This is a genomic window from Paenibacillus sp. PvP094, from assembly GCF_040546835.1.
In the GTDB taxonomy this organism is placed as follows: Bacteria; Bacillota; Bacilli; order Paenibacillales; family Paenibacillaceae; genus Paenibacillus; species Paenibacillus illinoisensis.
Window position 1 is genome coordinate 3,857,918 of record NZ_JBEPOM010000001.1, and the last position, 115,343, is coordinate 3,973,260.

Annotated in this window: 101 protein-coding genes, 1 other RNA gene, 3 pseudogenes and 1 other annotated feature (2 of these 106 running past the window's edge); of the genes and pseudogenes, 98 read left to right on the forward strand and 7 right to left on the reverse strand. The window is 48.0% G+C overall.

The annotated features are described in order from the left end of the window. The 15 genes and pseudogenes from lepA to ABIC22_RS17800 all read left to right on the forward strand — a co-directional run. On the forward strand, positions 1-1,289 hold the 3' portion of the coding sequence (gene lepA, locus ABIC22_RS17730) for a translation elongation factor 4 (RefSeq protein ID WP_354482771.1). Its footprint begins 526 nt before the window's first position; the window shows 1,289 of its 1,815 coding nt (coding positions 527-1,815); its start codon lies beyond the left edge, outside the window; its stop codon occupies positions 1,287-1,289. 279 nt (positions 1,290-1,568) lie between these two features. After that, positions 1,569-2,753 (forward strand): radical SAM family heme chaperone HemW, encoded by a 1,185-nt coding sequence (gene hemW, locus ABIC22_RS17735; RefSeq protein ID WP_095289838.1) that lies wholly within the window; start codon positions 1,569-1,571, stop codon positions 2,751-2,753. A 114-nt stretch (positions 2,754-2,867) separates the two neighbouring features. Next, positions 2,868-3,338, forward strand: coding sequence for an N-acetyltransferase (locus ABIC22_RS17740; protein WP_095289839.1), 471 nt, complete (start codon positions 2,868-2,870; stop codon positions 3,336-3,338). Between the two features lie 248 nt (positions 3,339-3,586). Continuing rightward, a complete protein-coding gene (gene hrcA, locus ABIC22_RS17745) occupies positions 3,587-4,618 on the forward strand; it encodes a heat-inducible transcriptional repressor HrcA (protein WP_127537736.1) in 1,032 nt (343 codons plus the stop codon). A 66-nt stretch (positions 4,619-4,684) separates the two neighbouring features. Next, a complete protein-coding gene (gene grpE / locus ABIC22_RS17750) occupies positions 4,685-5,263 on the forward strand; it encodes a nucleotide exchange factor GrpE (protein ID WP_127537737.1) in 579 nt (192 codons plus the stop codon). A gap of 153 nt (positions 5,264-5,416) precedes the next feature. Next, entirely contained in the window at positions 5,417-7,255 is a 1,839-nt protein-coding gene (gene dnaK / locus ABIC22_RS17755; RefSeq protein ID WP_095289845.1) for a molecular chaperone DnaK, read from the forward strand. A 135-nt stretch (positions 7,256-7,390) separates the two neighbouring features. Then, entirely contained in the window at positions 7,391-8,512 is a 1,122-nt protein-coding gene (gene dnaJ / locus ABIC22_RS17760) for a molecular chaperone DnaJ (RefSeq protein WP_095359516.1), read from the forward strand. A 235-nt stretch (positions 8,513-8,747) separates the two neighbouring features. After that, positions 8,748-9,116 carry a hypothetical protein gene (locus ABIC22_RS17765; protein WP_095359515.1) on the forward strand — a complete coding sequence of 123 codons (369 nt, stop codon included), beginning with the start codon at positions 8,748-8,750 and terminating at the stop codon, positions 9,114-9,116. Between the two features lie 44 nt (positions 9,117-9,160). Next, positions 9,161-9,340 (forward strand): YfhD family protein, encoded by a 180-nt coding sequence (locus ABIC22_RS17770; protein WP_095289850.1) that lies wholly within the window; start codon positions 9,161-9,163, stop codon positions 9,338-9,340. After that, positions 9,333-9,725 (forward strand): hypothetical protein, encoded by a 393-nt coding sequence (locus ABIC22_RS17775; protein ID WP_354482778.1) that lies wholly within the window; start codon positions 9,333-9,335, stop codon positions 9,723-9,725. The genes ABIC22_RS17770 and ABIC22_RS17775 overlap by 8 nt, the downstream gene beginning before the upstream one ends. Before the next feature lie 162 nt (positions 9,726-9,887). Next, positions 9,888-10,854: pseudogene (prmA, locus tag ABIC22_RS17780) on the forward strand (50S ribosomal protein L11 methyltransferase). 3 nt (positions 10,855-10,857) lie between these two features. Then, on the forward strand, positions 10,858-11,535 hold the full coding sequence (locus ABIC22_RS17785) for a site-2 protease family protein (protein ID WP_127537741.1): 678 nt from the start codon (positions 10,858-10,860) through the stop codon (positions 11,533-11,535). Between the two features lie 145 nt (positions 11,536-11,680). Then, a pseudogene (locus ABIC22_RS17790) lies at positions 11,681-12,446 on the forward strand (RsmE family RNA methyltransferase). A 2-nt stretch (positions 12,447-12,448) separates the two neighbouring features. Continuing rightward, on the forward strand, positions 12,449-13,795 hold the full coding sequence (gene mtaB / locus ABIC22_RS17795; RefSeq protein ID WP_127537743.1) for a tRNA (N(6)-L-threonylcarbamoyladenosine(37)-C(2))-methylthiotransferase MtaB: 1,347 nt from the start codon (positions 12,449-12,451) through the stop codon (positions 13,793-13,795). 112 nt (positions 13,796-13,907) lie between these two features. After that, the gene (locus tag ABIC22_RS17800) at positions 13,908-14,342 is read left to right on the forward strand and encodes an NUDIX hydrolase (protein WP_127537744.1); all 435 of its coding nucleotides are present in this window, start codon (positions 13,908-13,910) and stop codon (positions 14,340-14,342) included. A gap of 52 nt (positions 14,343-14,394) precedes the next feature. Here ABIC22_RS17800 and ABIC22_RS17805 read toward each other — a convergent pair whose 3' ends face one another. Beyond that, the gene (locus tag ABIC22_RS17805; RefSeq protein ID WP_354482783.1) at positions 14,395-15,396 is read right to left on the reverse strand and encodes a Na/Pi cotransporter family protein; all 1,002 of its coding nucleotides are present in this window, start codon (positions 15,394-15,396) and stop codon (positions 14,395-14,397) included. Positions 15,397-15,806: 410 nt separating this feature from the next. Here ABIC22_RS17805 and ABIC22_RS17810 point away from each other — a divergent pair, with 410 nt between their 5' ends. The 31 genes from ABIC22_RS17810 to rnpB all read left to right on the forward strand — a co-directional run bounded on the left by ABIC22_RS17810 (position 15,807) and on the right by rnpB (position 53,542). Then, on the forward strand, positions 15,807-17,186 hold the full coding sequence (locus ABIC22_RS17810; protein WP_354482786.1) for a class I SAM-dependent rRNA methyltransferase: 1,380 nt from the start codon (positions 15,807-15,809) through the stop codon (positions 17,184-17,186). Positions 17,187-17,370: 184 nt separating this feature from the next. Beyond that, positions 17,371-20,874, forward strand: coding sequence for a helicase-exonuclease AddAB subunit AddB (gene addB / locus ABIC22_RS17815; protein ID WP_354482789.1), 3,504 nt, complete (start codon positions 17,371-17,373; stop codon positions 20,872-20,874). Beyond that, the gene (gene addA, locus ABIC22_RS17820; RefSeq protein ID WP_354482792.1) at positions 20,871-25,133 is read left to right on the forward strand and encodes a helicase-exonuclease AddAB subunit AddA; all 4,263 of its coding nucleotides are present in this window, start codon (positions 20,871-20,873) and stop codon (positions 25,131-25,133) included. Before addB ends, addA begins: the two co-directional genes overlap by 4 nt. A gap of 206 nt (positions 25,134-25,339) precedes the next feature. After that, the gene (locus ABIC22_RS17825) at positions 25,340-26,524 is read left to right on the forward strand and encodes an exonuclease SbcCD subunit D (RefSeq protein ID WP_354482795.1); all 1,185 of its coding nucleotides are present in this window, start codon (positions 25,340-25,342) and stop codon (positions 26,522-26,524) included. Continuing rightward, positions 26,521-29,940, forward strand: coding sequence for an AAA family ATPase (locus tag ABIC22_RS17830; RefSeq protein WP_354482798.1), 3,420 nt, complete (start codon positions 26,521-26,523; stop codon positions 29,938-29,940). Before ABIC22_RS17825 ends, ABIC22_RS17830 begins: the two co-directional genes overlap by 4 nt. A gap of 375 nt (positions 29,941-30,315) precedes the next feature. Then, entirely contained in the window at positions 30,316-30,669 is a 354-nt protein-coding gene (locus tag ABIC22_RS17835) for a hypothetical protein (protein WP_354482801.1), read from the forward strand. A gap of 278 nt (positions 30,670-30,947) precedes the next feature. Further along, positions 30,948-31,310, forward strand: coding sequence for a histidine triad nucleotide-binding protein (locus tag ABIC22_RS17840; protein WP_095289876.1), 363 nt, complete (start codon positions 30,948-30,950; stop codon positions 31,308-31,310). Between the two features lie 174 nt (positions 31,311-31,484). After that, complete coding sequence (gene rpsU, locus ABIC22_RS17845; RefSeq protein ID WP_005547957.1) at positions 31,485-31,658, forward strand: 30S ribosomal protein S21; 174 nt, start codon at positions 31,485-31,487, stop codon at positions 31,656-31,658. Positions 31,659-31,673: 15 nt separating this feature from the next. Next, positions 31,674-32,117, forward strand: a complete 444-nt coding sequence (locus ABIC22_RS17850) for a GatB/YqeY domain-containing protein (RefSeq protein WP_095289878.1) — start codon at positions 31,674-31,676, stop codon at positions 32,115-32,117. 357 nt (positions 32,118-32,474) lie between these two features. Continuing rightward, a complete protein-coding gene (locus tag ABIC22_RS17855) occupies positions 32,475-33,791 on the forward strand; it encodes an NfeD family protein (protein ID WP_127537980.1) in 1,317 nt (438 codons plus the stop codon). A 161-nt stretch (positions 33,792-33,952) separates the two neighbouring features. After that, the gene (gene floA / locus ABIC22_RS17860) at positions 33,953-34,963 is read left to right on the forward strand and encodes a flotillin-like protein FloA (protein ID WP_095359498.1); all 1,011 of its coding nucleotides are present in this window, start codon (positions 33,953-33,955) and stop codon (positions 34,961-34,963) included. Between the two features lie 13 nt (positions 34,964-34,976). Continuing rightward, the gene (locus ABIC22_RS17865; protein WP_127537752.1) at positions 34,977-35,576 is read left to right on the forward strand and encodes a hypothetical protein; all 600 of its coding nucleotides are present in this window, start codon (positions 34,977-34,979) and stop codon (positions 35,574-35,576) included. Between the two features lie 174 nt (positions 35,577-35,750). Beyond that, positions 35,751-36,044, forward strand: coding sequence for a sporulation protein YqfC (yqfC, locus tag ABIC22_RS17870; protein WP_095289883.1), 294 nt, complete (start codon positions 35,751-35,753; stop codon positions 36,042-36,044). Further along, positions 36,041-37,234, forward strand: a complete 1,194-nt coding sequence (gene yqfD / locus ABIC22_RS17875; protein WP_154895113.1) for a sporulation protein YqfD — start codon at positions 36,041-36,043, stop codon at positions 37,232-37,234. Before yqfC ends, yqfD begins: the two co-directional genes overlap by 4 nt. A gap of 6 nt (positions 37,235-37,240) precedes the next feature. Further along, positions 37,241-38,212: a PhoH family protein gene (locus tag ABIC22_RS17880; RefSeq protein ID WP_095289887.1), complete on the forward strand. Its 972-nt coding sequence runs from the start codon at positions 37,241-37,243 to the stop codon at positions 38,210-38,212. Positions 38,213-38,227: 15 nt separating this feature from the next. Continuing rightward, on the forward strand, positions 38,228-40,477 hold the full coding sequence (locus ABIC22_RS17885) for an HD family phosphohydrolase (protein WP_183522215.1): 2,250 nt from the start codon (positions 38,228-38,230) through the stop codon (positions 40,475-40,477). Positions 40,478-40,511: 34 nt separating this feature from the next. Beyond that, positions 40,512-41,009, forward strand: coding sequence for an rRNA maturation RNase YbeY (gene ybeY / locus ABIC22_RS17890; protein WP_095289891.1), 498 nt, complete (start codon positions 40,512-40,514; stop codon positions 41,007-41,009). Continuing rightward, entirely contained in the window at positions 41,009-41,377 is a 369-nt protein-coding gene (locus ABIC22_RS17895; RefSeq protein ID WP_354482809.1) for a diacylglycerol kinase family protein, read from the forward strand. Before ybeY ends, ABIC22_RS17895 begins: the two co-directional genes overlap by 1 nt. A gap of 58 nt (positions 41,378-41,435) precedes the next feature. Beyond that, a complete protein-coding gene (locus ABIC22_RS17900; RefSeq protein WP_354482812.1) occupies positions 41,436-41,849 on the forward strand; it encodes a cytidine deaminase in 414 nt (137 codons plus the stop codon). A 34-nt stretch (positions 41,850-41,883) separates the two neighbouring features. Next, positions 41,884-42,786 carry a GTPase Era gene (gene era / locus ABIC22_RS17905; protein WP_095289897.1) on the forward strand — a complete coding sequence of 301 codons (903 nt, stop codon included), beginning with the start codon at positions 41,884-41,886 and terminating at the stop codon, positions 42,784-42,786. Between the two features lie 101 nt (positions 42,787-42,887). After that, positions 42,888-43,028 carry a YqzL family protein gene (locus tag ABIC22_RS17910; RefSeq protein WP_095359491.1) on the forward strand — a complete coding sequence of 47 codons (141 nt, stop codon included), beginning with the start codon at positions 42,888-42,890 and terminating at the stop codon, positions 43,026-43,028. 33 nt (positions 43,029-43,061) lie between these two features. Next, positions 43,062-43,814, forward strand: a complete 753-nt coding sequence (gene recO / locus ABIC22_RS17915; RefSeq protein ID WP_095359490.1) for a DNA repair protein RecO — start codon at positions 43,062-43,064, stop codon at positions 43,812-43,814. Between the two features lie 145 nt (positions 43,815-43,959). Then, on the forward strand, positions 43,960-44,100 hold the full coding sequence (locus ABIC22_RS17920) for a hypothetical protein (protein ID WP_153979453.1): 141 nt from the start codon (positions 43,960-43,962) through the stop codon (positions 44,098-44,100). Positions 44,101-44,322: 222 nt separating this feature from the next. Continuing rightward, complete coding sequence (gene glyQ / locus ABIC22_RS17925) at positions 44,323-45,210, forward strand: glycine--tRNA ligase subunit alpha (protein WP_095289904.1); 888 nt, start codon at positions 44,323-44,325, stop codon at positions 45,208-45,210. Then, positions 45,203-47,281: a glycine--tRNA ligase subunit beta gene (glyS, locus tag ABIC22_RS17930; RefSeq protein ID WP_354482817.1), complete on the forward strand. Its 2,079-nt coding sequence runs from the start codon at positions 45,203-45,205 to the stop codon at positions 47,279-47,281. Before glyQ ends, glyS begins: the two co-directional genes overlap by 8 nt. Positions 47,282-47,499: 218 nt before the next feature. After that, positions 47,500-47,967, forward strand: coding sequence for a YaiI/YqxD family protein (locus ABIC22_RS17935; RefSeq protein ID WP_371859954.1), 468 nt, complete (start codon positions 47,500-47,502; stop codon positions 47,965-47,967). A gap of 48 nt (positions 47,968-48,015) precedes the next feature. After that, complete coding sequence (gene dnaG / locus ABIC22_RS17940; RefSeq protein WP_095289907.1) at positions 48,016-49,836, forward strand: DNA primase; 1,821 nt, start codon at positions 48,016-48,018, stop codon at positions 49,834-49,836. Positions 49,837-49,879: 43 nt separating this feature from the next. Then, entirely contained in the window at positions 49,880-51,019 is a 1,140-nt protein-coding gene (gene rpoD / locus ABIC22_RS17945) for an RNA polymerase sigma factor RpoD (protein WP_095289908.1), read from the forward strand. A 183-nt stretch (positions 51,020-51,202) separates the two neighbouring features. Then, positions 51,203-51,961, forward strand: a complete 759-nt coding sequence (locus ABIC22_RS17950; RefSeq protein WP_354482821.1) for a tRNA (adenine(22)-N(1))-methyltransferase — start codon at positions 51,203-51,205, stop codon at positions 51,959-51,961. Further along, a complete protein-coding gene (locus ABIC22_RS17955) occupies positions 51,937-53,052 on the forward strand; it encodes a Nif3-like dinuclear metal center hexameric protein (protein WP_354482824.1) in 1,116 nt (371 codons plus the stop codon). The genes ABIC22_RS17950 and ABIC22_RS17955 overlap by 25 nt, the downstream gene beginning before the upstream one ends. An 81-nt stretch (positions 53,053-53,133) precedes the next feature. Further along, an RNA gene (gene rnpB / locus ABIC22_RS17960) (RNase P RNA component class A) lies at positions 53,134-53,542 on the forward strand. A gap of 172 nt (positions 53,543-53,714) precedes the next feature. Here the strand turns inward: rnpB and ABIC22_RS17965 are convergent. Then, positions 53,715-54,944: an aminotransferase-like domain-containing protein gene (locus tag ABIC22_RS17965; RefSeq protein ID WP_354482827.1), complete on the reverse strand. Its 1,230-nt coding sequence runs from the start codon at positions 54,942-54,944 to the stop codon at positions 53,715-53,717. 109 nt (positions 54,945-55,053) lie between these two features. Between ABIC22_RS17965 and pdxR the strand changes: the two genes are divergently transcribed. Together pdxR and ABIC22_RS17975 are read left to right on the forward strand one after the other, a co-directional pair. Continuing rightward, positions 55,054-56,574: a MocR-like pyridoxine biosynthesis transcription factor PdxR gene (gene pdxR / locus ABIC22_RS17970; RefSeq protein ID WP_154895123.1), complete on the forward strand. Its 1,521-nt coding sequence runs from the start codon at positions 55,054-55,056 to the stop codon at positions 56,572-56,574. A gap of 85 nt (positions 56,575-56,659) precedes the next feature. Next, entirely contained in the window at positions 56,660-56,917 is a 258-nt protein-coding gene (locus ABIC22_RS17975; RefSeq protein ID WP_127537761.1) for a hypothetical protein, read from the forward strand. A 115-nt stretch (positions 56,918-57,032) separates the two neighbouring features. Here the strand turns inward: ABIC22_RS17975 and ABIC22_RS17980 are convergent, their stop codons facing one another. Further along, positions 57,033-58,913: a S8 family peptidase gene (locus ABIC22_RS17980; RefSeq protein WP_154895124.1), complete on the reverse strand. Its 1,881-nt coding sequence runs from the start codon at positions 58,911-58,913 to the stop codon at positions 57,033-57,035. Between the two features lie 287 nt (positions 58,914-59,200). On the opposite strand from ABIC22_RS17980, the gene ABIC22_RS17985 reads away from it, so the two are divergent. The 6 genes from ABIC22_RS17985 (at position 59,201) to thiI (ending at position 64,085) form a co-directional block, all read left to right on the forward strand. Beyond that, positions 59,201-59,707, forward strand: coding sequence for a YpuI family protein (locus tag ABIC22_RS17985; RefSeq protein ID WP_095289915.1), 507 nt, complete (start codon positions 59,201-59,203; stop codon positions 59,705-59,707). Positions 59,708-59,873: 166 nt separating this feature from the next. Further along, a complete protein-coding gene (locus ABIC22_RS17990; RefSeq protein ID WP_095289916.1) occupies positions 59,874-60,092 on the forward strand; it encodes a DUF1540 domain-containing protein in 219 nt (72 codons plus the stop codon). A gap of 98 nt (positions 60,093-60,190) precedes the next feature. Continuing rightward, the gene (locus ABIC22_RS17995) at positions 60,191-60,544 is read left to right on the forward strand and encodes a hypothetical protein (protein WP_127537981.1); all 354 of its coding nucleotides are present in this window, start codon (positions 60,191-60,193) and stop codon (positions 60,542-60,544) included. A 227-nt stretch (positions 60,545-60,771) separates the two neighbouring features. Further along, the gene (locus ABIC22_RS18000) at positions 60,772-61,527 is read left to right on the forward strand and encodes a lytic transglycosylase domain-containing protein (RefSeq protein ID WP_154895126.1); all 756 of its coding nucleotides are present in this window, start codon (positions 60,772-60,774) and stop codon (positions 61,525-61,527) included. 161 nt (positions 61,528-61,688) lie between these two features. Then, positions 61,689-62,837, forward strand: a complete 1,149-nt coding sequence (locus tag ABIC22_RS18005; protein ID WP_354482832.1) for a cysteine desulfurase family protein — start codon at positions 61,689-61,691, stop codon at positions 62,835-62,837. Between the two features lie 6 nt (positions 62,838-62,843). Next, positions 62,844-64,085, forward strand: a complete 1,242-nt coding sequence (thiI, locus tag ABIC22_RS18010) for a tRNA uracil 4-sulfurtransferase ThiI (RefSeq protein WP_354482835.1) — start codon at positions 62,844-62,846, stop codon at positions 64,083-64,085. Positions 64,086-64,196: 111 nt separating this feature from the next. Here thiI and ABIC22_RS18015 read toward each other — a convergent pair whose 3' ends face one another. Continuing rightward, the gene (locus tag ABIC22_RS18015; protein ID WP_095289922.1) at positions 64,197-64,895 is read right to left on the reverse strand and encodes a TerC family protein; all 699 of its coding nucleotides are present in this window, start codon (positions 64,893-64,895) and stop codon (positions 64,197-64,199) included. A gap of 105 nt (positions 64,896-65,000) precedes the next feature. On the opposite strand from ABIC22_RS18015, the gene ABIC22_RS18020 reads away from it, so the two are divergent. The 6 genes from ABIC22_RS18020 to ABIC22_RS18045 all read left to right on the forward strand — a co-directional run bounded on the left by ABIC22_RS18020 (position 65,001) and on the right by ABIC22_RS18045 (position 70,777). Beyond that, positions 65,001-65,660, forward strand: a complete 660-nt coding sequence (locus tag ABIC22_RS18020) for a TerC family protein (protein WP_354482838.1) — start codon at positions 65,001-65,003, stop codon at positions 65,658-65,660. A 295-nt stretch (positions 65,661-65,955) separates the two neighbouring features. Continuing rightward, positions 65,956-66,450 carry a hypothetical protein gene (locus ABIC22_RS18025; protein WP_127537767.1) on the forward strand — a complete coding sequence of 165 codons (495 nt, stop codon included), beginning with the start codon at positions 65,956-65,958 and terminating at the stop codon, positions 66,448-66,450. Between the two features lie 178 nt (positions 66,451-66,628). Then, the gene (gene typA, locus ABIC22_RS18030; protein ID WP_095289927.1) at positions 66,629-68,476 is read left to right on the forward strand and encodes a translational GTPase TypA; all 1,848 of its coding nucleotides are present in this window, start codon (positions 66,629-66,631) and stop codon (positions 68,474-68,476) included. A 305-nt stretch (positions 68,477-68,781) separates the two neighbouring features. After that, the gene (locus ABIC22_RS18035) at positions 68,782-69,078 is read left to right on the forward strand and encodes a YlaH-like family protein (protein ID WP_095289928.1); all 297 of its coding nucleotides are present in this window, start codon (positions 68,782-68,784) and stop codon (positions 69,076-69,078) included. Positions 69,079-69,169: 91 nt separating this feature from the next. Beyond that, entirely contained in the window at positions 69,170-70,231 is a 1,062-nt protein-coding gene (locus tag ABIC22_RS18040; RefSeq protein WP_354482842.1) for an LCP family protein, read from the forward strand. A 93-nt stretch (positions 70,232-70,324) separates the two neighbouring features. Continuing rightward, a complete protein-coding gene (locus tag ABIC22_RS18045; RefSeq protein WP_127537769.1) occupies positions 70,325-70,777 on the forward strand; it encodes a pyridoxamine 5'-phosphate oxidase family protein in 453 nt (150 codons plus the stop codon). Positions 70,778-70,784: 7 nt separating this feature from the next. Here ABIC22_RS18045 and ABIC22_RS18050 read toward each other — a convergent pair whose 3' ends face one another. Continuing rightward, the gene (locus ABIC22_RS18050; RefSeq protein WP_354482844.1) at positions 70,785-71,480 is read right to left on the reverse strand and encodes a YhcN/YlaJ family sporulation lipoprotein; all 696 of its coding nucleotides are present in this window, start codon (positions 71,478-71,480) and stop codon (positions 70,785-70,787) included. Between the two features lie 240 nt (positions 71,481-71,720). On the opposite strand from ABIC22_RS18050, the gene ABIC22_RS18055 reads away from it, so the two are divergent. Both ABIC22_RS18055 and ABIC22_RS18060 read left to right on the forward strand, forming a co-directional pair. Next, positions 71,721-73,055, forward strand: coding sequence for a PhoH family protein (locus tag ABIC22_RS18055; protein WP_095289936.1), 1,335 nt, complete (start codon positions 71,721-71,723; stop codon positions 73,053-73,055). 224 nt (positions 73,056-73,279) lie between these two features. Then, positions 73,280-74,563 carry an extracellular solute-binding protein gene (locus tag ABIC22_RS18060; RefSeq protein WP_354482847.1) on the forward strand — a complete coding sequence of 428 codons (1,284 nt, stop codon included), beginning with the start codon at positions 73,280-73,282 and terminating at the stop codon, positions 74,561-74,563. Here ABIC22_RS18060 and ABIC22_RS18065 read toward each other — a convergent pair. Further along, positions 74,555-75,634, reverse strand: a complete 1,080-nt coding sequence (locus ABIC22_RS18065) for a coiled-coil domain-containing protein (protein WP_354482850.1) — start codon at positions 75,632-75,634, stop codon at positions 74,555-74,557. The genes ABIC22_RS18060 and ABIC22_RS18065 overlap by 9 nt on opposite strands. 196 nt (positions 75,635-75,830) lie before the next feature. Next, on the reverse strand, positions 75,831-76,067 hold the full coding sequence (locus ABIC22_RS18070; protein ID WP_095289941.1) for a DUF2626 domain-containing protein: 237 nt from the start codon (positions 76,065-76,067) through the stop codon (positions 75,831-75,833). Positions 76,068-76,380: 313 nt separating this feature from the next. Between ABIC22_RS18070 and ABIC22_RS18075 the strand changes: the two genes are divergently transcribed. The 36 genes and pseudogenes from ABIC22_RS18075 to ileS all read left to right on the forward strand — a co-directional run. Further along, positions 76,381-77,031, forward strand: coding sequence for an RsfA family transcriptional regulator (locus ABIC22_RS18075; RefSeq protein WP_095359469.1), 651 nt, complete (start codon positions 76,381-76,383; stop codon positions 77,029-77,031). A gap of 142 nt (positions 77,032-77,173) precedes the next feature. Beyond that, the gene (locus ABIC22_RS18080; RefSeq protein ID WP_354482854.1) at positions 77,174-78,136 is read left to right on the forward strand and encodes a ketopantoate reductase family protein; all 963 of its coding nucleotides are present in this window, start codon (positions 77,174-77,176) and stop codon (positions 78,134-78,136) included. Beyond that, positions 78,136-78,510, forward strand: a complete 375-nt coding sequence (locus tag ABIC22_RS18085) for a DUF3397 domain-containing protein (protein WP_154895142.1) — start codon at positions 78,136-78,138, stop codon at positions 78,508-78,510. Before ABIC22_RS18080 ends, ABIC22_RS18085 begins: the two co-directional genes overlap by 1 nt. A gap of 151 nt (positions 78,511-78,661) precedes the next feature. Beyond that, the gene (locus ABIC22_RS18090; protein ID WP_127537775.1) at positions 78,662-80,362 is read left to right on the forward strand and encodes a peptide ABC transporter substrate-binding protein; all 1,701 of its coding nucleotides are present in this window, start codon (positions 78,662-78,664) and stop codon (positions 80,360-80,362) included. A gap of 189 nt (positions 80,363-80,551) precedes the next feature. Next, on the forward strand, positions 80,552-81,484 hold the full coding sequence (locus ABIC22_RS18095; RefSeq protein ID WP_095289949.1) for an ABC transporter permease: 933 nt from the start codon (positions 80,552-80,554) through the stop codon (positions 81,482-81,484). A gap of 47 nt (positions 81,485-81,531) precedes the next feature. Next, the gene (locus ABIC22_RS18100; RefSeq protein WP_371859956.1) at positions 81,532-82,413 is read left to right on the forward strand and encodes an ABC transporter permease; all 882 of its coding nucleotides are present in this window, start codon (positions 81,532-81,534) and stop codon (positions 82,411-82,413) included. Between the two features lie 17 nt (positions 82,414-82,430). Further along, positions 82,431-84,200: an ABC transporter ATP-binding protein gene (locus tag ABIC22_RS18105; RefSeq protein WP_095289952.1), complete on the forward strand. Its 1,770-nt coding sequence runs from the start codon at positions 82,431-82,433 to the stop codon at positions 84,198-84,200. Between the two features lie 153 nt (positions 84,201-84,353). Next, on the forward strand, positions 84,354-85,985 hold the full coding sequence (bshC, locus tag ABIC22_RS18110) for a bacillithiol biosynthesis cysteine-adding enzyme BshC (RefSeq protein WP_354482861.1): 1,632 nt from the start codon (positions 84,354-84,356) through the stop codon (positions 85,983-85,985). 59 nt (positions 85,986-86,044) lie between these two features. Continuing rightward, positions 86,045-87,310: an adenosylhomocysteinase gene (locus ABIC22_RS18115; RefSeq protein WP_095289956.1), complete on the forward strand. Its 1,266-nt coding sequence runs from the start codon at positions 86,045-86,047 to the stop codon at positions 87,308-87,310. Positions 87,311-87,583: 273 nt separating this feature from the next. Next, positions 87,584-88,021 carry a division/cell wall cluster transcriptional repressor MraZ gene (mraZ, locus tag ABIC22_RS18120; protein WP_017687291.1) on the forward strand — a complete coding sequence of 146 codons (438 nt, stop codon included), beginning with the start codon at positions 87,584-87,586 and terminating at the stop codon, positions 88,019-88,021. A gap of 18 nt (positions 88,022-88,039) precedes the next feature. After that, the gene (gene rsmH, locus ABIC22_RS18125; RefSeq protein WP_095289960.1) at positions 88,040-88,990 is read left to right on the forward strand and encodes a 16S rRNA (cytosine(1402)-N(4))-methyltransferase RsmH; all 951 of its coding nucleotides are present in this window, start codon (positions 88,040-88,042) and stop codon (positions 88,988-88,990) included. 27 nt (positions 88,991-89,017) lie between these two features. After that, a complete protein-coding gene (locus ABIC22_RS18130) occupies positions 89,018-89,446 on the forward strand; it encodes a hypothetical protein (RefSeq protein ID WP_154895146.1) in 429 nt (142 codons plus the stop codon). Between the two features lie 12 nt (positions 89,447-89,458). Continuing rightward, positions 89,459-91,771, forward strand: a complete 2,313-nt coding sequence (locus ABIC22_RS18135) for a penicillin-binding transpeptidase domain-containing protein (RefSeq protein ID WP_354482866.1) — start codon at positions 89,459-89,461, stop codon at positions 91,769-91,771. Between the two features lie 94 nt (positions 91,772-91,865). After that, a pseudogene (locus tag ABIC22_RS18140) lies at positions 91,866-93,831 on the forward strand (stage V sporulation protein D). 124 nt (positions 93,832-93,955) lie between these two features. Next, on the forward strand, positions 93,956-95,443 hold the full coding sequence (locus tag ABIC22_RS18145) for a UDP-N-acetylmuramoyl-L-alanyl-D-glutamate--2,6-diaminopimelate ligase (protein ID WP_127537780.1): 1,488 nt from the start codon (positions 93,956-93,958) through the stop codon (positions 95,441-95,443). Further along, on the forward strand, positions 95,443-96,849 hold the full coding sequence (locus tag ABIC22_RS18150; RefSeq protein WP_354486016.1) for a UDP-N-acetylmuramoyl-tripeptide--D-alanyl-D-alanine ligase: 1,407 nt from the start codon (positions 95,443-95,445) through the stop codon (positions 96,847-96,849). The genes ABIC22_RS18145 and ABIC22_RS18150 overlap by 1 nt, the downstream gene beginning before the upstream one ends. A gap of 21 nt (positions 96,850-96,870) precedes the next feature. After that, entirely contained in the window at positions 96,871-97,839 is a 969-nt protein-coding gene (gene mraY, locus ABIC22_RS18155; RefSeq protein WP_095289967.1) for a phospho-N-acetylmuramoyl-pentapeptide-transferase, read from the forward strand. A 3-nt stretch (positions 97,840-97,842) separates the two neighbouring features. Further along, positions 97,843-99,264: a UDP-N-acetylmuramoyl-L-alanine--D-glutamate ligase gene (gene murD, locus ABIC22_RS18160; protein WP_154895152.1), complete on the forward strand. Its 1,422-nt coding sequence runs from the start codon at positions 97,843-97,845 to the stop codon at positions 99,262-99,264. A 48-nt stretch (positions 99,265-99,312) separates the two neighbouring features. Continuing rightward, the gene (gene spoVE / locus ABIC22_RS18165; protein WP_127537782.1) at positions 99,313-100,410 is read left to right on the forward strand and encodes a stage V sporulation protein E; all 1,098 of its coding nucleotides are present in this window, start codon (positions 99,313-99,315) and stop codon (positions 100,408-100,410) included. Between the two features lie 7 nt (positions 100,411-100,417). Next, positions 100,418-101,527 (forward strand): undecaprenyldiphospho-muramoylpentapeptide beta-N-acetylglucosaminyltransferase, encoded by a 1,110-nt coding sequence (gene murG / locus ABIC22_RS18170; protein WP_127537783.1) that lies wholly within the window; start codon positions 100,418-100,420, stop codon positions 101,525-101,527. Positions 101,528-101,905: 378 nt separating this feature from the next. Continuing rightward, complete coding sequence (locus tag ABIC22_RS18175; RefSeq protein ID WP_354482870.1) at positions 101,906-102,250, forward strand: hypothetical protein; 345 nt, start codon at positions 101,906-101,908, stop codon at positions 102,248-102,250. 17 nt (positions 102,251-102,267) lie between these two features. Then, entirely contained in the window at positions 102,268-103,551 is a 1,284-nt protein-coding gene (gene murA / locus ABIC22_RS18180; protein WP_095359454.1) for a UDP-N-acetylglucosamine 1-carboxyvinyltransferase, read from the forward strand. 66 nt (positions 103,552-103,617) lie between these two features. Beyond that, the gene (locus tag ABIC22_RS18185) at positions 103,618-104,385 is read left to right on the forward strand and encodes a cell division protein FtsQ/DivIB (RefSeq protein WP_127537785.1); all 768 of its coding nucleotides are present in this window, start codon (positions 103,618-103,620) and stop codon (positions 104,383-104,385) included. 295 nt (positions 104,386-104,680) lie between these two features. Next, positions 104,681-105,961, forward strand: coding sequence for a cell division protein FtsA (gene ftsA / locus ABIC22_RS18190; protein ID WP_127537786.1), 1,281 nt, complete (start codon positions 104,681-104,683; stop codon positions 105,959-105,961). Positions 105,962-106,109: 148 nt separating this feature from the next. Next, entirely contained in the window at positions 106,110-107,222 is a 1,113-nt protein-coding gene (gene ftsZ, locus ABIC22_RS18195; protein WP_095359452.1) for a cell division protein FtsZ, read from the forward strand. A 255-nt stretch (positions 107,223-107,477) separates the two neighbouring features. Then, positions 107,478-108,458 carry a sigma-E processing peptidase SpoIIGA gene (gene spoIIGA / locus ABIC22_RS18200; protein ID WP_354482875.1) on the forward strand — a complete coding sequence of 327 codons (981 nt, stop codon included), beginning with the start codon at positions 107,478-107,480 and terminating at the stop codon, positions 108,456-108,458. Positions 108,459-108,469: 11 nt separating this feature from the next. Next, positions 108,470-109,192 (forward strand): RNA polymerase sporulation sigma factor SigE, encoded by a 723-nt coding sequence (gene sigE, locus ABIC22_RS18205; protein ID WP_095289983.1) that lies wholly within the window; start codon positions 108,470-108,472, stop codon positions 109,190-109,192. Between the two features lie 111 nt (positions 109,193-109,303). Continuing rightward, entirely contained in the window at positions 109,304-110,086 is a 783-nt protein-coding gene (sigG, locus tag ABIC22_RS18210) for an RNA polymerase sporulation sigma factor SigG (protein ID WP_095289985.1), read from the forward strand. Between the two features lie 252 nt (positions 110,087-110,338). Further along, positions 110,339-110,731, forward strand: a complete 393-nt coding sequence (locus tag ABIC22_RS18215; protein WP_127537787.1) for a YlmC/YmxH family sporulation protein — start codon at positions 110,339-110,341, stop codon at positions 110,729-110,731. Positions 110,732-110,782: 51 nt separating this feature from the next. Then, positions 110,783-111,682 (forward strand): peptidoglycan editing factor PgeF, encoded by a 900-nt coding sequence (pgeF, locus tag ABIC22_RS18220; RefSeq protein WP_354482880.1) that lies wholly within the window; start codon positions 110,783-110,785, stop codon positions 111,680-111,682. A 6-nt stretch (positions 111,683-111,688) separates the two neighbouring features. Continuing rightward, on the forward strand, positions 111,689-112,390 hold the full coding sequence (locus tag ABIC22_RS18225; protein ID WP_127537789.1) for a YggS family pyridoxal phosphate-dependent enzyme: 702 nt from the start codon (positions 111,689-111,691) through the stop codon (positions 112,388-112,390). Next, positions 112,381-112,848 carry a cell division protein SepF gene (locus ABIC22_RS18230; RefSeq protein WP_095289991.1) on the forward strand — a complete coding sequence of 156 codons (468 nt, stop codon included), beginning with the start codon at positions 112,381-112,383 and terminating at the stop codon, positions 112,846-112,848. Before ABIC22_RS18225 ends, ABIC22_RS18230 begins: the two co-directional genes overlap by 10 nt. Before the next feature lie 7 nt (positions 112,849-112,855). Continuing rightward, complete coding sequence (locus ABIC22_RS18235; RefSeq protein WP_227779725.1) at positions 112,856-113,119, forward strand: YggT family protein; 264 nt, start codon at positions 112,856-112,858, stop codon at positions 113,117-113,119. A gap of 19 nt (positions 113,120-113,138) precedes the next feature. Then, positions 113,139-113,921, forward strand: a complete 783-nt coding sequence (locus ABIC22_RS18240; protein ID WP_354482885.1) for a YlmH family RNA-binding protein — start codon at positions 113,139-113,141, stop codon at positions 113,919-113,921. Between the two features lie 245 nt (positions 113,922-114,166). Next, positions 114,167-114,676 carry a DivIVA domain-containing protein gene (locus tag ABIC22_RS18245; protein WP_056696170.1) on the forward strand — a complete coding sequence of 170 codons (510 nt, stop codon included), beginning with the start codon at positions 114,167-114,169 and terminating at the stop codon, positions 114,674-114,676. Between the two features lie 58 nt (positions 114,677-114,734). Then, positions 114,735-115,024: a binding site (T-box leader), on the forward strand. Between the two features lie 78 nt (positions 115,025-115,102). Then, positions 115,103-115,343, forward strand: partial view of an isoleucine--tRNA ligase gene (gene ileS / locus ABIC22_RS18250; RefSeq protein ID WP_354482888.1) — the start only. Its footprint extends 2,858 nt past the window's final position; the window shows 241 of its 3,099 coding nt (coding positions 1-241); the start codon lies at positions 115,103-115,105; its stop codon lies beyond the right edge, outside the window.

The following is a 115,343-nucleotide window of genomic DNA, read 5'->3' on the forward strand; positions in this document are numbered from 1 at the left end:
TCAAAGAAATCCTGGAGCAGGTGGTACAGAGCGTGCCTGCACCGCAGGGTGATCCTGACCAACCGCTGAAAGCGTTGATTTTTGACTCGCACTATGACCCGTACAAAGGCGTAATTGTATATATCCGTGTCATTGACGGCAAAATTAAGTCGGGTTCCAAAATCAAAATGATGGCAACAGGAAAATCGTTCGAGGTTATTGAAGTGGGTGCGTTCAAACCACGCATGACCATTGTGGACGAGCTGAACGTCGGCGATGTTGGTTTCGTCGTTGCAGGTATCCGTCATGTAGGTGACACCCAAGTCGGGGATACCGTAACCGATGCGAAAAATCCAACACTAGAACCTTTGCCGGGTTACCGTAAAATCAATCCCATGGTTTATTGCGGTCTCTATCCAATTGAGACTTCCGATTATGTGGATCTGCGTGAAGCGCTGGAGAAATTGCAGCTGAACGATGCATCCCTCAGCTTCGAACCGGAGACTTCAAGTGCACTCGGATTTGGATTCCGCTGCGGATTTCTGGGATTGCTTCATATGGATGTTATTCAGGAACGGATTGAGCGCGAGTTCAACATTCCGCTGATTACGACGGCACCAAGCGTAATCTATCACGTCACATTGACTAATGGTGAAGTCCTGCATATCGACAACCCATCCAACTATCCTGAGGTGGGAAGAATTGATTATGTTGAGGAACCGTACGTAAAAGCTTCCATTATCGTACCGAACGATTATGTAGGTACCATTATGGAACTTTGTCAAAACAAACGCGGTGAATACGTGAATATGGAATATCTCGATACAACTCGGGTTACCATTACCTATGAGATCCCGTTGTCCGAGATCGTATATGATTTCTTCGATCAGTTGAAATCAAGTACAAAAGGATATGCATCCTTTGATTACGAACTGTCCGGTTATCGTCAGTCCAATCTGGTGAAGATGGACATCCTGCTTAATGGTGAACAGGTCGATGCCCTGTCCTTCATCGTTCACCGTGATCGTGCATACAACCGCGGCCGCATTATCTGTGAGAAGCTGCGCGAGCTGATTCCACGGCAAATGTTCGAGGTGCCGATTCAGGCATCCGTAGGTACAAAGGTCGTTGCACGTGAAACCGTAAAAGCCATGCGTAAAAACGTACTCGCCAAGTGTTACGGCGGTGACATCTCGCGGAAACGGAAACTGCTGGAGAAGCAGAAGGAAGGTAAGAAGCGGATGAAGCAGGTCGGTAACGTTGAGGTACCGCAGGAAGCGTTCATGGCGGTGCTGAAAATTGATGACTAAACAATTTAATTTGAGGTATATCACAGAGTGTGTGTATTTAAATTAAATTAAACAATTCAATTTTGGGTACAGCACACAGTTGTGTGTATGAAAATTGAATTAAACACACGCAATCTCTGGGTACAACAATACGTTGTGTATCAGAGAATGCGTTAAGCAATTTAATTTGAGGTACATCACAGAGTGTGTGTATCAAAAGTGAATTGCAGAATACTAAATAAACCAAGCTGAAAGGGAAGCCGGATGGCTTTCCTTTTTTCAAATAGAGGGGGACTTGCCATGACATTGGCAGCACACAGCCGGAAAACAGGTGCACCCCAAGCGGTGTACCTTCACATTCCCTTTTGCACAAATAAATGCTTCTATTGTGATTTTAACTCCTATGTACTGAAGGACCAGCCTGTAATGCAGTACCTTGAGGCATTGGAGCGAGAGATGGAACATACCGTCAAAGCCAATCCGCCAGGAGAGATAAAAACCATTTTTGTTGGCGGTGGCACACCAACGGCTCTGAAGCCGGACGAAATGGCCGTGTTCCTGCGGTCGGTTAAAACGTATTTCCCGAATTGGGCGGACGATATTGAATTTTCGATGGAAGCTAACCCGGGGACGACAGATGCAGAGAAGCTTGCCGTGATGAAAGAAGGCGGAGTGAACCGCGTCAGCTTCGGCGTACAGGCTTTTCAAAATGACCTGCTGACAGGCATTGGACGGATTCATAATACGGACGATGTATACCGCAGTCTGGAGAATGCCCGCAAGGCAGGATTGACTAATCTGTCCATCGACCTGATGTTTGGCTTACCTAATCAAACCGTGGAAATGCTGAATGAGAGTATTGATAAGGCGCTTGAACTGGGTTTGCCTCACTATTCCATTTACAGTTTGAAAGTGGAAGAGAATACGCTGTTCCATACGTTGTATCAAAAAAATCAACTGCCGCTCCCTCATGAGGATGATGAGCTGCAGATGTATCTTCTATTAATGAAGCGAATGAAAGAAGCGGGATATGGCCAATACGAGATCAGTAACTTTGCCAAACCCGGATTTGAGAGCAGACACAACATTACGTACTGGCGTAATGAGGACTATTATGGTCTTGGAGCCGGTGCGCATGGATACGTGGGCCGTGAGCGTCATATGAATATTAAAGGTATAAATCCTTATGTCGAAGCTTCCCGCGCAGGACTGCCTCGCCTGGACCATTTTGAGATCAGCCGTGCGGAAGCCATGGAAGATTATCTAATGGTTGGACTTCGAATGCTGGAGGGTGCATCTGCTTCGCGGTTCAGTGAACAGTTTGGAGAATCCATGGAAGACGTGTTTGCTAAGCCGCTTGGCAAAATGCTGAATGCAGGACTGCTTGAACGGACGTCAGACGGCTTCCGGCTCAGTGAACAGGGGATTCTGTTCGGGAATGACGTTTTTGCCGAGTTTATCGGGTCGATATCGCTGAATTCGTAGCTTGAAATTCCATACACTCTGTTGTATATTTATTCATATTGATTTTACAGAGCGTGTTGGATAAAAACTACGAAGTCAGCTTTCCTCTGGAAAGCTTGTATAGGAGGAGACGGGATGTCGGCGATATGCAGAAAAGCCGTGCCGGAAGATGTTGAACCATTGTTTGAAATGATTAAGGGATATGCTGAACGTGGGATCATGCTTCCGCGATCAAGGGAAGTACTGCATCGGCAGCTGGAACACTTTGTTGTAGCCGAGGTGAACGGTGAGGTAGTGGGCTGCGGCTCGCTGTGCCGTCTGGGTAATGATCTGGTGGAAGTCAGATCGCTTGGCATCTCCGAAGGACATAAAGGCATGGGTATTGGTTCCTTGCTGCTGGACCGTTTGGTGGAGGAAGCTGAGAAGCAGCAAATCCCCAAGGTCATGGCCCTGACATATGAAGTTTCCTTTTTCCTCAAAAATGGCTTTGCCGTGGTGAACAAGGAGATATTCCCGGAAAAAGTGTGGACAGACTGTGTTCATTGCAGCAAGCAGGACTGCTGTGATGAGATCGCGGTGCTGAAGGAATTGAATGTATCTGCATAAAATATGAAGGACCACATGCTTCGGAAGAATGTAAATTTCGTCTGAGCAGGGTCCTTTTCTTTTATAGCAATAAGTGACTGACACTGTTATGACTGGCCAGGAATAGTCTAAAAATAGATGAGTGCACTCATCAAACTGACTTGACAATCTTCACGTCAGTTTGGTATTTTTGTATTACCGCTTAGCACTCATCTAACCGGAGTGCTAACGACATGGGACGGTACAGTCAGAAGGAGGGAATACTCACCATGTTAACAGAGCGTCAACGTATGATTCTGAACGCTATAGTGGATGACTATATCCGTTCAGCTGAGCCCGTAGGGTCCCGAAGCATTTCCAAAAGGGGAGATGTTGGATACAGTCCGGCTACGATCCGTAATGAAATGGCGGATCTCGAAGATATGGGTTTTCTGGAACAGCCGCATACCTCGGCAGGCCGTATCCCTTCGCATAAAGGCTATCGATATTATGTCGATCATTTGGTTCCCTGGAATCAGGTGGAGCCGCAAGAGCTGGATGATCTAAAATCATTCTTTGCCGAAAAACTGAATGTCATGGAGCAAGTGATTCAGCATGCATCAGTCATCTTGTCGCACATGACCAATTATACTTCAATCCTGCTTGGACCCGAAGTGTTTCACACATCGCTGCGCCATTTTCAACTGCTTCCGCTAAATGAAAATACGGCCGTGGCTATTATTGTGACTAACACGGGTCAAGTGGAGAATAAGACTGTTCAAATTCCTCCGGAGATCTCGGTAGCCGAGATGGAGAAAGTGGTTAACTTGCTTAACGCCAAACTGGTTGGAGTGCCAATCTACAAGCTGAAATCCCGCCTCTACACCGAGCTGGGGCAAGAGATGGAACGGCATATTTCACGCTACGAGGAAGTTATGCAGGTGCTGAACAGTGCTTTTGACAACGAACATGATAACCGTCTTTTCCTTAGTGGTGCAACGAATATGTTAACCCAACCGGAATTCAAAGATGTCGAAAAGGTAAAAGATATTCTTGACCTGCTGGATGAGACACCAACACTCATGAAATTAATGATGCCTGTACCGGGTGGACCAGGTATTCAGGTGCGTATCGGCACCGAGAATGATCATGAAGCCTTCGCCAACTGCAGTTTGATTACTGCATCCTATTCATTGGATGGAGAAGCTCTGGGATCAATCGGGATACTGGGACCCACACGGATGGATTATGCACGTGTCATTCATATTTTAAATACATTATCTCGTGATTTAACGGCTATGCTAACGCATCGCTTCAAATAGGAACTATGCCGCAAGCCATAAGGATACGGGATTGAACGAATTCATTAGTATAAGGAGGTGAACATCTTGAAAGAGGAGCAATCATTCGCAGCAGAAGAACAGGAACAGCAGGAAACGACAGCGGCCGAGAGCCAGGAACCTGTTAACGAAGCAGGAGCTGCAGAAGCGCAGGCTGAGGAGATGGCAGATCAGGGGCAAGATGAGCTCGGACGTTTGAAGGCAGAGGTTGAGGAAACACAGCAGCGCTTTGTCCGTGCTCAAGCTGATTTTGATAACTTCCGTCGCCGTACTCAAAAGGAAAAAGAGGAACTGGCGAAGTATGCTTCAATGAAGTTGGTCACCGAACTGGTGCCGGTTATTGACAACTTCGAACGTGCCATGGCTACTGTGCCGGAAGGTACGGAGTCCGAATCTTTCTCCAAAGGCATCCAAATGATCTTCCGCCAGCTGGAAACGGTGCTGAACAATGAAGGTCTGACTGCAATGGACACGGTTGGACAGCCGTTTAATCCTGAATTCCACCAAGCCATTATGCAAGTGGAGAGCGACGAGTATGAAGAAGGTACCGTTGTGGAGGAAGTCCAAAAAGGCTATATGCTGAAGGATAAAGTACTTCGTCCAGCCATGGTTAAAGTCAGCTCATAATTTTGGTTACAGAATAATGGGTCTTGCTCCATGGGGATGTAAGCTGTGACGAGGTTTAATATAAAGGTATACACACATAGAGCACGATAAGGAAGAACTGCAAATAAGGATCAGCCTGATCCATTTTAAATAGTTGAGGGAGGAAATTTTCCGATGAGCAAAGTAATCGGTATTGACTTAGGAACAACCAACTCTTGCGTAGCGGTAATGGAGGGCGGCGAGGCAGTCGTTATCCCTAACCCGGAAGGCGCACGTACAACCCCATCCGTAGTGGGTTTCAAAAAAGATGGAGAGCGCGTTGTTGGTGAAACAGCTAAACGCCAAGCAATCACGAATCCGGATCGTACGATCATCTCGATCAAACGCCACATGGGTACTTCCCACAAAGAAACAATCGATAGCAAAGACTATTCTCCACAAGAGATCTCTGCCATCATCCTGCAAAAATTGAAATCCGATGCTGAAGCTTACCTTGGCCAAACGGTAACACAAGCGGTTATCACGGTACCGGCTTACTTCAATGACAGCCAACGTCAAGCAACCAAAGATGCAGGTAAAATCGCAGGTTTGGAAGTTCTGCGTATCGTCAACGAGCCAACTGCAGCAGCTTTGGCATACGGTATGGAGAAATCCGAAGACCAAACGATTCTCGTATATGACTTGGGTGGCGGTACATTCGACGTATCCATCCTTGAACTGGGTGACGGCTTCTTCGAAGTTAAAGCGACTAGTGGTGACAACCAACTGGGTGGCGATGACTTTGACCAAGTCATCATCGATTATCTCGTAAGTGAATTCAAAAAAGATCAAGGTATTGACCTTAGCAAAGATAAAGCAGCGGTTCAACGTTTGAAAGATGCAGCCGAAAAAGCGAAAAAAGAGCTTTCCGGTGTATTGACTACAACAATTTCCCTGCCGTTCATCACTGTAGCTGACGGCGTTCCTCAGCACTTGGAGTTGAACCTGAGCCGTGCGAAATTTGAAGAAATCTCTGCTGGTCTGGTTGAGCGTACGCTTGAACCAACTCGCCGTGCACTGAGCGATGCTGGCATGACTGCTAATGATATCGACAAAATCGTTCTGGTTGGTGGTTCCACGCGTATTCCTGCGGTACAGGAAGCGATCAAGAAACTGACTGGTAAAGAGCCTCACAAAGGCGTTAACCCGGATGAAGTTGTAGCTTTGGGTGCAGCTGTACAAGCGGGCGTACTGACAGGTGACGTAAAAGACGTCGTATTGCTCGACGTAACTCCACTGTCCCTGGGTATCGAAACTGCAGGTGGCGTATTTACCAAAATGATCGAGCGCAACACAACGATCCCTACATCCAAGTCCCAAGTGTTCTCCACATATGCAGACAACCAACCAAGCGTTGAGATCCATGTCCTGCAAGGGGAACGCGAAATGGCAGCTGGCAACAAAACGCTCGGACGCTTCATGCTGGGAGATATTCCACCAGCTCCACGTGGTGTTCCGCAAATCGAAGTTAGCTTCGATATTGATGCCAACGGTATCGTTAACGTATCTGCAACAGACAAAGGTACGAACAAAACGCAAAAAATTACGATTACTTCTTCCAGCGGTCTGAGCGATGCTGAAGTTGAACAAATGATGAAAGATGCTGAGCTGCACGCTGAAGAAGATAAAAAACGCAAAGAGCTCGTTGAAGCGAAAAACAGCGCAGATCAACTGATCTACTCTGTGGACAAAACGATCAAAGATCTTGGCGAAAAAGCAGATGCTGGCGAAGTTGAGAAAGCCAATGCTGCAAAAGAAAAACTGCAAGGCGTGCTGGCTTCCGACAACCTGGAAGATATCAAAGCAGCTACAGAAGAACTGACAGAGATCGTTCAACAACTGTCCGTTAAACTGTATGAGCAAGCACAGGCACAAGAGCAAGCAGCTCAAGGTGCTGAAGAGCAACAAGGTTCCGCTAAACGTGACAACGTCGTAGACGCTGATTACGAAGTCGTGGATGAAGATAAAAAATAAAACTAATTCACGGTTTTTCGTGGATTAATCATCGGTGACGTTCGGATCGAGGGGAAAGTCATAGCCGGGTCTTCCGTGCTTTGACTTTCCTTTTGTCACGATGTGCGATAAGGTGAATGTTATGGGGGTGGAAGAGTGGCTGAAAAACGAGATTATTATGAGGTACTCGGCGTTGGCAAAAATGCAAGCGACGAGGAAATCAAAAAGGCCTACCGTAAGCTTGCCCGTCAGTATCACCCTGACGTAAACAAGGCAGCAGATGCGGAAGCCAAGTTTAAGGAAGTAAAAGAAGCTTATGATGTAGTCAGCGACAGCCAGAAGCGGGCTCAGTATGATCAGTATGGTCATATCGATCCGAATCAGGGTGGTTTCGGCGGTGGCGGTGATTTCGGCGGCGGCGGATTTGGCGACATCTTCGATATGTTCTTTGGCGGTGGCGGCGGACGACGTGATCCGAATGCTCCGCAGCGGGGAAATGATCTGCAGTACACCATGACCATTGAATTCAAGGAAGCGGTGTTTGGCAAAGAAACCGACATTACCATTCCGCGTACCGAAAGCTGTGATACATGTCATGGTTCAGGTGCCAAACCGGGTACGAAGCCGAAGACTTGTTCGGTCTGCCAAGGTAGCGGTCAACAGGAAGTCGTGCAAAATACACCGTTTGGCCGCATGGTCAATCGTCGTGCTTGTTCGAACTGTAATGGTTCTGGTCAAATCATTGAAGAAAAATGTACAACATGCAGCGGCAGTGGTAAAGTCCGCAAGCAGCGCAAAATTCACGTTCGCATCCCAGCAGGTGTGGATGACGGCGCTCAACTGCGCATGACTGGTGAAGGTGAAGGTGGTCTGCGAGGGGGACCAGCAGGAGACCTGTATATCGTCATTCGTGTGAAATCACATGATTTCTTTGAGCGTGAAGGCGATGATATCTACTGTGAAATTCCGCTTACATTTGCTCAGGCAGCATTGGGTGACGAAATTGAGATTCCAACGTTGACTGAAAAAGTGAAGTTGAAAATTCCAGCGGGTACACAAACCGGAACGTATTTCCGTCTTAAAGGCAAAGGAGTTCCACGCTTGCGCGGCATGGGCCAAGGGGATCAACATGTAAAAGTGGTTGTAGTCACACCAAGCAAGCTGAATGATGAGCAGAAAGATCTGCTTCGTCAAATCGCTGCACTGGATGGAGAGCAAACCCATGAACATGAACAATCCTTCTTTGACCGGGTGAAACGGGCTTTCCGCGGAGATTGAGCATCGACATATAACATATGTAAGGACACTACAGCGATTAATGCCGTGGTGTCCTTTTTTCATATACATAAGATTCAAGCTTGAGTGCTGCTCCTTCATTACATGACATTAGCTACCCATATAGGTGTCCCACATGGGAGATTTCTGCATAATATGAGCAATACTGCGGAAAGATAGCAAGGCGAGAACGATCATGCATAACTGTATGCGCAATATTGGGAAGTAGGTGAACCGAATGACCGAAAAAAACATTTTGGCCTATTTTCATAGTCCGGAGCAGGCCGAGGGGGCAGCCAAAAAGTTGGAAGCCTTGCGTGTGGAAGACCTGTCCATTAATCGTTTCAGCCGTTACGCAGGTATTGGACCCAGTGGCGCTTCCTATACTCCAGGAGTTTCCGGCAGCTTCTCATCATGGGTACCTGGCGCGCTTGGTACGAATGCAACAGCGGGAATCATGGCCGCAGCAGATCCCTCTGCAAGTGGCATGAGTGATGGTGGACAAGAAGGTCCAACCGGCAGAGATGTATTGTTAACAGTTGTGGTTGACGAAGCGGTTCATCACCGAGCGTTATCCATTATTGAACAAGCTGGTGGAATGATCTAGAAATAAGCGGACTAACTTACTTATTTTGAGGGAGGATTATAACGATGGCTGAACACGAACGCCCAGGCAAGATTTTAACCAAAACGGAAAAGATGAAACGGATGCAATCCGCTAAAAACGAAGATGTGGAATTCAGTGCTGAGGTCGCGGACCATGATGACGTAGAGGCACTCCGGCGCAGTGAAGCGGCTGATCGTCGTCAGGGACGGGAGCTTCATGAATGAAGAACGCTCGGCTGTAACCATCGAGGCGGTATTCACCAGCTGGTCGGAAGCCGAATCTGCACGAAGAGCTCTGGCATTGCTGCATCCGAATCAGTTGAGCATCGAGAGCCTTGCGAGCGAGTCGCTTGCAAGAGACACAGAACCGCAGGAGCGTATGGATGAAGCACCTACAGCTATAACAGGGGGATTCAGTGGCGAACTGAATGTGCTTGCACTCATCAGTGATGAACCTGAGATGTTGTCCAATGGCGAGGTCACGGATATGAAAGAACAACGTGCATCCGCTCCTTCTGGGCAAGAGATCCTACTGACCGTTTCATTACCAAGCGACTATCTCCCTCAGGCGGCAGAGATGATTACCCAGAATGGTGGGCGTTTTTGCTGAAGGTTCTCCCTTTTTTTAGCATAATTTGAAACAGGATATCCGAGCAGTTAGCTGCGGGTGTCCTGTTTTTTTGCTTTAAATCTCAGGAACGGTTTTGTGCTCCTGCTCCCTTGTGTAGTACAATGATTGGGATGTTTGAAAAATGAGGAGGAAAAATCAAGTATGTTATGGCATGAACTAACAATACATACCACAGAAGAAGCTGTGGAAATGATCTCGAATTTTTTGCATGAAGCAGGTGCTGGAGGGGTCTCGATCGAAGAATCTGGCACATTAAATAAAGAACGTGATACGTCTTATGGCCAGTGGTATGAGCTGCCTTTGAATGATATTCCAGAAGGTTTGGCTGTGATTAAAGGGTATTTCTCGGAAGGTACGGACATGGAAGCCCTTAAAGCAGAAGTTAACCCGAGAATTGAGCAGCTCTCCGAATTTGATATTGATGCGGGTGAGATTCGGTATGAGGTTCGTACGGTGGATGAAGATGACTGGGCTAACGCATGGAAACAGTACTTCAAGCCGGTCCGCGTATCCGATCGTTTGACGATCAAACCGACATGGGAAGACTACACACCCGAAAGTCCGGAAGAGAAGATCATCGAGCTGGATCCAGGTATGGCTTTTGGTACAGGTACACATCCGACAACCTCCCTATGCTTGCGGACGCTGGAAACGGTAATTCAGGGCGGCGAGGAAGTCATTGATGTGGGTACGGGCTCAGGTATTTTGGCGATCGGTGCCATTCAGCTGGGTGCAAAGCATGTTCTGGCACTGGATCTTGATCCGGTTGCAGTTTCGAGTGCGAAGGAGAACGTGCATCTGAACGGCCTGGAGGAGCAAGTTACGGTTAAAGAGAGTGATTCTCCTATCTGTTCTTGGAAGCCAAGATCCTGCATTAGGTGTTCAGCTGCCTGTGAAAGTGATCGTAGCCAATATTTTGGCCGAGATTATTATGCTGTTTATTGATGATGTATACAATGCACTGGAACCAGGCGGTGTCTATATTGCTTCAGGGATCTGGAAAAATAAAGAGCAGGTTGTGCATGATGCACTCGTTGCTTCCGGTTTTGAAATTAGTGCGGTCCACCGTGATGAGGACTGGCTGGCTTATGTTGCCAGAAAGAGGTAACGAATGGACTTTCTGAATTCGTTCTTTCGTTATCCCATTGATCAGCTCCCGTTTTTCCTGCTGACCATTCTGATTGCTTTCACTGTACATGAGTTTGCACATGCGTACTTTGCCAATAAATTTGGGGATCCGACCGCCAAGCTGCTGGGTCGGGTCACCCTTAATCCAGTAGTTCACTTTGACTTGTTTGGTGTACTGCTGCTTGTCATTGCCGGGTTCGGTTGGGCGCGCCCTGTTCCGGTCAACCGTGCGAATTTTGACAAACCAAGATTAATGGGTGTCATTGTATCGTTTGCTGGACCGCTCAGTAATTTGCTGCTAGCTGTTGTCGGAACGATTATATACGCTTCGCTGGTAGGTTCTGGCGTCATGGGCGGGATTGAGAATGAACGGCTGTTCACGGCGATTTCCACATTCTTTTACATGTTTAACCTGACGAACTTTTTCCTGTTTTTGTTTAACATGATCCCGCTGCCACCTTTGGATGGATATCGAATTCTTGAAGATATTTTACCACCGTCCATCAGTCGCAAGCTTCAAGGAGTGGAGCAATGGTCCATTTTCATCTTTCTACTAATTCTGATCATTCCTCCTTTGCAAAGAGTAACCATCCAACCTTTATACCAGTTGGCATATAACATGTATGTGGATTTCTCGTATTTGATTTTGGGCTTCTTTTGATAAGTTTGGATTCAAGGTTTTTTGGACTGAAATGCTGGTCAGAAGGACATAAAAGTTGTATGATCATCTGTGGCGATTGGATTCACGCCTGCCGCACGGCAGGGTGAATGCCAGTCATAACAGGAAAGAATAGGTGGATAAACCCATGCAGCGTTATTTTGTATCTGCAGAACAGCTTACAGAGCATTCTGTTGTCATTCTGGGAGATGATGCGCGCCATATCGGTAAAGTGATGCGTGGCAAGCCTGGAGATAAACTGATTGTCAGTGATGGACAGAGTCGTGAGGCTTTGGTGGAGATTGAGAGCATCGAAGCTGGCCAGGTAACGGCAAATATCGTGGAATCTCTGAAAATGGACCATGAAGCCCGTATTCGCGTAACGGTGGCCCAGAGCTTGCCGAAGGGTGACAAGATGGAGACGGTTATTCAGAGATGTACCGAAATCGGAGCGGTAGCCTTTGTACCTTTCCTCTCGGAACGGACGATTGTCCAATATGATGCCAAGAAAGAAGGCAAACGGTTGGAGCGGTGGCGCAAAATTGCCAAGGAAGCGCGCTGAACAAAGTCATCGGAATCGCATTCCATCCGTCGAGCAGCCACTTTCCTGGAAAGGGCTGCTGTCTTCTTTTGAGGGCTACAGTTTGGTATGTTATTGTTATGAAAAGGAGAACGGCAAGCAGCTGCGCGATGCGCTGAAACCGTTTATTGAACAGCTCGCACCTGATGCGGCTGCAGACGTGTTGATTGTGGTTGGACCTGAAGGCGGGTTCTCCGAAAGAGAAACGCTGGAAGCTGATCAGGCAGGCGCGGTATCCGTTGGGCTGGGCAAGCGAATATTACGTGCCGAGACCGCAGGGATGGCAGCGCTGACTTGTGTTTTATATGAATCCGGAGAAATGGGGGGAATGTAATTATGCCATCCGTGGCGTTTTACACCTTGGGCTGCAAAGTTAACTTTTATGATACAGAGGCGATCTGGCAATTGTTCAAAAATGAAGGTTACGAACAAGTGGACTTCGATGAACAGACAGCAGATGTATATCTGATTAATACATGTACGGTAACGAATACTGGGGACAAAAAGAGCCGTCAAATCATCCGTCGTGCCATTCGTCGCAACCCGGATGCGATTGTGGCAGTTACGGGCTGTTACGCCCAAACTTCGCCAGCAGAGATTCTCGACATTCCTGGAGTGGATCTCGTCATCGGAACGCAGGACCGGGATAAAATCTTACCTTATGTTCGCGAAATTCAGGAGTCCCGTCAGCCAGTCAATGCCGTACGGAACATTATGAAAACTCGTGTGTTTGAGGAGATGGATGTGCCGGACTTCGCGGATCGTACGCGTGCATTCCTGAAAATTCAGGACGGTTGCAACAACTTCTGCACGTTCTGCATCATTCCATGGTCACGCGGGCTCTCCCGCAGCCGGGAAGCAAACAGCATAGTTCAGCAAGCTCACCAGCTTGTACATGCCGGTTATAAGGAAATTGTGCTGACAGGCATTCACACCGGTGGATATGGTGACGATATGGAGAACTACGATCTGACTGATCTGCTGTGGGATCTGGATAAAGTGGAAGGCCTTGAACGGATTCGTATCAGTTCCATTGAAGCGAGCCAGATCGATGATCGGATGCTGGATGTCATTAAGCGTTCGGACAAGCTGGTACGTCACTTCCATATCCCGCTGCAAGCAGGCGATGACACCGTATTGAAACGGATGCGTCGCAAGTATACAACCGAAGAATTTTACAACAAAATGCTTCGTATTCGTGAAGCGATGCCGGATGTGGCTATTACAACGGACGTTATCGTTGGTTTCCCGGGTGAGACAGACGAAATGTTCCGTAACGGTTATGAATTAATGAAAAAAATCGGTTTCTCGGAGATGCACGTATTCCCGTACTCCAAACGTACAGGAACACCGGCTGCCCGAATGGAAGATCAGGTGGATGAAGAAGTCAAAAATGCCCGTGTGCATGAACTGATCGACCTGTCTGAACAAATGCAGCTGGCTTATGCACAGAAATTTGTAGGTCAGGTTCTGGATGTCATTCCGGAAGGTGAAGCCAAAGGCCGTGAAGGCAGCGGGAAATTGCATGGTTATAGCGATAACTACATTCAGCTCGTATTCGATGGCTCTACGGACATGATCGGTAAAGTGTGCCGCGTCAAAGTGACCGAAGCGGGTGTAAACGAAAGCCAGGCTACGCTGGTTCGTGTACTGGAAGATAATCTGAAGTCCGCAGCGATGTAATCGAGGCGTCAGTAAAACAAGGATTTCATTTCCTTGGGGAGCGTACCCGGGGAGATGAGGTCCTTGTTTTTCAACTAAAGGCAAGACATATCTGTGAACGGGGGAAACCAGAATGAACAAAAAGGAAATATCCGCAGGCGGTGTAGTCTATCGTAAAGGGGAAGACGGCAGTCTTCAAATTCAGCTTATTGTTGATCGTTATGGCAAAACAACACTTGCCAAAGGCAAGATGGAAGCAGGGGAAACGGTAGAGGAAACCGCCTTGCGCGAGATTTTGGAAGAGACAGGCATGGTCGGCCGAATTGTGGAGCCTGTCGATATCATTGCCTACACATATCAGCACGTTGAATTTGGCCCGGTAGACAAGGAAGTTCACTATTATCTGGTTGAAGCAGAGAGCGGAAACCTGCAGCCGCAGATCGAAGAGATCAAGGGAGTCGATTGGTACGCACCAGAAGAGGCCTGGTCAAGACAGCAGCAGAACGGTTACGACAACAACGATAACATTTTGCGCGTGGCACTGAACAAGCTGGGCATTAACGTATAGTGCTTTGCCGTAGGGCGATGCTTGGTTTTTTTCCAAGTAGAGGAGCCAAGCATCATGCCGCGGGCGATTTCGCTGATGGAGCGGAGGCCGGTGGTTTTTTGTGCCAGATTGGCAGATAGCACAGGGGTAATGCAAGCAGTGAGCTGATGATGTTAAAAAGGGTCTGGGCATGCGCAATCTGTGCCCCGTAGTCCGCTGACAGCCAAGCTGAAGCTGCATGCAGCAACCCGATCAGCGGCATAAAAAGCAAGGCTCCCGCAATGTTCAATACAACATGGGAGGCTGCAACGAATTTGCCCGCAGATGCTCCGCCAGCAGCTGCAATGACAGCCGTGATACAAGTCCCTACGTTGGATCCGATCACAATGGCAATACCAATCTCCACAGGCAGCACTCCAGTAGCCGCCAGCGTAATCGCCATGCTGATGACAGCTGCGCTGCTATGAATGAGAGCTGTAAGGCAGGCACCAGCCAGAAACCCCCACCACAGGCTGTCAGCCGAGCGATCCAAAAACCACTGGAATACGCCCATGCTGCGCAGGGGGACGGCGATGGATTGCATGACTTGAATGCCGGTCATCACCAAAGCAAAACCGGCAGCTGCAAGAAAGCTGTATTGTGAGTTAATTAGGAATCTTCGGGTGTGTTCGGGGGCTGCTTGATTGCGTTCACTAAGAACAACAAAGACAGCCCAACCTGTAAGAGAAATGACTAGCAAGGGCAGGGCAGCACGTCCAATCTGTAACCCAATCAACTCGGTTGTCAGACATGTACCGATGTTCGTGCCCAGAATAATGCCTAGTGTGCGACCATAGGTAATTAATCTTGCATTCGCGAGACCAATGGTGAGCACCGTAACGGCGGTACTGCTCTGTAGTATTGCCGTGGCTCCTGCACTGAAAGCCATGCCTTTCCATGGAGCCGAAGTAGCTCGGTTAAGCCACCCGGCCAGCATTGGCCCAGCCATTCGCTGCAAGGCCGTTTCCATCAGTTTCATTCCACCAAAAAAGATAATTAGCCCATATATGAGCGGCAGCACAATATCTCTGAACATCCCGTTTCATCATTCCTTCCGTGCCTAGTCGTTATCTCATCTTATGAATAAGAGAGGACAACCATGACAGCCGGAGATCATTGGTGCGAACTGAATTGGATCAGAAGACCAATCCGTCCCGTAGCGGCAACATATACTTTGCCATTTTCGTAATTTAGGATTGGGTTTTAACCTATTCACCTCACCATTCAAAAGAGACGGTGATTCGTGCAAACGGAGCGGAGGGGACGGAATTGGATCAGAGGAAGCGAAGCGTTCGCGTTTATCCCTGGATTTTCCCTTTGTAAAAAGGGAATCAAAAAAAATCCAGGGATAACAGCGATCGGAAGACCAATCCGTCCCCGCAGCGGTCTCCATTTGCACCAAACCTATCTTTTCAACTAACTAACTACAAAGGAAGTGGATTTACCTTGCCATCGGTTACACTGGAACGCAGTCGCAAAAAGCGGCTTGAACATGCTCATCCATGGATATATAACAACGAAATTGCCTCTGTTGACGGTAACCCCGAACCGGGAGATCTGGTCAACGTATTGAATCATCAAGGTCGTTATCTGGCGACAGGATACTATAACCCGGCTTCACAGATTACTGTGAGAGTCGTTTCATATCAACTGCTGGAGTTTGAGCAGATGGACACCGCCTTTTTTGCCGCTCGCTTCAGCGACTGCCTGCGTCACCGGGAACGTTTTATCCAGGATGGAGAGGCGTATCGCCTCGTTTATGGAGAAGCTGATTTTTTGCCGGGTCTGATCGTGGACCGTTTTGGCAGTGTTCTCGTTGTGCAGCTGCTTACCTTGGGAATGGATCGCTGCCGTGAAGCCATCGTACAGGCTCTGATTGAAGTGATGCAGCCGGAAGGAATCTATGAGCGCAGTGATGTGCCGATTCGGGAGCTGGAAGGACTCGAGCAGACTAAAGGACCGCTGTACGGGGAGTGCCCACGTCATGTGACGGTAACCGAAAATGGCTTGCTTATTAAAGTGGATATCGTGGAAGGCCAGAAAACAGGCTATTTCTTCGACCAGCGCGAGAATCGGGCGGCAATTGAACCGCTTATGAAGGGCTGGGGCTATAAAAGCGGAATTACGTTGCAGGAAGTGGAACAAGAGGGAAGCCATCAGCTGCTGCCTGTAAATAAAAGTGGTAAAGTGGTAACCTTCCCCTATTGGGATGGGGCTACTGTGCTGGAGTGCTTCTCGCACACGGGCAGCTTCACGTTGAATGCTTGCAAATATGGAGCCAAAAAAGTCACATGCCTGGATATTTCAGAGCATGCTATTGAAAGTGCCCGCACCAATGTAGAATTGAATGGTTTTACGGATCGGGTAGAATTTGTTGTCGCTGACGCCTTTCAGTATTTACGTGAACAGGTCAAGGGAGTAGAAGAGCGTTCCGTACGTGCACGGGCTGCCGAACAGAAAGTGGATACCTCCAAAGCGCTTGCAGCTGGCGGCGGGAAAACATTTGATGTGGTCATTCTTGACCCACCTGCCTTTGCCAAAACCAAATCAGCAGTCAAAGGCGCCTGCCGTGGATACAAGGATATTAACCTGCATGGCATGAAGCTTGTGAATGAAGGCGGGTATTTGGTCACAGCGAGCTGTTCGTATCATATGCGTCCCGATCTCTTCCTGGAAACGATTGCGGATGCTGCCGAAGATGCGGGCAAGGTACTGCGCCTGATTGAATGGAAAGCTGCCGGCAAGGATCACCCGCAAATTTTGGGTGTAGATGAAGGGCATTACTTGAAATTTGCCATTTTTGAAGTGCGCAGCAAAACAAACTGATCTGTCATTTTGTTAAAAGTTGACGTTAATAAACAAGTCCACGGTGTAATAAGCTGTGGGCTTGTTTCGTGTTACAGGAAATCATTTGCCTTTACCGGATTGTGGCAAACGTATGTTCCGAACCAGGTCAGATATGTTATACTGGGAATTAAAATCTTGTTCGTGATGGTTTGGAGGATTAGACATGTCTGTACGCTTTATTATTGGCCGGGCAGGCAGCGGCAAGACGACGCTGATTACCCGGGAAATTACGTCTTTGCTTCAAAAGGAACCTCAAGGCAAACCACTCATATGGTTGGTTCCGGAACAAAGCTCGTTTCGCACCGAGCAGGCTCTGGTTTCTTCTGGCGCGATCAAAGGCACTGTGCGTGCAGAAGTATTGGGTTTTCGCCGATTAGCCTATCGTATCATGCAGGAAGCGGGTGGTTCTGCGCGGATTCCAATCGGAGCCGAGGGGAAAAAGATGCTGCTTTATAAAGTACTACAGCGGCGCAAGGAAGAGTTGAAACTTTTTGGCGCTTCGGGCAATCAATTGGGCTTTATAGGGCATTTGAATGATTTGTACAGTGAGTTTAAGCGTTATGAACTAGATCCCGGCTTGTTGGAAGAAGGTCTTTCTACTTGGAATACGTCTTCTTCAGCACCGATCCTGGGTGACAAGTTACATGATTTGCTTCTTATATATCGAGATTATGAACAGGAACTAACGGAACTCTACATCGATAATGAAGACACGCTGACAGAACTGAACGAACGTTTGGCAGAGAGTGAGCTTCTTCAGGATGCACAAATCTGGATTGACGGTTTTCAGGGCTTTACCCCACAGGAAATGAGCGTAATTGGAAGACTGATGCTCCAGTCCTCTTCAGTTACCATTACGTTGACCCTGGACCGGCCATATGATCACGGGGCGCTGCCCAGCGAATTAGATCTGTTCCATCCAACAGCGAGTGCATATGCGCGTCTCAAAGGTATGGCAGATGATTTGGGAGTCTTGAGCGAAACGACAGTGCTGCAGCCGGCTGTTTTGCCAAGGTATGAGCACAGCCCTGGCTTGGCCCATCTGGAATCTGGTTTCGACCGAAGGGTTCGTTGGAAAAGTGATGGCCGCGATGCGGGCGTGAAGTTATACGCAGCCGAAAATCGCAGGGCTGAGATGGAAGGTGCACTGCGTGAAATACGCAGATTGGCACAGGAGGAAGGCGTGCGTTACCGGGACATGGCCGTACTCGTTCGTCAGCTGGATGCCTATGCCGATATTGCCGAACCGTTATTCCGGGACTATGACGTGCCAGTCTTCCTGGATCGCAGAAGAAGTGAGCTTCATCATCCGCTCTCCGAATTTATTCGTTCTGCAATTGATATCGTTCGTCGCCGCTGGCGTTACGAAGATGTATTTCGCTGTGTCAAAACGGATCTGCTGCTTCCTCGTGATGGTTCCATCACTCGTGAAGATATGGACCAGCTCGAAAATTATATACTCGCGTGTGGAATTCACGGATACCGCTGGACCGACGGCAAGCCTTGGAAATACGTCCCGAGTCTGTCTCTGGAAGACAATGGACAGGACGGCCGAAGCCGAGGGCGGGAACAAATGCTGTCGCTCATGGAAAAATGCCGAACGGTCATTACGGGTCCGATGGCTGCGTTTGAGAAACGCATGATCAAGGCCAAGACGGCAAGAGAACAGTGTGCTGCACTATACGGACTGCTCGAAGACGCAGAAATTCCCTGGAAGCTGGATATGATGTCTGCTGAGGCAACAGCTCAGGGCGACCCGGAGCGTTCGCGGGAACATCGTCAGATGTGGGGAGCTGTCCTGGATCTGCTGGACCAGATGGTAGATATGATGGGAGCGGAACGACTGGACATCGATCTGTTTGCGGGCCTGATGGAGACGGGGTTGACTGAGCTGAAGCTAGGACTTGTTCCGCCAGCGCTGGATCAGGTGCTGGTCGGTTCCATGGACCGGACACGGCTGCAGGATATCCAGTATGTATTCATTCTGGGAGCCGTTGACGGTGAACTCCCGGCTGTGCCGCAGGAAGATGGCGTGTTAACGGAGCAGGAGCGGGAGCTGCTGACCGAAAGAGGTCTCGGCCTTGGACCTGGAACAACAAGACGAATGCTGGACGAGCGTTTCCTGATCTATACCGCCTTGACTGCTGCAAGTAAGCAGTTGTGGTTAAGTTACCCTGTGGCTGATGATGAGGGCAAAACGCTTTTGCCTTCGGAAATCATGAGACATGTACGAAAAATGTTCGGATTGAATGAAACGCCGCTTCTTGCACAGCCGCCAGTAACGGGTTTGGAAGAAGCTCACTGGCCTTACGTTATTCATCCAGAGCAGAGTCTGTCGGTTCTGATTGGGCAGCTGCGCAGATGGCGCAGGGGTGAAGAGATTCCTGAACTCTGGTGGTCGGTCTACAACTGGCACTGCACCAATGAGAGCCTCAGACCTCAGCTGGAGCGATTGCTGGGCTCCATTTTTTATCGCAATCGTGCATTGCCACTGCGCACTTCGACAAGCCGCCGATTGTATGGCACGGAGGTGCGGACAAGCGTTTCGCGAATGGAACGATTCGTGGCATGTCCATTCTCCCATTTTGCCTCGCACGGATTACGGTTGAAAGAGCGTCAGTTATATCGTCTTCAAGCTCCGGACATTGGGCAGCTGTTCCATGCTGCCCTGAGTCAGCTGGCGATACGACTGCGTGAAGAGAACCGCAGCTGGGGCAGCCTCTCTCCGGAACAATGCCGCAAGGAAGCGGAGCAAACGGTGGATCAGATCGCCCCGCAGCTTCAGGGCGAGATTCTGCTTAGCACGAAGCGTTACGGCTACATTTTCCGCAAACTGAAGGATATTGTAAGCCGGGCTTCGGTCATTTTGGGTGAGCAATCCAGACGGGGAAGTTTTGAACCTATTGGTCTTGAGCTGGACTTTGGGCCTGGCAAACCCTTGCCGCCTCTTCGTTTCGAACTGGAGAACGGGTGTGTGATGGAGATTGTGGGCAGGATTGACCGGGTTGATGTGGCCGAGGGAGAAAATGGACTTTTGCTTCGGGTAATTGACTATAAATCAAGCCAGACGGATCTCAAATTGCATGAAGTGTACTACGGACTGTCCCTGCAGATGCTTACGTATCTGGAAGTACTGCTTAGTGCTGCCGAAGAGTGGCTGGGAGAAACGGCGATGCCTGGGGGAACATTGTATTTCCATGTGCATAACCCATTGCTGCAATCTGCGAACGGCATGACCTCAGAACAGGCGGGACAGGAATTGCTGAAACGATTCAAAATGAAGGGCCTGCTTCTGGCAGATCGTGATGCCATTGCACAGATGGATAACACGCTGGATAAAGGCTACTCGGCCATCATTCCTGTTGCACTCAAGGCGGACGGCAGCTTCTATAGCAGCGCAGCGGTAGCTACGCCAGACCAGTGGGACACGCTGCTCGCATCTGTTCGAGGCAATATCCGGGAGATCGGGACCCGCATTACGGATGGGGATGTGGCCATAGAGCCTTATCGCATTCAGCAGGAGGTTGCATGCACATTCTGTCCGTTTAAACCTGTTTGTCAATTTGATGAGAATATTGAAGGCAATGAATATAATCTGTTGTCCAAACCGGGCAAACAGCAAATCTGGGACATGCTGTCACACAACAAGGGAGGGGAGACGTCATGACGAATATGCCAAAACCGGAAGGCAGCTTCTGGAGCGATGACCAGTGGAGTGCAATTTCCCAGAGTGGTGAAGACATTCTCGTTGCTGCAGCAGCGGGATCGGGTAAAACAGCTGTGTTGGTCGAACGGATTATTCGTAAAATAGCTGATCCTTCTCGTGGTTTCAGTGTGGATCGATTGTTGGTGGCTACCTTTACGAAGGCGGCTGCTGCTGAGATGAAGCAGCGTATTCGGGAAGCACTTGAACGTGCACTCGAGGAAGAACCTGAGGAAGAGCATCTGCGCAAACAGTTATCGCTGCTTGGGCGAGCTTCAATCACAACGCTGCATTCATTTTGTATGGAAGTCATCCGCCGTTACTATCAGCAAATTCCGCTTAACCCGGCTTTTCGAATATTGAACGAGAATGAAGCCGAAATGCTGCGTCAGGAGCTCCTGGAAGAGCTGTTTGAAGATAAATACGGGGAAGAAGGCGAAGGCAGCACATTCCGTGAGCTTGTGGACTGGTTCAGCGGTGAACGGAACGATGATGCCATGCACCGGCTTGTGCAGCGCCTGTATGATTTCTCGCGCAGTCACTCCTGGCCGGATCACTGGCTCGCGGGAATGGCGTCTGCATTTCAAGTTGAAAGCGTAGAGGCCCTTGGTCATTCAGCATGGGTACAGAGCATTTTACGTGATGCCGCACTTACCCTGAGCGGTGCAGCGGGGCTCTTGCGTCAAGGCATTGGCATTGCGTTGCAGCCGGAAGGCCCAAAACCGTATGCGGATACCTTAAAGGAAGATCTGGCCATGGTGGAGGAGCTCCTGTCTGCCGTGGAGGTTATGCCATGGGAGAGACTGCCTGAAGTATTTCAGCCCGCAGCTTTTGGCAAGCTGAAGCCCTGCAAAAAGGATCAAACCGATCCGGCTCTGCAGGAACAAGTGAAGGAACTTCGGGAGGCTGCAAAAAAGGCAATCACCGATCTGAAAGGCTCGCTCTTTGGCCGGAGTGCATTTTCCTTCTGGAAGGAGCTGGAGCAGGCTGCTCCGCTCATGCAGGAACTGTCCAAACTTGTAAGTGAGTTCGGCGAACGTTACAAGCTGGCCAAACAAGAACGTGGGCAGGTTGATTTTAGCGATCTGGAACATTATTGTCTTCACATTTTGCGTCATGAGGATTCCACGCCAGAGCTCTCCATGCCTTCAGATGCAGCAATGGAATACAGAGCGCGTTTCGATGAAGTGCTGCTGGATGAATATCAGGATACCAATACCGTTCAGGAAGATATCGTAAAGCTAATTTCCAGGGAGAATCCGGGCAATCGCTTTATGGTAGGAGATGTGAAACAGAGTATTTACCGTTTCCGCTTGGCTGAACCTGGACTATTTCTGAATAAATATCGTCAATACGACTCTCGCACCCAAAGTGATGAAGGAGAAGCAAGCACGCGGCGTGCAGGCAGACGCATTGACCTGGCACGAAACTTCCGCAGTCGTGCTGAAGTGGTTCATTCGGTAAATATGCTGTTCCGGCAGCTCATGAATGAGGGTGTAGCTGAGATCGCTTATGACGAACGGGCCCAGCTTGCCTATGGAGCTTCGTTTCCACCAGAAACCGAGGGAGATGAGGCTTATACACCGGAACTGCTTCTGATTGACCGACAAGGGGGAGGCCCGGATCTGGGGGAGAGTGTAGATGAAAATGGAGATCACCTGGCGTCGGCTGAACTGGAAAGTGCCGAACTGGAAACGGCTCAACTGGAAGCAAGGGCCATGGCTCGGCGCATTCGGGAGATCGTTGGTGATACTGATCAGCCTGCGCTGAATGTGTATGATAAGGCGTTAAAAACAATGCGTCCTGCCCGTTACGGCGACATTGTCATCCTGCTGCGCTCTGCCTTGATGTGGGCTCCGTTAATGATCGAAGAATTCAGGCAGCAGGGAATTCCGGCCGGAGGGGAGCAGAGCAAGGGTTATTTTCAGGCAACGGAAGTGGAGATCATGTTATCCCTGCTTCAGATCGTGGACAACCCAAGACAGGATATTCCGCTCGCTTCAGTCCTTCGTTCACCGATTGTGGGCTTAAATGAAGAGGATTTGGCACAAATCCGTCTGGGGGATAAAAGGCAGTCTTTCTATGATGCAGTTGTATCTGCTGCTCAGATCGGGCAAGTGACCAATGATGATTCGTCTGCAGTACAGATGCAATGGCCGGAAATCTGGACAGAACTGGAACAGGCCAAGCAAGAGGCTGCTGTTACAGCAGAGTCAGTGGTATCTGAGCAGCAATCTCTGCATGAGGATAGCAAAAAGGATGGTTATCATGATCCAGGAGAGCACTCAGTCAATGCAGGGACGGATTTAAAGCAGAAATTATTTCATTTTATGGGCCAGCTGGAGCAATGGAGGCTTGAGGCACGTCAAGGCAGCCTAAGTGAACTCATTTGGCGTATATACAGGGAGACTGGCTATTTGGACTGGATAGGTGGTCTTCCGGGAGGTATACAGCGTCAAAGCAACCTGAAAGCCCTGTATGACCGTGCACGACAATATGAAGAATCGACGTCGAATCGGGGGTTGTTCCGCTTTTTGACCTATGTCTCCAGACTTCGTGAGAATGGTGGGGATCTGGGAACAGTGGCGGGATCGGGCGAACAGGACAATGCGGTCCGAATCATGACCATTCACCGGAGTAAAGGCTTGGAGTTTCCGGTTGTATTTGTGGCTGGCATCTCCAAAATGTTCAACCAGCAGGATCTGAATGCACCGTTCTTGATGCACAAGGAGCTTGGATTCGGTCCAAGATTTGTGGATCGGGAAAATAGGGTGGCTTATCCCACACTGGCTAATCTCGCCATTCGACGCAGAGCCCAGTTTGAGCTGCTGGCTGAGGAGATGCGGGTACTGTATGTCGCACTGACTCGGCCCAAGGAGAAAATGATTCTGGTTGGGACAGTTAAGGATGCTGCCAAAAAGGCAGCCGCCTGGTCACAGATCAAAGACAGTTCGGAACTGATTCTGCCGGATTACCTGCTCGTGGCAGGACGAAGCTATCTGGATTGGATCGGACCGTCTCTAATTCGTCATCCGTCGGCGGCTTCATTACGCGAACTGGCTGGTGTACAAGACTCCTATGCTACTTGTCTGATGGATGATGAATCACGCTGGAGCATTTCAGTCATGTCTGCCGACTGGGTATCGAGAGAGACCTTTGTGGATTCAAAACATGGCGAGGAAGACGAATTGGCAGAAGCTCGCCAAGAACGAATGAAAGCTCTACAAGCTGTGAAACCGGTGATTTTACATCCCTCCACAATCCATGGCGAGATGGATCGAGATTTACCAGATGAGCCATCACGAGATGATGTGAAGGTTGATGGGGTCGGAATGGAAACCGAATGGATGCAAAACGTAGAGCGGCGCCTATCATGGACGTATCCATATGAAGCGGCAACCCAGGTGGCTGCGAGCACGTCCGTCTCAGAGTTAAAGACAATGCTTGCGATACAGGACCATCAACCTCTCCAAGTGATGGAGGAGCTGGAAAGACAAATGGATGATGCGGAGGTTCTCGAAAACCCGCAGTCCGAACATAAGGTCAGTGAGACACATCATGGCCGGACGGATGTCACGATTGAGCATTCCTTCAAATTGCATCTGCGCCGCCCGAAGTTTATGGAAGAGAAACAGTTGACGGGGGCTAAGCGCGGGACCGTGTATCATACGTTGATGCAGCATTTACCTTTGGATGGAACGAATGTGGATGCCGCGATTGTGGAACAGACGCTTGCAAGACTGACCACACTTCAGATTTTGCTGCCTTATCAGGCAGAAGTGATTGAACCTGAACATTTGGCTCAATTCTTTCAGACGGAACCAGGCACGGAGCTGCTGCGAGCTGACTGGGTAAAACGGGAGATTCCTTTTATCTATGGACTTCCAGCAGAGCATTCTCCCGCCGAATGGGTGCAGCATCTGTCATCGAATGTGGGAATGCAATCCCTGGATGAAGACAGCGGACTACAGGCCTCGCTCGAGAATGAAACCGTACTTGTACAGGGGATCATTGATTGCCTCTACGAGGTGGACGGTGAGCTTACGCTGCTGGATTACAAAACGGACCGGGTGCTGGAACATCGCGGAGGATTAAACGAACTGACCAGAAACTATCGTTTTCAGCTGGAGCTGTATGGCCGGGCGATTGAAGATATTTTGGGACGCAAGGTAGATCGGAAGTGGCTGTACTTCTTTGATGGTGGACATGCTGTAGAACTTTAATGGAGCAGCTTGAAACGGAAGATATATTCGTTATATGTGCTTGCGATTGACGATGAAAGTCACGAAGGGGACGAATCGGTTTCTTAGAAACGATGGTGTCCCCTTTGTTTCCGCATTGGCTAGTGACATTCAGGAATGAGCTTCTAATATTTAGGGATAGGCACTCTTATGATTAGGTTTTTGTAGGGAGAGGGGATGAACGGAATATGCGTATCTTGCACACCGGTGACTGGCATTTGGGAAAAACGTTGGAAGGAAGAAGCAGGCTGCGTGAGCAGGAAGAATTCGTCGATGAACTTGTTAGACTGGCAGATGAGCAGCAGGCTGATGCAGTGTTGATGGCTGGCGACGTGTATGACTCGGTCAATCCGCCTGCTTCGGCAGAGCAGCTGTTTTACGAGGCGGCAGCCAGGCTTACCGAGCGGGGAAGACCACTGGTAGTCATTGCAGGTAACCATGATCAGCCGGAACGGGTAGCCTCTGTGACACCACTTGTAAACAGACAGGGGATTACACTTGTGGGTATGCCAACGGCGGAAGCGGTGACTATTCATGCGCCTAGAACAGGCGAGACTGCCAAAATTGCTGCACTGCCCTATCCTTCAGAGGCAAGGCTTAATGAAGTTCTCACCACGGATGGTGATGAAAATGTGCTTCGTCAAGCTTATAGCCGCCGGGTTGGCATGCTCATGCAGCGTCTGGCTAACTCATTTGGTCCGGATACGGTGAATTTGGCGATGAGTCACATATATGTGCTGGGCGGGGTTGAAAGCGATTCGGAGCGCCCAATTCAGGTGGGCGGGGCTTACACAGTAGACCCATCTTCACTATCGATCGGTGCCCAATATACAGCACTTGGACACCTTCATCGCGCTCAGGCTGTGAAAGGGGACGGCGTGATTCGGTATAGCGGATCGCCGCTGGCCTACAGCTTCTCGGAAGCAGGACAGAGCAAATCGGTAACGATGGTGGATTTGGCGCCAGGCGGAACTCCGAATGTAGAAGAAGTGCTGTTGTCCTGTGGACGCCCCCTAGTGCGCTGGAAGGCACGCGGAGGTCTGGCCGAGGTGTATCGCTGGTTGGAAGAGGGAAGAGACGCCCAAGCATTCATTGATATGGAAGTGTGGCTGGACGATGCCATGTCACTCAAAGAGATCCAGCAGCTGCGCAAGTCACATGATGGCATTATTCATATCCGTCCGGTGTATCCGGAGATGGCCGCTGCCGGATTGCTGGAGCAGCGTTCCGAGCTGCCTGTGCATGAATTGTTCCGCAAGTTCTACCAGCGTCAGACGGGCGGGGCACAGCCGGAGGACAGTCTGGTACAGCTATTCCTTGAATTGGTGGACGAGGACGAGCCAGGTGTGCGTGAGGAGGTCGAAGGAAGATGAAGCCGATTTTATTAAAAGTGGCCGGATTGCAAAGTTATCGTGAAGCTCAGGAGATTGATTTTACGGTACTGACGGAAACCGGATTATTCGGAATTTTCGGCCCAACGGGCAGCGGAAAGTCTTCCCTGCTGGATGCCATTACTCTTGCCATGTACGGAAAGGTCGAGCGGGCAGTTAACGGAACTCAGGGGATTATGAATCATGCTGAGGATGCCCTCGCAGTCGCTTTTACCTTCGAACTGTCGTCAGCTGAAGGAGCGCGAAGATTTCGGGTGGAACGGCGTTTTAAGCGAAATAACGAAATATCGGTAAGCAATACGATCAGTAAATTTATTGAGACCGTAAATGGAGAGGAACAGGTGCTCGCTGACAAGCTAGCTGATGTGAACCGCTGTGTGGAAGAAGTGATCGGGCTCAAAATGGATGATTTTACGCGGGCTGTAGTGCTTCCTCAAGGGAAATTCGCTGAGTTTCTATCGCTGAAAGGTAGTGAACGACGCCAGATGCTGCAGCGGCTGTTTCATTTGGAAAAGTACGGGGATCAGCTTGCCATTAAGCTCAGCCGGCGCGTGAAGGATAACGATATGGTTCATCAAGCGCTCTTGGCAGAGCAGCAGGGTCTTGGCAATGCAAGTCAAGAAACGCTGGAAGAAACCAAACGTCTTCTGCAGGAGGCCGTGAAGCATGCGGAGCTCTCCCGTCAGACACTGGATGAAGCTGTGAAGGAAGCGGAACAGCTGGGTAAAATACGTGAATTAAGTCATGAACGCCAGAAGCGTCTGGATGAACAACATAAGCTCAAAGCTCTCGAACCGCAAATCGAAACCGGGGAGCAGCGCTTGAAACAGTCAAGCTCAGCAGATGCTATACTGCCCGCGCTTCAGACGATGCGGGATGCAGTTACCCAGCAGAAGCTGCGACAAACTGCAGCTTCTGCTGCACATGAACAAGCCGTGGAACACGAACGATTATCTGTGCTTGAAGCAGAAAAGGCCGAAACGACACGTGTACAGCTGGCTGAGGGCGAACCCAAGCTGCTGCTTCGGCTGGAGCAGTTGGAACAGGCCAAAGAGCTGCAGCGGGAACGAGACAGTCTTCTGGAGGACAGCGCACGTTTGAAGCAGCTTCTGGAGAAAGGACAGGCTGAGCAGGAAGTTCATGGCCAGCAGCTGGAGAAGGAAAAAGAACTGCAGCAGCGTGGACGAAAACGACGGGAAGAATTGCAGGAAAGTCTGAAGCCAAATGAAGTCAAGTCAGAGGAGCGAAGACAACTGCAAGCTGCGCTGGAGCTTCGGCATCGGCTGGATACGGCAGCAGAGCAGCTGCGTCAGAACCAGGCTGAGATGGAGACGTACAAGCAGTCTGCCAGCCTGGCAGAAAGCAAACTTCAGGCAGCGATAGGCGAAGAGGAACGCTTGAAAGAACAGCGGAAGCTGTTGATTGAACAGGCGTCGGCGGGTCTGGAGGCCATGCTTGCTTGTGAGCAGGACATCGGCCGTGAACAAAGCCTGCTGGCCGGCGCGGAGGAGCAGCTGCGCGGCTCGATGCGCGAGCAGGAGCTGCACCGGCTCTCCTCCGCCTTGCGCGCCGAGCTGCGTGACGGCGAGCCATGCCCGGTGTGCGGCTCCGCACACCACCCGCTCCCGGCTGCGCCGCCGGGAGAAGGTCCGCACGCAGGCGATGCGGACCTGGAATTGCTGCGCAGCCTGCAGGCAGAGCTGCAGGAGCTGCGCTTCGGGCTGCGCCAGCAGCTGCACGAACGTCGCAGCCTGCTGACGCAGCTTGGCGCCGCGGCCGGCGAAGCACCGGCCGCAGCCGAGGCCGCGCCTGCGGCAGCGGAGCAAGAGCCCGCAGGTTTGCCCGTACACGGGCACTCACCTGCGGACTGGGCGGCGCGTGCCGCTGCGCTGCGCGAGACCGCGCGTGCGCTGGCTGACGCCGCGACGCAAGTGCAGGCGCAAGCCGCCGCGTTGCAGCAGGCGGCTGTGGGTGCGCAGCAGCGCCGCATGGAGGCGGCAGCCGCGCAGGAGGCCGGCCGTGCCGGTCTCGTCCAGGCGGAGCGCAAGCTGGCCGAAAGCGAGGCAGCAGCGGCGGCATTGCAAGGCCGCTGGGCCGCAGAACTGCCCGGCATCGCCCCAGAGGAGGCTGTCGCCCTTCACCAGGCGATGCAGGAACGCGATGCACGTGCCGAAGACATCAAGGAACGGCTGAACAAGAGTGTCACGTTTTTGGAAGAAAAGGAACAGTCCGTACAGTCCCTCCAACAAAAGCTGGTTGAACTGGACAAACAGCTGATCCAGTGGCAAACCGAGTGGCAGGGAAACCGTAAACAGCTGGCCGAGAAGGAAGAACGACTGCGCCAGTGGGTGGGCGAACAACGTGTAGAAGAGCTCATCGCTGTCACGCAGTCACAGCTGGATGGGCTGCGAAAAGCAGCAGCCGACTCGGCCCGGCGCTTCAAGGAAGCGGACAACCTGAAACAGGAGTCTGCCAAGAAAGACGTCATGGCCAGACAGGCCCTGACTTCAGCATCGGAGCATCTGGAACAGGCGCAGGCACGCTGGCAGCAATTGCTTGATCAATCTCCATTTGACTCTGAACAAGCCGTTCTGGAGGCAGCGATTCCTGCAGACGAGGCTGAGCGACTGGCAGCAGAGATTCAGCATCATCGTGAAAGGGAACGTGAGCTGGTTTCCCAGCTGCGTGAACTGGAGCAAAAGCTGGGTGGAGCAGAAGTGTCCGAAGAGCAGTGGTTAGCCTGCACAGAACGTCTGAAGTTACGACGTGCTGAGGATGAAGCTGCGCTAAGTGCGAAGGCTCGTGCAGAACGGGATCTGGAAGATGTTCAGCAGCGTCACGTTCGCTGGACCGAATTGGAGAACAAACGGGTAGAAGTGAGTCATCACGGGGAGCAGCTCAGCAAACTGCAGGCAGCCTTTAGAGGCAATGCATTTGTAGAGTATATTGCAGAAGAGCAACTCATGCAGGTTAGCCAAGCTGCGTCACAGCGTTTGCGTTTTCTTACGAAGCAGCGCTATTCACTCGAGGTGGATTCGGGCGGTGGATTTGTCATCTGCGATGATGCCAACGGCGGAGTTAAGCGTCCGGTATCCACTTTATCTGGTGGAGAGACCTTCTTGACCTCGTTGTCCCTGGCACTCGCCTTGTCCGCACAGATTCAGCTGCGCGGCCAGTACCCGCTTCAATTCTTCTTCCTGGATGAAGGATTTGGAACATTGGACCCGGATCTGCTGGATACGGTCATTACATCGCTTGAGAAATTGCATGATGACCGTTTGGCCGTCGGGGTCATCAGCCACGTACCGGAACTGCGGGCTCGTCTGCCGCGCAAGCTGGTTGTTATTCCTGCGAGCGAAGCGGGAGGCGGTTCCCGGGTAGTATTGGAGAGTCTCTAATATACAGATTTTTTTGCCTGCTCCGAAAGCTAATAAAGTTATCTGACTTTAACAGCAGGAGAATCGGTATTGACTTGCTTCCACTGTAAAATAAGAGGATATTTAAATTGAATCTTGTGAATTGGAGTGAGTTACCTCACAGATACAGGTTCAACCAGCTGTTATACTACAGTCAAGCCGACATACCTTATGTAAAGTACCCCGGCGGACGTTTGATCAGGAAGCTTCCCGGTCAGACGTCCGCGGCAGCTGATTTCATTCGAAATCCGCTCATGGGGTGCTTCTTTTTTTTTTGCCCTGTTCCTTTAGTGTCAATTCGCCCAGATCTGAATACCATGAAAGGGTGATGAAGCACGATAAGGGAGGCGTACTGAAGTGGAGAAGTTGGAAGCGAAGAAGATCTGTAAGGAACACATTCATCGTTATGTATGTGTACAGATGAAGGATGGAAGTCATTATGACGGTATTATGGAAAATGTGGATGACGACATGATTTATTTGGCAGTGCCTGTTGGTCCTGAAGCCGCGCATCATGCAAATTGGGGACCAAACGCGATGCCGGGAGCAGGTTATCCCGTATCTCATGCTCGTGGATATTATCCGGGGTACGGTTACCCGTATCCATATCCATATCCCTATCCATACTATGGTTACGGTCGCAGACGTTTTAACAGACTGGTGCTTCCCTTGATCGGGCTGACTGCATTAACACTGCTACCATACTATTAATGAAGGACTGAATGTCGGAATAGGATTTTAAACAAATCATAAGGACCATTCTCATCCTGGCAACATGCTGCTGCCTACATGGATGTAGAAAGGTCTTTTTTTGTGCTATTCATCAACGAATAGTGAATGAGAATTGTAAGGGGGGGTTAATGGCATGCTAGCAAAGAGGCTAGCTTATTGAGTTTAACTATTTTCCATGTGAGATTGGACGTCACTTTTCACTTGCGGTATGATAGAGAGGCATACATAAATCTTCAAATCAAAGGAGGGTATGAACAATGGATTGCTTGTTTTGCAAAATTGTAGAGGGCAGCATTCCCTCCAATAAAGTTTTGGAGAATGAACATGTGGTTGTCTTTCACGACATCCAGCCCGCTGCACCGACACATGTCCTCGTTATTCCGAAAAAACATATTGCTTCCATGAATGATGTGACAGCAGATGATATAGCACTGATTGGTGAGGTTCATCTGGCAGCACAGGAAGCAGCGAAACGCCTTGGGGTCGATGAGTCCGGTTATCGTTTGATTAATAACTGCGGCAAAGATGGGGAACAAACCGTCCATCATCTGCACTATCATCTGCTTGGAGGCACCAGACTCGGTGCGCTGACAAGCCTATCGGATTCGCACAAATCATAATGGATCCTGTGCTCTACATCTCCTGTTGGGTGGAGAAAAAAGAAGCACTGTGATTCGCATAAATAAAGTGATCATTACGTTAAGGTTGACACCTTTATTACCTTTCGCCTATAATGAAAGGTGATGAACCGTGTTATTGCTCTTGGACGGTCTGGTCGGAGGGAGGGAAAACTGGTGTCTGAAACTAAAGTTCGCAAAAACGAGACTATTGATGCTGCACTTCGTCGCTTTAAACGTTCCATCGCTAAAGATGGCGTCTTGGCTGAGGTGAAGAAACGTAAGCATTATGAGAAGCCAAGCGTAAAGCGCAAGAAAAAGTCCGAGGCTGCTCGTAAGAGAAAGTTTTAGGAGGATTTGAACAACATGAATCTTAGCGAACGATTGAACGAAGATATGAAGCAAGCGATGAAGAGCAAGGACAAGTTCAAGCTCTCCACCATTCGGTTGATTCGTTCGACGATCAAGAATCTTGAAATAGATTTGAAAAGAACTTTGGATGACAACGAAGTGCTTGATATCCTGAGTCGTGAAATCAAACAGCGCAAAGATGCCCTCCAAGAATTTGACAAAGCGGGCCGTGAAGAACTCGCGGCAAATGCAAAAGCGGAAATTGATATAATTGGTCAGTACCTTCCCGCACAGCTTACCGAAGAAGAAATTAAAGTTATTGTACAGCAGACCATCCAGGAAACCGGTGCTTCTTCGAAAGCCGAGATGGGGAAAGTCATGGCGGCCCTTATGCCGAAAGTTAAAGGCAAAGCGGACGGCAAACTGGTTAATCAAGCAGTTCAACAATTTCTGCAATAAAGCAATCAATGAACACCTCCTGACTTGTCAGGGGGTGTTTTTTCCTGTTTACATGGTACTGAATGTACACTTCAGACTTCATTAGATTTAGCATGGGAGAATTCGATGTAAAGGATAAAGAAACAGTACAATTTTCAAAACAGACAAAAAATTTACTTTAAAATGGTTATTATACATAAAATTAGATTTAATATCTTGCAATTCCTCTGGCTTTCAAATATAATTTTAAGATTTTGAAACGAAATGTTGCATTGTACGTAATAAATACCATAAGCTGGACAGTATAACAATAATGGAAAAGGGGGGATTATTGTGAAGGGAAAGCGCCGGAAGAGGCTTGCGGGGCCATTGTTGCTCATGATGCTGCTAACGTTGCTGCTTCCTCTGTGGGTTGGATCGCCGTCTGCACATGCAGCTGAAAAGAGCGGCGCCGTATATATTATTCCGGTTGATAAACCAATCGAGCAGGGGCTAGGCAAGTTTATGGAGCGTGGCTTCAAGGAAGCTGAATCGATGAATGCTGGCCTGATTGTTCTCGATATCAATACACCGGGAGGACGGGTCGATACGGCGGAAGAGCTGGGTACCCTGATTAAGGAAAGTCCTGTTCAGACCGTTGCTTTTGTCCGCGGAGATGCTGCTTCGGCCGGAAGTTTTCTGGCCTTGAATGCAGATAAGATCGTAATGTCGCCAGGAAGTATGATTGGTGCGGCAGCGATGGTGGACAGCACGGGTAAGCATGTGGATGATCCGAAGCTGGTTGCATTCTGGAAGAGCAAAATGCAGGGAGCGGCTGAACAAGGCGGCCGTGATGGCAATATTGCTGCCGGAATGACAGATGTCAACATGGTTGTGGAGATGCCGAAGATCAACAAAACGAAGCAAAAGGGTGAAATTATTGCCTTATCAGCCGAGGAGGCGCTGAAAGTGGGATATGCGGACCACATCAGCTCAACTCCGGAAGAGGCAGCAGCATGGCTGGGTTATGGTCAGGACGATGTATTTACTGTGGAGAGAACTGCAGCAGAGAACATATCTTCTTTTCTGACGAATCCTGTGGTGATGACTATTCTTTTGTTCCTGGGAATTGCAGGTGTAATCATTGAACTGATTGTGCCCGGATTCGGAGTGCCTGGTATTGTGGGGATTGTTTGTTTTGTCCTCTATTTCTCAGGGAACTACATTGCTGGATTTGCAGGAGCAGAGACATGGGTGCTGTTTACGGTTGGACTCATCATGATGATTCTGGAGATGTTCATTCCAAGCTTTGGTATCCTGGGCATACTGGGATCCATTGCGCTTGTGGCTGGTGTCGTGCGTGCGGCTTATGACACAAGTGATGCATTTGTATCACTGGGAATTGCTTTCGGAGCAGCGCTGGTGGTTATAGCCATCGTGGTGATACTGTTTAAAGACAGAGGCATATGGAATCGATTTATACTCAGTGACAGATTGTCTGCCGATCGAGGTTATTCATCTGCGACAGAACGTAAAGAACTGATTGGTCTCCAAGGGATCAGCCTGACTCCACTTCGTCCTTCTGGAACAGCAATATTTAATGGGGAACGGGTTGATGTGGTTTCGGACGGGGACTTTATTCCAGTTGATACACCGATTATTGTGGTTAAAGCCGAAGGCACCCGGATTGTGGTCCAACAAGCTTTGCCGGTGTAAGATGCTTGTTTTGCCGGAGTTCTGATGGGCTTCGGCAGTGTACATAACCATAAGGCAGTGCTGCTTGCCGAATGGTGTTTTTCTAAAATTAGCAGCATAATATTTTAATCTTTTAAGATGATTTTTTACAAAATTTAAGTGCAAATGGAGGAATTTTGACTATGGAACCAACCTTGATTACGGTTTTGCTCGTTGCGGTAGTTGCCATTATCGTATTGAGCGTATTCTTCAGCTTTTTCCCAGTAATGCTCTGGATCTCGGCCATTGCATCCGGTGTACGTGTCGGAATTATTACACTAGTAGCGATGAGACTCAGACGTGTAACACCTAGCCGAATCGTAAATCCAATGATTAAAGCAACCAAAGCCGGTCTTCAGCTTTCAATGAACCAACTGGAGAGTCACTTCCTGGCGGGTGGTAACGTTGACCGTGTAGTAAACGCTCTGATTGCTGCTCAGCGTGCAAACATTCCGCTGGAATTCGAACGTGCTGCAGCGATTGACCTCGCAGGTCGTGATGTATTGCAGGCTGTACAAATGAGTGTTAATCCGCGTGTCATCGAGACACCAATTGTATCTGCGGTAGCCAAAGATGGTATTGAAGTTAAAGTTAGAGCTCGGGTTACGGTTCGGGCCAATATCGACCGTCTCGTCGGTGGTGCTGGTGAAGAGACGATCATTGCCCGTGTCGGTGAAGGTATCGTAAGTACAAACGGTTCCTCGAATTCCCACAAAGACGTTCTGGAAAATCCGGACCTGATCTCCCGTACTGTATTGTCCAAAGGTCTGGATGCAGGTACAGCTTTTGAAATCCTGTCCATCGATATTGCGGACGTGGATGTAGGTAAGAACATTGGTGCGTTCCTGCAAACCGAGCAGGCTGAGGCTGACAAACGCATCGCTCAGGCGAAAGCGGAAGAACGTCGCGCAATGGCTGTAGCCCAAGAGCAAGAGATGAAGGCACGAGTAGTGGAAATGAGAGCGCGTGTGGTTGAATCTGAATCCCAAGTACCTTTGGCGATGTCCGAAGCACTTCGTAGCGGTAAAATCGGGGTTATGGACTACATGAACCTGAAAAATATTGAGGCTGATACTCAAATGCGCAATACTTTGGGAAAACCTGGTGAAGGTTCGAATTCCAATGATCAGGGTGATTCCAAAAACGGAAGATAGGCGGTGAGTGCATATGGGCCTATTTGAATGGATTTTTGATAATCTGTATATAGTGGCCGTCATCGGTTTTGCGCTCTTCTCTTTCTTGGGAAAAGCCGCCAAATCGGCTGATCCGAACAAAAAGCGTCCTGGCAACGGGATGCCTACATTTGGAGGCAGCGGTAATTCAGAACGGGATGATCGCTCGAGAGACAACTCATCTCCACAGCAGTCTTCCGGACCAGCAGATCCCCGTTATGATGAACAGTATGACGATCGATATGACGAAGAGCAATATGAAGATCGTTATGATCAGCCTTATTCGGAACCTGCTGCATCTTCTCGCCCCGCAAGTGACTACAGAAGTGAGGGCTCTATGAGCGCCATGGAAAATTCACTAGAGGAACAGATGAGAGGAATGGAACAACAGCAGCGCTTGATTGAAGAGCGATTGAATCGCATTTCTTCTGCAAATAGACCCGTTGTGTCTGACTCCGGCTGGGATGAGTCTAGCACCGATGAATCGGGAGCGTCTCCGCTCCGACCGGCGGATATTCGCACGGGTGTATTATGGGCAGAAGTACTGGGTTCTCCCCGTTCCAAGCAACCGTTCGGTACGCGAGGGAAACTGTAGCAAGTCAAGCTATTGGACGGGAATAGAGCCGTCTCTGGTGAGCAATATGCCAGAGACGGCTTTTTTTGTTGTGCTCCTTTTTAAAGAATTAATGATCTAACAGAAGCTGTAGTTTTCATAAAATCATGATTCTCCGCATAAGTTGAACTGTAGAGGAAGGGGGAAGACCTTCGTATGACCCGGATCAGCCGCAAGCTGCGCAGATGGACCAGTGAGGTGCTGGATTTGCCGCAGGACGTGCTTTATGATATGCCACGGTTAACCCTGATCGGCAGCAAGCAATTGTATATCGAAAATCATCGCGGTGTGATCCATTTTACGCCGAATCGCATTGTTCTGGCATTGACCCAGGGTCAGCTCGAGATTAAAGGCGTTGATCTGATGATTCGCAATATTTTGCCGGATGAAGTGGCGGTGGAAGGAACAATTCTGGATATACATATGAATGGAGCGGAGGGAAACGGATGAAACAGCCCAGTCTGTACAAACTGCGAGGTGCAGTCCGAATAACGGTCACTGGGGGAGACATCGAAGCGCTGATCAACATGGTGGCAGAGCAGGGACTGGAAGTGTGGAACCTGCGTGCCCATGATGGACGCAAGGCAGAGATGAATATTCTGCTGCCGCATTTTTTTAGGCTGCGTCCTTTGTTGAAGCGGACAGGCTGCAGGGTGAAGGTGACGGACCGCAGCGGGATTCCTTTTTTTATGGCCAGATTAATGAAAAGAAAGTTCTTCCTCGGGGGCATGGTGCTTTTCGTGATTGCCATGTTTGCACTATCATCAATGGTCTGGAATGTTGAGGTGAAGGGGAATGTGAAGATCCCCACCGATGTGGTGCTTGCTGCAGCCAAAAAAGAAGGGATATATCCTTTCCAGTGGGGGTTCAGGCTCCAGAGTCAGGACAAGCTTTCCAGACAGCTGGCTTTGGCACTTCCCGACGTAACCTGGATCGGTGTGAGCAAAGAGGGGACAACCATTACCATTCAGGTTGTAGAGTCTGCACAGCCTCAGCGTGAACCGCTGCTGAATCCAAGGCACTTGGTGAGCAAATCGGATGCAGTCGTTACTCAGATATACGCAGAACAGGGGCGTCCTGTCGTACAGAAGGATACGCGTGTTAAGAAAGGTCAGGTATTAATATCGGGTATTTTGGGTGATGAAGAGAATACGGAGAATGTTGTGGCCAAAGGCGAGGTTCGTGGACTCGTATGGCGTGAATATGAGGTGGAAGTGCCTCTCGTGCAGAAGCATAATACCATGACAGGAGAGAGTAAGGAACGTTTCTATGTTGTGCTTGGGGATTGGGCTGTTCAGCTCTGGGGATATGGGAAGACGCCTTTCAGTTCCTTCAATACGGCGAGTGATCATAAGCCGCTGACGTGGCGATCCTTCACGCTTCCGATGGGATGGTTGACTGAGACCGATATGGAGACCACGCAGCAAGAGGAACAAAAGACGGTGGAGTGGGCCCGAACGAAAGGGCTGGAGGGAGCCAGAAACGATATTATCGCCAAAAATGGCAAAGGAACGAAAATTTTAAGTGAAAAAATTTTGCATGAGAAGAAAGAGAATGGTAAAGTTTATATGAAAGTATTATTTGAAGTGGAAGAAAGCATTGCGGAAGAACTTCCGTTAGTCCATAGTCAAGGAGAATGAGGCTATTTGTCAGAACAAACACGCAGCATACGAATCTCCCTCCAGAGTGCGGGAGAGGGTCAATCTCTTTTTGGACCCCAAGATATTTTTCTGAAACTGATTGAATCCGAGATTCCCGCCCAGATCGCTTCACGCGAAGCGGAAATTGTGATTCACGGCAATACAAAGAATGTGGAATCGCTGGAACAATTATTCGATGTGTTACTGCAATTGGTGCGAAACGGGTATGTGCTAACCGAACGAGACGTCAGCTATGCCATTGAACTGGCCAAGGATCTGCGTGCAGACCAGCTGCTTGATCTGTTCAAGGGTGAAATTACGACGACTTACCGTGGCAAACCGATTCGTGTTAAAACCATTGGACAGAAGCACTATGTTACGACAATTAAAAAACGTGATGTTGTATTCGGCATCGGTCCAGCCGGTACGGGTAAAACCTATCTGGCCGTTGTACTGGCGGTTGCAGCACTCAAGGAAGGCAGCGTCAAGCGCATCGTGCTTACACGGCCTGCTGTCGAAGCGGGCGAGAGCCTGGGCTTCTTGCCTGGAGACCTGCAGGAAAAGGTTGACCCTTATCTGCGGCCTTTGTACGACGCCTTGTATGACGTAATGGGACAAGAGCAAACGGCCAAGGCACTGGAGCGTGGTTTGATCGAAATTGCGCCACTGGCATATATGAGGGGGCGTACACTCGATGACTCGTTCATTATTTTGGACGAAGCCCAGAATACGACGCCGGAGCAGATGAAGATGTTTTTGACCCGTCTTGGTTTTGGTTCCAAAATGGTCATTACCGGAGACGTAACGCAAATTGATTTACCTCGCGGCAAAAAGTCTGGACTGGTGGAAGCAAAAACGATACTCAGCGAAGTTGAAGAAATTGGATTTGTCTATTTTGCCGAGCAAGATGTTGTACGGCATTCCCTCGTCCAAAAAATTATCGTTGCATACAACCACGCCGCAGAAAATCAAGAATAGAAGGGATTGTCTAAAGTGACCTCGAAGGAACTGTCAAAAGGCAAATCTTTTCAGAATAGAACCACAGGATGGAAGTATAGCGTGTGGGCACGCTATCTTCTGTTTTTGTTTCTGGTGATTCTCTTCTACTTCAGTCTGGCCTCCAAGCTGCTTCCCGAGCGGTATGACATTCAGGAAGGCACACGAAGCGAAGTGGATATTGCTGCGCCCATGCAGATTCCAAACACGAAGGCAACGCTGAAAGCTCAGGAAGAAGCTGCTGAGCGTGTACAGCCGATCTATCAAATTGTGCAGCTGCGAAACGAAAATTTGATGACCACCCTGCTGGACCGTATTGACCGTTTGAATCAGGATGACCAGATTTCCAGTCAGGACAAGATTGATATCTATCGTGATGAGATTCCGCAGCGGCAGAAGGATTTTGTGTCCAACTTTATCAATAACAATCGGAAAGCGGGTACATATTCCGAAACTCTTTTGGAAGAGATCAGAAACGTGGTGCAGGAGCAAAGCTACCGAATTCCGGAAGAAACCTATATCAAGATATCTCGCTTGACCTCGGAGGATATCCAGGAGATGAAGTCCGTTGGACGGGATATCGTGTCCAGATTGATGACGGATCAGATCAGTGATGCTACGACAGCAAGGGCAAAAGTTGCCGAAATGGTAAGTGTAAGTTCCCTTAGCAAGCGTACGCAGCGTGAGGTTGTTCAAGAGCTCGCCCGCCTTGTAGTAACGTCCAACCGTTTCTATGATGAAGAGGGGACTAAGGAAGCCAAGGTACAGGCTCGTGAAAATACACAGACCGTCTATATCAAGCAAGGTGATACACTGGTTGCCAAGGGCGAAATGATAACCCCCGAAATGTACGCGCTTCTTGATGAAAATGATTTGTTGAAAAACGAAGTGAACTACTGGCCGCAGCTGGGTCTTCTCATGCTGTCTTGTCTGCTGTCGGCAGCAATTCTGATGTATATTCAGCAATTCAGCGGAACGCATTTCAAATATAATAATGCACAGCTGCTGATGCTTGTACTCATTTTCATTATTACGATTGTGCTTATGCATGTAACGGCATTCATCCAGACAGCAGACAAGTCATATGTCGGCTTCCTTGCACCAGTTGCAGTGGGCGCGATGTTAATTGCCTTATTGCTGGATACATCGCTTGCTTTCGTTTGCTCGATCATCATTGGCATGTTGTCAAGCATCATCCTGAATACACATCAAGGTCAGATTTTTGATTTTGAGCTTGGCTTCTTTGCGGTGCTGGTGTCTTTTGTTGCTATATTCGCGACATACCGGGCAAGCCAGCGATCCACCATCTTAAAGGGGGCCATCATGGTCTGCCTGTTTGGTTCAATTGCCGTCTTTACACTGTCATTGATTGATACGGGGGATTGGAACCGTACTACAACGCTGTACGGCGTTGGATTTGCTTTTGCAGGTGGTGTATTAACAGCGATTCTCGTTATTGGGCTTATGCCGTTTTTCGAAACATCGTTTGGTATACTATCAGCACTGAAGCTGGTGGAGCTGTCCAACCCGAACCACCCGTTATTGCGAAAACTGCTGACGGAAACACCGGGCACATATCATCACAGTGTCATGGTAGGAAACCTGTCGGAGGCCGCGGCCGAGGCTATTGGAGCGAATGGTCTGCTCTGCCGAGTAGGTTCGTATTACCATGATATTGGCAAGACCAAGAGACCGATATATTTCATTGAAAATCAGAACAATATGGAGAACCCTCATGATTCCATTGATCCCAAATTGAGCAAATCAATTATCGTTGCGCACGCACGGGACGGTGTGGAAATGCAGAAGGATTACAAGCTCCCGAAACCGATCCGGGATATTGCGGAGCAGCATCACGGGACAACCTTCCTCCATTACTTCTATCACAAAGCGCTGCGTCAAGCCGAGGAAGCGGGAGTGGAGCCTGACTTTACAGAAGAAGATTTCCGTTATCCAGGTCCAAAAGCCCAATCCAAGGAATCGGCTATCGTGGGGATAGCAGACAGCGTTGAAGCAGCAGTTCGATCCCTACGCAAACCGACTGTGGAACAAGTGGAATCCATGATTGAGAAGATTATCAAGGGGCGTCTCGATGATCATCAGTTTAACGATTGTGATCTCACCATGCGTGAATTGGATATCGTAGCAAAGACCTTGAAAGAGACGGTAATGGGAATTTTCCACTCCCGGATTGAATACCCGGAAGAGATCAAAAAACCGAAGCCGACCTCACCTGAAGCAGGTTGACTTACTAATATGAGCAGACAGGAGTTATGAAAGAATGAGTCTTAACCTGGCATGGAATAATGATCAACAGGATAAAGAAATTACTGAACAGATGATTGCAATGCTGGAGCAATTGCTGAACCTGGCAGGAGAAGCTGAAGGCGTGGCCGATGGAGAAGTTGCTCTCACATTTGTGGATGATGCTCAGATTCATGAGCTGAACCGCGATTACCGCGGAATCGATCGTCCGACAGATGTGCTGTCATTTGCCATGAATGAAACTATGGATGAGGAACTGGACATCATCTACGAACTGGATGAGGATGAAGAGATGGAGGAGATGCCAGATGTTCTCGGTGACATCATTATCTCCGTTCCTCGTACGATCCTGCAAAGTGAAGAATACGGGCATTCATTTGAACGTGAGCTGGGTTTCCTGTTTGTGCACGGTTTCCTGCACCTGCTCGGATATGATCATCAGGACGAAGCAAGCGAAGCCGAAATGATGGGCAAACAGGAAGCTGTACTCGCCCAGGCCGGGTTGACACGATAATGAAAAGGCGCTCCTGGAGTCTGGTGTTCCGCAATGCGGCAGAAGGAATCGTATACGGTTTTCGGACACAGCGAAATGTAAGGGTTCATTCGGGAGTAGCCGTCATCATGTGTTCGGCAGGATTTACCTTCGGGATTTCGAGGACAGACTGGATGTTTGTGCTGACAGCCATCTTTCTGGTCCTGGTGACCGAATTAATGAATACGGCTGTAGAGGCAGCGGTAGATCTGGCACATCCGCATATTCATCCGCTTGCAAAAGCGGCGAAAGACACCGCGGCTGGCGCAGTTTTGCTGGCGGCGGTGTTCGCTGTAGTCATCGGATGTATGGTGTTCTTCAAACCGGTTTTACATTGGCTTGGTTTCTGATAAGCCTGCTATAACAAGAAGTTTATTTTAGTGATAACCTGAGGGAGAGATTTGGATTATGGATAATCAACAGCTCATGCAAGAAGCCATTAAGGCACGTGCCAAAGCGTACACACCTTATTCCCATTTTGGCGTAGGAGCAGCTCTGCTCGATAGCGAAGGCAATGTGCATCATGGATGCAATATTGAGAATGCTGCCTATACACCAAGCAACTGCGCGGAGCGAACAGCACTTTTCAGTGCGATCGCAGGGGGGCAGAAGCCTCGCAGTTTCAAGGCCATTGCCGTTGTAGGAGATACGGAAGGTCCAATCGCGCCATGTGGCGTGTGTCGCCAGGTTATGGTTGAGCTGTGTGAGCCGGATATGAAAGTCATCATGGGCAACTTGAATGGTGACCTGCAGGAAACGACGGTTGCCGAGCTGCTGCCTTGGGCTTTTGGTCCGTCAGATTTGGATTTTGCAAAAAAATAAACTATTCCAGGCCTAGGCGCCTGAGGAGGAACATATGAAGAAAAAAGCATTTAAATCGGGTTTTGTAGCTATTGTTGGACGTCCTAACGTTGGTAAATCGACTTTGATGAACCAGGTTATTGGCCAAAAAATAGCCATTATGTCGGACAAGCCACAAACCACTCGTAATAAAATACACGGCGTTTACACATCCGAAGACAAGCAAGTTGTCTTTTTGGACACACCGGGTATTCACAAACGGCAATCCAAGCTGGGTGACTATATGAACCAGACTGCCTTGAATACACTCGGGGAAGTGGAAGCAGCTCTGTTCCTGATTGACGCTTCCGAAGGAATGGGCGGTGGTGACCGTTACATCGCAGAACAACTGAAAAATGTTCGGACTCCTGTCATTTTGGTGATGAACAAAATTGATAAAATCGAACCGGAAGCGCTGCTGCCGCTTATTGAGGAGTATCGCAAGCTGCATGATTTCGCAGAAATCGTACCGGTCTCTGCCAAGCTCGGCAGCAATGTAAGTACTCTGCTCGATCAGATCGGCAAGTATTTGCCGGAAGGACCGCAATACTACCCAGAAGATCAGGTTACAGACCACCCGGAACAGTTCGTTTGTGCGGAGCTGATTCGGGAAAAGATTCTGCAAATGACCCGGGAAGAGGTCCCGCATTCCATTGCTGTAACCATCGAGGATATGAAGGTTCAGGACAACGGGGTAGTATACATTTCGGCCGTTATTTTTGTAGAGCGTGACTCTCAAAAAGGGATCATTATCGGTAAACAGGGGGCCCTGTTAAAAGAAGTGGGTAAACGTGCGCGTACGGATATTCAAAACCTTTTGGGTTCGAAAATCTTTATGGATCTGTGGGTTAAGGTGAAAAAGGATTGGAGAAATCAGGATCGCGTTCTGCGTGATCTCGGCTTCCACCGTGACGTTTAATCGAACAAGTATCCATTAATTGCAACACATAGTTTACCTTGCAAGACTCCATCCTAACTGGTAGATGCAGACGTCATTTCCGAAGAGAGGATGAAATTCTGATGCGAGATTTTTCGTGGAAGGTTTTTGCAATGACGGGGGATGTGGAGTCCTATTTGTTGTATACCGAGGCTTGTGCGCCAACAGGACAGGAGTCTGATACTGCAGGGGAAGTGATAGAAGATGAAGAAGCCGAAGGTTAATTGGCTGATTCGGGAATGGTTAGGTGACGAGGCATGCTATACAGGGTGGAAGGGATTGTCATCCGCAGCATGGACTACGGCGAGGGAAACAAAATTATTACGCTTTGCACCGAAAGTGGTGGAAAAGTAGGCGTGCTCGTCCGTGGTGCCAAAAAGCCCAAAAGCCGACATGCTGCGCTGGTGCAGCCGTTTACGTACGGTCAATACGTATATTTCCGTAACACGGGCTTGGGGACACTAAATGCGGGCGAAATCATGGAGTCATATCATGAGCTGCGGGAAGATTTGGTTAAAGCAGCTTATGCATCCTATGCATGTGAACTGCTGGATCGGGTCCTGCAGGATGAGGAAACAGGTGCTTTCTGGTTCAAACAGCTTAAGGCTTGCCTTCAGGCGTTAAAGGAAGAGAAGGACCCCAGCGTCATTACCAGTCTCTATGAGATGAAAATATTACAATCGGCGGGCTACGGCCCGTCGCTTGATGAATGCATTTCATGCGGCCAGGAACGGCCGGATGAACAGTTGTTTGTAAGTCCAAGGCTCGGTGGTGTGCTGTGCAGAGCCTGTAAACACTTTGATCCACCCGCGTTGTCTGTAAGTCCCAAAGCTCTAAGGTTACTGCGGTTATTTGCACAGCTGGATTTGCAGCGACTGGGCAACATATCCGTCAGTGAGGCCACTAGAGATGAAATGAAGAAGATCATGAGAGCCTTCATGGATCACCAGCTGGGTCTCAATTTAAAATCCCGTTCTTTTCTCGATCAGATGGAGAAATACGGGATTTAAGGTGTGTTTTCTGGGTATGACAAGATTCACTTGACTTTGCACTCTTTTTTATTTATTATGGACTATAATTTCTCTTTTGGAGACATGCATTGAACGAGAGAGTAGGGGACCTGATTTATTATTCTCGTAGATAGGCCAAACGGTCTTGACTACGATAATCGAGCGAGCCTGGGATGGTGCAAGCCGGGATGAATGGGTCTGTGAAATGGCACTCGGGAGCATGAATGGACACGGAAAAGTGGGCTTGCGTGAACAGGTTATCCTGTTTTGTACACAAGCCAAGTAGGGTGGAACCGCGGGAGTAGCTCTCGTCCCTACGTCTGGACAACAGGCGTAGGGCGAGGGCTTTTTTTGATTGTGGAATTATTTTCCGGCAAGGCTGGTGGATAGATTCCGGGAATCTCTCGCAAAACGCGGTTTGTCCGTTCTACGTCGGGCTTCGATTGACGCCTGTGCGATCGGAAGTATTCTAAGCTTGCCAATAAACCCATTGAAAAGGAGCATGATTATGAATTTTCAGCAGATGATTCTCACGCTGCAACAATTCTGGGCCGAGCACAATTGTATTATTGTCCAGCCATATGATACGGAAAAAGGGGCAGGTACCATGAACCCGATGACCTTTTTGCGTTCACTTGGACCAGAGCCTTGGAAAGTAGCTTATGTAGAGCCTTCCCGTCGTCCTTCCGACGGACGTTACGGAGAAAACCCGAACCGTCTGTATCAGCACCATCAATTCCAAGTCATTATTAAGCCTTCACCAGACAACATTCAGGAAATTTACCTGGAAAGTCTCAAACGTTTGGGCATTGACCCTCTTAAACATGATATTCGTTTTGTTGAAGACAACTGGGAGAATCCTTCTCTGGGCTGCGCAGGCCTCGGCTGGGAAGTCTGGCTTGATGGTATGGAAATCACACAGTTTACATACTTCCAGCAAGTCGGTGGAATTGAGACGAACCCGGTAGCTGTCGAAATTACGTATGGTATGGAGCGCCTTGCTTCTTACATTCAGGAAAAAGAAAATGTGTTTGATCTGGAATGGGTAGAGGGAATCACCTATGGTGATGTATTCCTGCAGCCTGAGTTTGAACACTCCAAATATACGTTTGAAGTATCCGATGTGAAGATGCTGTTTACCCTCTTCAACATGCATGAAGAAGAAGCGAATAAAGCTATGGCACAGAATCTGGTATTTCCGGCATATGACTATGTGCTGAAATGTTCCCATACGTTTAACCTGCTCGATGCTCGTGGAGCAATCAGTGTTACAGAACGCACCGGTTACATTACGCGTGTCCGGAATCTGGCACGCCAAGTGGCTGCAACATATGTGGAAGAGCGCGAGAAGCTTGGCTTCCCGCTGATTAAGAAAGGGGGAGCCGAGCATGTCTAAGGATCTGTTGTTTGAAATTGGTCTGGAAGAAGTACCTGCACGTTTCTTGCGCGCGGCGATAGAACAGCTGCAGGATCGTATTGTGAAATGGCTGGATGCATCCCGCATAACACATGGTGAGGTAAACGCTTATGCTACACCACGTCGCTTGGCTGTCATGATTCAGAATGTTGCCGAGAAGCAAGAGGATGTAGAAGAAGAAGTGAAAGGCCCTTCCCGTAAAATTGCACTTGACGAGAGCGGCAACTGGAGCAAAGCAGCACTCGGATTTGCACGCAGTCAAGGTGTTGATCCGGATCAGTTTACGTTTAAGGAACTCGGCGGAGTCGAGTATATCTATGCAACCAAGAGCAGTAAAGGTGTAGAGACTTCATCTGTAATCGGTGAAGGATTGCTGTCAATTCTGCACGCCATGACATTCCCTAAATTCATGCGCTGGGCTTCATATGATTTTAAATTTGTCCGCCCGATTCGCTGGATTGTCGCTCTGCTTGGTAGCGAGGTTATTGATATTGAAGTTGCAGGTGTGAAATCCGGGAATGTAACTCGGGGACATCGTTTCCTTGGTAAAGAGACCGTGATTACTAACCCTGCTTCTTACGTCGAATTGCTGCGTTCCGAACATGTTATTGCAGATATCAAGGAACGGGAGCAAATGATTGTTTCCCAGATTCAGGCACTGGCTGCTGAGAAAAATTGGGATATTGCCATCAAGGAAGATTTGCTGGAGGAAGTACTGTTTTTGGTGGAAACGCCAACCGTATTGTTCGGAACGTTCGATCCTTCATTCCTCAATATCCCTCAGGAAGTATTGATTACTTCGATGCGTGAGCATCAGCGTTACTTCCCTGTACTGGATAGTGCAGGACAATTGCTGCCTTACTTTGTAACCGTTCGTAACGGAGGCAGTGATTCACTTGATGTCATCGCCAAAGGTAACGAAAAAGTACTGCGTGCCCGCCTGTCCGACGCCAAGTTCTTCTACGAAGAAGACCAGAAGCTCGAGATTAAGGACGCATTGTCCAAACTGGAGAGCATTGTCTTTCAAGAGGAACTGGGTACCGTTGGTGACAAGGTACGCCGTATTCGCAAAATTGCAGACGGTCTCGCATCCAAGTTGCAGGTTTCTGCTGACGTTGCCGAATCGGTGAGCCGCTCTGCAGATATCTGCAAGTTTGACCTGGTTACACTGATGGTTGGTGAATTCCCTGAATTGCAAGGTGTCATGGGTGAGGATTACGCTCGCAAGGCAGGCGAGAAGGAAGAAGTGGCCAAAGCGGTATTTGAACACTATCAGCCGCGCTTTGCCGGAGACCAATCTCCTGCTTCACTCGTAGGTGCGATTGTAAGTGCTGCAGATAAAATGGATACCATCGTGGGCTGTTTCTCCATCAATATCATTCCGACTGGATCCCAGGATCCATATGCACTTCGTCGTCAGGCCGCGGGTATTGTACAAATCTTGCTGGATCATCAGCTTCCACTGACTCTCTCCGATGTGTTCGGGGTTGCGCTTCAGGTACATGCTCAGATGAACCTTTTGAAACGTGCAGATGAAGAGGTTCGTAAAGATCTCCAGGACTTCTTCGGTCTTCGTGTGAAAAAACTGTTGTCCGAGACCGTCCGTTATGATGTAGTTGATGCCGTGATCTCTGCCGGATTCGATGATATTAGTGCCATTGTTCCAAAAGGCGAGGCCTTGATGGCCGCTGTTCAAACCAATGATGCGTTCAAAACAACAGTGGAATCTTTCAACCGGGTGGGTAACCTAGCTGCCAAAGCGTCGAATGCTTCTGTTCATCCTGAACTGTTTACCGAAGAGGGCGAGAAGCAGCTGCATGAAGCTTGGAACAGAACCAACGAGGAATATCGCAAAGCCTTGTCGCAGCACGATGCAGCGGAAGCGCTGGCGATTGCATCAGCTTGGAAGGAAGCCATAACATCATTCTTCGATTCCGTAATGGTTATGGCCGAAGATGAAGCAGTCCGTGCCAATCGCTTGGCTCTGCTCGCAGCTATCGATCGTGACTTGAAAGGATTTGCCGATTTCTCCAAATTGGTGTTAGTATAATATCCCGGCACTGACGGGTTAGAGCATACACTTCAAATTCAGTATTAAAGAAGGATATATGAGGGTATAAATATACGGAACAGGTTGTGAAATTTTATTTTTAACAGCCGTTCCGTATTTTAGCCTTTGATTTACCTTGACTGGTCAGAAGGAATTTCGCTGGCGGAAGTCGTATATAACAATATGCAGCTATTTTATGAAGCCGGGTGATCCTGAGGTTGAGTGAGTTGAATGTACGCCAGATTGTTGTGGACGGAGATGCTTGTCCGGTGAAAGCCGAGATTGCAGAAACGGCCCGCCGTTTTGATATCCCCGTATTGTTAGTATCTTCCTTTGATCATTTGCTTCAGGGAGGAGAAGGGGTGCGTACCGTGCAGGTGGACCGCAGTGATCAGAGTGCGGATCTGTACATCGCCAATCATATCAAGCCCTGTGATATCGTCATTACACAGGATTATGGACTGGCAGCACTCGCGCTTGGCAAACGTTGTTATGTTTTATCATTTCGTGGTCGCGAATTTAATGATCGTGACATTGATTTTATGCTCGATTCCCGCCATACTGCTGCCAAAGCACGGAAAAGAGGGCATTATGGGAAGGGTCCAAAGCCTTTCACAGAGCAGGATCGGGAAATTTTTCAACATAAACTGACAAAACTTTTGAAAGATTTGCAGGAGAATGTGTAAGTTTAGCGAATTATATTTACGTGCTGAAAGAGATGAAGGTGGCCAGAGATGAGTACCGGACAAGGCGGTATACCCGAAAGCATTATTGAATCGGTGTTACAGCAGCATGATATTGTCGATACGGTGAGCCGATTTGTGCATCTGACCAAGCAGGGGAAATACATGAAAGGCCTCTGCCCTTTTCATTCCGAGAAGACGCCTTCGTTTACAGTTACACCAGAGAAACAAATTTTCTATTGCTACGGTTGCGGCACGGGTGGAAATGCCATCAAATTCAGGATGGAAATCGAAGGGTTATCCTTTCCCGAGGCTGTCAAGACGATGGCGGAAGAAAGTCACATCTCGATGGGGGACTGGCAAGGGCGTGAATCCGCTCATGTAAATCCCGAGACCGAACGTCTGCTGGAGGCGTATGAGCTAACTGCAAAGCTGTATCATTTCTTATTGAAAAATACAGAGCATGGAAAAGCAGCCATGGAGTATTTACGCTCGCGGGGCTTTAGCGACAAGCTGATTGACCAGTTCCAGATTGGTTATGCGCCGAATCGTTGGGACACGTTGGTGCAATTTCTGGAGAAGCGCAACTTTCCACTTGAAGAGATGGAAAAGGGCGGTCTTCTGTCGCAGCGGAGTGAAGGTCAGGGCTATGTGGACCGCTTCCGAGACAGGGTTATGTTCCCGATTAATGGCAGAAGCGGCAAACCGATTGCATTTGCAGGCCGCATTTTGGGAGACGGGCAGCCGAAGTACCTAAATTCACCGGAAACCCGGTTATTCAACAAAAGCCGAGTTCTCTACAATCTGCATCAGGCCAAAAATGCAATTCGCAAACAAAGACAAGCTATTTTGTTTGAAGGTTACGGCGACGTGATCTCCGCTTGGGATCAAGAGATCCAGAACGGAGTAGCGGCGATGGGTACAGCGCTGACCGAGAATCAGGCGCTTATGCTCAAGGGCATGTGCGACGAAGTCATTATCTGTTATGACGGTGACCGAGCAGGGCAGGCCGCTGCACTTAAGAACTTCCCCATTCTGGAAGAAGCCGGGCTGCAGGTTAAGGTGGCTCTTATACCCGAAGGACTTGATCCGGATGATTTTATTCGGAAGTACGGTGGTGAACGGTTTCGCAACCAGATTGTAGACGGTGCTGTGACCACAACAAAATTTAAGCTTATAAACCTTAAAAAAAACCATATACTGCTAGAAGGCGGCGGTCTGATCGCCTATTCCAAGGAAGCGGTAAAGCTAATCGCGCCTTTATCTTCCCCTACGGAACGCGAAGTGTATTTGCGTGAACTGGCTGCTGAAGTGGATGTATCATTTGAGACACTGAAGCAGGAGTGTAATGAAGAGCGCCAGTCCATGAAAAATAACGAGCAGTATGGGGATAATAACCCGAAAAGGTGGAATAATGGTAGGCAACAAAATAGGCAGGTGCCTACACCCAATCTGTTGCCGGCTTACCATGCTGCTGAGCGCAAATTGCTTGCCTGGATGCTTCAGGATGACGAGGCTGCACAGTATGTGAATGAGCATCTTGGTGAAGCTTTTAACTTGGATGATCATGCAGCTATTGCTGCTTATCTATATGCCTATTATGCGCAAGGCAAATCGCCGGATACAAGCCGTTTTATGTCCTCATTGCATGATGATCGATTGGAGAAAACCGTCAGCTCAATCTCAATGATGGATGGCCCGGGTGAATGGAACGTTCAGATACTCGATGATTGTATCAGGGAAGTGCTGAAATATCCGCGCAAAAAAGAGTACGATCTAAAAAAGGAAGAAATGATTGCTGCAGAGCGTGCAGGTGATTTTGTACGAGCGGCACAAATCGCAATTGAAATGATTGCCCTAGAGAGACAGTAAATGTCCGTGTGTTGGATGTTTCTAGGGAGGAGGGAGTCGAGTTATGGCGAATGATCAGCATACTGAACTAGAAACAGAATTGACGCTGGATCAGGTTAAGGATCAACTGATTGAATCAGGCAAAAAAAGAGCTTCATTGAACTACAAGGAAATTATTGAGAAACTCTCCCCGTTTGAGCAGGATGCTGAGCAAATGGATGAGTTTTACGAACAATTAAGTGACCTGGGTATCGACGTGGTAAACGAAAATGATGAAGAGGTTACGCTTCGTCCTAATGATGACTCAGAAAACAACAGCAGAGAGGGAGACGATGAGTTCCACTTTGATGATGATCTGAGCTTGCCTCCGGGAATCAAAATCAATGACCCAGTCCGGATGTATCTGAAGGAAATTGGTCGTGTACCTTTGTTGTCCGCGGATGATGAAGTGGAGCTCGCCAAACGGATTGAAAACGGGGATGAAGAAGCGAAGCGCCGACTGGCAGAAGCCAACCTTAGGCTCGTTGTCAGTATCGCCAAGCGATATGTGGGACGCGGCATGCTGTTCCTTGACCTGATTCAGGAAGGAAATATGGGTCTGATTAAGGCCGTAGAGAAGTTTGACCACAAAAAAGGGTATAAGTTCAGTACCTATGCGACTTGGTGGATTCGTCAAGCCATCACACGTGCGATAGCCGATCAGGCACGTACCATTCGTATTCCGGTGCACATGGTCGAAACGATAAATAAACTGATCCGGGTATCCCGTCAGTTGTTGCAAGAACTTGGACGCGAACCAACGCCAGAAGAAATTGCAGCTGAAATGGATCTGAGTGTGGAGAAAGTGCGTGAGATCACGAAGATTGCACAGGAACCGGTTTCCCTCGAAACACCGATTGGTGAAGAGGATGATTCCCATCTGGGCGATTTTATCGAGGATCAGGAGGCTTTGGCTCCAGCAGATGCTGCTGCCTATGAATTGCTGAAAGAACAGCTTGAAGACGTACTGGATACGTTGACAGAGCGTGAAGAGAATGTACTTCGCCTTCGTTTTGGTCTGGACGACGGACGGACGAGAACGCTGGAAGAAGTGGGCAAGGTCTTTGGAGTTACGCGTGAGCGTATTCGTCAGATCGAAGCTAAGGCTCTTCGCAAACTGCGCCACCCAAGCCGCAGCAAACGGCTTAAGGATTTCCTCGAATAACAGAACTACGGGAGACTTTTCGCAAGCCGCTTAGGCGGCGGCGAGGTCTCCTTTATTTTTAAATGGAATGTCTTAATTTCTTGGTTTTGGTAATTAATCCTTGAAATGTTTGATTGGATTTCATTTTATCGCTTTTCGTTGTCCAATGCAAATCAATAAATTAAATGAATGTGCAGGTGCTTCATGAAACTTTCGAATCGATTACAACAAATACATGATCAAATTCCCGAGGGCAGTCGTATAGCCGATATAGGCTCAGATCATGCACTGCTGCCCGTGGCTGCCGTTCGCAGTGGGAAGGCTGCAAGTGCTGTGGCCGGAGAAGTTAACCCGGGACCCTACGAGGCCGCGCGCAAACAGGTAAGTGATGCAGGGCTGCAGGAGCAAATTACCGTTCGTCGTGGAGACGGGCTTGAAGTCGTCTCTGCAGGCGAGGTAGATGTCATTACGATTGCGGGAATGGGTGGAGCATTGATTGCTTCCATACTGGACCGCGGCCTTTCCAAACTGGAAGAAGTGAAGATGCTTATCCTTCAACCTAATGTGGGTGAGGATATCCTCAGACGCTGGCTGCTGGAACATCAATGGGTGGTTGTGGCGGAGCGATTGCTTGAGGAAGATGGAAAGATCTATGAGATTATTACAGCCATGCCGCAGGCATCCAGTCCAATTGCGAATGAGGAAGTGTACCTCGCCCGTCCGCTTGAAGGTGGAGTCGTTCTTACACAAGATCTATTGCTACGTATGGGTCCATATCTGGTGGACAGACCCACAGACGTATTTTTTGCGAAATGGGAAAGTGAGATCGTTAAGCTTAGGGGTGTTGTGCAGTCCATCTCAAAATCGGACCAGGACTCTTCCCGTGAAAAGGCTGCTGAGGTGGAACGTCTGATTGCAAACCTGAAGGAGGTGCTCGAATGTTTGCCAAAGGTCAAACGGTAATTCAATTGATGGAGCAGCTGGCTCCCAAACACCTCGCTGTACCCGATGATCGGATTGGACTGCAGCTGGGCAGTTTGCAAAAAGAGATAAATCACGTTCTTATTGCTCTTGATGTGACGGATGAAGTTGTAGAGGAAGCTATTCGAATCGGTGCCAATCTCATTATTGCACACCATGCTATTATTTTCCGGCCGGTAAAATCGTTCAATACGGATACACCGATGGGCAAATTGTATGAGAAGCTGATCAAGCATGATATTGCCGTATATATCAGTCACACGAATCTGGATGTGGCCGAAGGCGGCATGAATGATTGGATGGCTGAAGCGATTGGCATTGAGAGTACAGAGTCACTGGAAGATGTACATACAGACCATCTGTACAAGCTGGCTGTATTCGTCCCGCGCACGCATCATGAACAGGTGCTTCAGGCCATTCTGGAAGCTGGAGCCGGAAGTATTGGCCAATACAGCAAATGCAGCTTCAATACCGAAGGAACAGGAACCTTTGTACCAGGAGAGGGAACACAGCCTTTTATCGGTGAACAGGGCCAGCTGGAGCGAGTGGAAGAGATGCGTATTGAGACCATTGTACCGCAGAGTCTGCGGAGCAAAGTTGTACAGGCCATGCTGAAGGCTCACCCATATGAAGAAGTGGCCTATGACCTGTATGCAATGGATTTAAAAGGCCGTACACTCGGTCTGGGGCGTCTGGGACCCCTCAAGGAACCAAAGACACTGGGTGAGCTGGTAGAAGTCGTGAAGGCCCAATTAAACGTGCCATACGTTCGTGTAGTAGGGGATCTGAACCGGCAGATCAAAAAAGCGGCAGTCCTTGGCGGTTCGGGAAGCCGTTATACCCTGACCGCGCGTTTCAAAGGGGCCGATGTCATCATAACGGGAGATATTGATTATCACACCGCTCATGATGCGCTGATGGCTGGCATGTGCATTATAGATGCTGGGCATAATGCCGAGAAGATCATGAAACCCAAAACAGCAGACTGGCTGCGTTCGCGATTGACAGACAAGCGGTATGAGACGCAAGTGACGGCTTCGGAGGTCAATACGGAAGTATTCCAGTTTATGTAGTTATGTCGGGATCACCCGTTTCCAGTAATATTAAGCTTGTTTGTAAACTCAAATGCCTGTATACTATGTAATGTTGTTCGGAAAGCTTGACAGACAATCGCTGGTGGCCTTGTTGCCACGAGAGGAAAGTCCGGGCTCCACAGGGCAGGATGCTGGATAACGTCCAGTCAGCGCGAGTTGAAGGATAGTGCCACAGAAATGGACCGCCGATGGCCGGATTTTCCGGTACAGGCAAGGATGGAACCGAGGTGTAAGAGACCCCGAGGAACGCTGGTGACTTCGTTCCTGGTAAACCCCATCTGGAGCAAGACCTAATGGGACACAGCCTACTCTTCGGAGGAGGCAGCCTTAGCCCGAGGTGTGTCTAGGTTGGTCGCTTGAGCTGTGCAGCAATGTATGGCCTAGATAGATGATTGTCGCTTGTGGTGGGAGGGTAGTTCCCGTTTGAACCACGAAGAGCACAGAACCCGGCTTACGGTAAGCTTTCCAAACTGCAACAACATGTATTGAAACGATTCACTCACATTTAATTGTACTTTTCTTCTAAAAAATTAAAACATCAATAAGGCGACAGAACCCGATATTTTCGGATCTGCCGCCTTATTTTTTTACGCATTAAGTTCTGAGTGGATACTAGTCATAATACAGTTAATGACAGTTTATTACAGTGTAACCGCCGTATCAGATTGTACAGCAGCATGCCAGCGCTGGATAGCTCGGTCCATACGTTCAACGGCTTCAGGAAGCTGCTCAGGGTCTGTATGCGTGAAGTTGATACGCATCCGGTTCAGTTCAGGAGTTCCGGCATAGAAGGAATCACCAGGTACAATGCACACTTTTTCCTGAATACCGTAAGTAAACAAATTGCTGGCTGCCATCGCTTCAGGCAGTTCGAGCCACAGGAACATGCCGCCTTGCGGAGAATTCCAAGTGATTCCTTCCCAAGCTTTCTTTTTCATAAGGGAAGTCATGGTATTCATTCGTTTGGCGTAGTCCTTGGAAATGCTGCGAATATGCCCATCAAGATCAAACGTTTCGAGTAAGGCATGAAGAGCTCGCTGGTCGATGCTGCTGGAATGCAGATCGGCTCCCTGTTTCGCTCGTGCAGCGATCTTAACAATATCTGCAGAAGCAAGAATCCAACCCGTACGAAGTCCTGGAGCTACGGTTTTGGAGAATGTGCTCGTATAGATGACGTTGGATGGTCCATCGTAGGACGCTGCATCCAGTTCGACGAGCGAAGGCGCATCCAGTTGTTCCGGATTGAAACGGATTTCGCCATAGGGATCGTCCTCCAGAATGAGCACTCCGTATTTGCGACATAGGTCAACGGCCTGCTGTCTTCTGGTGCGACTCCACACTTTGCCTGAAGGATTGGAGAACGTTGGATTAATGTATACCAGTTTAGGCTGATGCTGTTTTAACTGTTCTTCAAGGGATTCAGGGAGCATGCCTTCTTCATCACAAGCTACTCCATGGGATTCGGCCTGATAGGAATGGATAACTTGAAGAGCAGCCAGGTAGGTTGGTGATTCAACCAGTACGCTGTCACCTGGATCAAGCAGAATACGGCAGACCAGATCTATGGATTGCTGTGATCCTGTAGTCAGGAGCATATGATCGGGGGAAGCGGGAATGCCCTTGGATTCCAGACGCTCGGCAATTTTGGCGCGCAGCGGTCTGTAGCCTTCCGTTTCTGCATATTGAAGGGCAGCTGCACCGCTCATAAACACCTGTTGATATGCGTCACGTATAGCCTCAACCGGGAATGATGACTGTGCTGGCAAACCTCCGGCAAGGGATATCATTCCAGGCGCCTGTGCAGCCTGAAGCATGTCGCGAACGACAGAGGACGGGGTGTTTAAAGCCATTTTGGACCAAGGGATACTCATAGTGTTCTCATCTCCTGTTATTCACTGTTATACTGATATTATAAACTATAATAGCCGGAATGCGATATAACAGTAAAATGTGGATGATAACAGTTGGGGGAGCGGGCAGATGCACATTGAATTGAAACGGGGAAGCAGTACCAAGTTATATATTCAGATCGCGCTTACAATTGCAGATCGGATCCGTTCTGGATTGATTGAGCCTGGAACACGATTGCCGTCTGTACGTAAAATGACCGCGGACCTGGGAGTAAGTCTTGTTACCGTGTCTAAGGCGTATGCTGAACTGGAGGCCATTCAACTGATAACCTGTTCACAGGGAAAAGGGTGCTATGTACGCGGGGCCCAGGAGATGGATCAAACGGAAGATACAGATAAAAAACAGCAAGCCGAGCGAAATCACGATAATAATACCCCGTGGAACTGGCAGATGGCACTTGTGGATTATTTGCCGCGTGCGCAGCTTTGGCGCCATTTTGATGCTTCTCCTCAGGTTCAGTATGAACTGCATATGTCAGCCATCCAGCCCGAGCTGCTGCCAACGACTGAAATTATTAATAGTGCCTACAGGCTGTCCTCCGACCACCCTGAACGCATGGCAGCGTATGGCTCTTTTCAGGGGGACCGGGAACTTCGCCAGACATTTGCAGGCCATTTTGCCGAAAGGGGCCTGCAAGTGGCTCCAGAGCGAATGCTAATTACAAGTGGGACACAGCAGGGAATCGACTTAGTTGCCCGCACCTTCGTTGGCCCTGGAGATGTGGTCTACATGGAGGCTCCTACATACACGGGCGCAATTGATGTATTTACGAGCAGGGGAGCCAAAATCATTACCGTGCCAATGGACGGTGAAGGCATGCGTATTGATCTGTTGACACGCCTCTGCGACACGTACCCACCAAAGTTGATCTATACCATCCCTACATACCACAATCCGACAGGAGTAACGATGAGTGCCAGAAGACGGGCCCAGTTATTGAATCTGGCTCAGAGTTATCACTGTCTCATTTTGGAGGATGATCCATTCGCCGATCTGTATTTCCGCGATTCTCCTCCTGCGTCCATTAAATCGATGGATGCTACAGGCCATGTCGTTTATATCAAAAGCTTCAGCAAGGTGCTGTCTCCAGGTTGCCGCGTAGCCTGCGCCATCGCTGAAGGGAGTGTGCTGACCCGTTTGGTCGCAGCCAAATCCACGGCAGATCTGGGCAGTCCTTTACTTACACAAAAGGCAATTCAATCCTTCATTCAGCATCAGTATAGCTCCTATATCGTTCGATTACGCGAAGAGCTGTACGCGAGACTACAGGCAGCATCCGATGTTCTGGAGGAATACCGTGTACCTGGTATGTACTGGGTCTTGCCTGAAGGTGGATTAAACCTGTGGCTTCAGCTGCCAGATGGTCTGGATATGCGGGAGCTCCACCGTCAGTCTCTGGCTGCAGGCGTTTCTTTTCTGCCGGGATCTGCTTGTTATGTAGGTGAGACGGATACGGCAAGTCTGCGAATCTGCTTTACGGTAACGAATCTGAATGGGTTGTGTGAAGGGCTTCGTGTGTTGTGCGGTGTTATTCAGAGGGTCATGCCTACGCAGGGGGGAACAGCAGCGGACAGGCTCCCGCTCATTTAATTTTTTGGAACAAGGACATACATCCAATCCACTTTCGTCCTAGTGCAATACGTTATAGTATCACTTGAAAGGGAGTTGGTTTTAAATGAACCATTACTGTCCACCGCTTTGCCCGATTGTATGTGACCCGATCCAGGTTGTTGAGGATTACTACGTTCCGCAGATCGTACCTGTCATCCACCCGATTGAAGTCATCAAAAAAACGCACTGTGTGCCAGTTCATCACCATTTGTATCCTGTCGTTGTCAAAGAAGAAGATCCTTGCTATGTATCCAGCTATAACAGCAAGAAAAAATCCGTGAAAAAATCCGGCAAAGCCCGCACATCGTCCCGCAAACGCTAGTCGCAGCGGGTGCCCCGGGGAAATAGAGAACAGCTCAAAAAGCAGCATACGCCCCGGGGCGCAGCTGCTTTTATTTTTGTACACGAAGCAAATTGGGGTATCAATCCACAAAACGCTACTTCGTATATTTTTTCATCGTGTTATCCATCTGCTGCCTAACATGCTGAGGCCAGAACTGTAAGGGTGCACTGTTGCTTGAAGCGGACTGAAGGGCCTTGTAGACATCGACCTGACCATAACCATAATACTTGTCGTGACCCGGGTCACCAAGGTCGATGACACTCTGACGCATCAGGTCCATCACTTCCGTATTGGTCAGATCTGGATTCAACGAACGAATTAATCCAGCAAGTGCAGCGACATGGGGGCTGGCCATTGACGTTCCGGATAGGGCGGCATATTGATTATTGGGATACGTGCTAGCGATGCTGGTGCCAGGCGCCATTACATCCACATAATCGCCGTAGTTGGAATACGAAGCCTTATTCATATCCGGGTCGGTGGCCGAAACTGCGAACACCTCGGGATAAGCGGCAGGATATCCAGGCCGTTCAGTGTTATCATTCCCGGTTGCAGCAATCAGGACAATATCGCGATCGAAGGCATATTTGATGGCATCATGGAGAAATTGGGCATCTGCATAATTGCCCAGACTCATGTTGATGACCTTGGCACCATGGTCCGCAGCCCAAATGATGCCTTCGGCCACGGCATACGTGGTTCCTGAACCTGAATTGTCCAGTACCTTAACGGGAAGAACCTTGTTATACCAACTCATCCCCGCCACGCCTTCGCTGTTATTGACAATAGCGCCAATGATTCCGGCTACATGTGTACCATGGCCCACATCGTCAAGTGGCTTGCTCTTCGGATCAACGACGTTATAACCCTCCAGCAGCTTGCCCTTCAGGTCCGGATGATTCAGGTCCACTCCGGTATCCACTACGGCAACAATAACGTCTTCTTTCCCCTTCGTAATATTCCAGCCCCGATTGGTTTCAATAGCGGGGAGATTCCACTGATAATCCGTGAACAGAATATCATTGGGAATCGTTACATCCGTATCGGTTTGTTCAGGTGCGGCTTCATTGGTTAAATACATGTAGTGGGGTTCCATATACAGCGGATTCCATTTGCGTTCAAAATAGGAATGCAGCTGCTCGTAGTTCATGTGTTCTGAACGAAAAACATAAGTGTATCCCAGCTTACGCGCAGATTGGGTACGCAAATCGGATTTGATGATCCGCATATCCCGTTCACCCGGCTCCTGTCGGAAACGAATAACGATTTCATTTTCATAAAAATGGCTGGCATTGGCATTATCATGACCTGTTTTTACCGTGACTTCGTTAAGGGTATCTGGGTGTACGGATTCGATTTTGAATTTGCCCTCACGCGGGTAAGGAATCATGCGCAGATTTTTGCGCTGGTGTTGCTCCACCGCATTCAAGACGCTTTGGCTAAAGAGTGCAACAACCGCTTTGTTCCCATCCTTGGAGGGCAGGCCCATTACGAAATATTTTTCTTTGCCTAGAGGAAATGAGGAAGATTCGAAGCTTTGGCGTTTCATTACCGCTTTTTTCGCAAGGTTAAGGGAGTGCTCCAGTTTTTGCTGTTCCACTTTGCTTCCTTGACCAGATTCTTTAGCAAAATGTTTATTGACGGAGCCTTTGGTATCCAGCACATCAATGGAACGAATATGATCGTGTGTACGCTGTAAATCCTGAACGTATCGACCGAACTCGGCTTCATTCATAGCGGCGCTCTTCTCGAGCATTAAGCGGAGATGCTGCTTGGCATCCATACGTGTCAACAAATCTGTCGCTTTCACATCCTGGACTTTTAAACGCTGTTTGTTCGCATGTTCCTCATGAGGAGCATCGGGCATGGCACTCGGCTCAGGTGCAGGACGGTTGGATGTCGGAAGCAGCAGGGTCAGTGCAAGCGCTCCTGCACCGGCGGCAATGGCCCAGTTTATCCATTTAGGTCTGGACATGGGGAATATAACCTCCTCTTGTATTTTGGACAGCAGTCATGAGTTTCCTGTATTCATCGTTGTCCTTGGCATAGTTCTATCGTTAGGAAAAGCGGTTATTTTTATGCAGGTGAAAACGGAGCTGACTTCGCTTAATGGGTAAGGATCGTGGCGGTTATGTAAAGGATGATTAAGGGATACCGCTCGTCATCTTTTTATGGTAGGATAGTAGCTGAGAATTCAAGGTCAGGGGACAACCACCGTGGCCGACCTATATGTAAGGACTTATTTAAGGGGGAGCTACCTTTATGTCAGCAGCCAATGTACAGAAAACTTGTGAGTCAACTAGGGAAAAGTTAAAACCTGCTATCGATCGGATCGAACAATTTTTGAATGAAAATGCCTTGCCTGAACTGGATCAGAACCAGACTGAGGAATCGACAACCTTCTACAAAGGATTTCTTTCGGATCTCCGTCATTTGCTTGTTTTTTCTGAAGTTTCTTACGAAAAACTTGGCGTTGTGCTGCGTCGTGCCAATTTTGATGTCGATTTTGCCGAAAAGGCTCTCTATAATACCTATCATCAATGCGTAAACAGCTTTTTCTATCCCAAAAATGAATGCTATTCCGAAGACGGAAGATATGCGTACACAGGTCAGGATGCCATTCGCTTCCGTGACAAGCCGGTTCGTGCAGTACGCGATGTTATTCTTGAAGTTTCCAAAACGTATGAAGAACTGCGCGATGATCTGGCCTTTTATGAAAGTGACTATTTGACCCAGCGCCGGATGCAGAATCAACGCAATCACGCATAGTTCAGCTGTACCCACTTTATAAAATGGATGAAACCGCCAGCAATGGCGGTTTTTTTGGCGTTCTCAGACAAGAAAAGAGTGGCTAAATTCATGTCATCATCTGACATCTCGCCAGAGAATAGCCGATTTACACTGGGGAGACAATAGATGTCGAGGTGATAAATATATGAGCCAAGACAAGCCAATTGTCAAATGCAGTGTGTCCAACTGTCATTTCTGGGGAGAAAACAATTTTTGCCACGCCGATGCCATCATGATTGACATCGACCAACACGCTACCCGTCGTTTGCATGAAGAATTTGCTGGAGAGACGTTTGATTCGGATCATCAGGATCATGCGCGTACTTCTTCGGCAACATGCTGTCACACATTCAAACCCAAATGAGCAGTCATCCCTAATTATTATGGAGGTGCTTTGAAGTGAAGAATGATAATAAAGAGGATTATCCATTCCATCGTTCCAAAACTGCCACTCCCGCCAATGTGAAAAAACGTGAGCGTGTCGATTATCCGCGACGTGAACATCGCGAGGAGTATGGTGCAGAGGTAGCACCTCCGGCGTCCGTCCGTACAGAACGCACGGAACATGCTGCTGCAGCCCCGGAAAAGCATGAAGCTGACCGCGTTATGGAGTCAACCGGTAAGGTCTCTGGTTATATTGGACTTGCTTGCGGGATTGCGTCCTTATTTATGTGGTCTATCGTACTTGGTCCGGCTGCAGCCGTGCTTGGTTATTACGCTTATGTAAACGGGCGTAAAACGGCCGGAGCTTGGTCCATTGGACTGGGAGCACTCGCTACGATCAGTTATTTCTTCATGATTCCATTTGCCCGTTAAATTCTTGTTGACGAAATACATGTTTTTAGCCAGCAATTTTGAACTGAATAGGGCATATCTTAACCTTCTCCCTTCCCGTAAATCCGGGTTATGGGTGAAGGTTTTTCGCGTTTACGCAAACAGAAGAATATATGGGTTTATTTTTCTGAAAACCATGGCAGATTTTTGTAAAACGATGTAGAATATAGGCATAATATACGTTTATTTATACGGGAGTGGGAAAACAGATGCAGATTGATCCAAACGGGTCACGGCAGTTACTGGAACTTCAATTGTCCAATGTTGCCAATCAAACGAATGTATCAGGTGAAACTGCGGGTTCATCGTCAGACTTCGCCGATATGATGGACGGGCTGTTGAGTGCGAGTACAAACGCTTCGAACAGCAGCGATTCATCTTCTTCTACGTCAATGGGCATCTCCAAAAGATCCAGTGACGGCTTGTTGTGGTTACAACTGGGCAGTTTGTATAATACGGATTCAAGTACGAGTTCTTCCAGCAGCAGTGAGAATGTATCTTTGTCGACACATACCAATACTGTAAAAGCTGATACCAAGGGATCTGTGCCAACCGATTTTGAATCATTGATTGCAGCGGCAAGTGCCAAGTACGGTGTACCTGAATCTCTGATCAAGGCTGTCATTGACACGGAATCCGGATTCAATCCGAACGTGGTATCATCCGCAGGTGCCAAAGGATTAATGCAATTAATGGATGGGACTGCAGCTGGTCTCGGTGTAACGAATGCCTTTGATCCTGCTCAGAGCATTGATGCCGGAACCAAATATCTCTCCCTTCAGCTTCAGCGTTTTGGTGGCGAGGTGAAGATGGCGCTTGCCGCTTATAATGCTGGGCCAGGGCGCGTTTCCCGTTTGGGTGTGTCAAACGACAGTGAGCTGATGAGTGTACTTAACCAGTTGCCTGCGGAGACACAGGCGTATATTTCCAAAGTGGAAAAAGCACAGTCAAAATATACGGTATAGAGTCAAAGATCATTGTTTTACAGCGAGTTCAGGAGGAGATCAATTCGGGAGCATGCCTGGGAAGCCAGCCTGTTCCTGATTGGTCTTTTTGTGTTGGGGCGGGATCGTGTTACAATGCTCACTGTAGGTTTAGAGAACATCTGAAGGAGGTCTGACCTCATTTGAAATATTTTGATTATGCAGCAACAACTCCTCCTGATTCAGACGTGGTTCGAACGATGGCTGAAATTATGGAGGCACATTATGGCAACCCGTCATCCATTCATGGGTACGGAGAACGAGCGGATCAACTGCTGAGGCGTGCACGCTCCGGCTGTGCAGCAGCACTTGGTGTTAAGCCCGAAGAGATCGTGTTTACTTCCGGGGCAACGGAGAGCAACAACCTCGCCATAAAAGGAGCGGCACTTAGGTATCAGACACGGGGAAAACATCTCATTACGACGGCTACCGAACATGCTTCAGTATATGAGAGTTTTTTGCAGCTGCAGCAGTGGGGCTGGGAAGTAACCTGGCTGCCCGTGGATTCGGATGGCCGTGTAAGCACTCAGCAGGTGATGGATGCATTAAGACCGGACACAGTTCTTGTCAGCCTGATGCATGTAAACAATGAAACAGGGATCATCCATCCCGTTGCAGAGATAGGCAGCCGTTTGAAAAGTGCCGCACCGCGCGTGCTTTTTCACGTGGATGGGGTACAGGGGTTTGGCAAACTGGAAGCAAAGCCCGCTTCGTGGGGAGCTGATCTGTACAGTTTATCTGCTCACAAAATCCGTGGTCCGAAAGGAGCGGGCCTCCTATATGTACGAAGTGGAGTGGAACTTACCCCACTGCTGTCTGGTGGTTCGCAGGAGCGGGGCATGAGAGCAGGAACAGAGAATGTTCCCTTGCTTGTAGGTATGGCAAAAGCGATGCGTCTTGCGGCAGAACGGCAGCTGGAGTTTGCTGAACGTGCCACAGTGCTGAGAGATCGGATTATGGAGACCATTGAAACCATTCCTGAACTTAAACTGAACAGCCGACAGGATGGAGCTCCCCATATTATTCACTTTTCCTATCCGGGGATGAAGGCTGAAGTTGCTCTCCATACGCTGGAGCAGCTTGGGATCATTGTTTCTACACAATCAGCGTGCTCCTCCCGCTCTGCGGAGCCCAGCAGAGTCCTTCTTGCGATGGGAAGAGATGCCGCGAGCGCATCAGGAGGATTGCGGATTAGTCTAGGTAACGAACATACAGAAGAGGATGTGGCCTTGCTGGAACAAGCGCTGCATCAGATGGTGGCGCAGCTGCGCCCGTTGGAAAGGCGGATGTAAAGTCAAATGAAATATGATATGCTGCTTCTCCGTTTTGGAGAGTTTATGTTAAAAGGCAAAAATCGTTCACGTTTCGAAAAAACCATTATTACTCAGGTGAGGGCCCTGCTCAAGCCATATCCAGGCGCAAGCTTGCGCAAGGAATTTGGTCGGTTGTATGTGGATCTCGGGGGGCATTCCCATACCGAACTGATTGCCGTACTGAAACGGGTTTTTGGGGTAATGTCCATCAGCCCGGTTAAAGTAACTCCTTCTGTGCTTGAGGATATCGTGGAAACGGCTGTAGCTTTCATGGATGAGAGAGAAAACGAGTTCAAGGAAGGTACGACGTTCAAAGTGAATACCCGCCGGGTGTGGAAAGAGTACCCTCATTCTTCACACGAAATGAACCATATGGTGGGTTCCCCGATATTAAGAAAGTTCCAACAGCTTCGTGTGGATGTACGTCATCCGGACATTGAACTGCGAGTGGAGATTCGAGATCAGGGGACCTATATCTTCAATGAAGTGATTCCTGCTGTCGGCGGGTTCCCTCTGGGTACCAACGGCAAAGCGATGGCACTGCTGTCCGGTGGAATTGATAGCCCTGTTGCGGCATGGTCTTCCATGCGTCGTGGACTGGAAGTGGAATGTGTACACTTTTACAGTTATCCGTTCACCAGCCAGCGTGCCAAGGAAAAGGTGATCGATCTGGCTCGTGCTTTGGCTGATCATGCAGGTACCATCAAACTGCACCTGGTTCCTTTTACGGAGATCCAAACGGCATTCACCCAGCTGGGTCAGGATAATCTGATCATTACCCTGATGCGCCGTTCCATGCTGCGAATTGCAACCAAGCTCGCTGAACGTGAGCGGGCACTTGCATTAATTACCGGGGATAGCCTTGGTCAAGTTGCAAGCCAGACGCTGCCAAGTATGAATGTCATCGGACGTGCAACAGAACTTCCGCTTTTGCGTCCCCTCGTCATGATGGATAAGCAGGAAATTATTACATTGTCCAAACAGATTGGAACATATGATATATCGATTCTGCCTTACGAGGATTGCTGCACCCTGTTCGTGCCGAAATCACCTACAACGAATCCGAATCTTCGCATTGTGGACAAAATTGAAGCAACGATGAGCCATCTGCCGGAATGGATAGATAAAGCTGTCGCTCAGACGGAAACCATCGTTCTGCATGCTGGGGAAGCAGCTCCTGGAACGAGTGAGAACACGGGGAATGAAATCAAGGAAGACTGGTTCTGATTCTATTTCCTTGAACTGGCAGAATGACATAATAAGGACTATGTTACCTGAGATGGAAAAAAGGACCTGCCGATGGGAAATCGGCTGGTCCTTTTTTTGTGTATCTTTATTTTACGAATAGGATCGCTGGTGCTCTCCACCTTGTCTACTGCTGGAGCGTTTGCGGTATCCTGCGAATACCACGCCTGCAACGACCAGCACGATAAACAGAATGCGAAGGGCAGGATGCTCGGTGAAAAACGGCACAAGCCGGCGTTCCTCTGTAATCATGTGGGATGCGGTATAACCGAGTACAATGGCCCCCAGATATATAATCCATGGGAAGTGATTGATTAACTTGATGAACAGGGTGCTTCCCCATACGATGATCGGTACACTGATCAACAATCCGATGATAACCAGTACCAGATGCTGTTCAGCCGCGCCAGCCACTGCAATGACATTGTCCAGTCCCATGGCAGCATCTGCAATGACGATGGTGCGAACGGCAACCCATAAGGAGCTGCCTGCCTTAATATCACTATGTTCTTCACCTTGGTCAGCCAATAGTTTATAAGCAATCCAGATCAGCAAAACGCCACCTACAAGCAGCAGCCAAGGCACCTTAAGCAGCCAGAGTACAACCACTGTGGCTACAATCCGAATCACTAGCGCACCCGCTGTCCCGTAGAGAATCGCTTTTTTCTGCACTGAAGGGTGCAAATTACGTGCAGCAAGGCCGATAACGATTGCGTTATCGCCAGCCAGCATGAGATCAATAAATACAATTTTCACCAAAGCAAGCCAAAAAACAGCGCTAAAAAGCTCCATATGCTGTCACTCCCTCTATATGTCCGAACCTAAAAAAGCTTGTTCAATCGTTAAGAATAGCATGGACAACTTTGACATACAAGTAAGAGTGGGGGGAGGAGAAACATGGATACATTGTGGCTGTTGACTGAAATCCTAATGATCAATCTGGTTTTGAGTGGAGATAATGCGGTAGTCATCGCGCTTGCGAGTAAGGATTTGCCGGAGAAGCAGCGTAAGCAAGCGGTATGGTGGGGGGCTTTTGGTGCAGTTATACTAAGGTGTGTGCTAACTTTTGCAGCGGTGTTAATGCTAGGAATTCCTTTTATACAGGCTGCGGGCGGGATATTACTGTTCTGGATTGCCGTGAAGCTGCTGCTTCAAAACGAAGACGAAGTACATATTCGGGAGGCTTCCACGACTTGGAAAGCAGTTCAGACCATTTTGATTGCCGATTTTGTAATGAGTCTGGATAACGTGCTTGCCATTGCGGCATTGGCCGATGGAGATCTGGCCCTTATCGTCATTGGAATCGCGATCAGTATTCCCATTGTGGTTTGGGGCAGCGGATTAATCGTCGGGTTGCTCAAACGGTTCCCAATTCTGGTGTTCGCCGGTTCAGGGATCCTGGCCTTCACGGCAGGTGAAATGGTGATGAGTGACCCGAAGCTGGGTCAGTGGCTTGGCAGCTTGACAGCGGAAGCCCACACACTGTTACCTGTGGCGATGGCTGGTCTGGTCATAGCGGTTGGGGGAGCACACAAATTTGTCAGACGAAATGCGTAATTTCGTTCTGGGTATGCAGCAGCAAAATAGAGTGGAGAGACAACCGTCTGCCGAGGGCGGTTTTTTTGTTGAATGAAATCGTCTCATGTAGTGAACATTGAGGAACAAGCGACGGATCAATACCTTTAGGGTAATACATAAAAAGAGCAGCGACGAAATGCGACATCAAGTATAGTTTTTTGCAAAAACATGGGCTACACTAGAGGCAGGTCTACCAAAGCTGGTCATCATGAGACGACGAATTCGTTGAAGCTTATAACCTACATAGCCTAATTGATATAAGAGGTGATTGCAGATGAAGATGAGAAATGAACAAGCGATCGGCATATTTATCGTGGCAGCAGGTATCCTTATTTTGCTTGGCAAACTTGGGGTGTTTGGCTTTATTGGACGCCATTTCTGGCCTTTGCTTCTATTGCTGCCGGGAATTGCTCTACACGCCCTGTACTATGCAAGAGTTACTCCTACGTGGTCACTTGTTCCCGCAGGGATATTAACGGTGTATGGTATTTTGTTCGGAATTACGAACACATGGGGCGGAGGGCTGATGAGCAGCCTCTGGCCGGCATTCTTGCTGGGCATTGCCGTTGGTTTACTCGAGTACGGACTTGCTGAACGCTATAAACCCGAGTTTGTGCTGCCTGCAGCATGGGGCATCGGTGCTTTGTCCATTGTCTTATTCGGATTCACCCTGCTTCATACTGGAATTGTTTATGTGCTGGCGATCCTTTTGATTTTGGGCGGAGTCTGGTTGCTGCTTGGACGCGGGCGCGGGAGGAAGGGCTGGTAACATTGCCCGACCTTGCTCCAAGCGAAATATCTTGATTTTTAGCTATGATCAACTATAATATAAGGGATAAAGACATGCGTCGGGATATCACCGACGCTTATTTTGGGTGAGTAACCTGCAGAAATGCGGGAAGTTTAGTAGATAAGAATTGAAATTGGAAAGGATATGGATACAAACCATGCATTCAAGAGAACACATTCGCAATATTGCGATTATTGCCCACGTCGACCACGGGAAAACAACGTTAGTCGACAAGTTGCTCCAGCAATCCGGTACTTTCCGTGATCACGAAACGGTACAGGAGCGCGCAATGGACTCCAACGATTTGGAGCGTGAACGCGGTATTACGATTTTGGCCAAAAACACGGCTATAACTTATAAAGATTACCTGATCAACATTGTAGATACACCAGGACACGCCGACTTCGGTGGTGAAGTAGAACGTATCATGAAAATGGTTGACGGCGTATTGCTCGTTGTCGATGCTTATGAGGGCTGTATGCCACAAACGAAGTTCGTACTTCGTAAAGCACTGGAGCACAACCTGACTCCAATCGTTATTGTAAACAAAATTGACCGTCCAGCGGCTCGTCCGGCTGAGGTTATTGATGAAGTACTTGACCTGTTTATCGAACTGGGTGCCAGCGATGAGCAGCTTGAATTCCCTGTTGTATATGCTTCCGCATTGAACGGAACATCCAGCATGGAAGACGACCCTGCCAAACAAGATGACAACATGATGGCGATCTACGATACCATCGTAAGTCATATCCCTCATCCAACAGAGAACGTTGAAGAGCCACTGCAATTCCTCGTTACGCTGATGGACTATAATGAATACCTCGGACGTATCGCTATCGGTCGTGTAAACCGCGGTGTGATTCGTCAAGGCCAATCCGTTACGGTTATTATGCGTGATGGCAAAAGCAAAACAGCTCGTATCGAGAAACTGTTTGGTTTCCAAGGTCTGAAACGTGTTGAGACAGAGGAAGCTGGCGCAGGTGACATCGTTGCGATCGCGGGTATTAAGGATATCAACATCGGTGAAACAATTGCTGACCCGAACAACCCTGAAGCTTTGCCGGTTCTGAAAATTGACGAGCCAACACTGCAAATGACATTCCTCGTAAACAACAGTCCATTCGCAGGCCGTGAAGGTAAATGGGTAACTTCCCGTAAACTGCGTGAGCGTTTGTTGAAGGAATTGGAAACTGACGTATCCCTGCGTGTTGAAGAAACAGAGAGCCCAGATGCATTTATCGTATCCGGACGTGGTGAGCTTCACCTCGGTATCCTGATTGAAAATATGCGTCGTGAAGGATATGAGCTTCAAGTATCCAAACCGGAAGTTATCGTCAAAGAAATTGACGGTAAGAAAATGGAACCTCTTGAGCGCTTGTTGATTGATATCCCTGAAGAAAGCATGGGTTCCGTCATGGAGAGCCTGGGCGCACGTAAAGCAGAGATGGTTAACATGGTCAACACGGGTAGCGGACAAGTACGTCTGGAGTTCCTGATTCCTGCACGTGGTCTGATTGGATACAGCACCAACTTCTTGACATTGACTCGTGGTTATGGCGTAATGAACCATGCATTTGACAGCTACGCTCCAGTCGTATCCGGTCAAGTGGGTGGACGTCACCAAGGTGTACTGATCTCAACTGAAACGGGTACATCTACGTTCTATGGAATGATGGGTGTTGAGGATCGTGGTACGCTCTTCCTTGAGCCAGGAACAGAAATTTACGAAGGTATGATCGTTGGGGAGCATACGCGTGACAATGATATCGTTGTCAACATCTGCAAAGAAAAACAACTGACTAACGTTCGTTCTTCTGGTAAAGATGATACGGTTAAAATTAAAACTCCGATTATCTTCTCGTTGGAACAGGCGCTTGAATATCTGAATGAAGATGAATATTGTGAGATAACACCGAAATCTATTCGTCTTCGTAAGAAGATCCTGAACAAATCCGAGCGTGAGCGTGCAGAGAAACAACGCAAAATGGCTCAAAATAACGCTTAATATAACTAACAAAAAATAGTATGTATAAGTTAACGTTTGATGTTGTAAACCGCACTGTCATACGTTGAGTTCAACCGCTCAAAGTAGTGTAGGAATCGGAATCGATTCTGTAGAAGCGAAGCGTTCGCCTTTATCTCCGGATTTTCCCATTTGAAAAATGGTTCAAAAAATCTGGAGATAACAGCGATCGAAAGAACGATCCGAACCCGAAACGGTCACTAATGCTCGTTTGAATTCCCAATTACGTGTTGTTCCATCAACCAGATAACTTATACAAGCATGATCACGAAAGGAGCTGACTGTGCATGCAAGCATGGTTCGCATCACACCCGATCGTAGCCTACATCGTCATCTTTGTGCTGATTACTTACGTATATAATAAGGTGTTTCGGGTACGTCAGAAATTGCCGCTCGTTAAGGAAATCTTTCTTTATCTATTGATGGCGATGGGCACATTCATGCTTCTTATTTTTCAGATCGACAAGCTCCCAATTATTCAATGTTTGCTGGTAGCCGTCGGTTTGATGCTGTTAGTGCGAGTGCGCTATTTCATCGAAGGTCGTCAAAAGAAAAAGGCGGAAGCTGCCGCCAGAAATTCATAAAATCTGTCTCTGTACAGTCCATCCGTTTTCCTTCGGGAAAGCGGTTGTCTTTTATTTGGACCAAAACAGATGTGATAAAGGTGTTGAAGATATGAACTCGAATTCGAACGGACTGCCTCCGCGTAGACAGGCACCAGCCAAATCCGGAGCTTCAGGGTCTAGCAACAGTAAAGGTAAGCCACCAAAAAAGAAAAAGCGGGGGCGCACATTTGCCAAATTCGTTTTGAGCCTTTTGGTGATTGCCATCATTGTAGGTGGGGGATATCTCTACTGGGTATACAATCAGGTGGCGGACACCGGCATTGATAAACCAGTGCCTCCAGGGATGTCGGCCAAGACTAAGCCCATTACCATGCTGCTGTTGGGTACAGATAACCGTCCTGAAACCGGAACGTATCTGTCCGATGTTGTTATGGTAGCAGCCATGAACCCGGATACCAAAACGGCCACAATTGTTTCCTTGCCGCGTGATACGCGGATTGAACTTGAAGGGTACAAGGCAAACAAACTGAATTCATACTATCCTAAGTTTAAAGCCCAGGAGAAGACCTCAGGTAAGAATGCTGAGGATCAGATGAAAGAAATGATGGGCAAGTATTTTGACGTCGATATCAATTACACAACGGTGCTTAACTTCCAGGCATTCCGCGATGCGGTTGATGCCGTGGGTGGTGTGGATGTGACGGTCGACAAAAATATGTGTTACCGGGATACGGCCGACAATACAGATATTAATCTGGTTGCGGGTGATCAGCATCTGGACGGCAAGCAAGCACTCGATTTTGTGCGCTACCGCAAATCCAACTGTGATCCCAAAACGGATGAATCCAATGACTTTGACCGTAATAAGCGACAAAACCAGGTCCTGAACTCCATGCTGGATCAGATGAAGTCACTTGGTGGTGTGACGAAGATTAGCAAAGTCATTGGTGCGATTGATGACAATATGACAACCGACGTGGAATCCGAACAGATGAAAAACTTTATTTCTACGTATTGGAACATTTCCAAATCGGATGTGCACTATACGCCTGTAACCGGGGACTGGAGAAGCCCTTATGTTTATGTGAATGAGACGGAGCTGGCCAATGCGAAGCAAGCCTTGCAGGACACGCTCTCAGGCAAAGTAACAGCTACTCCGGCGGCAGAGTAGCTGGGGGATTGGAAGCAAGTTTCCGGGTATGTTATAATAACATCATTCATAGTATCAAGAATTGCATAAAGAAGGTTAGGGAGGGCTGGTTTAATGTCCGAAGCCGTCACACAATTGACAGAATCTCTTTTGCAGCAATTCAAGAACGAAACATTCGTACTCCTGAATACGGTAGACATTGAATCTGGAGGCCCGACATCCACCGCAATCTCCTGGGTCTATGCGGAGAATGCGTCCACGCTTCGGGTCGCTTTGGATCATCGTTCACGTCTTGTGAATAATATGAAACAAAATCCGTTGATTACCGTTACGGTATTTGGAGAAGAAACGGTTTATGCGATCAATGGACGTGCTTCTGTTCGACAGGACCCATTGCAGGATGTACCCTTTAATATGTGCTGTTTCGACATCTCCATTGAAGCGGTCAGAAATGCCCTGTTTTATGGAGCCCAGCTATCTTCTATGCCTCAATATGTCAAAATATACGATCAGCGTGCTGCTGAGAAATTAGATGAGCAGGTTTTTGCTGCCATGAAAAAAGCCTAGTGAGAAATCACTGGGCTTTTTGTTGCTTTTTGTCGGTGGTATGCTGCTGCATTTGCTGCTCTTCAGGAGCCTGCTCATCTGGGTTTTGACGGACCTTGACGTCTTTCGGGAGCTGTGGAATAATTCGTCCCACCATATCAGCGAGTTCAGAAGCAAATCCGGATATGGGATGTCCTTGGCGGATATGCTCTCCGATCTCCCTGATCCGTTCGGTAACATCCGCATCAGCGGTGACGATCGAATCAACACCTTCTGGATCTTTGCGCAAAGCTTCTGCAACGGAATATTTAATCGTTCCTACACGAGCACGTTCAAGTTCGCCATCTACGTCAATGCCAACGACCGCTGTATTTCCGAGAATGACGCAATTGGCGTCTTTGACACCTTCCACTTGCTTGGCAAGTGCCTTGAGATGGGTGATTCGATTTTCATTGGTCATGCGGCCTGTCTTGTTATCATCGGCAACGTTCAGTTCATGAACTTCACCCGTATTCTCATTGAAACGGTCAAGGCGTGAAGGATTCATTCGGTCATCCTCTGTATAGAGCATGTGGGATCCGTTTTGTTGATCTTGCCGTGTTGTAACATTCCCTCCGTACCCCCTCGCATGAGTTCCTTGCTGCTCTTGAGAGGCATTGCGTGTAGTGTTGTTGCAGCCTGTAAGTATAAAGATCAGAAGCAGCGTACAAACCCAATATCTCATAAATGTTCATCCTTTCTTGGAGTTTTTCAGAATGTTGCAATTATTTTGTCCGAGACGAATACATTTATGTATGGGAGCATGATTGTCCATGCCGCTGCTGAAAGATCACACGATCACAGATGAACTCGGGAATGGGAAAAAAAGGACTGCTAGTGCATGGAAAACCTATGATCTAATCCGCCATTCCCGAGTTCACGTTCCAAACCATGCCTTTAACGACGCCGCTTTGGAGGGGATTGAATGAAAAAGATTTTTGTATTGGATACCAACGTGCTTCTGCATGACCCCAATGCCATTTTTGCCTTCGAGGAACATGAGGTAATCATTCCCGCGGTTGTACTGGAGGAAATTGACTCCAAAAAAAGAAATGCTGATGAGATTGGCCGCAATGCCCGAAATGTTTCGAGATTGCTTGATGGTCTGCGTGAACTGGGTCACCTGCACAGTGGAGTTCCTCTCGCCAATGGAGGTAACCTGAAGGTCGAATTGAATCATCGTAGTTTTGTAAGGGTACAAGAAATGTTCGGTGAAATCACCAATGATAACCGAATCCTGGCGGTTGCGCTAAATTATCAAATTGAAGAAAATGAGAAAGAGGTTGTGGAACGGCAGGTTGTGTTGGTAAGCAAAGATGTACTTGTACGTATCAAAGCAGATGTACTCGGTCTGTTCACTCAAGATTACTTGTCCGATCGGACTGCAGGGCTCAGTGAACTATATCCAGGCTATACAGCCTTGAAGGTTCACCCGTCGGTAATCGATGAGTTTTACACATATCGTTTTCTGCCAATTAAACCATTGCAGTTGTCCTATAAGCTGTATCCTAATGAATTTGTGATTCTTAAGGATGAAATGGGTACCAACAAATCAGCGCTGCTAAAGGTAAACACGGAGGGAACCAAACTTGAGCCTCTGTTCCTAAGCAATGATAACGTATGGGGGATTAGTGCTCGAAATGCTCAGCAGCGTATGGCGCTGGAATTACTTCTGAATGACGATATACCACTCGTGACCATTACGGGCAAAGCAGGCACAGGTAAAACCTTGCTGGCTCTCGCTGCAGGCCTTCTTAAGGTGGAGGATGACCATAAATATAAAAAGTTATTGATTGCGAGGCCAGTGGTTCCCATGGGGAAGGATATCGGTTATCTGCCAGGGGAAAAGGAAGAGAAGTTGAGACCGTGGATGCAGCCTATATATGATAATCTAGAGTTTTTGTTCGATACAAAAAAGGCTGGAGATATCGATAAAATTTTGATGGGACTAGGCAGTATACAGGTGGAAGCATTAACGTATATTCGCGGACGTTCCATACCTGGTCAATTTATTATTGTGGATGAAGCCCAGAACCTATCACGTCATGAAGTAAAAACCATCGTTTCGCGTGTAGGTGAAGGCAGTAAAATAATACTGATGGGTGACCCTGAGCAAATCGATCATCCGTATCTGGATTCCGCGAGCAATGGTCTGACCTATGTTGTGGAACGATTCAAACAAGAGGGCATTAGTGGACATATTATGCTTGAAAAAGGGGAGCGTTCCAAACTGGCTCAATTGGCGGCGGATTTGTTATAAGTTTAAGCGGATATATTTCCCGGGAAAATATAGAAAAAGATCGGCTCATTGGAGCCGGTCTTTTTTTTGCTGAAATATTTAAAAAGAGTTATTGCACAGACCTATGTATTCTCTTAGTATGCAAAATCTCAAAAATATGTTTTTTGGCAGGATAGGACAGGAGTACTACTTTTTTGTTACAATAAATTTTACAGGAAAAATATAGGGAGCGAGGAGGAGAGTTAATGAAGCGTAGACATCAGGTTGTTTTATTTGCAGTGCTGCTGCTTTCATTGACGATCCTGTCTCCAAGCTTTGATTTTAGAGGAGTACAACAGAACCAGGATCAAGATCAGGAGAATGATGCCTTTCCCAATGCTGTAACCCGTAGTGAGAATCAACAGGCGCCGGTTGAAATTGTTGTTTCGATGTCTGAAAGTGAGTTTCAGGTGTTCTCGGCAATCGCAAAACAAGTTGCTGCCGCGCGGGTGGTGAAAATCAATCTACGGAATCTGCCCTCGGATACATATAAGAAGGTACTGGATAACGAGCTTGCTGTAGGGGACAGCGGGGATGTAATCCTGCTTAATAGTGAGGAAATTCAGGGTTACGCCAAAAGAGGGCATCTGTACCCTTTAAATGCAACAACGTTGTCGAAGGCGATTGGTGACTCGGTATCTCTATTACGGGAAAAGACAGAATGGAATGGTTATCAATGGGGAATGCCATTTGATTTCGACCCTTACGTACTCGCATCACGGTCCAAATCTCTTGCTGATGCAGGATTGGAACGGTTACCACAAAACCTGGATGAGTGGACTAGGGTTATTAATAAAATGGAGAATAAGAGCCAGAAGTTACTTGCGATCAACATCGATGATGCTTATGCAGCAGATGCTTGGTTAAATGAGTTTGGGTCTGGAGTCGCTCCGAGTACGTTGAAAACGGCAACGGAGTCGCATACAGCTGGGGGAAATGAACAGGCGCTGCAGGTACTGAACGGGGTTCAGCCTTATATACATGTTCAAAATACCGACCCGGATTTTGTTGATAAAGACATGCAGGAAGAAGCGTTAATGGTGGTAACCCCTTTTTCTCAACTGGTGAACAATGATCTGGCATTAACTGAAGATCGTCTACCGAATCGGATTATGTTTAAACCCCTTGCACCTGTTACATCCAGAAGTTTCGTAATTACGTCGGGTTCACATGAAGCAGAGCAGGCCAGTCGATGGATTGAGGGCATGACCTCCAATTCCGTGCAATCAGACTGGTACCAGCAAGCTCATCATTTGCCTGGTCAACAGCAGCAATTGAACACAGAATCCCAAAAGCTCTCAGTCGAAGGGCAAATAATGAGTGATAATGGTCAGGAATGGTTTATGTCCAAAACATCTGAAACCCCTGTGATGGATAACCCGGAGCTGGTATTAGATTATAATAAGAAAGTTCAACAGTTTCTTCAGGGAGAGATTTCTGCGAATCAGTATGTGAATGACATTTTAAAAATGCAGCAATCATCAAAATGATATGGCGAGTTTAACTTCAAGTACCCCTTTACTTGTCGATACATCTGTAGCTTTCACGAAGGACAGAATTTTCTGCGGGTAGAAACCAAGATCAAATTCCTTTTCAAGCATACGTCTTGTCGTATTAGGTAGTTCCAATTGGTTGAAAACAAGTTTATCTACATGAAAACGGATAGAATTCTGAGGTTCATTTTCTACCGTATAATGACCCTCAATACTGAGCTGTAACTGATCACGCTGTCCGGAGGCTGTAATTCGGTCCTCGTCAAACTGAAAGGCAAAATCCTCGAAGATCGGGTTCTGTTCACGCAGGAATTGATTCAGATCGTCTTGTCCAATTTGAATGGTATAGGCTGTTCCGGTTGTGGAAATTCCGCCATTCTGTTCTTGTATAAACTGAGGGAGATTTTGCATGGCTGTTGCTAGTGCTCTGAAATAACGTTTGACCTCATAAATGCCAACATTTTCCCAATAAATAGTCAATTCCTCCATTAACTTCTGAATGGCTGCCGGGTTCCCACTTGCCGAAACTTGTCCGTCTACTTCCTTCTGCAATGCAACAACACGCTCTCGCTGTCTTACCAAATTAGTCATTAGTTCGTCCAGCTCAGCCGTGGTCTGACTTATTTTCGTTGAAGTTTCCTGCATGCTGCGATAACGTTCCTGATATTTGCTTAGCACTGCCTGATCTCTGCCAATAATAATTTGGTAGTAGTCAAATAAGATAAACAAGTCTTTGAACGATCTGGCCCCCAGGACCGTCATGAGAAGGCTGTCTCGTTCTCCGGTGTAATACGACCTTACTACAGCACCTGCCCGATCTTGCTGAATATGTATTTGATCTTCCTGTTCCTGGAGCTGAACATTCAATTCTTCCTGCTGTTGATTGAGATCCTTCTGCCTTACGGCAATACGTTCAATTTCGTGATCGATTTCCACGATGGACAGACTCTTCTCCAAAATTTCACGTGTTTCCTCAGGTGAAGGTTCTCCATAGGCATATGCCAATGTAGCTTGACCAAATAGTAGTATGCATAGGATTAGGGCACAAATGCTATATCGACGGTTCACCGTATCATTCTCCTTTCCTTCAAGTACAATATTCATTGTACAGGCTTCTGTCTTCCAGACAATATATGAAATGAAATCTTGAAATATCCTTAGTGGTTACATAACTCTGAAAACAAACCGTTAATCAGACAGCCATAAAGGAAAAACAAAAAAGCGAAACGGCTTATGGCCGAATCGCTTTGATGCTGTTGGCGGATTAAAGCGGCAACCCCATTTGGAACACAGTCCAGTAGCTGAACCCTGTGAAAGTAACGATCATATAACCCCAGAAGAGCAATATGTACGTTCTTTCGGTGAATTTTAAATACCCCAAAATGACGAAAAACGCAGTCTGCAGGAAAAAAAGCAAAGCCATCTCGACCAAATCTCCCGCAAAAGCCATCAGGCCAATCGTTAGCGTGAAGAACCCGAGTACCCGAAACATGCGTGCCACGGTTAGTCCTCCTCTCTATGTACGATCATAGATTGTCTACACAACATTATACCGGGAAAGGAAAAAGGTGTAAACAGAATTGGATATGAAAGCGAATTCTTTTTTATCGAATCCGTGAGCAAATAGGTCACCTTTTCCATATGTAAGGTATGAGTGCTCGCAAATATGGACATACATTTTAGTATGAAATCAATTCTATGAACTCTATGAGAGGCATAAGAATGAATGAAGCAGCTTTTATACCTAATTCACAAACCGGGAGACCGGTAATGAGGACGGTTATTTTAGGATGTTGTTAGGAGGGTATTATAGCATGACTGCAGTGAGACAGGATGCTTGGAGTACAGAGGACGATTTGATCTTGGCTGAGGTGACTTTGCGGCATATTCGGGAAGGCAGCACACAACTCGCGGCCTTCGAGGAAGTGGGCGAAAAAATAGGCAGAACATCTGCCGCTTGCGGTTTTCGCTGGAACAGCTGTGTGCGTAAAAAGTATGAGTCTGCCATCAGCAATGCGAAGGCACAGCGTCAAAAGAGAAGTTATCTCCGAAAACAGCCGGCTTTGCTTGGACCACAGGTCGCAGCTCTATCTACGCTTGATACGGAAGAAAACCTGTACAAGGCCGATGGCGTTTCAGAAGACTCCTTATCCATTGATGCAGTAATTCGCTTTTTGCGCCAGTGGAAAGGTAATGTTCAGGAAAATGGGCGTCAACTCAAAATGCTCGAAAAGGAACTTCGTGAAAAAGAAGATGAACTCCATGAGCTTCGTTGTGAGAATGACCGTTTATCCAAACAAGTGAATGAAGTACAAACCGATTACCGTGTCGTAAATGATGATTACAAGGCATTGATTCAGATCATGGATCGTGCACGCAGGCTTGCTTTTCTGGCTGAAGAAGATGAGGAACTAAAAACTCGTTTCAAAATGGATGCCAACGGCAATCTGGAACGAATTGAATAACGGATCAAGTTGCAAGAATGACGATATTTGATCAGGCCCGTCACATCTCCGTTACAAACGGCAGGTAAGACGGGTTTTTTGTTTGAAATATTTGTTCTATTATATATAGATGTAATTATTGAGAGTGGAAGAGGGATGTCTCATGGTGATCGACATTGTAGGAGCTGGCTCACTTGGTCTTTTATATGGAGGAAAGCTTCAGGCTGGAGGTTATTCTGTGCGGTTTTGGACAAGGACGCCTGAACAAGCGGAAGAACTGCGTGTACGCGGACTAACGATTACAGAGCAAGGGAAGAAGACTAAATTGCTTCCTCAACATATTCAGGCCTATCCAATTACCGAATGGTCTGCTCACTGGCATGATCAACCTGGTGATTGGCTTCTCCTCATGGTTAAGCAGACAAGTATAGATGATGTTATTCATATCATGGAGACGATGAAAGATTATATCCTTAACATTGTCTGCTTCCAGAACGGGATGGGTCATATAGAGAAGATACAAGCTGCCCTGCCGCTGTCCAGCATATACCGGGCAGTAACTACAGAAGGTGCCAAGAGGGTGCAGTATGGGGTCATACGGGCTGGTGAGGGACAAACCTGGTTTGGTAGAGATGTACATACGAAAGAAATAGAGAAAGACACCTCAGGGAATCTGGAAGAAGTTCGGTTGGAGGCACTATTGCAGCAGGCAGGATTTAACTGTACAGCGTCGAATCAAATCGATAAGCTGATATACAGGAAGCTTCTGATCAATGCTGTCATTAATCCACTCACCGCGATATGGAGAATACCCAATGGAGAATTGCTTCAGAATGATTATCGCTTAAAGGTCATGCGTCGTTTATATGATGAAGCTTTAGCCATTTACAAGGCGAGCGATATTATGGTGGGTACCGACATGTGGGAGGAAATTCTATCCGTTTGTCGATCGACGGCTTCGAATACATCCTCGATGCTCGCAGATGTTATGCAAGGACGGCGTACCGAAGTGGAATCCATCAGTGGACAAATGGTACAACTGGCGCATGGGTGTGGGTTGACTGCTCCACAGCATGAATTAATGCTTCATCTGATCGAAGGAATTAGGCCGGAAGGAGTGAGTTAATGGGTTTTTTTATTGTGCTGAGCATACTACCGTTTTTTCCGTTTCTTATTGTGTACTGGGTCATGTATGGGTGGAAAAAGGATAAACGAGCTTCACTTCGCACCGCAATGGATGTCACCACGGTTTTTCTGATTTTCTCGGTTTCGGCGTTATTCAACTTAACATTTGATTCGAATTTTGGATTTTATTTAACCATGATACTCATACTAATTGCACTTGGATTAATTGGAGGGGCTCAAAATAGGCTGAAAGGAAAGGTCGATGGGGGTCGAATGTTCCGGGCCGTTTGGCGCATGGCCTTTGTAATGATGAGTTTTGGGTATGTCTTGTTTACTATATTTGGCTTATTTAGATACTTAATGAAACAGATGTAAGGTTACATAACGCAAAACGGCCAAAAAATGTGTCGATTTTGTCGAAAACTGAAAAAAACATTACTTTCTGAAAAAGTAATGTAGATTTTTTTGACCGGTGGTTGTATAATCTATAAACATAAACCACATCAATTTAGGGGGAAAGTGTTAGATGAAAAGGAAAAGTCTATTAGTCCTTTTGACGCTGATTCTGGCGTTCGGTACCGTACTTGCAGCGTGCGGATCGAAAAATGAAGGCACAACAAGTAACACGGGAACTGGCTCTGCAGGCGAGGAAAGCGGTCTCGCAAAAGATCAAGTGCTGAAAATTAACCTGACAGCTGAACCTCCTACGTTGGACCCGGCTCAGGCAAAAGACAGCCAAACCAACACTGTTCTGAAATTCTTGTATGAAGGTCTTGTACGCATCGATGCTGATGGTAAAGAAGCACCAGGCGTTGCAAAAGACTGGACAATTTCCGAAGATGGTTTGAAATATGTGTTCAACCTGAACCCGGATGCTAAATGGAGCAACGGTGATGCAATCACTGCAGAAGACTTCGTTCGCTCTTGGGAACGTGCATTGAAACCGGAAACGGCTTCCCCGTACGCTTACCAATTGTACTACATCAAAGGTGCTGAAGGTTACAACCTCAGCAAAGACGAAACATACAAAGGTACTAAAATCACAGATTTCTCCCAAGTGGGTGTAAAAGCTACTGATGAGCACACACTGGAAGTAACGTTGGAAAACCCAACTCCTTACTTCTTGGGTCTGACAGCATTCTACACGTACTACCCAGTACACCAATCTGCTGACACAAATGATAAATTCTTCACAGACTACAAAAACATGATCGTTAACGGACCATTCACTATGGATCAATACGCTAAAGGTCAAAAAATCGTAGTTAAGAAAAACGAAGGCTACCACGCAGCTTCTGACATCAAATTGTCTGAAATCAATATGTCCCTGACAAGCAGCAGTGCTTCCGAGCTGCAAGCTTATAAGTCCGGACAACTGGATTACACTGGTGCACCTAACGGTGAAATTCCAACCGACCAAATTCCTTCTGTAAAAGCGGAATTGCCGGATGAGTTCAAAGCAACTGGTATTGCAAGTACTTACTACTACCAGTTCAACGTTAATGAAGCTCCATTCAACAATGCTAAAATCCGTAAGGCTTTTGCAATGTCGATCGAACGTCAACTGATCGTTGACAAAGTTACACAAGGTGGACAAGTTCCAGCTTACGGCTTTGTACCTCCAGGTATCCGCGGTGAAAACGGCGAATTCCGTGATGAGCACAAAGACGACTACTTCACTGAAAATGTTGAAGAAGCTAAAAAATTGCTTGCTGAAGGTATGAAAGAAGAAGGCTACACAACTTTGCCAGCTGTTACATTGATCTACAACACTAGTGATGCTCACGCGAAAATCGCGCTTGCTGTTGCTGACATGTGGAAGAAAAACCTCGGTGTTGACGTGAAAACGGAAAACCAAGAGTGGGGCGTATTCCTTGAGAACCGTCAAAACCAAAACTTCCAAGTAGCTCGTGCAGGCTGGTCTGCAGACTACAACGATCCGTACAACTTCTTGGAAATGTGGACTACTGGAAACACAAACAATGATTCCAAATTCAGCAACGAACAGTACGACAAAGATGTTAAAGACACTGTAAAATCTGCTGATCCAGCTGCACGTATGGCTGCATTTGCTGATGCTGAGAAAATCCTGATTCAAGATGAAATGGGCGTAATGCCGATTTACTACTACACTAACGTATCTTTGACTAAGCCTTACCTGAAAGGCGTACAACTTGATTTCAGTGGAGCAATTGACTTCACTCGTGCATATCTGGAAGAGAAATAAGTTGTTCTGAAGTCTATATGATTACTTCGGGATATATATGTGGAATTCCATATATATCCCGATTTTTTTGTATGTGCACCGATTTTCCTTATAATTCTTGAAATTTCCGATAAATGGATTGGACTTTATTCATGTCTAATTCTACAATCGATTTGTATACAAAATATTGTTTTTGGAGGTGTGCAAGGGTTGGTTAAGTACGTGCTGAAAAAATTGCTATTTATGCTGCTATCGCTTTTCATACTCGCATCAGCAACCTTCTTCCTGATGAAGGCCATTCCGGGTGACCCTTTTACATCCGAGAAAAAAGTATCGCCTGAAATTCGGGCACTACTGGAAGAGAAGTATGGGCTGGACAAACCGATGTATGAACAATACCTGAAGTATATGGGTGGAATTCTCAAAGGTGATTTTGGTGTTTCGATGAAATATCTGAATCAAGAAGTAACCGACATGATCACTCAAACGTTTACAGCATCTCTGAAACTGGGGATCTTCGCTATTGTGATCTCTGTCGTCGTTGGGGTTTTGCTAGGACTTATCGCTGCGGTTTACCATCGTAAGCTGATAGATGATGTCACGATGATCCTCGCGGTAATTGGTATCGCGGTACCGAGCTTCTTGCTCGCATCCCTGCTTCAATACGTTTTCGCCTTCAAACTGGGTTGGTTTAACGTTATGGGATTCGACGGACCGCTTGACTATGTACTTCCGGTTGCGGCATTGTCTGCATCCCCGATTGCCTTTATCGCACGTTTGACGCGTTCCAGCATGCTCGAAGTACTGCACGCGGATTACATCAAGACAGCAAAAGCCAAAGGTCTGAAATGGCCTGCAATCATGTTTAAACACGTTATTCGTAACGGTATTCTTCCCGTTGTAACTTATGTAGGTCCGATGACAGCTAACATCATCACGGGTTCCGTCGTTATTGAGCAAATCTTTAACATCGGGGGAATTGGTAAAGTATTCGTAGAGAGTATTACGAACCGGGATTATACAATGATCATGGGGATTACGATTTTCTATGGTATCCTCCTGATGTTGGCACGTTTCCTTACAGATATCGCATATGTGCTGATTGATCCTAGAATTAAGCTGGAAAGCCGGAAGGGGGCATAACGTTGTCTGGCACGAACAATAACAATAAAGAAACGGCGAACACTGCCCTGGATAGTCAGGCAGCGGTGAAATCGCAAGAAAGTGTATCGTTATGGAAAGACGCCATGTACAGACTTGCAACCAACAAGGCCGCGATGATCAGTTTGGGCATTCTGGTTCTTGTTGTCATTTTCTCTTTGATTGGTCCAACTTCGTTATTCACAAGTTATAATTATTATTCTAATGATTTGCTTAACGCCAATGCAGCGCCAAGTGCGGAGCACTGGTTCGGAACGGACGAGCTCGGTCGTGACGTATGGGTAAGAACCTGGGTAGGTGCACGTGTATCCCTTACTGTAGGTCTGGCCGCTGCCTTGATTGACCTTGTCATCGGGGTAATCTACGGAGCGATTATGGGCTTCTACGGTGGACGTGTTGATGGTATCATGAACAAGTTCTCCGAGATTCTCTATTCCCTGCCTTACATGCTCGTTGTAATCTTGTTGCTCGTTGTTTTGGAACCAAGTCTTACGACGATCATCATTGCCCTTACGATCACAGGCTGGATCAGCATGTCCTGGATTGTACGTGGTGAGATTATGCAATTGAAAAACAGAGACTTTATTCTTGCAGCGCGGTCCATGGGAGCAAGCACAGGACGTCAATTGTTCCGCCACTTACTGCCGAATGCAGTAGGACCAATTCTCGTAACGCTGACTCTATCCATTCCAAATGCCATCTTTGCTGAAGCGTTCTTGAGCTTCCTCGGATTGGGTGTATCTGCACCGAAATCTTCCTTGGGTTCGATGATCAATGACGCATTGACAGGCTGGACGCTGTATCCTTGGCGGATGTGGTTCCCTGCAGGTCTGATGGTACTTACAATGCTTGCATTTAACTTGCTCGGAGACGGTCTGCGTGACGCACTCGATCCGAAATTACGTAAATAGAAATAGGAGGTGGGATTATGGAGCCAATCTTAACAGTCAAAGACCTAAGCGTGTCATTTACAACACGTTCTGGTGAATTTGATGCCGTTAAAAATGTGAGTTTTGAACTTGGCAAAGGAGAGACGCTGGGGATTGTTGGTGAATCCGGTAGTGGTAAGAGTGTTACCGCCCAAACCATCATGAAGTTGATTCCCTCCCCGCCTTCGAAGGTCAAAAGTGGAGAGATTACTTTTCACGGGCAGAGCCTGCTTGGAAAAACAGATAAACAAATGGAAGCTATCCGTGGTAAAGATATCGGGATGATCTTCCAGGATCCAATGACTTCATTGAATCCTACAATTAAAGTTGGTAAACAAATTACCGAAGTGCTTCGCAAACACCAAAACATGTCCAAAAAAGAAGCGGAGAAACGCGCTCTGGAAATGTTGGAGCTCGTAGGTATCAAAAATGCGGCAATCCGCATGAATCACTATCCACACCAATTTTCCGGTGGTATGCGTCAGCGTGCAATGATCGCTATTGCCCTGGCATGCCGTCCATCCCTTCTGATTGCGGATGAGCCGACAACTGCACTCGACGTAACGATTCAGGCACAAATCCTGGACGTTATGAAGGATATGCAGCAAAAGCTGGGAACTTCCATCATGCTTATTACCCATGACCTTGGTGTTGTAGCCGGTATGTGTGATCGGGTTGTCGTTATGAAGGAAGGCGAAGTTGTGGAAACGGGAACGACAGCTGAAATTTTCAGCAATCCTAAGCATCCATATACGATCAAATTGTTGAACGCTTTGCCTCGTTTGGACGAGCCTAAGAAAGAAAAACCGACTCCAGTTGGTATTATCAAAGGTGCCAACAAGCCGCTAGTTGAAGTAAAGAACCTGAAACAGTACTTCAATTTGGGTAAAGGAAACATTCTCAAAGCGGTTAATGATGTCAGCTTTGATATTTTTGAAGGCGAAACCCTAGGGGTTGTAGGTGAATCCGGATGTGGTAAATCCACAACTGGACGCACGATTCTTCGTCTTTATGAGCCAACGGGCGGAAATGTGAACTTTAACGGAACGGATATCTATAAGCTGTCTCCACGCAAAATGAAAGAAATGCGTAAAGACATGCAGATGATCTTCCAGGATCCATATGCATCACTGAATCCACGTTTCAACGTTATGGATATTATCGGAGAATCACTGGATATCCATGGGCTGGCTTCCAGCGGTAAAGAGCGGAAGAAACGTGTAGAGGAGTTGCTGGATCTCGTAGGCTTGAATCCAAGCCACGCGCTTCGTTATCCGCATGAATTCTCCGGTGGTCAAAGACAACGTATCGGTATTGCCCGTGCGCTTGCAGTGGATCCTAAATTCATCATCTGTGACGAGCCTTTGTCAGCACTTGATGTATCCATCCAAGCTCAAGTGGTTAAGTTGCTCGAAGAGCTTCAACAGCGTCTTGGTCTGACTTACCTCTTCATTGCGCATGACTTGTCGATGGTTAAGCATATCAGTGACCGCGTTGCTGTTATGTATATGGGTAAAGTGGTTGAGCTGGCAGAGAGTGAAGAGCTTTACTCTAACCCTGTTCACCCTTACACCAAAACATTGCTATCTGCTATTCCTGTACCTGATCCGGAAGTGGAAGCAAACAAACGCCGCATTTTGCTGCCGGACGAACAGTCTGGACCAATCCAAAATGGAGCAACTGGTCCTGTAAACGATCCGTATAACCTGGAGAATGCTCAATTGATTGAGATTTCCAAAGGTCACTGGGTTTCCGAACCATACGTTTAAGGAATTATATTCCGTTTGGACTTATTGATGTTATTAAACCGCCGGCTTGTTCGGCGGTTTTTTGATTTTTTAGGCGACTTTCTTTTGACGAAGTGGCCTGTAGTTCGGTACAATCAAGAAAGGCTCTTTGAAGCAGAATAGGAGGCAGACCTCATGAAAGGTATTACCGAGGCACTCCGCAGCGGAACACAACTTGCAGAAGATTATATCTGCTCACGTGATGCTGCGCGGGGCCTTTATGAGTATGACATACACTGGGAGTCCGGACTTCATGCGCGTGCCGAGTGGCTGGATCAATCGGAGAACACACGTGTGGATCGCGAGAACCTGGTAGAGTATTTACGTATATATAACAAACGTTTGAATGATCACGAAGCTGTACATCATTCTATTGCACGTTTGGCCGAGAAAGGTACGTTTGTAGTTACTGGTGGGCAGCAGAGCGGCTTGTTGACAGGGCCGTTATTTGTCATCTACAAAGCTGCGAGTGTCGTTGCAGCTGCCCGTGAAGCTGAAGCGAAGCTCCAGCGTCCGGTCGTTCCCGTATTTTGGATCGCTGGTGAAGACCATGACTGGGACGAAGTGAATCACACCTATTTGCCCGGTCACAAGGGTGAAATGACCAAGGTCAAGCTGCATGGGCGGTTCGATGGCCGAAATTCGGTGAGCGGGGTCACGATTGAGACGGAACAATGGATGAACGTAATCGAGCAGGTGGAGCATCTTCTGCCGGATACTGTACATAAACCAGGATTAATGGAGATGCTCGTCTCGATCCATCAGTCCAGCTCGAATCTTAGTGATGCTTTTGCGAGAATGGTGTCGGCATTGTTTGGCAGTACTGGACTTGTCCTAATGGATGCTGCGGATTCCGGATTAAGAGAACTGGAACGCCCTGTATTCGAACGATTGATTCGTGAGAATGGTTCATTGCGTGAAGCTTATTTGCAGGGTGCTTCGAAGGTACAGGAAGCGGGCTACCCAATGCCGGCAGAAGTCGCTGAAGACGGAGCAAATTTGTTTTATATTCATGATGAAACCCGGTTGCTCCTGTTCCTGAAGGATGGTTTGTACACAGATCGAAAAGGGCTAGTGTCGTTTACAGAAGAACGATTGCTTCAGGAGCTGAGGGAACATCCCGAGCGATTCAGTAATAATGTACTCACCCGCCCGTTAATGCAGGATTCCGTGCTGCCTGTAGCTGCGGTGATATTGGGCCAAGGTGAGATTGCATACTGGGGACTGACCAGAACCGCATTCCGCCAGTTTGGTCTGCAAATGCCCATCTTGCTGCCGAGGTTGTCCTTCACCATTTTGGAGGATGTCCATCACAAGCACATGAATCAGTACCAGCTCTCTTTCCAAGATGTGCAATATCATATGGAAGAAAAAAGAGAGAAGTGGCTCGCAGGACAGGAAACGTTCCAGGTCGAGGAGCAATTTGAGCAAGTCCAGCAATCCTTTGCTGAGCTTTATCGTCCATTGCTTGATCAACTTGCGCAAATTCACGCTGGACTGGATCGGATCGGTGATACGAATCTGAAAAAGATCAACGAACAGATGCAATATCTGCAAAAGCAAACACAGAAGGCGATCGCGGATAAACATGAGGTTGGACTCAGACATTGGAACGGCATACAGAACTCGCTCTTTCCTATGAACAAACCACAGGAACGAGTGCACAATGCGCTCCACTACTTGAACCGTTATGGAACCAAGTGGATTCAGGAGCTCATTGAGAGCGGACGTGAATTCCGGGGTCAACATCAAGTGATTGAACTCTAACTGTGTGGTTCAGCAGACCTTTATAATAGAAGAAACACAGATAAACGAGGAGGATGGGCATGACTACACCTGCACTGCAAAACAGTATTGTTAAAGATATGGGGCTCGCTTCAGAAGGACACTTGAAAATTGACTGGGTTGAAGCACATATGCCTGTATTGAACCGCATTCGTCGCCAATTTGAGCAGGATCTTCCTTTCAAAGGATTAAAGGTTGCCATTTGCCTTCACCTTGAAGCCAAAACAGCTTACCTGGCAAAAGTCATTCAAGCTGGCGGCGCAGAAGTGACCATTACACACAGTAACCCGCTGTCAACTCAGGATGATGTATGTGCGGCTCTTGTAGAAGATGGTGTTACAGTGTATGCCAAATACAATCCGGGGCCAGAAGAGTTCAAGCAGCTCCAGCTTCGTGCATTGGAAGTTAAACCCGACCTGATTATTGATGACGGCGGCGACTTTGCAACCATTATCGCTTCCGAACGTCCTGACCTTGCGGCTACGATTCGTGGAGGCGCAGAGGAAACGACAACCGGTATTATCCGTCTGAAAGCTTTGGCGAAAGAAGGACAACTGCAGTTCCCGATGGTTGCGGTTAATGACGCTTATTGCAAATACCTGTTCGACAACCGTTATGGCACAGGCCAATCTGCCTTTGATGGCATTATCCGTACAACCAACCTGGTGGTAGCTGGTAAAAATGTGGTTGTAGCAGGATACGGCTGGTGTGGTAAAGGTGTCGCGATGCGTGCCAAAGGTCTGGGAGCCAATGTCATTGTAACTGAAATCGATCCAATCAAAGCGGTTGAAGCGCATATGGACGGTTTCCGTGTCATGACGATGGTGGAAGCAGCCAAATTGGGCGATTTCTTCATCGCTGTTACCGGCAACAAAGACGTGATCACAGGGGAACATTATGACGTGATGAAAGATGGAGCAATTTTGAGCAATGCAGGGCATTTCGATGTGGAAGTGAATAAACCCGAGCTTGCCAAACGTTCAGAGTCCATCCGCACTGTGCGTCGCAATATTGAAGAGTATCGTTTCAAAGATGGACGTAAAATGTATCTTCTTGCAGAAGGACGTCTCGTGAATCTGGGTGCAGCTGATGGCCACCCTGCTGAGATTATGGACACGACGTTTGCATTGCAGGCTCTGGGATTGCGTTATGTTAGTGAGAATTACGCTGCATTGGGTAAAACTGTTGTTAACGTACCTTATGAAATTGACCAGCAAGTTGCCAGCTACAAACTGGAAAGCCTGAATATCTCTATTGATTCATTGTCAGCTGAACAGGAGAAATATTTGGATAGCTGGAAGTTTTAAGGAAACCCAATAATTACAAGCTGATGAACTGATTCAAAGGGTTTAGAATAGTGTATTGATGATATGGCTCATTAGCGATTGCAAGTAGAATAACCGGTACCGGGGAAACGCCTTTGATCCTGAGCAAGAGGATCAAAGGCGTTTTTCTTATGAAGCAAATTGAAAAAAATCAAGCTAGCAAGAAGGGTTTTGATTTTTTAGTGCGAATCTATTATGCTTAGGTGGTGGAAAGTGGGGCAAAGTGGGAGAAACGGGTGAGGAGTGAGTGGGCCAATGTTTATGGGGGAGTTCCAACATAGCATTGATGACAAGGGTCGGGTTATTATTCCGGCCAAATTCCGCGAATCTCTGGGGCCGTCTTTCGTTGTCACACGGGGTTTGGACCAGTGTCTTTTCGTGTACCCTATGGAGGAGTGGGGGGTCATGGAACAGAAGCTCAAAGCACTGCCTTTGATGAAGTCGGATGCACGTGCGTTTACCCGCTTTTTTTTCTCGGGTGCTACCGAATGTGAATTGGACAAACAGGGTAGGGTAAATTTACCGGGCAATTTACGGGAATATGCCAAATTGGACAAGGATTGTGTTGTTCTTGGCGTGTCGAACCGGGTGGAGATCTGGAGCAAAGGCATATGGGAGAGTTATTTCAATCAATCCGAGGAAGCATTCAACGACATTGCCGAAAAGCTAGTCGATTTTAATTTTGATCTATAAAGTCAGGAGGGGTGCAGGTTGTTTCACCACATAACCGTACTCAAAGAAGAGGCAACAGAGGGATTAAACATCAAGCAGGACGGTATATACGTGGACTGCACTTTAGGTGGAGGAGGACATAGTTCCGTCATTGCTTCCAAGCTCGGTCCAGGGGGAAGGCTTATCGCACTGGATCAGGATGATTGGGCATTGGATAATGCGCGCGAGAAGCTTGCTTCGTATGGAGATCGCATCACGCTTGTGAAAACGAATTTCCGTGATCTGGAGCAGGTTCTGAAAGAACTGGATGTCCCAATGAAGGACGGCGTGCCGCAGGTGGATGGCATTTTGTACGATTTGGGTGTGTCATCACCTCAATTCGATGAAGGAGAACGTGGATTTAGTTACAATCACGATGCTCCGCTGGACATGAGGATGGATCAGGATGCATTTCTGACAGCCAAAGAGATTGTCAACGAATGGCCTGAAGAGGAGATTGCCCGAATTTTATATCGTTATGGTGAAGAAAAGTTTTCAAGAAGAATTGCCCGCGTCATTGTGGAAAAACGAAGCCAGGCTGTTATCGAGACCACAGGAGAGCTAGTGGAATTGATTAAGGAAGGCATCCCGGCTGCTGCTCGCCGTACAGGTGGACATCCGGCGAAGCGCAGTTTTCAGGCTTTGCGGATTGCAGTGAATGATGAGCTGGGTGCGTTTGAGGAAGCATTGCATCAGGCGGTTCGGTGTCTTGCACCAGGTGGACGTGTATCTGTTATTACCTTTCACTCGCTTGAGGATCGGATTTGCAAGCAAATATTCAGCAGTTATCTGGAGAAGTGTACGTGCCCGCCTGACTTTCCGTTATGCGTGTGCGGCGGTAAAGGTGTACTGCGTTTAGTCAACAGAAAACCGCTGATTCCGACGGATACGGAACTGGCCGAGAACTCCCGTGCACGTTCAGCTAAACTGCGCGTAGCCGAGAAACTGTAAACCAAGAGCGAAGGAGAGAGTCTTTGTATGGCATATACACGTGGTAACCTTGCAGTGAAAGAAAAAGCAACCCAAGAACGTGTGACGCAGCAGCGGTACAAGGAAACCACCAAAGTGGTGACTCGTCGTACGGGTCTTCCTGCACGAGAGAAATTCTTGTATCTGATGACATTGATCGTCTGTATCGTTATCGGTGGTGCACTGATGTGGCGTTATGCTCATATCTATGATCTGAACAAGCAGGCTCAATCAACGTTGTCCGAGACAAGAGAAGCGGAGAAAACCATCGCAGACCTGCAGGTTGAAAAGGAAAGACTGAACAATTTGGTTATTGAAAATGCACGCAAACTTGGCTATGTAGAAGCGTCCGGCAAAGACGTTATAATCGTGCCTCGTTCAACAGGTGTAACGAGCTCACAGGATACAGAGTCGTCTTCGGATACAGCAAGTAAGTAAAGAGGTGTACCGATGGTAAAAAGAATAAAGATGCGCACGCTGCTTATAGGGGGATGTATTACCCTCTTTTTTCTTGTACTGATAACCCGAATCTTTTTTATTCAAGTTGTAAACGGCAGTACCTGGCAAGGATATGCCTCCGAGCTGGTGGAACGTGAGCAGACGATTAAGGCAAGCCGGGGGTCTATTACGGATCGGAACGGCAACATCTTGGCAACGGATGCGCCTGCGTATACGGTATCGGTCAATCCCGAGATGATCAATGAGCTTGGGATTGAAGATGTTGTCACGACAAAGCTGTCTGCAATACTTGGCAAGAATGAAAGTGAAATGCGTGCTTTGGTGACTGCTAAAGATAAAAAAGGGAGATTTTACAAACAGCGCGAGGTGCGAAGTGAGGGTTACAAAATTAGCCCGGAATTGGCAGCTAAAGTAACTGCGCTGAGGGAAGAACTGAAGGAAGAGTACAAGGCTCAGAACGCCATCGTAATGGCACAGGAATCGAAGCGGTTTTACCCCGAAGAGACGCTTGCATCGCATCTTCTGGGTTACATGAGTCGTGACGGTAAAGCTGTAAACGGGCTTGAAGTTTCGTATGATGAAGAACTGACGGGCACTGATGGTTACCTGAACTACCAAAAGGATGCCAAAGGCATCAAGCTTCCTGATTCTCAGGATAACTATCTTCCACCTCAAAACGGAAATAACCTGAAGCTGACGATTGATGATACCATTCAATTTTACATTGAAGATGCCATTAAGGAAGCAGTTGCTCAGTATAATCCGCTCAGTATGACCGTCATTGCAGCAGATCCAAACACGATGGAAATATTGGGCATGGCGAACTGGCCGAATTTTAATCCCAATACGTACTGGGAAACTCCGGACCAAAAAGATTTCATTAACCATGCGACACAGTCCATCTACGAACCAGGCTCAACATTTAAGATTGTTACATTGGCTGGTGCTGTAGAAGAGAAGTTGTTTGATCCCAATGCAACGTTTGAATCAAAACGAATTAATATTGGCGGATATTCAATCAGTGATAATGGCCACACTTATGGTACGATTTCCTATCTCGAAGGCGTCAAACGTTCAAGTAACGTTGCCTTTGTTAATCTCGGTTACAACATGCTTGGCGGCGAACGTCTGCGTCACTACATAGACGAATTCGGATTCGGCCAAAAAACGGGAATTGATCTGCCGAGCGAGTCCGCTTCACCGATCAAACCATTGGTTTATAAGTCAGAAATTGCAACAGCAGCCTATGGTCACGGTTTGGTTCAAGTAACCCCAATTCAGCAGGTAGCAGCCATCTCGGCCATTGCCAACGGCGGGAAACTGATGGTTCCACATCTGGTGAAGGAAATCATCAATCCAAATGACGGAACAACTGAAGTGATCAAGCCAAAAGAGGTTCGTCAGGTCATCTCTAAGGAATCTGCAAAACTGGTAAGTGGCTATTTGGAACAGGTTGTAGCAGACCAGCAGATCGGTACTGGGCGCAACGCCTATATAGAAGGATACCGGGTTGCTGGTAAAACGGGAACAGCAAGAAAATGGGTGAACGGGGAATATAGTAAAACCAAAGATGTCGTTTCGTTTATCGGATTTGCCCCTGTTAACAATCCCAAAATTGCGATGCTAGTCGTCATTGACCAACCGAGTGGAACCAACATTGGTGGTGGTGCTGCAGCAGCTCCTGTATTTAAAAAGATTGCCAGTCAAACCCTGCAATACATGGGTGTTCCGAAAGATACAACAAAGACCACGGACAAAAAGGCAGCTACCGTCGTTCAGACGAAGACTCCTGACTTGACTGGGAAAACAGCCAAACAGGCTAGAAGCCAGCTTCTAAACGCAGGAATTGCTTACGAGACCTTAGGGAAGGGCGAGAGTGTTATTCGCCAGTACCCTGCGGCAGGCGAATTTATGAACCCAGGTCAGAGAATCTATCTGCTTACGGAAGACAGCAGCAGTATGAAAGTTCCTGATCTCACAGGCGAATCGCTTCGGGATGCCATGGAAGTTCTTTCACTCATGAAAGTGGGAGTGATTGTCAAGGGTGAGGGTTATGTCGTGAGTCAAAAGGAGCAGGTCTCAGGGGAACAGCGGACCATACAGCTCACATTGCAGACTGCCAAGGCCGCAGTAACCGGCATAGCGGATGAAGATCCTGAGTCTTCAGATGCTGCATTGGAGGAAGAGGGGACAGCAGAAGAGTCCAGCAAGACAGAAGAAACGGGGAACTTGGATGGAACCGAGGCTCCAACCAATGAGACGGACTCGTCTTCTGGTGCCGCGATTGATCCGGTGCTCCCATAGCCATTGAATTTATAGCTTGTTCTAACCCCCGGTTGTCCCGAATATTCATGAATGAACGAGGTCATGATTTTGGGACGAGTGGGGGGATCTTTTCGTGAAGGGTTCAAGTGTAAATTTACGGCGCAGGCTGTTATGGAGTTTGCTCATTTTGGTATTGTTATTTTCGGCCCTGGTGATCAGGCTTGCTTATGTACAACTCGGGAAAGGCCCGGAATTGTCTGCGAAAGCAGAGGAGTCCTGGCGGCGGAACATTCCATATTCAGCCAAACGGGGAGAGATCCTGGATCGCAATGGTACCTCTCTTGCCTATAATGTAAACTACACCGACGATTATGGCGATTCCGGCTCAAGTGAAGGAAGCGGAGACTACAGCGAAGGCACTAGCCCCTTTACTTGGAATGACTGAAGAGAAAGTGCTGGCAACCATCAAGAAAAGAGAACTGATTGTACGACTACAACCCGGCGGCCGCAAAATTACGATGGAGAAAGCTCAGCGCATTCGTGATTTGAAGCTTCCGGGTATCGTTGTTGCAGAGGATAATAAACGATTCTATCCTTATGATGATCTGGCCGCTCACATTCTTGGTTTTACGGGGATTGATAACCAGGGATTGACCGGGGTCGAAAAAAGGTATGATGAGAAATTGACCGGTTTAAATGGCAGTGTGTCCTACTTGTCCGATGCGGCCGGAAGGCTTATGCCGGGCTCATCTGAGAAGTATGTGGAACCAAGAGATGGTCTTAACCTGGAGCTGACGATCGACAAATCGATCCAATCCATTATGGAAAGGGAACTGGATCAGGCCATGGTCAAATTCCAGGCGAACTCCGCTCTGGCTATCGCCATGAACCCGAAGACGGGTGAAGTCCTCGGCATGGCCAGCAGACCAGGGTATGAACCAGCGGATTACCAGCAGTATCCGTCTGAAATCTATAACCGGAATTTACCGATATGGATGACATACGAACCGGGTTCAACTTTTAAAATCATTACTTTGGCGGCAGCATTGGAAGAGAAGAAGGTGAATCTGCAGCAAGATCAGTTCTTTGATCCAGGATATGTTGAGGTTGGAGGTGCCCGGCTGCGCTGCTGGAAAAAAGGCGGCCATGGGAGTCAAACCTTCCTGCAAGTCGTGGAAAACTCCTGCAATCCCGGGTTTGTCGCTCTAGGTCAAAAGCTCGGTAAAGAGTCCTTGTTTTCTTACATCAAAAACTTTGGATTCGGAACCAAAACAGGTATTGATCTTAGCGGTGAGGCAAGTGGTATTTTGTTCAAGCTGTCCAGAGTGGGCCCTGTGGAGCTTGCGACAACAGCCTTTGGGCAAGGCGTTTCCGTTACACCCATTCAGCAAGTGGCGGCCGTATCGGCTGCCATCAATGGAGGCAAGCTCTACAAACCTTATGTAACCAAAGCGTGGGTTCATCCCGAAACGGGTGAAGTGATGGAAGAAGTCAAGCCGGAACTTGTACGGCAGGTCATTTCGGAAGACACATCTAAGCAGGTTCGTGAGGCTTTGGAAAGTGTTGTTGCAAAAGGCACAGGAAGACCGGCGTTCATCGACGGATATCGGGTAGGCGGCAAAACAGGTACAGCCCAGAAGGTTATTAACGGACGTTATTCCTCTACCGAGCATATTGTATCCTTTATTGGCTTTGCTCCAGCAGACGATCCACAGATCGTAGTGTACACGGCTGTCGATAATCCAAAAGGGATTCAGTTCGGGGGTGTCGTTGCAGCTCCGATTGTACAGAATATTCTTGAAGACTCGCTGCACTATATGAATGTTCCTGTGCGCAAGGATCAGGTTGCAAAAGAATACAAGTATGGCGAAACCAAAATTGTTACGGTTCCCGATCTCACAGGTGCAACGGTAGAAGATCTGTATGAAGATCTCAACATGAACTTTATGCTGGCTAAGTCCGGCAGTGGGAAGTACGTAATTAACCAGGCTCCGAAGCCAGGAGCAAGGGTGGAGCAGGGCTCTACCATACGAATCTATATGAGTGATGTGCTGAAAGAAGCACACGATCATACAGGGGAAGCAGGACAGGAGCCTTAACCGGCTCCAGGTCCTAGCGCAACAAAATTCAAAAAGTTGCGTTTCATTAAATGGCTATATGGACGATATTAATAAAAAGAAATGCCTTGAGCAGAAGTAAACTTGGAGAAGTGAGGTTATTCATGTGCTTTTAAAACAATTTGCATCGAAGCTGACAACTGCACGCCTGATTGGCGAGCCTAATACAGAATGCCAAAACTTACAGACAGATTCCCGCCAGGTTCAACCGGGAGATCTGTTTATCTGTCTTCCGGGACATACGGTAGATGGACATGATTATGCGGAAAAAGCTGTGAATGCCGGAGCGGTAGCACTGGTCGTGGAACGACAACTGGAACTACCTGTACCGCAGCTGCTGGTCAAAGACAGTCGCTTTGCAATGGCAGTCCTTGCAGACTCTTTCTTTGACTCACCAAGCCATAAAATGAATATGATTGGTGTAACGGGAACGAACGGAAAAACAACCACCACCTATCTGATTGAAAAGATCATGAGTGATCATGGACAGAAGACAGGTTTGATTGGTACCATTCAAATGCGTTACGACGGGCGGACCTATCCAATGTCGGGAACTACACCAGAAGCACTCGATCTGCAGCGCAGTCTGTATGATATGGTTCAAGCGGGGACGGACTGCTGCGTTATGGAGGTCTCCTCACATGCGCTGGAGCAGGGACGTGTAAAAGGAACCAATTTCCGTACTGCGGTATTCACCAACTTGACTCAAGATCATTTGGACTATCATAATTCCATGGAAGAGTACCGCGCAGCAAAAGGCCTGTTCTTTGCAAGACTTGGCAACGAGTTTGCAGAAGACGCCTCCCGTCGCAAATTTGCGGTCATTAACGCTGACGATCCATCGGCCAATTATTTCAAATCAGTGACTGCAGCTGAAGTCATTACATATGGCATGGAAGATAATGCTGATGTACGGGCATCCAACATCTCGATTACATCGCAGGGTACATCATTCCATGTGGATACATTCGCAGGCAGTACAGACATTAACTTGCGCATGGTAGGGAAATTCAACGTATATAACGCCATGGCAGCTATCTCTGCTGCACTTGTTGAAGGAGTACCCTTGGAAGAGATTAAACGCAGTCTTGAGACGGTTCCAGGTGTGGATGGACGTGTTGAAGCCGTAGACGAAGGTCAGTCATTTGCTGTTATTGTGGACTACGCTCATACACCAGACGGCTTGGAAAACGTATTGCGAACGGTAAAAGAGTTTGCCGAAGGTCGAGTCATTTGTGTATTCGGATGTGGTGGAGACCGGGATCGGACCAAACGTCCATTAATGGGGAAAATTGCTGCGAAGTATAGTGACATTGTATTTGTAACTTCTGACAATCCACGCACGGAGGATCCAGATCTGATTCTCAAAGATATTGAAGTAGGTCTGGTAGAAGAAGGCGTACCATCTGATCGTTATCTCATGGTCGTAGATCGTCGTCAGGCAATACATGAAGCTATTGAAATGGCAAGCCCAGCCGATGTAGTATTGATTGCGGGCAAGGGTCATGAGACCTATCAAATTATCGGAACAACCAAAACGGATTTCGATGATCGGATCATAGCCAAAGAGGCGATAAGGGGCAAATCCAATTGATAAAAAGAACATTAGCACAATTGGCCAAAATGTGCGGAGGAACACTAAACGACTACACTGCTTACGGTGACATCCGCGTTGAAGGTGTATTTACGGATTCACGCAAGCCAGTAGAAGGCAGTTTGTTTATCCCGCTTGTCGGTGAGAGGTTTGACGGACACGAATTTGTGCAAGCTTGTTTAGAAAAGGGAGCCGCAGGGGCGTTATGGCAGAATGACCATGGTGTTCCCCCGCAGGGAGGAGCAGTCATCGTCGTTGAAGACACGCTGGCAGCCCTGCAGGGGCTTGCATCTGCCTATCTGGCCGAGAGCCAAACTTCCGTGGTGGGTATTACCGGCAGCAATGGCAAAACAACAACCAAGGACATTGTGGATGCCATTCTCTCTACCAAATTCAAGGTGCATAAGACGCAGGGCAATTTCAACAATCATATCGGACTTCCACTTACAGTGTTAAGCATGGAACAAGATACCGAGATTGTGATTCTGGAAATGGGCATGAGCGGCCGCAGAGAAATCGAGGCATTGTCTTTGATTGCTCAGCCGGATATCGCCATCATTACGAATATAGGTGAATCCCATCTGCTGCAGCTTGGCTCCAGGCTGGAGATTGCCAGAGCAAAAGCCGAAATTGCTGCAGGCATGAAACCAGGCGGCCTGTTAATTTATAACGGAGACGAGCCGTTGATTAAGCAGGTTCTGGCTGAAGCGGAAACGAAGCAACCCGAGGGAATGAAACGATTTACATTTGGACTTCAGACAGACAATGATGATTACCCGACAGGACTCATGAATGCGCAGAACGGTGTTGTTTTCACGACAAAACAGTTGGGGGAACAAGCACTTACGCTTCCTCTGCTGGGTACACACAATGTTGTTAACTGTCTGGCTGCACTTGCAGTTGCACGTCACTTTGGTGTAACAGCCGAACAGATTGCTTCCGGGTTATCCAGCTTGAAACTGACGGGCATGCGTATTGAGGTTATTCAAGGAGTCAGCGGACTGACGATGCTTAATGATGCCTACAATGCAAGTCCAACGTCGATGAAAGCAGCTATTGATGTGTTGGATGGACTCAAAGGTTATCGCTCTCGAGTAGCCGTACTTGGAGACATGTTGGAACTTGGACCTCAGGAAGAGGAGCTTCACCGTGGTATCGGAGAGTATATTACCCCTGGGAAAATGGACATGGTGCTGACCTTTGGACCGTTATCGGTGAATATAGCTGAGGGTGCAAAACTGCACATGCCGGCAGAAGCCGTACATGCATTTGAAAACAAGGAAGAGATGACCCGTTACCTGCTGGAAAAATTGCATCCCAGAGACGTCGTTTTGTTCAAGGCCTCCCGGGGCATGAAGCTGGAGGACGTGGTCGAATCACTAAAAATAGCATCATTACAGAATTGAGTAGACTAGAGGGGTGAACCCATGGATTTTCAGGTATTACTGTTAACAATCGGCGTTTCATTTATTTTGGCGGTGATTGCTGCACCGCTATTGATTCCATTACTTCGCCGAATGAAATTCGGACAGCAGGTTCGGGAAGACGGGCCGCAGAGCCATCTGAAAAAGAGCGGGACGCCGACGATGGGCGGGGTTGTGATCCTGCTTGCATTTACATTAGCCTTTTTGAAATTTTCAGCAGTCAAAAATACGGATTTCTATGTGCTGCTCGTGGCTACGCTCGGTTTTGGCCTGATCGGCTTCCTGGATGACTATATCAAGATTGTATTCAAACGTTCTTTGGGACTGACCGCCAGACAAAAAATGCTGGGGCAGCTGTTTTTCAGTGCCGTGATGTGTTTCTTGCTCATTCAAAATGGGCACAGCACAGCGATCTCGATCCCTGGAACATCCGTCTCCTTCGACTGGACGGGATGGTTCTATTATCCGTTTGTCGTGTTCATGATGCTTGCGATCACCAATGCCGTTAACTTTACGGATGGACTGGATGGTTTGCTGTCCGGAATTAGTGCTATTGCGTTTGGAGCGTTTGCAATTGTAGCGATGCAGGCGACGTCTATGCCGGCAGCGGTATGTGCAGCGGCCATGATTGGTGCTGTGCTTGGTTTTCTTGTATACAATGCGCATCCGGCCAAAGTGTTTATGGGAGACACGGGCTCACTAGGTATTGGTGGTGCCATTGGTGCCGTTGCCATTGTTACGAAGACGGAGCTTCTTTTTGTAATCATTGGTGGTGTGTTCGTCATCGAGATTCTATCCGTTATTATTCAAGTGGTATCGTTCAAGACCCGGGGCAAGCGTGTATTCAAAATGAGTCCTATTCACCACCACTTTGAATTAAGCGGATGGTCGGAATGGCGGGTTGTTATTACTTTTTGGGCAGTTGGTGCTATTTTGGCTGCGCTCGGACTTTATCTCAACAAGGGGTTGTAAATCATGAACCATCCTGAATCATATCGCGGTCAACAGGTTGTTGTGCTCGGACTGGCAAAGAGTGGCGTGCAAGTTGCCAAGGTGCTGGACCGTGCGGGAGCGAAAGTCACAGTGAATGATAAAAAAGAGAGGGAACAGTGTCCCGAAGCATCCGAATTGGAGGCTTTGGGAATTTCTGTTGTATGCGGGGGCCATCCCGATGATCTGATTCATGAGGGTGTGAAGCTTGTGGTTAAAAACCCGGGCATCCCTTATCAGGCGCCACCAGTACAGCAGGCTCTTTCCCTCGGAATTGAGGTTGTAACGGAAGTGGAAGTGGCTTACCACCTCTGTGCAGCACCGATGATTGGGATTACAGGTTCCAACGGGAAAACAACGACAACCACATGGGTTGGCAACATGCTGGAGCATGCAGGCTTGAACCCGATTGTGGCCGGCAATATCGGTACACCGCTCAGCGAGGCGGCAGAACAAGCTACGGCCGATAACTGGATGGTCGTTGAACTTAGTAGTTTCCAGCTTAAGGGGACTGTTCATTTCCGTCCACGGATTGCGAGTCTGCTTAATGTTACAGAAACGCATCTGGATTATCACGGGGATATGGATGACTATATCGCTTCCAAAGCTAAAATCTTTGCCAATCAGCTTGCGGATGACGTAGCCGTGCTGAACTGGGATGATCCCGTATGCCGGGAATTGGTTCCTTATATTAAAAGCAGGCTGCTTCCGTTCTCCATGACTGAGAAGCTGGAAGCGGGCGTATACGCCGATCCTCCTTACGTGGATGGAGAAGAGGATGATGTGAAACGCCAGGTGGTATATGCCGACGGTCAAGGAAACCATCACATCGTTATAGACGTTGAAAACATTGGAATACCAGGACAATTTAATGTTGGGAATGCGCTGGCTGCGGTAGCCATTGCAGTAGCGGCAGGTGCCGATCCGGCTGTGCTTGAGGAACCCCTGTCCGAATTCAAAGGGGTTGAACACCGTTTGGAGTATGTGCTGGAGCACAATGGCGCCAAGTACTACAACAATTCCAAGGCTACCAATTCGAAGGCAACCGTCATGGCGTTGAACTCCTTCAAGGATCCGGTCGTGCTGATCGCCGGTGGACTGGATCGGGGTTCAGACATGATGGAGCTGCTCCCCTTGTTCCAGGAACGGGTAAAAGCGGTTGTGGCTCTCGGCGAAACACGTGAGAAAATCGCCAAGGTCGCGGAACTGGCGGGATTAAAGCAAATTAAGGTCGTCGATAATGAGGATGATGCTGCCCAGACGTTAACCGCTGCAGTACAGGAAGCGTCGCGGCTTGCAGCGCCTGGTGATATAGTCTTGCTCTCACCGGCGTGTGCAAGTTGGGACATGTTTGCTTCTTATGAGGAGCGGGGACGCATTTTTAAAGAGGCGGCGCATAACTTGTAAGTAGGGGGGTGGAAAAGCCCCTACTTCCATGCAAGGGGTGGCCTCCTGATGAAACAGACGCGACCGGCGCCGGATATCTGGCTCCTGATTTGTATTGTGGCATTGCTTGCCATCGGCATTATTATGGTCTATAGTGCGGGCTCGGTGCTTGCTTTTCATGACTATGGCGATTCATTTTATTTTGTCAAAAGACAGTTGTTATTTGCTGGACTCGGACTGGCTGCCATGTTTGTCACAGCCAATGTGGATTACCGGGTCTGGCGGAAATATGCTAAACCGATATTGATCGCCTGTTTTATTATGCTGATTGCGGTGTTAATTCCCGGGATCGGCGTGGTCCGCGGCGGAGCACGAAGCTGGCTTGGCATTGGATCGTTTGGCATTCAGCCCTCTGAATTTATGAAGCTGGGCATGATTTTGTTTTTGGCCCACTGGCTGAGCAAGGAACCGGGGAAAATTAAAACATTCACAACCGGATTGTTGCCCCCGCTTGGATTGATAGGTCTCGCCTTCGGCATTATTATGCTGCAGCCCGATTTGGGGACAGGCACAGTCATGATGGGGGCATCCATGCTGATTATTTTTACGGCAGGCGCAAGAATGAAACATTTGCTGCTGCTTGCCCTTGGCGGCGTTGCTGGGTTTGCCGCATTGATTGCGGCGGCTCCTTACCGGTTGAAACGAATAACGGCTTTTCTTGACCCATGGTCTGATCCGCTTGGTGCAGGCTATCAAATCATCCAATCGTTATATGCAATCGGACCGGGGGGACTGGCAGGCCTTGGACTTGGGATGAGCCGGCAAAAATACAGTTATGTGCCCGAACCGCAAACGGATTTCATTTTTTCCATATTGGCTGAAGAGCTCGGGTTTATTGGCGGACTTATTGTACTTCTACTCTTCCTGGTACTGGTCTGGAGAGGTATGCGAGTAGCGATGACAGTGCCGGATGCTTTTGGCAGTTTGCTGGGTGTAGGCATTATCGGCATGGTGGCTGTACAAGTCATCATCAATATCGGCGTAGTCATCGGGCTCATGCCCGTTACCGGAATAACCCTACCGCTGATCAGTTATGGCGGATCATCTCTGACCTTGATGCTGACAGCACTAGGGATACTGTTAAACTTATCACGTTATGCGAGGTGACTATGCGATGCGAGTCGTACTAAGCGGCGGCGGTACCGGTGGACATATCTATCCGGCCGTTGCCATAGCAAGACAATGTGAGGCGGAGAATCCCGACTCGACATTTTTATATATTGGAGGAACCCGTGGACTGGAGAGCAAGTTAGTGCCACAGGAGAACATTCCTTTTCAATCCATTGATATTACAGGATTTCGACGGAAGTTGTCCGTGGACAATCTGAAGACGGTTATGCGCTTTATTCAGGGCGTCCGGAAATCGAAGAAAATGCTGAAGGAATTCAAACCTGATGTGGTGATCGGGACAGGCGGCTATGTATGTGGACCTGTGGTTTATGCAGCTGCCAAACTGGGGATTCCAAGTGTCATTCATGAACAAAATGCAATCCCCGGCTTAACCAACAAGTTCCTTACTCGTTATGTGGATACCGTTGCAGTTAGCTTCGAAGGTTCCGAGAAGGCCTTCTCGGGAGCCAAAAGAGTAGTGTACACGGGTAATCCGAGGGCAACCACGGTTGCCAAGGCCAGCCGTGATCGAGGATTTGCCACACTGGGCGTGCCAATGGACAGCCGGGTTGTGCTGGTTGTTGGTGGCAGCCGCGGAGCAAAGGCCATCAATAAAGCGATGGTAGACATGGCTCCCATGCTGGAGAAGCTGGACGATGTACACGTCGTTTATGTAACTGGTGAATCGTACTTTGACGAAACACGGGAAGCGATACGCAGTTCACTTGGAACGATGCCAAACCACTTGCATGTGCTTCCTTACGTGCATAATATGCCGGAAGTTCTTGCTTGTACCTCATTGATTGTGAATCGTGCAGGAGCGTCATTCCTCGCCGAAATTACATCGCTTGGCATTCCGTCCATTTTGATACCGTCACCTAACGTGACGAATAATCATCAGGAAGCGAATGCGCGTACACTGGAAGGTGGCGGAGCTTCTGTCACGATGCTGGAGAAGGATCTGTCGGGAAATGCGTTATATGAGGCCATTGCCCGCATCATGAATGATGAAGCGGCCCGCAAACGCATGGCTGCTGCTTCTCGGGAACTTGGCAAGCCGGATGCAGCCGAGGTGCTGGTGAAGGAGATTCAAAGGCTTGCTGTACGCAGGTAAAGTGTGTTCTGGGCGATTGTCACACACAAGGCAGGACTGACATAAGATACCGTATAAATTGTGACAATCGTTCCAAGGCGCCGCATCACGGTTTTTGTCGTATAGCAGGGGATACTTCCATGGATGTTGAGCAGCATGATTTATGCTTAACGGCAGAAGCATTCCATACTATCAAAGGTGATTGTGGTCAGTACCAAAAGAAGTAGGCCCTGCGGGCAGAAGTTGTGTACATTCAACGCTGGTGCTTATGGATCGGATGTGTCACGTATATTTCAATCCGCTGAGATTGTGCTGGAGACAGGCGAATGGGTACGTTACAGCAAGGAGGACAGGGAATTTGCGTATGGCCACTCTGTGCTGCATTAATGGAGAGGTGTTGTGCCAGAAGCTGTATATTCAGTTCGGCATAATGAGCGCAAAGTCGTTTCGGAAGTAATTGTGCTTGCCCAAAATCATAGACGTTTTGCCACTGCATATGCGTACACAGGCAGCGTATTCCGAAATCCGCCCAGTGACCGAGCGGCCCAGCTGTTTCAAACAGCAGAGCCAAAGGGTAAACACGGGAGGCCTACAGGTATCCATCTTGCATGCCAATTTGATTGTCAGTCCAGTCAAGCTACAGCAGAGGACGTTATCACCCTTATGCAGCAAATTCAGAGCAACTATATCATCTCAAAACGGTATAACCTGGTACCGGAAGTCTTTCCAGTGGGTGAGCGGTAAACCCCGGAGGTGATACATTGGACAAATTGGTGATTGAAGGCGGGAAACCCCTCTCAGGATCCATACGCATCCATGGAGCAAAAAATGCCGCTTTACCAATCATGGCTGCAAGTTTGTTGGCAGATGGAGAAGTCACGCTGCACAACGTTCCACACTTGCTGGACATTGAAGTAATGCTGTATATCCTGGAACGGCTTGGATGCACGTGTCGGCATGAACAGGGAACAGTGACGATTGATACATCGTCTATCCGGTCATATGATGTACCTGAGGATCTGATGAAACAGATGCGCTCTTCCATTTTCTTGATGGGGCCATTGCTGGCTAAGTTTGGGCAAGTATCCGTATACCAGCCAGGTGGTTGTGCCATCGGAGAACGCAAGATTGATCTTCACCTCCGGGGCCTGGAAGCGCTCGGAGCATCAATTGAAGAGCTTGATCAACAGATTATCTGCCGGGGCCGTAAGCTGGTTGGGACGGATATTCATCTGGACTTCCCAAGTGTGGGTGCCACGGAAAATATCATGATGGCAGCCGTTACGGCTGAGGGCACAACAACGATATTCAATGCAGCCAGAGAACCTGAGATTCAGGACTTGCAGCATTTTCTCAACGCGATGGGTGCAAGTATAATTGGAGCCGGCACCGATACAATTACGATTAACGGTGTGGAGAAACTGAAGCCTTGTTCCTACGAGATCATACCTGATCGGATCGTGGCCGGCACCGTCATGATTGCAGCAGCAGCGACTAGAGGCAATGTTACCCTGACACATTGCAACCCGGCACACCTTACTTCTCTTATACATGTGTTGAAGCGCACTGGTGTTCAAATCACGGTCTGCAATGATATAATGACGGTGAGCTGTATGAGCCGTCCCAAATCCGTGGATCGCATTGTAACATCACCGTACCCTTCGTTTCCGACTGACCTGCAGTCACAAATCATGGTCTTACTCAGTTTGGCTGATGGGTTCAGTGTAATGAAGGAGACGGTATTTGAGGGACGCTTCAAGCACGTGGATGAGCTTAACGTCATGGGTGCAGATATTTCGGTCGATCTGAATGCAGCCTTTATCCGAGGAGTCCCGCGTTTGTACGGAGCTACAGTTGAAGCAACCGACCTGCGTGCAGGTGCAGCTCTGGTTATTGCTGGCCTTGCTGCCCAGGGGAAAACGGTTGTTGAGCAAGTGCATCATATTGACAGAGGGTACGACCGCATCGAGAAGTTGTTCCAGAGCCTTGGAGCTTCGGTTGAGCGACAGTCCCCCGTTTCGAAACAGCTGGATTTTGCCAATTAACGTCCTTTGAGTCCCCTTCTTTAGAATGCTGTGGGAGGGGACCGAAGGCTTTGTGGAGCGCGACCTATGCCTAAAAGTCAAATTCCGGTTCTGAAGAAGAATCGGCCAAAAGGAAACACAAGTCGTAAACTTGTTCTTATTCTGTTACTTCTTTTTATTGTATTGCTTGCCGTGCTGTTCTTCCGCTCTTCCATGAGCCGGATTTCGAGCATTGAGATTACGGGTAATGTATACACGACAACTTCCGAACTGCTGGAGAAAAGTGGTTTGAAGGAAGGCGATCAGTTTTTTGGGACAAGCTCCGCTGAGGTCATTGAGCGTTTGAAGACGTTCAAAGCGGTAGCGAATGTGACAGTGGATAAACAGTTTCCGGGGATCGTTCATATCAAGGTTCAGGAGTATCCGACGGTTGCTTACGAACTGGGTGCGGATGGTACACTCCAGGCGATCCTGGCCAGTGGGACAAGCTTAAATGTTCCGGCCAATATCGGAGTTGCTGTGGAGAAGCCTATTCTGACCCAGTGGAAAGCAGACGATCCGCTCAAAGAACAATTGAGTGAGACGCTTGCCAAAATTCCAAACGAATTGACAACGGATATATCGGAGATTATTCCTAACCCTACGCCTTCGTTCCCGGATCAGATCCGGCTTTATACCAAATCACAGTTTGAAGTGATTACCACGATCTCCAAGCTGCCGGATAAGGTGGAGTACCTGAATCAGGTTATTGAGACGGAGCGGCCAGGGAAAATCACGATGCTTGAGGCAGACACGTACGTGCCTTTTATCGCAGATGACCCTGAAGATGGTGAAGAGCCAGGTGCAACGCCCTGATCCTCTTGCCAATCACGTATGACAGTTAATGAAAAGTCCAAGCAGGGTCGGGGTTTGACCCTGTTTCATCCGTGAAAGTTGTTCTTTCTGAGACGGAGAAAAAATGATACACTTGAACTTATGGCACATAAGTTGTCTCCTTCTTTTTTCTTCAAGGTTTTATGTCTCGCAACCAGATCTTGGCACCCAAAAAAATTGTAGAAAAAAGAGGGAAAGCCTAACGTGTGTTGAATATGTTTTAAGAGTGTTTAAACCCGAACGTATTTTACTATTGGAGTCAGGAGGTGCCACAGACTTGAGCAACAATGACATCATTGTTAGTTTGGACATCGGTACATCCAAAATTCGCGCTATTATTGGGGAAATTAATAATGGAACCTTTAATATTATTGGAGTTGGATCTGCCGACTCGGAGGGAATTCGCAAAGGTGTAATCGTAGATATCGATCAGACGGTGCAGTCGATCCGCAATGCAGTGGATCATGCTGAACGTATGGTAGGTATTCAAATATCCGAAGTATATGTTGGAATCTCAGGTAATCATATCGGACTGATGAGCAGTCACGGCGTCGTGGCGGTGTCTAACGAGGATCGTGAAATCGGAGAAGAAGACATGGAACGGGTGTTGAAAGCAGCCGAGGTGATTGCGGTTCCGCCGGAACGGGAAATTATTGATGTTGTCGCCAAGCAGTACGTTGTAGACGGCTTGGAGGGCATACAGGATCCCCGGGGTATGATTGGAGTTCGACTGGAAGTTGAGGCAACAATCATAACGGGTGCAAAAACCGCGATACATAATCTTTTGCGCTGCGTGGAAAAAGCGGGTCTGAAGGTAAGCGATCTGGTGCTCATGTCACTTGGAGCAGGTCAGCTTGCTTTATCTAAAGACGAAAAAACGATGGGATCTGTTCTTGTTGATATTGGAGCAGGTGCAACAACCATCGCTGTCTTTGAAGAAGACAGTCTTGTTGCAACGTCAACCCTGCCGATCGGTGGAGAATTTGTTACCAACGATATTGCGTATGGATTGCGTACCTTAACTGATCAAGCCGAAAAGGTGAAGCTGAAATATGGCTGCGCATGGCTTGATGATGCTGCGGCTGACGTCATGTTCAAAGTCACGCGAATCGGCAGCAATGTGGACAAGGAATTCTCGCAGGAGGACCTTGCTGCGATTATCGAACCGCGTGTTCAGGAAATATTCCAGATGATTTCCCAAGAAGTGAAGCGCCTCGGTTACACGGAGCTTCCCGGAGGTTATATACTAACGGGAGGGACCGTCTCCATGCCAGGTGTTCTGCAAGTAGCTCAGCATGAGCTTGCTGCATCGGTACGAATTGCCGTTCCGGATTACATCGGTGTTCGCGACCCGGGCTACACAAGCGGCGTCGGTATTTTGCACAGTGTAATTCGCAGTTTGCGCATTCGTCCATCGGTAAGCAGCGGCGGTGGCAGCAACAATAATAATAACAACAAGAAACCGACCAACCGTGTTAAGCCGAGTGCGTCTCCGGAATCGGAGCAAAAACCGGGTTTGTTCGAACGGCTGAAAAATATGTTCAGCGAATTTATATAACAGGTTGAATCTATTTCATACTTCTAGAAGCCGTCTGAATGCGCTGGTATTAATATATACGCCTTCGTTCGTCGATATATGAAATTGATTCGGTTCAATCAAAAATTGGACGGGCCATCCATGCACATTGAGGGGGAGATGGAATAATATGTTGGAATTTGATTTCGAGATGGAGAGCTTGGCTCAAATAAAAGTCATCGGTGTAGGCGGCGGCGGAAGCAATGCAGTCAACCGTATGATCGAAAATGGTGTACAAGGTGTAGAATTTATAACGGTGAACACGGATGCTCAAGCGTTGCATCTGGCGAAATCCGAACATAAATTGCAAATCGGTGATAAACTGACCCGTGGTCTTGGCGCAGGTGCCAACCCGGATGTAGGTAAAAAAGCAGCCGAAGAATCTCGCGATTTGATCATGAACACATTGAAAGGTGCGGACATGGTATTTGTAACTGCCGGTATGGGCGGTGGTACAGGTACAGGTGCAGCTCCAGTCATCGCTGAGATTGCGAAAGAGTGCGGTGCGCTTACCGTAGGTGTGGTTACACGTCCATTTACCTTTGAAGGACGCAAACGTTCCAGCCATGCAGAGCAAGGGATTGAAGCTCTCAAGGAAAAAGTGGATACGCTGATTGTCATTCCGAACGACCGCTTGCTTGAAATCGTAGATAAAAAGACGCCGATGCTTGAGGCGTTCCGTCAAGCAGATAATGTACTGCGTCAAGCGGTACAAGGTATCTCGGATCTGATCGCTGTACCGGGTCTGATCAACCTTGACTTTGCAGACGTAAAAACCATTATGACTGAACGTGGATCTGCTTTGATGGGAATCGGAGAAGCAACAGGTGAAAATCGTGCGGCTGAGGCTGCTCGCAAAGCGATTATGAGCCCATTGCTGGAAACATCCATCGAAGGTGCACGCGGGGTTATCATGAACATCACAGGTGGCATCAACCTGTCACTTTATGAAGTGAATGAAGCAGCCGAGATTGTTACGTCTGCATCCGATCCGGAAGTGAACATGATCTTCGGTGCCATCATTGATGAAAATCTGAAAGAAGAAATCAAGGTTACGGTTATTGCTACTGGTTTTGAAGACAAGCCTGTCTCACCACCACCAGGACGCAAACCGACACCAACGAGTGAGCCTGCTGAAAATCGCTCGCCTAATCTTCGCCCGTTCGGGAACCAGCCGAGCAGTGATCAGCTGGATATTCCGACATTTTTGCGCAATCGTTCACGCAATAACAATAACGACTAAGCAGCACTCATATTTAACTTCAAACCCGGTTCTCCTTATGGAGAAACCGGGTTTTTCTGTTTTTCTATCTACAGCATATCAAACAGAAATGAACAAATTCTGAACAAGGGTCACGAGGAATTACGACAAAAAAAGTTGAGACGACACCCCCATGATTAGACAGACTTTGAACAGAAAGCTCCTTATACTTGTGTGTATGCTCATAGAATATCGGAACAACGCTATACCGATATTTGGTACGAGGCAGGTGAAGAGTTGGTCGTTTATGTTGATCTTATTTTTTTGACAAACCTGTGTATTGACGGTGCACTCATCGGACTCACAGCCTGGATGCGCAAAACGAAGCTGGTTTGGTGGAGATGGCTGCTGTCTTCCATTGTGGGCGCCCTCTATGTCGTCATGATGTTTGTGCCGGAGTTTGATTTTATGTTTACCTTTTTGATCAAGTTTGGTTTGTCACTCGTGATGTTGTTTATCGCTTTTGGTTTTAAGGGCCTCCAGGTGTTTATGAGGAATCTGGGTACCTTCTATGTCATTAACTTCGTCGCTGCCGGAGGCATTTTAGGTATACACTACATGCTTCAGAGTTCGGGCGAGCTGTTTAACGGAATTTGGTATACAGCTTCGGGCGGAATGTCTTTTGATCTGAAGATCGCCTTCTGGTTTACTTTTATCGTATTCTTTGCAGTGCTGTTTTTATTCAAAGCCGTGCAAAGTTCCAAGCGAAAATCAGACCGTATGACAACTTATCTGGGACAAGTGCAGGTTTATATCGATGATGTAACTATTTCTTGTACAGGCCTTGTCGATACAGGTAATCAACTCACGGACCCTCTTTCCCGTCTGCCGGTTATGGTGATGGAGGTTTCACTGTGGCAAGACATGCTGCCAGCTTCCTGGAAAGGCCGGTTGAAGGAAGAAGCACCGGACAACCTCATTATGGAGCTGGACCACGAGGATTTTCGTTGGCAGGGTCGACTAAGACTGGTACCCTACCGTGGGATCAACAAGGGGACGGCATTTATGCTGGCAATCAAGCCTGATCTGGTGAGAGTGACATTGGATCAAATGAGTTACGAGACAACCAAAGTACTAATCGGGCTGGATGGCGGAGTGTTGTCGTCAGAAGGAAAGTACCGCGCGGTCATTCACCCTGAGCTTGTGCAAGACGCTGCCTCTGCGCAGTCTACGGCTCTCTCTGCGGGAGCAACAGAAAAGCCGCTGAATGTGGTATAGGAGGAACGTACATGCTTGTGAAATGGAAACTGGTGGCGCAGCTGCAGTATTACCGTCTGTTATTTCTGCTTGGTTTGAAGAGTGAGGAGATCTATTATATTGGAGGCAGTGAAGCCCTGCCGCCTCCACTGACGCGGGAAGAAGAGGAATTTTTGCTGCAAAAGCTCTCTTCCGGGGATGCTGCAATTCGCGCTATGCTGATTGAACGAAACCTTCGCCTGGTGGTGTACATCGCTCGCAAGTTCGAAAACACAGGCATTAACATTGAGGATCTGGTTTCCATTGGAGCCATCGGGCTCATCAAGGCTGTCAATACGTTTGATCCGGAAAAGAAAATCAAGCTGGCGACCTATGCCTCGCGATGCATTGAAAATGAAATATTGATGTATTTGCGGCGTAACAGCAAAATTAGGACAGAGGTTTCTTTTGATGAACCACTCAACATTGATTGGGATGGAAACGAGCTATTATTATCGGATGTTCTGGGTACCGAGAACGATACAATCTATCGAAATATTGAAGAGCAGGTAGATCGGAAGCTTCTGCACAAGGCCTTGGAAAAATTGACCGAACGTGAGCGGATGATTATGGAGCTTCGCTTTGGCTTGACGGACGGGGAGGAAAAGACACAAAAAGATGTTGCAGATTTGCTTGGAATCTCCCAATCCTACATCTCTCGTCTGGAAAAAAGAATCATTAAAAGACTCCGCAAGGAGTTTAATAAGATGGTCTAATCTTGTGCTTTTAATATAATGGGTATTAATGGCAAGGATGCCAGGGACGAATAAAAAAGCCTGCCCCGGAGATAATGTACATTAATGTTTCTCCTTGGGAGGTAAATCACGATGACCCGAAACAAAGTCGAGATTTGTGGCGTGGACACCGCAAAATTGCCTGTCCTCACCAACACAGAAATGCGGGAATTGTTTCATTCCCTACAGCAGCACCATGATCGCTCAGCAAGAGAGAAATTAGTGAATGGCAACCTGCGGCTTGTACTCAGTGTCATTCAGCGCTTTAACAATCGGGGGGAGTTTGTCGATGATCTGTTCCAGGTTGGTTGTATCGGCCTGATGAAAGCCATTGATAATTTTGATTTATCCCAGAATGTCAAATTTTCAACGTACGCAGTACCGATGATTATCGGTGAGATCCGTCGTTATCTGCGTGACAATAACCCGATCCGGGTATCCCGATCATTACGGGACATCGCATATAAGGCGCTTCAGGTTCGCGACAGTCTGACCAACAAAAATTCTCGTGAACCGACCATATTCGAAATTTCCGAAGCATTGAATGTGCCCAAGGAAGATGTTGTTTTTGCACTGGATGCCATTCAAGATCCGGTATCACTATTCGAACCCATTTATCATGATGGTGGAGATCCAATCTATGTGATGGATCAGATCAGTGATGATAAAAACAAGGATGTGTCGTGGATTGAGGAGATTGCACTGCGCGAGGCCATGCATCGTCTCGGACAGCGGGAGAAAATGATTCTGTCCATGCGGTTTTTTGAAGGCAAAACACAGATGGAAGTTGCCGACGAGATTGGAATTTCCCAAGCTCAGGTATCCCGTCTGGAAAAATCGGCTATACAGCAGATGCAGAAACATGTGAAGACGTAACATCACTTCATTTACAAGGACGATCTAACGGTTGAAATCCGTTGGTCGTCTTTTTCTATTTTTAAAGACATACGATTAGGTCTGGAGAGAACTGCGATCGAATAAGCGGCTTTAAAGAGAACGCCCAGTTTCGAATCAAGCTGTACTAATTTCAGGGATACCCCGAAAAACAGGACATTTTTCGCCTATAAAACATATATTGTATAGAAGCGTTGAACGGTATAAGCGGACTAGGCGGGGGGCGAGCGACAGATGAAAGTAAACGCAAGTGAGTCGGCACAAAGAGGGATGAAGATCTCCGATTTTCAGACAAAGGATGTCATTAACATCACGGATGGCAAGCGTCTGGGGCAGATTAGTGATCTGGAACTGGATCTCAAGCAGGGACGAATCGAGGCCATCGTGGTACCCGGTTACAGCCGGTTCATGGGGTTGTTCGGGGGCGGAACGGATCTGGTTATTCCCTGGAGGAACATTGTTAAGATCGGTTCGGATGTTATTTTGGTTAAACTGGATGAAGTCAGGGAAACGAGCTACGATGAGCGAGATCGCGAAGCGAAGATGTATGATGAACAGCAAAGCAGCCGTATGGAGCGGGTTGAACGCCTGGAACGATTGGACCGAAGCCAGCGTCGAACGATATAATCAAGACAGAACGTGGCTCATTTGGTACACTGGAAGCTGTGAGGTGATAAGATGGAACCCTTTGTTCTGAATAAACCATTTTTTGAACGGACTGAAGATCAAGTGGTGAATGGAAGCCCAGATCCGTTGTTATTATATGTGGAGCCGTGGAGAGAACAGTTCAGCCGAATGACGGCAGGATTTACCACAAGACAGGGAGGGGTGGGCAGTGAACCCTATGCCACTCTAAACTGCGCTTATCATGTTGGCGATGATCCTTCAGACGTTTTGGCAAATCGTCTTCTGGTGGCCGAAAAGCTTGGTTTCTCGGTAAGCGCCTGGACATGTGGTGAACAGGTCCATGGCAAACATGTGGCTGTTATACAAGCTGAGGATCGAGGCAGAGGTCTGATGGATCGACAGTCAGCGCTGCAGGACACGGATGGCTTGGTCACCAATGTACCTGGTGTGCTGCTTACTTCCTTTTATGCGGATTGTGTTCCGCTATATTTCTACGACCCGGTGCACCAAGCCGTGGGGCTTGCTCATGCGGGGTGGAAAGGGACTGTTGCCGGCATTGCCCAGTCAATGGTTGAAACCATGGAACGGGAATATGGTAGCCGGGCACAGGATATCCGGACAGCTATAGGCCCTTCCATTGGGGATTGCTGTTATGAAGTGGATGAGGCAGTTATGCAGCAAGTACGGGTTTGGTTTGAATCTGCTCCGGGTAATGATGAATACAACAACTCTGTGCAGGGCCGAGCATATCATTCGTCTGGAAATGGAAAGACGATGTTAAACTTGAAAGAATGTAATCGACACATTATGATGAAAGCAGGAATATTGCCGGATCATATCGAATGTACAACGTGGTGTACAAGCTGCCACCCGGAACTGTTTTTCTCGTATCGCAAGGAAAATGGAACGACCGGAAGAATGGCGAGCTGGATTGGGCTGGAAGAGAGGTGACCCTCTGTGTCATTGGAGGAGCGAATTCAACAGGTAAATCAGAAGATCGAAGCTGCATGCCAGCGCAGTAGCCGCCAGCGTGAGGACGTAAATGTGATTGCGGTCACGAAGTACGTCTCCCTTGAAACGACAGGCGCTGTGCTGGAAAGTGGCCTTGAGCATATTGGAGAGAACCGCTGGCAGGATGCACAAGCCAAGTGGGAAGCATTTGGTCAGCAAGGAACATGGCATTTTATCGGTCACTTGCAGACCAACAAAGTGAAAGACGTCATAGGCAAATTCCGCTACATACATTCACTGGATCGTTTGTCTCTGGCTAAGGAGCTGGACAAAAAGGCAGCTGCTCTGGGGACACAAGTGGAAACATTTTTGCAGGTGAATATTTCGGGTGAAGAGAGCAAATATGGGCTGCAACCCGAACAGGCGAGTTCATTTCTGCGTGAGATCAGCAGCTTCAGCAACCTGAAGGTCGTCGGTCTGATGACCATGGCTCCCCACGAAGAGGATCCGGAGCTTACGCGTCCCGTATTTCGTGGACTGCGTGAGCTGAGAGATCATTTGAATGGACAAGCCCTGACATCGGAACCATTGACTCAGCTATCGATGGGAATGTCCAATGATTTTGAAGTGGCGATTGAAGAAGGGGCAACATGGGTACGGCTGGGATCAATTCTCGTAGGAAAAGAGGAGGGTTCACGATGGGCGTAATGAATAAATTCATGAATTTCCTTGGTCTTCAAGAAGAGGAAGAGATTGTGGAACGCGAACGTTTGGCTGCACAAGAGGAGGCTGAATCTGAACAACAGGAAGCTGAAACCTCCAGTCTAGATAAACGTAGAAACCAAAGGGGGAATAATGTTGTGAGCATTCATTCCCAGAAAAATGTTAAAGTTGTCCTTTATGAACCGCGTTCCTATGACGAAGCTCAAGAAATTGCAGACCATCTTCGTTCACATCGTACAGTGGTTGTGAACCTGCAGCGGGTGCGCCAAGATCAGGCACTGCGCGTCATTGATTTTTTGAGTGGTACAGTTTACGCACTGGGCGGGGGCATTTCTAAAATTGGCGGCAACATTTTTCTCTGTACGCCGGATACCGTTGAAATTCAAGGAGCAATTACGGAAATACTGGCTGACAGCGAGCAAGATTACAACAGAATGAGGTGAGCCGCTTTTGTATCAACTTCAAGTCGTCGTGTTTTATCTGTTTGAGATTTATTTCTACATGATTATTGGATATGTATTGATGTCGTGGCTTCCGAACGCGCGGGAGAGCGTCATTGGTGAGTGGCTTGCCAAATTGGTGGAACCTTATCTGAGTCCTTTCAGACGTTTCATTCCGCCTTTGTTCGGCATGCTGGACATCTCACCAATCGTTGCGTTAATTACTCTTCAACTGGCGAGATCAGGTTTGCTCTCGATCATCAGCTACTTCTGATAGGGTAGGGTGAACATAGATGAGTGGTGAAATTTACGAACATTTTAGCCATGATGAGCGTGACTTCGTGGATAAAGCCTCGGATTGGGTGGAACGCGCTGGCAAGCTTCATGATATGAAGCTAACGGACTTTCTTGACCCAAGACAGGCCTTTATATTGCAAACGCTTGTCAATCGTCGCAATGACGTCCAGATTCGTCTGGACGGAGGCTACGAGGCAGCTGAACGCAAACGTGCGCTGATTGCACCAGATTATCGGTATCTCGATGATGAAGAAATGGGTATGCAGGTGCTTAGCATCACGTCAGATGATCAGAAAATTACAGAGCTGGAGCACGGGGACTACATGGGAGCCTTGCTCGGGCTTGGACTGAAACGCGGCAAGATCGGAGATATCCAAGTGCTGGATGACGGATGCCACACCGTGGTGGCAGCGGAGACCGGCGCTTTTTTATCGCTTCAACTGAACCAGGTTCATCGGGTTCATGTGTTTACAGAGCTGCTTCCTCTGCATGAGATGAAGTGGTCGGAGAGCAAACTGGAGACGATGGATATCACTGTTGCATCCTTGCGTCTGGACGGAATTTGTGCGGATGTGTACCGACTGAGTCGCAGTAAAGTGCTAGTTCCCATCAAAGCGGGCCGATGCCGGGTAAATTGGAAAGTCGAGGAAGATCCGTCCAAAGCTCTGAAAGCCGGGGACGTGGTCTCCATTCAAGGTTTTGGCCGTTTCAAGGTGCTGGAACAGGATGGGATGACCAAAAAGGGACGTTGTCGTGTAAAAATCGGCAAATTTGCTTAGCGGCATTGCAGGAAAACCCGTTTTCTTGTCGAAATGTTTAAGATAAAGGTGTAAAAAACATTCGCTGTTTCCGATATACATTGAAGTGCAAAGTCGATATAACTGTATTGGAATCAGAACGTCGATTCTGCAAGTGCAAGTCGTTCAAGCTGCTATATGACATCTTGCATACGACCCTTTGGGTAATACCCATGTGCTGCAAACCTTCTCGGAACGGGAAGGAACTTTAACAGGAGGTGGACAGCATGCCATTAACGCCGCTGGACATACATAACAAGGAATTTTCCCGACGCTTGCGCGGGTATGACGAGGATGAAGTCAATGAATTCCTGGATCAAGTCATCAAAGATTACGAAGGCGTCATTCGCGAGAACAAAGAGCTGAGCAATCAGTTGCTGTCCGTTCAGGAGAAACTGGATCATTTTGCCACAATTGAAGAGACGCTCAGCAAAACGATTATCATAGCGCAGGAAGCAGCCGACGATGTGAAGAACAATGCGAAGAAGGAAGCACAGCTCATTGTGAAGGAAGCAGAGAAAAATGCTGACCGGATCGTGAACGAGTCCTTGGCGAAATCCCGCAAGATTGCTTTGGAAGTGGAAGAACTGAAAAAGCAGGCTTCGATCTACCGGGCCCGTTTCCGTACGCTTGTTGAAGCACAGCTCGAACTGTTGTCCCAGGATGGATGGGAAGCACTGGAGAGTCGCGAACAGGAAGTCCGTGATCGTGAACGGGAAATGAAGGAAATTTATTAGTCTGCCTGCCCGGTTGACTTTTGACTCTAAAGAGGCTATAACTATATTCATAATGAATAATGATTCCATGACGGGTTCAAGTACGTTATGATCTCATCCCTCAGAGAGTTGGCGTTTGGTGCAAGCCAATGGATGGGTTATAGCCGAATATCTCCCCGGAGAAGTGACGCTGAAGCGGTGATGAATGGCCGTGCGTAAGCGAAACCGTAAGCCGAACGTTATATCGGCACCCTGCTGTAGTGAAGCGGGGCACAAGTGCTGTTAATGACAAAGCATACCCATGTGATTGGATATGGTTTGTGATGAACAGAATTAGGGTGGTAACGCGAGCACAACCTCGTCCCTTTCCAGGGATGGGGTTTTTTTTGTGTCCAAAAATGTGAATTGTGGACGGTCCACAATCCAATTATTGAAAGGAAGATCATGATGCAAAGAGTGGATGTCAAAGAAAAAGCACGCGCTAGAGAACTACGCATGCTAAACAAGTGGAGAACGGAAAATACGTTTAAGAAATCAATCGAGAACCGTGAAGGTAAACCGAATTTCGTGTTTTATGAAGGACCGCCGACGGCAAACGGCAAGCCGCATATCGGTCACGTGCTTGGACGCGTTATTAAGGACTTTGTAGGACGTTACAATACGATGAAAGGTTACCGTGTGGTTCGTA

What these genes read in the sequence shown, in the direction of transcription:
- recO (WP_095359490.1), top strand. Translation starts at nt 43,062, where the DNA reads ATGCTATACAGGGTGGAAGGGATTGTCATCCGCAGCATGGACTACGGC.
- hrcA (WP_127537736.1), top strand. Translation starts at nt 3,587, where the DNA reads ATGTTAACAGAGCGTCAACGTATGATTCTGAACGCTATAGTGGATGAC.
- yqfD (WP_154895113.1), top strand. Translation starts at nt 36,041, where the DNA reads ATGAAACAGCCCAGTCTGTACAAACTGCGAGGTGCAGTCCGAATAACG.
- ABIC22_RS18135 (WP_354482866.1), top strand. Translation starts at nt 89,459, where the DNA reads ATGGTAAAAAGAATAAAGATGCGCACGCTGCTTATAGGGGGATGTATT.
- ABIC22_RS18015 (WP_095289922.1), bottom strand. Translation starts at nt 64,895, where the DNA reads ATGGAGCTTTTTAGCGCTGTTTTTTGGCTTGCTTTGGTGAAAATTGTA.
- ABIC22_RS18035 (WP_095289928.1), top strand. Translation starts at nt 68,782, where the DNA reads ATGCAAGCATGGTTCGCATCACACCCGATCGTAGCCTACATCGTCATC.
- bshC (WP_354482861.1), top strand. Translation starts at nt 84,354, where the DNA reads ATGAAAGGTATTACCGAGGCACTCCGCAGCGGAACACAACTTGCAGAA.
- ABIC22_RS17785 (WP_127537741.1), top strand. Translation starts at nt 10,858, where the DNA reads ATGGACTTTCTGAATTCGTTCTTTCGTTATCCCATTGATCAGCTCCCG.
- thiI (WP_354482835.1), top strand. Translation starts at nt 62,844, where the DNA reads ATGAAATATGATATGCTGCTTCTCCGTTTTGGAGAGTTTATGTTAAAA.
- addA (WP_354482792.1), top strand. Translation starts at nt 20,871, where the DNA reads ATGACGAATATGCCAAAACCGGAAGGCAGCTTCTGGAGCGATGACCAG.
- ABIC22_RS18045 (WP_127537769.1), top strand. Translation starts at nt 70,325, where the DNA reads ATGTCCGAAGCCGTCACACAATTGACAGAATCTCTTTTGCAGCAATTC.
- ABIC22_RS18185 (WP_127537785.1), top strand. Translation starts at nt 103,618, where the DNA reads ATGCCTAAAAGTCAAATTCCGGTTCTGAAGAAGAATCGGCCAAAAGGA.
- ABIC22_RS18215 (WP_127537787.1), top strand. Translation starts at nt 110,339, where the DNA reads ATGAAAGTAAACGCAAGTGAGTCGGCACAAAGAGGGATGAAGATCTCC.
- era (WP_095289897.1), top strand. Translation starts at nt 41,884, where the DNA reads ATGAAGAAAAAAGCATTTAAATCGGGTTTTGTAGCTATTGTTGGACGT.
- ABIC22_RS18090 (WP_127537775.1), top strand. Translation starts at nt 78,662, where the DNA reads ATGAAAAGGAAAAGTCTATTAGTCCTTTTGACGCTGATTCTGGCGTTC.
- glyS (WP_354482817.1), top strand. Translation starts at nt 45,203, where the DNA reads ATGTCTAAGGATCTGTTGTTTGAAATTGGTCTGGAAGAAGTACCTGCA.
- spoVE (WP_127537782.1), top strand. Translation starts at nt 99,313, where the DNA reads ATGAAACAGACGCGACCGGCGCCGGATATCTGGCTCCTGATTTGTATT.
- ABIC22_RS17775 (WP_354482778.1), top strand. Translation starts at nt 9,333, where the DNA reads ATGAATGAAGAACGCTCGGCTGTAACCATCGAGGCGGTATTCACCAGC.
- ABIC22_RS17950 (WP_354482821.1), top strand. Translation starts at nt 51,203, where the DNA reads ATGAAACTTTCGAATCGATTACAACAAATACATGATCAAATTCCCGAG.
- ABIC22_RS17850 (WP_095289878.1), top strand. Translation starts at nt 31,674, where the DNA reads ATGAATCTTAGCGAACGATTGAACGAAGATATGAAGCAAGCGATGAAG.
- dnaG (WP_095289907.1), top strand. Translation starts at nt 48,016, where the DNA reads ATGAGTACCGGACAAGGCGGTATACCCGAAAGCATTATTGAATCGGTG.
- rpoD (WP_095289908.1), top strand. Translation starts at nt 49,880, where the DNA reads ATGGCGAATGATCAGCATACTGAACTAGAAACAGAATTGACGCTGGAT.
- ABIC22_RS17805 (WP_354482783.1), bottom strand. Translation starts at nt 15,396, where the DNA reads ATGTTCAGAGATATTGTGCTGCCGCTCATATATGGGCTAATTATCTTT.
- pgeF (WP_354482880.1), top strand. Translation starts at nt 110,783, where the DNA reads ATGGAACCCTTTGTTCTGAATAAACCATTTTTTGAACGGACTGAAGAT.
- ABIC22_RS17900 (WP_354482812.1), top strand. Translation starts at nt 41,436, where the DNA reads ATGGATAATCAACAGCTCATGCAAGAAGCCATTAAGGCACGTGCCAAA.
- ABIC22_RS17830 (WP_354482798.1), top strand. Translation starts at nt 26,521, where the DNA reads ATGAAGCCGATTTTATTAAAAGTGGCCGGATTGCAAAGTTATCGTGAA.
- ABIC22_RS18020 (WP_354482838.1), top strand. Translation starts at nt 65,001, where the DNA reads ATGGATACATTGTGGCTGTTGACTGAAATCCTAATGATCAATCTGGTT.
- ABIC22_RS18000 (WP_154895126.1), top strand. Translation starts at nt 60,772, where the DNA reads ATGCAGATTGATCCAAACGGGTCACGGCAGTTACTGGAACTTCAATTG.
- ABIC22_RS18085 (WP_154895142.1), top strand. Translation starts at nt 78,136, where the DNA reads ATGGGTTTTTTTATTGTGCTGAGCATACTACCGTTTTTTCCGTTTCTT.
- mraY (WP_095289967.1), top strand. Translation starts at nt 96,871, where the DNA reads ATGGATTTTCAGGTATTACTGTTAACAATCGGCGTTTCATTTATTTTG.
- ABIC22_RS17975 (WP_127537761.1), top strand. Translation starts at nt 56,660, where the DNA reads ATGAACCATTACTGTCCACCGCTTTGCCCGATTGTATGTGACCCGATC.
- glyQ (WP_095289904.1), top strand. Translation starts at nt 44,323, where the DNA reads ATGAATTTTCAGCAGATGATTCTCACGCTGCAACAATTCTGGGCCGAG.
- ABIC22_RS18105 (WP_095289952.1), top strand. Translation starts at nt 82,431, where the DNA reads ATGGAGCCAATCTTAACAGTCAAAGACCTAAGCGTGTCATTTACAACA.
- ABIC22_RS17955 (WP_354482824.1), top strand. Translation starts at nt 51,937, where the DNA reads ATGTTTGCCAAAGGTCAAACGGTAATTCAATTGATGGAGCAGCTGGCT.
- ABIC22_RS18055 (WP_095289936.1), top strand. Translation starts at nt 71,721, where the DNA reads ATGAAAAAGATTTTTGTATTGGATACCAACGTGCTTCTGCATGACCCC.
- ABIC22_RS18025 (WP_127537767.1), top strand. Translation starts at nt 65,956, where the DNA reads ATGAAGATGAGAAATGAACAAGCGATCGGCATATTTATCGTGGCAGCA.
- ABIC22_RS18240 (WP_354482885.1), top strand. Translation starts at nt 113,139, where the DNA reads ATGAGTGGTGAAATTTACGAACATTTTAGCCATGATGAGCGTGACTTC.
- ABIC22_RS17770 (WP_095289850.1), top strand. Translation starts at nt 9,161, where the DNA reads ATGGCTGAACACGAACGCCCAGGCAAGATTTTAACCAAAACGGAAAAG.
- ABIC22_RS17855 (WP_127537980.1), top strand. Translation starts at nt 32,475, where the DNA reads ATGATGCTGCTAACGTTGCTGCTTCCTCTGTGGGTTGGATCGCCGTCT.
- ABIC22_RS17800 (WP_127537744.1), top strand. Translation starts at nt 13,908, where the DNA reads ATGAACAAAAAGGAAATATCCGCAGGCGGTGTAGTCTATCGTAAAGGG.
- yqfC (WP_095289883.1), top strand. Translation starts at nt 35,751, where the DNA reads ATGACCCGGATCAGCCGCAAGCTGCGCAGATGGACCAGTGAGGTGCTG.
- hemW (WP_095289838.1), top strand. Translation starts at nt 1,569, where the DNA reads ATGACATTGGCAGCACACAGCCGGAAAACAGGTGCACCCCAAGCGGTG.
- ftsZ (WP_095359452.1), top strand. Translation starts at nt 106,110, where the DNA reads ATGTTGGAATTTGATTTCGAGATGGAGAGCTTGGCTCAAATAAAAGTC.
- ABIC22_RS18080 (WP_354482854.1), top strand. Translation starts at nt 77,174, where the DNA reads ATGGTGATCGACATTGTAGGAGCTGGCTCACTTGGTCTTTTATATGGA.
- ABIC22_RS17910 (WP_095359491.1), top strand. Translation starts at nt 42,888, where the DNA reads ATGCGAGATTTTTCGTGGAAGGTTTTTGCAATGACGGGGGATGTGGAG.
- sigG (WP_095289985.1), top strand. Translation starts at nt 109,304, where the DNA reads ATGACCCGAAACAAAGTCGAGATTTGTGGCGTGGACACCGCAAAATTG.
- ABIC22_RS17765 (WP_095359515.1), top strand. Translation starts at nt 8,748, where the DNA reads ATGACCGAAAAAAACATTTTGGCCTATTTTCATAGTCCGGAGCAGGCC.
- ABIC22_RS17825 (WP_354482795.1), top strand. Translation starts at nt 25,340, where the DNA reads ATGCGTATCTTGCACACCGGTGACTGGCATTTGGGAAAAACGTTGGAA.
- sigE (WP_095289983.1), top strand. Translation starts at nt 108,470, where the DNA reads ATGCTTGTGAAATGGAAACTGGTGGCGCAGCTGCAGTATTACCGTCTG.
- murD (WP_154895152.1), top strand. Translation starts at nt 97,843, where the DNA reads ATGAACCATCCTGAATCATATCGCGGTCAACAGGTTGTTGTGCTCGGA.
- ABIC22_RS17865 (WP_127537752.1), top strand. Translation starts at nt 34,977, where the DNA reads ATGGGCCTATTTGAATGGATTTTTGATAATCTGTATATAGTGGCCGTC.
- ABIC22_RS18130 (WP_154895146.1), top strand. Translation starts at nt 89,018, where the DNA reads ATGGCATATACACGTGGTAACCTTGCAGTGAAAGAAAAAGCAACCCAA.
- ABIC22_RS18050 (WP_354482844.1), bottom strand. Translation starts at nt 71,480, where the DNA reads ATGAGATATTGGGTTTGTACGCTGCTTCTGATCTTTATACTTACAGGC.
- ABIC22_RS18115 (WP_095289956.1), top strand. Translation starts at nt 86,045, where the DNA reads ATGACTACACCTGCACTGCAAAACAGTATTGTTAAAGATATGGGGCTC.
- ABIC22_RS17840 (WP_095289876.1), top strand. Translation starts at nt 30,948, where the DNA reads ATGGATTGCTTGTTTTGCAAAATTGTAGAGGGCAGCATTCCCTCCAAT.
- dnaK (WP_095289845.1), top strand. Translation starts at nt 5,417, where the DNA reads ATGAGCAAAGTAATCGGTATTGACTTAGGAACAACCAACTCTTGCGTA.
- ABIC22_RS17980 (WP_154895124.1), bottom strand. Translation starts at nt 58,913, where the DNA reads ATGTCCAGACCTAAATGGATAAACTGGGCCATTGCCGCCGGTGCAGGA.
- ABIC22_RS18040 (WP_354482842.1), top strand. Translation starts at nt 69,170, where the DNA reads ATGAACTCGAATTCGAACGGACTGCCTCCGCGTAGACAGGCACCAGCC.
- floA (WP_095359498.1), top strand. Translation starts at nt 33,953, where the DNA reads ATGGAACCAACCTTGATTACGGTTTTGCTCGTTGCGGTAGTTGCCATT.
- ABIC22_RS17740 (WP_095289839.1), top strand. Translation starts at nt 2,868, where the DNA reads ATGTCGGCGATATGCAGAAAAGCCGTGCCGGAAGATGTTGAACCATTG.
- ybeY (WP_095289891.1), top strand. Translation starts at nt 40,512, where the DNA reads ATGAGTCTTAACCTGGCATGGAATAATGATCAACAGGATAAAGAAATT.
- addB (WP_354482789.1), top strand. Translation starts at nt 17,371, where the DNA reads ATGTCTGTACGCTTTATTATTGGCCGGGCAGGCAGCGGCAAGACGACG.
- ABIC22_RS17990 (WP_095289916.1), top strand. Translation starts at nt 59,874, where the DNA reads ATGAGCCAAGACAAGCCAATTGTCAAATGCAGTGTGTCCAACTGTCAT.
- ABIC22_RS18245 (WP_056696170.1), top strand. Translation starts at nt 114,167, where the DNA reads ATGCCATTAACGCCGCTGGACATACATAACAAGGAATTTTCCCGACGC.
- pdxR (WP_154895123.1), top strand. Translation starts at nt 55,054, where the DNA reads ATGCACATTGAATTGAAACGGGGAAGCAGTACCAAGTTATATATTCAG.
- ABIC22_RS17895 (WP_354482809.1), top strand. Translation starts at nt 41,009, where the DNA reads ATGAAAAGGCGCTCCTGGAGTCTGGTGTTCCGCAATGCGGCAGAAGGA.
- mtaB (WP_127537743.1), top strand. Translation starts at nt 12,449, where the DNA reads ATGCCATCCGTGGCGTTTTACACCTTGGGCTGCAAAGTTAACTTTTAT.
- mraZ (WP_017687291.1), top strand. Translation starts at nt 87,584, where the DNA reads ATGTTTATGGGGGAGTTCCAACATAGCATTGATGACAAGGGTCGGGTT.
- ABIC22_RS18075 (WP_095359469.1), top strand. Translation starts at nt 76,381, where the DNA reads ATGACTGCAGTGAGACAGGATGCTTGGAGTACAGAGGACGATTTGATC.
- ABIC22_RS17965 (WP_354482827.1), bottom strand. Translation starts at nt 54,944, where the DNA reads ATGAGTATCCCTTGGTCCAAAATGGCTTTAAACACCCCGTCCTCTGTC.
- murG (WP_127537783.1), top strand. Translation starts at nt 100,418, where the DNA reads ATGCGAGTCGTACTAAGCGGCGGCGGTACCGGTGGACATATCTATCCG.
- ABIC22_RS17985 (WP_095289915.1), top strand. Translation starts at nt 59,201, where the DNA reads ATGTCAGCAGCCAATGTACAGAAAACTTGTGAGTCAACTAGGGAAAAG.
- typA (WP_095289927.1), top strand. Translation starts at nt 66,629, where the DNA reads ATGCATTCAAGAGAACACATTCGCAATATTGCGATTATTGCCCACGTC.
- ABIC22_RS18060 (WP_354482847.1), top strand. Translation starts at nt 73,280, where the DNA reads ATGAAGCGTAGACATCAGGTTGTTTTATTTGCAGTGCTGCTGCTTTCA.
- ABIC22_RS18230 (WP_095289991.1), top strand. Translation starts at nt 112,381, where the DNA reads ATGGGCGTAATGAATAAATTCATGAATTTCCTTGGTCTTCAAGAAGAG.